This window comes from Streptomyces sp. PTL18 (genome assembly GCF_059510295.1).
In genome coordinates this window covers 1-111296 of record NZ_JCAJZO010000014.1, presented here as the reverse complement: position 1 = coordinate 111296, position 111296 = coordinate 1, and the positions used below count along the sequence as shown (strand labels likewise).

At 70.6% G+C, this 111296-nt stretch carries 111 protein-coding genes, 2 tRNA genes and 2 pseudogenes; 57 read left to right on the top strand and 58 right to left on the bottom strand.

Translation table 11 applies throughout. The features are described 5' to 3' along the window. Window positions 1-289 precede the first annotated feature (289 nt). The 14 genes from AC5WS8_RS24900 to AC5WS8_RS24835 all read left to right on the top strand — a co-directional run bounded on the left by AC5WS8_RS24900 (window position 290) and on the right by AC5WS8_RS24835 (window position 8498). A complete protein-coding gene (locus tag AC5WS8_RS24900; protein WP_496105682.1) occupies window positions 290-685 on the top strand; it encodes a hypothetical protein in 396 nt (131 codons plus the stop codon). Window positions 686-703: 18 nt separating this feature from the next. Next, window positions 704-1318: a hypothetical protein gene (locus tag AC5WS8_RS24895; protein ID WP_496105681.1), complete on the top strand. Its 615-nt coding sequence runs from the start codon at window positions 704-706 to the stop codon at window positions 1316-1318. After that, the gene (locus AC5WS8_RS24890; protein WP_496105680.1) at window positions 1315-1872 is read left to right on the top strand and encodes a hypothetical protein; all 558 of its coding nucleotides are present in this window, start codon (window positions 1315-1317) and stop codon (window positions 1870-1872) included. The genes AC5WS8_RS24895 and AC5WS8_RS24890 overlap by 4 nt, the downstream gene beginning before the upstream one ends. Next, a complete protein-coding gene (locus tag AC5WS8_RS24885; RefSeq protein WP_496105679.1) occupies window positions 1869-2237 on the top strand; it encodes a DUF6907 domain-containing protein in 369 nt (122 codons plus the stop codon). Before AC5WS8_RS24890 ends, AC5WS8_RS24885 begins: the two co-directional genes overlap by 4 nt. Beyond that, complete coding sequence (locus AC5WS8_RS24880) at window positions 2234-2437, top strand: hypothetical protein (RefSeq protein ID WP_496105678.1); 204 nt, start codon at window positions 2234-2236, stop codon at window positions 2435-2437. Before AC5WS8_RS24885 ends, AC5WS8_RS24880 begins: the two co-directional genes overlap by 4 nt. Before the next feature lie 5 nt (window positions 2438-2442). Continuing rightward, window positions 2443-2706 carry a hypothetical protein gene (locus AC5WS8_RS24875; protein WP_496105677.1) on the top strand — a complete coding sequence of 88 codons (264 nt, stop codon included), beginning with the start codon at window positions 2443-2445 and terminating at the stop codon, window positions 2704-2706. Then, window positions 2703-3842 carry a hypothetical protein gene (locus AC5WS8_RS24870; protein WP_496105676.1) on the top strand — a complete coding sequence of 380 codons (1140 nt, stop codon included), beginning with the start codon at window positions 2703-2705 and terminating at the stop codon, window positions 3840-3842. Before AC5WS8_RS24875 ends, AC5WS8_RS24870 begins: the two co-directional genes overlap by 4 nt. Next, a complete protein-coding gene (locus tag AC5WS8_RS24865) occupies window positions 3842-4015 on the top strand; it encodes a hypothetical protein (protein WP_496105675.1) in 174 nt (57 codons plus the stop codon). Before AC5WS8_RS24870 ends, AC5WS8_RS24865 begins: the two co-directional genes overlap by 1 nt. After that, a complete protein-coding gene (locus AC5WS8_RS24860; protein WP_496105674.1) occupies window positions 4012-4329 on the top strand; it encodes a hypothetical protein in 318 nt (105 codons plus the stop codon). Before AC5WS8_RS24865 ends, AC5WS8_RS24860 begins: the two co-directional genes overlap by 4 nt. Before the next feature lie 92 nt (window positions 4330-4421). Continuing rightward, window positions 4422-4628 (top strand): hypothetical protein, encoded by a 207-nt coding sequence (locus AC5WS8_RS24855; RefSeq protein WP_496105673.1) that lies wholly within the window; start codon window positions 4422-4424, stop codon window positions 4626-4628. A 2-nt stretch (window positions 4629-4630) separates the two neighbouring features. Next, window positions 4631-4966, top strand: coding sequence for a DUF6257 family protein (locus AC5WS8_RS24850; RefSeq protein WP_496105672.1), 336 nt, complete (start codon window positions 4631-4633; stop codon window positions 4964-4966). 85 nt (window positions 4967-5051) lie between these two features. Continuing rightward, the gene (locus AC5WS8_RS24845; protein ID WP_496105671.1) at window positions 5052-7181 is read left to right on the top strand and encodes an FtsK/SpoIIIE domain-containing protein; all 2130 of its coding nucleotides are present in this window, start codon (window positions 5052-5054) and stop codon (window positions 7179-7181) included. Between the two features lie 378 nt (window positions 7182-7559). Next, window positions 7560-8021, top strand: coding sequence for a Panacea domain-containing protein (locus tag AC5WS8_RS24840; RefSeq protein WP_496105670.1), 462 nt, complete (start codon window positions 7560-7562; stop codon window positions 8019-8021). Window positions 8022-8039: 18 nt separating this feature from the next. Next, window positions 8040-8498 (top strand): hypothetical protein, encoded by a 459-nt coding sequence (locus AC5WS8_RS24835; protein ID WP_496105669.1) that lies wholly within the window; start codon window positions 8040-8042, stop codon window positions 8496-8498. Window positions 8499-8562: 64 nt separating this feature from the next. Here the strand turns inward: AC5WS8_RS24835 and AC5WS8_RS24830 are convergent, their stop codons facing one another. Next, entirely contained in the window at window positions 8563-8793 is a 231-nt protein-coding gene (locus AC5WS8_RS24830) for a helix-turn-helix domain-containing protein (RefSeq protein WP_496105668.1), read from the bottom strand. A gap of 236 nt (window positions 8794-9029) precedes the next feature. Here AC5WS8_RS24830 and AC5WS8_RS24825 point away from each other — a divergent pair, with 236 nt between their 5' ends. From AC5WS8_RS24825 to AC5WS8_RS24795, 7 genes are all read left to right on the top strand, one after another. Then, entirely contained in the window at window positions 9030-9761 is a 732-nt protein-coding gene (locus AC5WS8_RS24825; protein ID WP_496105667.1) for a DUF6879 family protein, read from the top strand. Window positions 9762-9771: 10 nt separating this feature from the next. Continuing rightward, entirely contained in the window at window positions 9772-10611 is an 840-nt protein-coding gene (locus AC5WS8_RS24820) for a helix-turn-helix domain-containing protein (protein ID WP_496105666.1), read from the top strand. Window positions 10612-10698: 87 nt separating this feature from the next. Continuing rightward, window positions 10699-11160, top strand: coding sequence for a hypothetical protein (locus tag AC5WS8_RS24815; RefSeq protein WP_496105665.1), 462 nt, complete (start codon window positions 10699-10701; stop codon window positions 11158-11160). Next, entirely contained in the window at window positions 11157-11564 is a 408-nt protein-coding gene (locus AC5WS8_RS24810; protein WP_496105664.1) for a hypothetical protein, read from the top strand. The genes AC5WS8_RS24815 and AC5WS8_RS24810 overlap by 4 nt, the downstream gene beginning before the upstream one ends. A 186-nt stretch (window positions 11565-11750) precedes the next feature. Then, window positions 11751-11984 carry a putative ATP-grasp-modified RiPP gene (gene tgmA, locus AC5WS8_RS24805; protein WP_496105663.1) on the top strand — a complete coding sequence of 78 codons (234 nt, stop codon included), beginning with the start codon at window positions 11751-11753 and terminating at the stop codon, window positions 11982-11984. Further along, on the top strand, window positions 11981-12958 hold the full coding sequence (gene tgmB / locus AC5WS8_RS24800) for an ATP-grasp ribosomal peptide maturase (RefSeq protein WP_496105662.1): 978 nt from the start codon (window positions 11981-11983) through the stop codon (window positions 12956-12958). The genes tgmA and tgmB overlap by 4 nt, the downstream gene beginning before the upstream one ends. Next, window positions 12955-14058 (top strand): methyltransferase domain-containing protein, encoded by a 1104-nt coding sequence (locus AC5WS8_RS24795; RefSeq protein WP_496105661.1) that lies wholly within the window; start codon window positions 12955-12957, stop codon window positions 14056-14058. Before tgmB ends, AC5WS8_RS24795 begins: the two co-directional genes overlap by 4 nt. 204 nt (window positions 14059-14262) lie before the next feature. On the opposite strand, the gene AC5WS8_RS24790 is transcribed toward AC5WS8_RS24795, so the two are convergent. The 18 genes from AC5WS8_RS24790 to AC5WS8_RS24705 form a co-directional block, all read right to left on the bottom strand. Next, the gene (locus tag AC5WS8_RS24790) at window positions 14263-14787 is read right to left on the bottom strand and encodes a hypothetical protein (RefSeq protein WP_496105660.1); all 525 of its coding nucleotides are present in this window, start codon (window positions 14785-14787) and stop codon (window positions 14263-14265) included. Window positions 14788-14859: 72 nt separating this feature from the next. Then, complete coding sequence (locus AC5WS8_RS24785; RefSeq protein ID WP_496105659.1) at window positions 14860-15354, bottom strand: hypothetical protein; 495 nt, start codon at window positions 15352-15354, stop codon at window positions 14860-14862. Between the two features lie 117 nt (window positions 15355-15471). Further along, window positions 15472-15930, bottom strand: a complete 459-nt coding sequence (locus AC5WS8_RS24780; protein WP_496105658.1) for a hypothetical protein — start codon at window positions 15928-15930, stop codon at window positions 15472-15474. A gap of 140 nt (window positions 15931-16070) precedes the next feature. Continuing rightward, on the bottom strand, window positions 16071-19481 hold the full coding sequence (locus AC5WS8_RS24775; RefSeq protein ID WP_496105657.1) for a hypothetical protein: 3411 nt from the start codon (window positions 19479-19481) through the stop codon (window positions 16071-16073). A 4-nt stretch (window positions 19482-19485) separates the two neighbouring features. After that, window positions 19486-19929: a hypothetical protein gene (locus AC5WS8_RS24770; protein WP_496105656.1), complete on the bottom strand. Its 444-nt coding sequence runs from the start codon at window positions 19927-19929 to the stop codon at window positions 19486-19488. 208 nt (window positions 19930-20137) lie between these two features. Next, on the bottom strand, window positions 20138-20716 hold the full coding sequence (locus tag AC5WS8_RS24765; RefSeq protein WP_496105655.1) for a hypothetical protein: 579 nt from the start codon (window positions 20714-20716) through the stop codon (window positions 20138-20140). Then, on the bottom strand, window positions 20658-21155 hold the full coding sequence (locus tag AC5WS8_RS24760) for a helix-turn-helix domain-containing protein (protein WP_496105654.1): 498 nt from the start codon (window positions 21153-21155) through the stop codon (window positions 20658-20660). Before AC5WS8_RS24760 ends, AC5WS8_RS24765 begins: the two co-directional genes overlap by 59 nt. 50 nt (window positions 21156-21205) lie before the next feature. Then, window positions 21206-21457: a hypothetical protein gene (locus tag AC5WS8_RS24755; protein WP_496105653.1), complete on the bottom strand. Its 252-nt coding sequence runs from the start codon at window positions 21455-21457 to the stop codon at window positions 21206-21208. Beyond that, window positions 21457-22179: a hypothetical protein gene (locus AC5WS8_RS24750; RefSeq protein WP_496105652.1), complete on the bottom strand. Its 723-nt coding sequence runs from the start codon at window positions 22177-22179 to the stop codon at window positions 21457-21459. The genes AC5WS8_RS24755 and AC5WS8_RS24750 overlap by 1 nt, the downstream gene beginning before the upstream one ends. Beyond that, entirely contained in the window at window positions 22176-22364 is a 189-nt protein-coding gene (locus tag AC5WS8_RS24745) for a hypothetical protein (protein ID WP_496105651.1), read from the bottom strand. The genes AC5WS8_RS24750 and AC5WS8_RS24745 overlap by 4 nt, the downstream gene beginning before the upstream one ends. Then, on the bottom strand, window positions 22354-22515 hold the full coding sequence (locus AC5WS8_RS24740) for a hypothetical protein (RefSeq protein ID WP_496105650.1): 162 nt from the start codon (window positions 22513-22515) through the stop codon (window positions 22354-22356). The genes AC5WS8_RS24745 and AC5WS8_RS24740 overlap by 11 nt, the downstream gene beginning before the upstream one ends. 40 nt (window positions 22516-22555) lie before the next feature. Beyond that, on the bottom strand, window positions 22556-22930 hold the full coding sequence (locus AC5WS8_RS24735) for a hypothetical protein (protein WP_496105649.1): 375 nt from the start codon (window positions 22928-22930) through the stop codon (window positions 22556-22558). Beyond that, complete coding sequence (locus AC5WS8_RS24730; protein ID WP_496105648.1) at window positions 22927-23259, bottom strand: hypothetical protein; 333 nt, start codon at window positions 23257-23259, stop codon at window positions 22927-22929. The genes AC5WS8_RS24735 and AC5WS8_RS24730 overlap by 4 nt, the downstream gene beginning before the upstream one ends. Before the next feature lie 236 nt (window positions 23260-23495). Further along, complete coding sequence (locus AC5WS8_RS24725; protein ID WP_496105647.1) at window positions 23496-25019, bottom strand: hypothetical protein; 1524 nt, start codon at window positions 25017-25019, stop codon at window positions 23496-23498. Next, entirely contained in the window at window positions 25016-25417 is a 402-nt protein-coding gene (locus AC5WS8_RS24720) for a tetratricopeptide repeat protein (protein WP_496105646.1), read from the bottom strand. Before AC5WS8_RS24720 ends, AC5WS8_RS24725 begins: the two co-directional genes overlap by 4 nt. After that, the gene (locus AC5WS8_RS24715; protein WP_496105645.1) at window positions 25414-25704 is read right to left on the bottom strand and encodes a hypothetical protein; all 291 of its coding nucleotides are present in this window, start codon (window positions 25702-25704) and stop codon (window positions 25414-25416) included. Before AC5WS8_RS24715 ends, AC5WS8_RS24720 begins: the two co-directional genes overlap by 4 nt. A gap of 75 nt (window positions 25705-25779) precedes the next feature. Continuing rightward, window positions 25780-26076, bottom strand: a complete 297-nt coding sequence (locus AC5WS8_RS24710; RefSeq protein ID WP_496105644.1) for a hypothetical protein — start codon at window positions 26074-26076, stop codon at window positions 25780-25782. A gap of 138 nt (window positions 26077-26214) precedes the next feature. Continuing rightward, entirely contained in the window at window positions 26215-26409 is a 195-nt protein-coding gene (locus tag AC5WS8_RS24705; protein WP_496105643.1) for a helix-turn-helix domain-containing protein, read from the bottom strand. 154 nt (window positions 26410-26563) lie between these two features. Here AC5WS8_RS24705 and AC5WS8_RS24700 point away from each other — a divergent pair, with 154 nt between their 5' ends. Both AC5WS8_RS24700 and AC5WS8_RS24695 read left to right on the top strand, forming a co-directional pair. Next, window positions 26564-27220, top strand: a complete 657-nt coding sequence (locus tag AC5WS8_RS24700; RefSeq protein ID WP_496105642.1) for a hypothetical protein — start codon at window positions 26564-26566, stop codon at window positions 27218-27220. After that, on the top strand, window positions 27217-28530 hold the full coding sequence (locus AC5WS8_RS24695; protein WP_496105641.1) for a tyrosine-type recombinase/integrase: 1314 nt from the start codon (window positions 27217-27219) through the stop codon (window positions 28528-28530). Before AC5WS8_RS24700 ends, AC5WS8_RS24695 begins: the two co-directional genes overlap by 4 nt. Before the next feature lie 93 nt (window positions 28531-28623). On the opposite strand, the gene AC5WS8_RS24690 is transcribed toward AC5WS8_RS24695, so the two are convergent. The 11 genes from AC5WS8_RS24690 to bldG form a co-directional block, all read right to left on the bottom strand. Then, window positions 28624-28700: transfer RNA gene (locus AC5WS8_RS24690), tRNA-Thr, on the bottom strand. 108 nt (window positions 28701-28808) lie between these two features. Further along, window positions 28809-30434 (bottom strand): alpha/beta hydrolase, encoded by a 1626-nt coding sequence (locus AC5WS8_RS24685; RefSeq protein WP_496105640.1) that lies wholly within the window; start codon window positions 30432-30434, stop codon window positions 28809-28811. 130 nt (window positions 30435-30564) lie between these two features. Further along, window positions 30565-31770 (bottom strand): DNA polymerase III subunit delta', encoded by a 1206-nt coding sequence (locus AC5WS8_RS24680; RefSeq protein WP_496105639.1) that lies wholly within the window; start codon window positions 31768-31770, stop codon window positions 30565-30567. Between the two features lie 177 nt (window positions 31771-31947). Next, complete coding sequence (gene tmk, locus AC5WS8_RS24675; RefSeq protein WP_496105638.1) at window positions 31948-35184, bottom strand: dTMP kinase; 3237 nt, start codon at window positions 35182-35184, stop codon at window positions 31948-31950. 299 nt (window positions 35185-35483) lie between these two features. After that, window positions 35484-38315 carry a type I DNA topoisomerase gene (gene topA / locus AC5WS8_RS24670; RefSeq protein ID WP_496105637.1) on the bottom strand — a complete coding sequence of 944 codons (2832 nt, stop codon included), beginning with the start codon at window positions 38313-38315 and terminating at the stop codon, window positions 35484-35486. Window positions 38316-38585: 270 nt separating this feature from the next. Further along, window positions 38586-38783: a hypothetical protein gene (locus tag AC5WS8_RS24665; RefSeq protein ID WP_496105636.1), complete on the bottom strand. Its 198-nt coding sequence runs from the start codon at window positions 38781-38783 to the stop codon at window positions 38586-38588. 253 nt (window positions 38784-39036) lie between these two features. Next, complete coding sequence (locus AC5WS8_RS24660; protein WP_496105635.1) at window positions 39037-40554, bottom strand: DUF7059 domain-containing protein; 1518 nt, start codon at window positions 40552-40554, stop codon at window positions 39037-39039. A 26-nt stretch (window positions 40555-40580) separates the two neighbouring features. Further along, window positions 40581-41195, bottom strand: coding sequence for a small secreted protein (locus tag AC5WS8_RS24655; RefSeq protein WP_496105634.1), 615 nt, complete (start codon window positions 41193-41195; stop codon window positions 40581-40583). A 219-nt stretch (window positions 41196-41414) separates the two neighbouring features. Continuing rightward, on the bottom strand, window positions 41415-43817 hold the full coding sequence (locus AC5WS8_RS24650; RefSeq protein WP_496105633.1) for a sodium-translocating pyrophosphatase: 2403 nt from the start codon (window positions 43815-43817) through the stop codon (window positions 41415-41417). A gap of 334 nt (window positions 43818-44151) precedes the next feature. After that, entirely contained in the window at window positions 44152-44607 is a 456-nt protein-coding gene (locus AC5WS8_RS24645; RefSeq protein WP_496105632.1) for an ATP-binding protein, read from the bottom strand. Window positions 44608-44713: 106 nt separating this feature from the next. Then, window positions 44714-45055, bottom strand: coding sequence for an anti-sigma factor antagonist BldG (bldG, locus tag AC5WS8_RS24640; RefSeq protein WP_010986038.1), 342 nt, complete (start codon window positions 45053-45055; stop codon window positions 44714-44716). An 81-nt stretch (window positions 45056-45136) separates the two neighbouring features. Here bldG and AC5WS8_RS24635 point away from each other — a divergent pair, with 81 nt between their 5' ends. After that, on the top strand, window positions 45137-47647 hold the full coding sequence (locus AC5WS8_RS24635; RefSeq protein ID WP_496105631.1) for a DEAD/DEAH box helicase: 2511 nt from the start codon (window positions 45137-45139) through the stop codon (window positions 47645-47647). Here the strand turns inward: AC5WS8_RS24635 and AC5WS8_RS24630 are convergent. From AC5WS8_RS24630 to ssd, 7 genes are all read right to left on the bottom strand, one after another. Beyond that, entirely contained in the window at window positions 47556-48014 is a 459-nt protein-coding gene (locus tag AC5WS8_RS24630; RefSeq protein WP_496105630.1) for an Rv3654c family TadE-like protein, read from the bottom strand. The genes AC5WS8_RS24635 and AC5WS8_RS24630 overlap by 92 nt on opposite strands. Beyond that, on the bottom strand, window positions 48011-48385 hold the full coding sequence (locus AC5WS8_RS24625; RefSeq protein WP_496105629.1) for a TadE family type IV pilus minor pilin: 375 nt from the start codon (window positions 48383-48385) through the stop codon (window positions 48011-48013). Before AC5WS8_RS24625 ends, AC5WS8_RS24630 begins: the two co-directional genes overlap by 4 nt. A 4-nt stretch (window positions 48386-48389) precedes the next feature. Then, window positions 48390-48608 carry a DUF4244 domain-containing protein gene (locus AC5WS8_RS24620; RefSeq protein ID WP_496105757.1) on the bottom strand — a complete coding sequence of 73 codons (219 nt, stop codon included), beginning with the start codon at window positions 48606-48608 and terminating at the stop codon, window positions 48390-48392. Window positions 48609-48828: 220 nt separating this feature from the next. Next, a complete protein-coding gene (locus AC5WS8_RS24615; protein WP_496105628.1) occupies window positions 48829-49656 on the bottom strand; it encodes a type II secretion system F family protein in 828 nt (275 codons plus the stop codon). Beyond that, the gene (locus AC5WS8_RS24610) at window positions 49653-50510 is read right to left on the bottom strand and encodes a type II secretion system F family protein (RefSeq protein ID WP_496105756.1); all 858 of its coding nucleotides are present in this window, start codon (window positions 50508-50510) and stop codon (window positions 49653-49655) included. The genes AC5WS8_RS24615 and AC5WS8_RS24610 overlap by 4 nt, the downstream gene beginning before the upstream one ends. A gap of 59 nt (window positions 50511-50569) precedes the next feature. Continuing rightward, complete coding sequence (locus AC5WS8_RS24605) at window positions 50570-51823, bottom strand: TadA family conjugal transfer-associated ATPase (protein WP_496105627.1); 1254 nt, start codon at window positions 51821-51823, stop codon at window positions 50570-50572. Continuing rightward, on the bottom strand, window positions 51820-52917 hold the full coding sequence (gene ssd / locus AC5WS8_RS24600; RefSeq protein WP_496105626.1) for a septum site-determining protein Ssd: 1098 nt from the start codon (window positions 52915-52917) through the stop codon (window positions 51820-51822). The genes AC5WS8_RS24605 and ssd overlap by 4 nt, the downstream gene beginning before the upstream one ends. Before the next feature lie 639 nt (window positions 52918-53556). On the opposite strand from ssd, the gene AC5WS8_RS24595 reads away from it, so the two are divergent. Then, on the top strand, window positions 53557-54381 hold the full coding sequence (locus AC5WS8_RS24595; protein ID WP_496105625.1) for an HAD family hydrolase: 825 nt from the start codon (window positions 53557-53559) through the stop codon (window positions 54379-54381). Between the two features lie 384 nt (window positions 54382-54765). Here the strand turns inward: AC5WS8_RS24595 and AC5WS8_RS24590 are convergent, their stop codons facing one another. Further along, window positions 54766-55590: a Fic family protein gene (locus AC5WS8_RS24590; protein WP_496105624.1), complete on the bottom strand. Its 825-nt coding sequence runs from the start codon at window positions 55588-55590 to the stop codon at window positions 54766-54768. Window positions 55591-55690: 100 nt separating this feature from the next. Between AC5WS8_RS24590 and AC5WS8_RS24585 the strand changes: the two genes are divergently transcribed. Continuing rightward, the gene (locus AC5WS8_RS24585; protein ID WP_496105623.1) at window positions 55691-56671 is read left to right on the top strand and encodes an ATP-binding protein; all 981 of its coding nucleotides are present in this window, start codon (window positions 55691-55693) and stop codon (window positions 56669-56671) included. A 14-nt stretch (window positions 56672-56685) separates the two neighbouring features. Here the strand turns inward: AC5WS8_RS24585 and AC5WS8_RS24580 are convergent, their stop codons facing one another. Then, the gene (locus AC5WS8_RS24580; protein ID WP_496105622.1) at window positions 56686-58017 is read right to left on the bottom strand and encodes a polysaccharide deacetylase family protein; all 1332 of its coding nucleotides are present in this window, start codon (window positions 58015-58017) and stop codon (window positions 56686-56688) included. A gap of 292 nt (window positions 58018-58309) precedes the next feature. On the opposite strand from AC5WS8_RS24580, the gene AC5WS8_RS24575 reads away from it, so the two are divergent. The 6 genes and pseudogenes from AC5WS8_RS24575 (at window position 58310) to AC5WS8_RS24550 (ending at window position 66845) form a co-directional block, all read left to right on the top strand. Beyond that, window positions 58310-60706, top strand: coding sequence for a bifunctional SulP family inorganic anion transporter/carbonic anhydrase (locus AC5WS8_RS24575; protein WP_496105621.1), 2397 nt, complete (start codon window positions 58310-58312; stop codon window positions 60704-60706). A 295-nt stretch (window positions 60707-61001) separates the two neighbouring features. Beyond that, window positions 61002-62966: an acetate--CoA ligase gene (acs, locus tag AC5WS8_RS24570; RefSeq protein ID WP_496105620.1), complete on the top strand. Its 1965-nt coding sequence runs from the start codon at window positions 61002-61004 to the stop codon at window positions 62964-62966. 556 nt (window positions 62967-63522) lie between these two features. Beyond that, window positions 63523-64987 (top strand): annotated as a pseudogene (nhaA, locus tag AC5WS8_RS24565) (Na+/H+ antiporter NhaA). A 64-nt stretch (window positions 64988-65051) separates the two neighbouring features. Then, the gene (locus AC5WS8_RS24560; RefSeq protein ID WP_496105619.1) at window positions 65052-65531 is read left to right on the top strand and encodes a phage holin family protein; all 480 of its coding nucleotides are present in this window, start codon (window positions 65052-65054) and stop codon (window positions 65529-65531) included. Further along, window positions 65528-66478 carry an alpha/beta fold hydrolase gene (locus AC5WS8_RS24555; RefSeq protein WP_496105618.1) on the top strand — a complete coding sequence of 317 codons (951 nt, stop codon included), beginning with the start codon at window positions 65528-65530 and terminating at the stop codon, window positions 66476-66478. The genes AC5WS8_RS24560 and AC5WS8_RS24555 overlap by 4 nt, the downstream gene beginning before the upstream one ends. A 187-nt stretch (window positions 66479-66665) precedes the next feature. Beyond that, window positions 66666-66845 (top strand): hypothetical protein, encoded by a 180-nt coding sequence (locus AC5WS8_RS24550; protein ID WP_496105617.1) that lies wholly within the window; start codon window positions 66666-66668, stop codon window positions 66843-66845. Between the two features lie 34 nt (window positions 66846-66879). On the opposite strand, the gene AC5WS8_RS24545 is transcribed toward AC5WS8_RS24550, so the two are convergent. The 3 genes from AC5WS8_RS24545 to nth all read right to left on the bottom strand — a co-directional run bounded on the left by AC5WS8_RS24545 (window position 66880) and on the right by nth (window position 70130). Further along, window positions 66880-68079: a MarP family serine protease gene (locus tag AC5WS8_RS24545; protein WP_496105616.1), complete on the bottom strand. Its 1200-nt coding sequence runs from the start codon at window positions 68077-68079 to the stop codon at window positions 66880-66882. 13 nt (window positions 68080-68092) lie between these two features. Further along, a complete protein-coding gene (locus AC5WS8_RS24540) occupies window positions 68093-68806 on the bottom strand; it encodes an NUDIX hydrolase (protein WP_496105615.1) in 714 nt (237 codons plus the stop codon). Window positions 68807-68942: 136 nt separating this feature from the next. Further along, window positions 68943-70130, bottom strand: a complete 1188-nt coding sequence (nth, locus tag AC5WS8_RS24535; protein WP_496105614.1) for an endonuclease III — start codon at window positions 70128-70130, stop codon at window positions 68943-68945. A 274-nt stretch (window positions 70131-70404) separates the two neighbouring features. On the opposite strand from nth, the gene AC5WS8_RS24530 reads away from it, so the two are divergent. Further along, on the top strand, window positions 70405-71079 hold the full coding sequence (locus AC5WS8_RS24530) for a Crp/Fnr family transcriptional regulator (protein WP_103837943.1): 675 nt from the start codon (window positions 70405-70407) through the stop codon (window positions 71077-71079). A 71-nt stretch (window positions 71080-71150) separates the two neighbouring features. Here the strand turns inward: AC5WS8_RS24530 and AC5WS8_RS24525 are convergent, their stop codons facing one another. The 4 genes from AC5WS8_RS24525 to sp36 all read right to left on the bottom strand — a co-directional run bounded on the left by AC5WS8_RS24525 (window position 71151) and on the right by sp36 (window position 73709). Further along, window positions 71151-71981, bottom strand: a complete 831-nt coding sequence (locus tag AC5WS8_RS24525) for an MBL fold metallo-hydrolase (RefSeq protein ID WP_496105613.1) — start codon at window positions 71979-71981, stop codon at window positions 71151-71153. A 79-nt stretch (window positions 71982-72060) separates the two neighbouring features. Further along, on the bottom strand, window positions 72061-72930 hold the full coding sequence (locus AC5WS8_RS24520; protein WP_496105612.1) for an NUDIX hydrolase: 870 nt from the start codon (window positions 72928-72930) through the stop codon (window positions 72061-72063). Between the two features lie 153 nt (window positions 72931-73083). Then, window positions 73084-73551 (bottom strand): RidA family protein, encoded by a 468-nt coding sequence (locus AC5WS8_RS24515; RefSeq protein ID WP_496105611.1) that lies wholly within the window; start codon window positions 73549-73551, stop codon window positions 73084-73086. Then, entirely contained in the window at window positions 73548-73709 is a 162-nt protein-coding gene (gene sp36 / locus AC5WS8_RS24510) for a Sp36 family protein (protein WP_003981536.1), read from the bottom strand. Before sp36 ends, AC5WS8_RS24515 begins: the two co-directional genes overlap by 4 nt. A gap of 209 nt (window positions 73710-73918) precedes the next feature. On the opposite strand from sp36, the gene bagA reads away from it, so the two are divergent. Then, window positions 73919-74896, top strand: a complete 978-nt coding sequence (bagA, locus tag AC5WS8_RS24505) for an ATPase BagA (RefSeq protein WP_496105610.1) — start codon at window positions 73919-73921, stop codon at window positions 74894-74896. Beyond that, window positions 74893-76350 (top strand): ATPase BagB, encoded by a 1458-nt coding sequence (bagB, locus tag AC5WS8_RS24500; RefSeq protein ID WP_496105609.1) that lies wholly within the window; start codon window positions 74893-74895, stop codon window positions 76348-76350. Before bagA ends, bagB begins: the two co-directional genes overlap by 4 nt. A 308-nt stretch (window positions 76351-76658) precedes the next feature. Here the strand turns inward: bagB and AC5WS8_RS24495 are convergent, their stop codons facing one another. After that, window positions 76659-76997 carry a WhiB family transcriptional regulator gene (locus AC5WS8_RS24495; RefSeq protein ID WP_496105608.1) on the bottom strand — a complete coding sequence of 113 codons (339 nt, stop codon included), beginning with the start codon at window positions 76995-76997 and terminating at the stop codon, window positions 76659-76661. A 409-nt stretch (window positions 76998-77406) separates the two neighbouring features. On the opposite strand from AC5WS8_RS24495, the gene AC5WS8_RS24490 reads away from it, so the two are divergent. After that, window positions 77407-79704, top strand: a complete 2298-nt coding sequence (locus tag AC5WS8_RS24490; RefSeq protein WP_496105607.1) for a transglycosylase domain-containing protein — start codon at window positions 77407-77409, stop codon at window positions 79702-79704. 74 nt (window positions 79705-79778) lie between these two features. Here the strand turns inward: AC5WS8_RS24490 and AC5WS8_RS24485 are convergent, their stop codons facing one another. After that, window positions 79779-80246 (bottom strand): GatB/YqeY domain-containing protein, encoded by a 468-nt coding sequence (locus tag AC5WS8_RS24485; RefSeq protein WP_496105606.1) that lies wholly within the window; start codon window positions 80244-80246, stop codon window positions 79779-79781. 312 nt (window positions 80247-80558) lie between these two features. On the opposite strand from AC5WS8_RS24485, the gene AC5WS8_RS24480 reads away from it, so the two are divergent. The 4 genes from AC5WS8_RS24480 to AC5WS8_RS24465 all read left to right on the top strand — a co-directional run bounded on the left by AC5WS8_RS24480 (window position 80559) and on the right by AC5WS8_RS24465 (window position 84348). After that, window positions 80559-81500: a metallophosphoesterase gene (locus tag AC5WS8_RS24480; RefSeq protein WP_496105605.1), complete on the top strand. Its 942-nt coding sequence runs from the start codon at window positions 80559-80561 to the stop codon at window positions 81498-81500. Between the two features lie 92 nt (window positions 81501-81592). Then, on the top strand, window positions 81593-82369 hold the full coding sequence (locus tag AC5WS8_RS24475) for a Pr6Pr family membrane protein (RefSeq protein WP_496105604.1): 777 nt from the start codon (window positions 81593-81595) through the stop codon (window positions 82367-82369). 32 nt (window positions 82370-82401) lie between these two features. Beyond that, window positions 82402-82475, top strand: a tRNA-Pro gene (locus tag AC5WS8_RS24470). 226 nt (window positions 82476-82701) lie between these two features. Further along, window positions 82702-84348 carry a PE-PGRS family protein gene (locus AC5WS8_RS24465; RefSeq protein ID WP_496105603.1) on the top strand — a complete coding sequence of 549 codons (1647 nt, stop codon included), beginning with the start codon at window positions 82702-82704 and terminating at the stop codon, window positions 84346-84348. Here AC5WS8_RS24465 and AC5WS8_RS24460 read toward each other — a convergent pair. Then, a complete protein-coding gene (locus AC5WS8_RS24460; RefSeq protein ID WP_496105602.1) occupies window positions 84278-85120 on the bottom strand; it encodes a PE-PGRS family protein in 843 nt (280 codons plus the stop codon). The two genes, AC5WS8_RS24465 and AC5WS8_RS24460, sit on opposite strands and share 71 nt — an antisense overlap. A gap of 544 nt (window positions 85121-85664) precedes the next feature. Between AC5WS8_RS24460 and AC5WS8_RS24455 the strand changes: the two genes are divergently transcribed. Next, a complete protein-coding gene (locus tag AC5WS8_RS24455; RefSeq protein WP_496105601.1) occupies window positions 85665-87038 on the top strand; it encodes an SNIPE associated domain-containing protein in 1374 nt (457 codons plus the stop codon). 31 nt (window positions 87039-87069) lie between these two features. Beyond that, complete coding sequence (locus tag AC5WS8_RS24450) at window positions 87070-87963, top strand: phosphorothioated DNA-binding restriction endonuclease (protein ID WP_496105600.1); 894 nt, start codon at window positions 87070-87072, stop codon at window positions 87961-87963. 95 nt (window positions 87964-88058) lie between these two features. Here AC5WS8_RS24450 and AC5WS8_RS24445 read toward each other — a convergent pair whose 3' ends face one another. The 3 genes from AC5WS8_RS24445 to AC5WS8_RS24435 all read right to left on the bottom strand — a co-directional run bounded on the left by AC5WS8_RS24445 (window position 88059) and on the right by AC5WS8_RS24435 (window position 90338). After that, entirely contained in the window at window positions 88059-89576 is a 1518-nt protein-coding gene (locus tag AC5WS8_RS24445; protein WP_496105599.1) for a LacI family DNA-binding transcriptional regulator, read from the bottom strand. Between the two features lie 48 nt (window positions 89577-89624). Further along, the gene (locus AC5WS8_RS24440) at window positions 89625-90005 is read right to left on the bottom strand and encodes a helix-turn-helix domain-containing protein (RefSeq protein WP_496105755.1); all 381 of its coding nucleotides are present in this window, start codon (window positions 90003-90005) and stop codon (window positions 89625-89627) included. A 75-nt stretch (window positions 90006-90080) separates the two neighbouring features. Then, window positions 90081-90338: a helix-turn-helix domain-containing protein gene (locus AC5WS8_RS24435; protein ID WP_496105598.1), complete on the bottom strand. Its 258-nt coding sequence runs from the start codon at window positions 90336-90338 to the stop codon at window positions 90081-90083. 510 nt (window positions 90339-90848) lie between these two features. Between AC5WS8_RS24435 and AC5WS8_RS24430 the strand changes: the two genes are divergently transcribed. The 9 genes from AC5WS8_RS24430 to AC5WS8_RS24390 all read left to right on the top strand — a co-directional run bounded on the left by AC5WS8_RS24430 (window position 90849) and on the right by AC5WS8_RS24390 (window position 99110). After that, window positions 90849-91574, top strand: a complete 726-nt coding sequence (locus AC5WS8_RS24430; RefSeq protein ID WP_496105597.1) for a recombinase zinc ribbon domain-containing protein — start codon at window positions 90849-90851, stop codon at window positions 91572-91574. A gap of 176 nt (window positions 91575-91750) precedes the next feature. Beyond that, window positions 91751-91948, top strand: a complete 198-nt coding sequence (locus AC5WS8_RS24425; RefSeq protein WP_496105596.1) for a hypothetical protein — start codon at window positions 91751-91753, stop codon at window positions 91946-91948. Between the two features lie 411 nt (window positions 91949-92359). Next, entirely contained in the window at window positions 92360-93202 is an 843-nt protein-coding gene (locus AC5WS8_RS24420) for a helix-turn-helix domain-containing protein (RefSeq protein WP_496105595.1), read from the top strand. Between the two features lie 9 nt (window positions 93203-93211). Then, window positions 93212-93901 (top strand): zinc finger domain-containing protein, encoded by a 690-nt coding sequence (locus AC5WS8_RS24415; RefSeq protein WP_496105594.1) that lies wholly within the window; start codon window positions 93212-93214, stop codon window positions 93899-93901. Next, on the top strand, window positions 93898-95154 hold the full coding sequence (locus AC5WS8_RS24410) for a hypothetical protein (protein WP_496105593.1): 1257 nt from the start codon (window positions 93898-93900) through the stop codon (window positions 95152-95154). Before AC5WS8_RS24415 ends, AC5WS8_RS24410 begins: the two co-directional genes overlap by 4 nt. A gap of 49 nt (window positions 95155-95203) precedes the next feature. Next, window positions 95204-95638 carry a hypothetical protein gene (locus tag AC5WS8_RS24405; RefSeq protein ID WP_496105592.1) on the top strand — a complete coding sequence of 145 codons (435 nt, stop codon included), beginning with the start codon at window positions 95204-95206 and terminating at the stop codon, window positions 95636-95638. A 40-nt stretch (window positions 95639-95678) separates the two neighbouring features. Beyond that, the gene (locus tag AC5WS8_RS24400) at window positions 95679-96326 is read left to right on the top strand and encodes a MobC family plasmid mobilization relaxosome protein (protein WP_496105591.1); all 648 of its coding nucleotides are present in this window, start codon (window positions 95679-95681) and stop codon (window positions 96324-96326) included. Continuing rightward, the gene (locus AC5WS8_RS24395) at window positions 96323-98044 is read left to right on the top strand and encodes a relaxase/mobilization nuclease domain-containing protein (protein WP_496105590.1); all 1722 of its coding nucleotides are present in this window, start codon (window positions 96323-96325) and stop codon (window positions 98042-98044) included. The genes AC5WS8_RS24400 and AC5WS8_RS24395 overlap by 4 nt, the downstream gene beginning before the upstream one ends. A 187-nt stretch (window positions 98045-98231) precedes the next feature. Next, window positions 98232-99110: a plasmid replication/partition related protein gene (locus AC5WS8_RS24390; protein WP_496105589.1), complete on the top strand. Its 879-nt coding sequence runs from the start codon at window positions 98232-98234 to the stop codon at window positions 99108-99110. Window positions 99111-99307: 197 nt separating this feature from the next. On the opposite strand, the gene AC5WS8_RS24385 is transcribed toward AC5WS8_RS24390, so the two are convergent. The 3 genes from AC5WS8_RS24385 to AC5WS8_RS24375 all read right to left on the bottom strand — a co-directional run bounded on the left by AC5WS8_RS24385 (window position 99308) and on the right by AC5WS8_RS24375 (window position 101398). Then, a complete protein-coding gene (locus AC5WS8_RS24385; protein ID WP_496105588.1) occupies window positions 99308-100015 on the bottom strand; it encodes a hypothetical protein in 708 nt (235 codons plus the stop codon). A 91-nt stretch (window positions 100016-100106) separates the two neighbouring features. Beyond that, window positions 100107-100550, bottom strand: coding sequence for a hypothetical protein (locus tag AC5WS8_RS24380; protein ID WP_496105587.1), 444 nt, complete (start codon window positions 100548-100550; stop codon window positions 100107-100109). A 98-nt stretch (window positions 100551-100648) separates the two neighbouring features. Next, the gene (locus AC5WS8_RS24375; RefSeq protein ID WP_496105586.1) at window positions 100649-101398 is read right to left on the bottom strand and encodes an SPDY domain-containing protein; all 750 of its coding nucleotides are present in this window, start codon (window positions 101396-101398) and stop codon (window positions 100649-100651) included. A gap of 181 nt (window positions 101399-101579) precedes the next feature. Here AC5WS8_RS24375 and AC5WS8_RS24370 point away from each other — a divergent pair. From AC5WS8_RS24370 to haaN, 6 genes and pseudogenes are all read left to right on the top strand, one after another. Next, window positions 101580-101801: pseudogene (locus AC5WS8_RS24370) on the top strand (nucleotidyltransferase domain-containing protein); the annotation flags it as partial. Window positions 101802-102186: 385 nt separating this feature from the next. Next, the gene (locus AC5WS8_RS24365; RefSeq protein WP_496105585.1) at window positions 102187-103935 is read left to right on the top strand and encodes a hypothetical protein; all 1749 of its coding nucleotides are present in this window, start codon (window positions 102187-102189) and stop codon (window positions 103933-103935) included. Between the two features lie 306 nt (window positions 103936-104241). Further along, window positions 104242-107010, top strand: coding sequence for a cyclophane-containing RiPP biosynthesis TPR protein HaaT (haaT, locus tag AC5WS8_RS24360; RefSeq protein ID WP_496105584.1), 2769 nt, complete (start codon window positions 104242-104244; stop codon window positions 107008-107010). 127 nt (window positions 107011-107137) lie between these two features. After that, window positions 107138-107341, top strand: coding sequence for a HaaA family cyclophane-containing RiPP peptide (haaA, locus tag AC5WS8_RS24355; protein WP_496105583.1), 204 nt, complete (start codon window positions 107138-107140; stop codon window positions 107339-107341). Window positions 107342-107354: 13 nt separating this feature from the next. Continuing rightward, window positions 107355-108515, top strand: a complete 1161-nt coding sequence (locus tag AC5WS8_RS24350; protein ID WP_496105582.1) for an FxsB family cyclophane-forming radical SAM/SPASM peptide maturase — start codon at window positions 107355-107357, stop codon at window positions 108513-108515. Between the two features lie 92 nt (window positions 108516-108607). Beyond that, window positions 108608-109087 carry a cyclophane-containing RiPP N-acetyltransferase HaaN gene (gene haaN / locus AC5WS8_RS24345; RefSeq protein WP_496105581.1) on the top strand — a complete coding sequence of 160 codons (480 nt, stop codon included), beginning with the start codon at window positions 108608-108610 and terminating at the stop codon, window positions 109085-109087. A gap of 585 nt (window positions 109088-109672) precedes the next feature. Here haaN and AC5WS8_RS24340 read toward each other — a convergent pair. From AC5WS8_RS24340 to AC5WS8_RS24330, 3 genes are read right to left on the bottom strand one after another with little or no spacing between them, the layout of a single operon-like run. Next, window positions 109673-109873 (bottom strand): DUF397 domain-containing protein, encoded by a 201-nt coding sequence (locus tag AC5WS8_RS24340; RefSeq protein WP_496105580.1) that lies wholly within the window; start codon window positions 109871-109873, stop codon window positions 109673-109675. Between the two features lie 52 nt (window positions 109874-109925). After that, entirely contained in the window at window positions 109926-110504 is a 579-nt protein-coding gene (locus AC5WS8_RS24335) for a hypothetical protein (RefSeq protein WP_496105579.1), read from the bottom strand. 49 nt (window positions 110505-110553) lie between these two features. Then, window positions 110554-110841 (bottom strand): hypothetical protein, encoded by a 288-nt coding sequence (locus AC5WS8_RS24330; RefSeq protein WP_496105578.1) that lies wholly within the window; start codon window positions 110839-110841, stop codon window positions 110554-110556. Between the last annotated feature and the right edge of the window lie 455 nt (window positions 110842-111296).

Below are 111296 nucleotides of genomic sequence, written 5' to 3'. Positions count from 1 at the left end.
TTGGCTGGTCAGACCGCCTATCTCGCTCCCGCGACCGCCCCCGACCGAGGGCGAACCGCAACTAGGAATGCAACTGTCGCCGTCACGGGAGTGCCAGCCCGGCGCCCCGCGGCGGCATCGCCATGCAATTGGATCGAGCAAGTGGCTCCACGTACTTGCGCGACCGTTAGCGACCCTCTACGATTTGAGTAAGCGACACCGCTTACGCAAGCGGCCCCGCACCGGTGTTTCCGCCAAGTCCCACCGGCACGGGGCCTCACGACCTACCTGACATCACCAGGAGATCGCTGTGCAGAAGTCTGTCATCCGCCGCGAGCGCCGCACCAACCGCCGCACCCTCCGCGCCGAGCTCCGCCGCCGCTCCGCCGCCACCCGCCTCGCCGCCTCGTGCCACCGCCGCCCGCGCTCCCTTGCCACCGTGGCGATCGCCGCCGGCGTCGACCGTGAGACCGCGACCGGCTGCGCGAACGGGCTGCGCTCGGTCGCGAAGCGCTGCGGCATCACCCCCGCCGAGACGGCCCGCACCCGCCGCACCGTCGCCGGGGGCCGCGCCCACCGCACCCACAACGTGGCCCGCTACACCCTCGGCCAGGTCTGCACGCTGATCGGCGCCTACCGGCCGCGCAAGCCGGAGTACCGCGCCGCCGTCGCCCTGATCGCCGCGTTCGCCAACACCGCCGCCTGAGCCCGAGGGATGACCACCATGAGCAACCGCATTCACGCCGTCGACCTCACCCCGACCGGCCGCGCGCTCCCGTACGTCCCCGAGCAGCCCCGCGAGTACCCCGAGAGCACCACCAGCCTTCTCACCACCGCACAGCGCGGCGGCCCCGACTGGATCGCCCGCTACGGCTGCCCCGGTGACTGGTGCGACATGGACCACGCCGGCGCCGACGGCACCCCCGGCTGGCATCAGGGCCGCACGGTCAAGGTCACCGCGCCCACCACCTGCTTCGGCACCCCCAACACCAGGGAGCCGGAATCGACGGTGATCGCCGCCCGTATCAACCAGACCACGCAGGACGCGGACGCGTACGGCCTGCAGACGAAGGTGTGGGTGGACGTGGACACCGAGGTGCTGGAGCTGAACGTCCCCCAGTTCCGGGCGCTCCTGTCCGCGTTCCGGCGGATCCTGCCGGAGCTGGAGGAGATGGCCGGGCATGCCGAGCAGCTCGCCGAGGGAGATCACCCCGGAGACCCGGTGTTGAGGGCCCGGTGCATGACCGAGCTGGACGCCCACATCAAGGCCGTCACCGAGGGCATCCCGTGCGACTGCCCTCGCCAGCACCGCGCCGAGCAGGCTGGCGGTACCCGATGACCGGCCGTAAGGCCATGCAGGCGCCCACCACCTCGGTGGGCGCCCTGCCCCCGGCTGCCCCCGAGCCCAGCGACCTTGCCGTCGCCGTGAAGGTCGCTCAGGAGATGCTCGCCGCGTACGCGGGCGTGGACCACGGCGACCTGTTCGCCCTGAACCAGGCGCACGCCGCTATCCGCGAAGCGCTCCGCATCCTGCTGCGCGCCCTCGACATCGACCCGGACACCGCGAAGCTTCCCGACACCGGGAACCTTTCGCCCCGTTGCCCGGCTGCGCACCCCGAGGACCCGACGCCGTGCGGCGGCCCGGTCGTCGTCACCGTCCTCGACAAGCAGAACGCCGGCGCCGATGGGTGCGAGCACCACGCCGCCCGGCTCCTGGCCTCCCTGGCCGGCGGCCGCGTCTACCCCTTGCCCGACGCCCCCGAGGGCGCCGCGATCCGCGTCTTCAAGGCCGCCGACACGATCCGCCCGTTCCCGTGGCTGACGGACGCCCCGCGCACCCGGCCCGAGACGCTCTCCCGCGCCGAGAACCGCGAACGGGGTGAGCACCGGTGACCACACCCCGCACGATCACCATCCACACCAGCGACCACGGCACGATCACCATCCTCGAACCCGTCTGGTGCATCGGCGGCCACCCGGACGGCGGATACCGGGCCGACATCCTGCACCGCGGCCAGGACGTCAGTCTCGTCTTCCACGGCCACGAGATCGCGGACGCCGGCCTCGTGCAGTCCCCGTACGCGCAGCCCAGCGACCCGGAGCTCGGCGGCCCCACGCCGGGCGTGTCCGTCAGCCTGATCGGCCGCACCCTCAGCCCCGTCACCGTGTACGAGCTGGCCGCCGCCCTCGACGGCTACGCCGATCGGTTGCGTGACCTCGCCGACGAACTCACGGCACTCCTCGGGGGCTACCGGTGAGCGCCCCCGTCGTACGCCGTCCGACCGAGCACGCCGCCATCCGCGCGGCGGCCCGGTCGGCCAGGCCGCTTCCGCCCGTCGAGGCCCTGTTCGCCCACCTCGTCCTCACCGACGCCATCGGCGACCGGCACGGCTCGAACCTGATCGGCCACGCCATCGCCCGCCGCTTCCACCCGATCCGCGACCTCCGCCCGGAGTGACCCCCATGTTCAAGAACCGCACCGCTCGCCGAGCTGCCGCACGCCGGCACGCCCAGCTCATGGACGCCGCCCGGCACGTCGTCAGCCGTCACACCATCGACGGCCACCTCGACCAGGCGCAGCCCGCCGAGATCACCGCCCTCGTCTTCGGCCGGCACGCGCTGCGCATCACCGAGGCGGAAGCCCTCGACTACCTCAACGCCGTCCTCGCCGACCGCGGCTTCCCGCTGCGCGCCAAGGACACCGCCACCCCGGAGACCACCGCATGACCAGCAACATCACCCGCAGGGAACTCACCAAGGGCCAAGCCGTCGTGCTCGGCGCCGCCGCTGTCGTCATGGCCGCCGTCGGAGGCTTCGGCGCCTGGGGCACCTACACCAACGTCATGGCCCAGTTCCACCGCGGCGCCACCGCCGCGGGTGTGGTCGCCGCGGGCGAGGGCCTGGCCCTCGTCCTGGCGCTCACCATGCTCGGCCTGACGATGCTCGGCCAGTCCGCCCCGGCCGCAGTCCGCGCCGGACTGTGGCTGGCCCCGGTCGCCGCATGCGCCACGGGCCTGTCGATCGCCCACACGCTCACCGAGGCCGTGGTGTACGCCGTCACCCCGCTCGCCATGAGCGGGGCCGCCGAGGGCCTCGGCCTGATCGCCCGCCGGATCGTGGTCTACCGCACCGGTGTGGACGCCGAGACGCTGCGCCGGAACGCGGCCGCCGTGCAGCAGCTCGCCTACCAGCAGGCGGTCGCCGCTCGGCACCCCGACGAGGAGACCCGCGCGGACGCCGAGCGGAAGTCGTGGAAGCTCGTGGGCCGCGTCGGCGTCGGCGACCCGCAGTTGGCCGCGGGCCTGGTCGAGGTGCAGCGCGACCGGCTGAGGCAGGGCGCGGATGCGGCTCTGGCCGGCATGCTCGCCGTCGGCTCCGGAGCGACTGTTTCATCTGAAACACCCGTCCGGTCGGTCTCGGCGACAGAGGCGCTCCGCCGCGAGATCTCGGGCATGGAACCGGCCGAGGCGATCCGATTCGCAGCTGATGCGCGACCTGATGCGCCGCCCGCCGAACTCGCCCACCTGCTCACCCTGTACGGCGTGCCGGTGGACGCCGTGGCCGTCGCTCTCGTCCTCGGCACCCGGCCCCCGGAGTACGAGGTGCATCGACCTGATGCGTCCACGCATCAGCAGGTCAACGAACCCGTCACCGCGCTTCCGCCCGTGAATCTGCAGGGCGCAGTGGAGGAGGCCGCATCACTCCTCGGGCCTGATGCGAAGGCTCGCGAGATCGCCGAGTACCTCGAGCGGAACCGGCGTCTGCTCGTCGATGAACCGTACATCCGCGCCGCCCTGTCCCGGGCCGCGAAGAAGCAGCAGGACGCCCCCAGTAGCGACTCCATGGAAGGCGGATACGCGTGATGCGCTGGCTCCTCCTCGGCGCCCTGCTGGGGCTCCTGATCGTCTTCCCGTCCCTTCTCACGCTGCTCGCCGCAGTCGTGGCCGCGTTGCTGTCCAAGCCCGTCACGGTGGCGTTCGGCCTCGGCCTGGTGGCCGGTGTGCGGGCGCGCCGCCTGCAGAGGTGGGTTCGGTGACGGACGACGCCCTGCAAAAGGCCATCAGCGCCGCCTCGGAGGCCGCGAAGGACTCGCAGCAACTGGAGCTGATGAAGGCCGTGGTGATGGCGCAGACCATCGCCCAGGCCATGCAGCAGCCCAACACACAGCAGCAGGCGCCGAAGCCCGAGTTCAACACGAAGAAGTGGATGACGATCGGCGGCCTCGTCTGCGCCGGTGGCCTCGTCGCCTCGCTGTTCGCGGTCGCCGTCGCGATCGGCGCCGTGTCGGTCGCCATCCTCGCCCTGGTCCTGCGCGGTCTGTGGGCCGACTTCCAGCGCGGCAAGGGCTGACGGCCCCACCGTCCCCCGCCAGGTGTATCAGTCTGCGACACCTGCGGGGGTGCGGCGGGGCCGGACAACCCGGCCCACAACCAGGGAGAACCATGACCCGCCAACAGATCCTGCAGCAGGCCCTCGACGCCGACGCCAAGGCCAAGGCCCTGGCCGGGCACGCCGAGAACGCCGCCCACAGCCTTGACCGCGGCCAGAAGGCCGAGCGGTTCGCCGCGGCCGGCGCCGCGTGGGCGGACGTCGCCCGCTCCTACGCCGCCATCGCCCAGTTGCTGCCCGAGACCGAGACGGAGAAGTGACGATGGCCACCTCGTACACCCGCGGCGAGAAGCTGCGCCTGGCCGTGCTCATCGCCAGGGCTGCGAAGCAGTCGATGGCCGGTGACCGCAACGTCGACACCATCGACGCCCGCTTGAAGCGTGAGGTCGAGCGGATCGACAAGCGGGCTGCCGAGCGCGGCGAGCGCGAAGCCCGCGCCCTGCGGACCCAGCTGGAGCAGGCCCGTGACGCCGCCGCCGCGGCGAAGGTCGCCATGCGCACCAGCAAGGGCGCCGAGCGGGCCGCCGCCCGGCAGCAGATGAACGACCACGAGCGGACTGTGCGCCGCCTCGAGCGCGAACTGCGCCGCTACCTCTAGCCACGCCCCGGGGCGGCCGTCACGCCGGCAAGCAGGTCGGCCGCCCCGGGTTCCCGTCCCTCAGCAGAGACAAGGAACCACCAGCATGACGGACACCGCCCCTGAGCTGGTCAGCGGGCACGTCAACCCGCACGTACCCCTGATCAAGTTCGAGGCCGAAACGTCGCCCGACGGGCCGACCGAGACCATCATCGACGTCATCGAGAACGCCGAGCCGCGCCCCGTCGACCCGCCCGAGCAGGGCGTTTCCGTGGGTACGTGGCTGGCGGAGAAGCAGGCGTATCTCGCCGAGGCGCCGCCCGTCATCCCCACGTTCCTGCGCAACGCCGCCGAGTTCGTCGACGCCGCCCGCTGGACCGTGTCCTACTACGCGCACGTCGCGGCCTTCCACACGGTGCGCCTGCCCGTCTACCTGGCCCGCCTGCTGGGCCGCTCGCCGCGCGGCGCCAGCCGCCTGATCGTGCGCTGGGGCAAGTGGGTTGCCGACACCGAGGCCCGCCCCGTCGAGGCCAAGGCAGCAGCGTCGGCGGACATCGAGGCGTGGCTGGCCCTGTCCCGCGAGCACTCCCGCCGCGTCAGGCCGCGCCGCATCGCCTCTCTGGCCGTCGCTACGACCACCGGCATCACTACCCTGATCAGCGCCTTCCTGGCACCCGGGTGGACCCTGGCCGCCGCCATTGCTGCGGCGGCCCTGGTTGGGTTGAACGGCAAGAAGGGCGACAAGCCCCTCATCACCCGCTACGTGGCCACCAACGTGATGCGCCGCCTCGACTCCACCGAGGTCTTTGACGCGCTCGCCGCGATCGGCATCGAGGGCAAGAAGGGGCGCCGCGGCGTCGAGTTCGCCTCCGAGGTCATGCGCGACGGCCCCGGCTGGCGCGCCGAGGTCGACCTCCCGCCCGGCGTCGAGGCCACTGCGGTGCTGGAGAAGCGCGCCGCGCTCGCCGCCGCCATGCGCCGGCCCATCAGCACGGTGTGGCCCGAGGCCGACCGGTCCGCCCACCCTGGCCGTCTGGTGCTGTGGGTGGCGCAGCGGGACCCGGCGAAGGCCGGCCGGAAGCTGTGGCCGCTGATGAAGGACGGCCAGGCCGACGTGTACGAGCCGCTGCCCTTCGGGTTCGACCCGCGCGGCAACCTCGTCGAGATCACCCTGATGTACTCGAACCTGCTGGTCGGCGGCATCCCCGGCTCCGGCAAGACGTCCTGCGCGCTCGCCATCGTCCTCGGCGTCGCCCTCGACCCCACCGCCGAACTGTGGATCTACGAGCTGAAAGGGTCCGGAGACCTCGACTCGGTCAAGCCCGTCTGTCACCGGTACGTGTCCGGCGACGAAGACGAGGACCTCGAGGCCGCCCTCGCCGGCATGCGCTCGGGGATCGCCGAGTACCAGCGTCGGGCCGCGTTCATCCGCTCCCTGCCCGCCTCCGAGGTGCCGGAGGGACGCAAGGTCACCCGGGAGCTCGCCGAGAAGTACCCGGAGCAGAATCTCGGCCCGCGGGTCATCGTCATCGATGAGGTGCAGGAGCTGTTCACGCACCCCGACTACAAGGACGAGGCCGCCGCCCTGGCGACCCGCCTGATCAAGAAGGCGCGCGCTTACGGCATCATCCTGATCCTGCTCACCCAGAACCCCGACGCCCCCAGCCTGCCCACCTCCGTGTCCAGCTCGGTCGGCACCCGCCTGTGCCTGGCCGTCATGGACTGGCGGGCGAACAACAACGTCCTCGGCACCAGCGCCTACGAGCGCGGACTGCGGGCCACGGACATCAGCATCGACGAGCAGGGAACCGGCATCCTCGCCCGCGGCCGTGAGGGCATCACCGTCCGGGCGGCGTTCATCAAGCAGACCGAGGCGGAGGACATCGCCAAGCGGGCCCTGGCGCTGCGCACGGCGGCCGGCACCCTGTCCGGGCAGTCGGTCGGCGCCCAGGTCGAGGATCTGGACGTCGAGACGATCGTCGACCATGTCCGCGACATCTGGCCGGACGGCGTCGAAAACGTGCACTCGCACCGGCTCGTCGAGGCCCTGGCCGCCTACCGGCCGGACTTGTACAAGCCGTGGCTGGAGATGGACGCCGCCGGAGCGTCCACGGCCCTCAGCGCCGCGCTGAAGCCGTTCAAGGTGTCCACCCGGCAGCTGACGATCCGGGAGTGCTGCGGGGGAGCCAAGGGCCTCCGGTGGGCCGATCTTCCGGCCGCCGAGGACGGTGAGTAGAGGCCCTGCAGCCGGTTTCGGGAAGCGGTTGAGGTTTCACCCCGACCCGAAACCGGTTTCGCCCCTGACATCGGGCCTGAGCTGGGAAGTTTCGGGTTTCGGGCCCTCGTGCGCGAGGCATGCAACCCGCTGCGGGAGGGGAGTCGCCATGGCTGGTGATCCGAAATCGCCCCCTCTCTGAAACCGCCGACCATTCGTCCGCCTAAAGGTTCGAATACTTGCCTGTTGTCCACACCTTCACCCGCCCACTTACGGGTGTCACAGGCGGTCGATACGCTGGGGCTGTCTGGGGGACTGTCTCGCTCGCTACGCCACCCACCCGCTCGCGTGAGGCGCGACTGGGCTACCGTGGATGAGACGAGACGAAAGGGGGCAACCATGGGAACGGTCCACGACGTGGCGGCATACATCCTGGCGAGGGCTGCCCCGATGTCGGCCATGAAGCTGCAAAAGCTCTGCTACTTCGCCTACGGCTACCACCTGGCGTGGGAGGACGAGCAGATGTTCGAGGAGCGTTTTGAGGCGTGGGCCAACGGCCCGGTAGCGCCGGCGCTCTACTTTCACCACCGCGGGAGGTTCACCCTTAACAAGGGCGACATCCCCGGTGACCCCGACGCGCTGACCAGCGGCCAGCGAGAGTCGGTAGACATCGTTCTTAAGAGCCTCAACCAGTACACCGCCCACCAGCTCTCCGAGATGAGCCATCAGGCCGACGGCCCTTGGGACTTGGCCCGTCGGCGGACCGGGGCTCGCGAGCTGGAGCGGTCCAACGAGGAGCTCAGCGACGACGACCTCTTTGAGTACTTCTCTCGGCTGGTCTCCACGGGCGCCGACGACTGACAGGGAGACCGGGGCGGGGTGGGAAGACCTAAGAAGCGTCTGGCGGCTCCGAGCAAGCCGACCCAGGGCAAGCCGATAGTGCTGCCCGCGCGGGGAAAACTCCCCGGCGCGGGCAGTTCGCATGAACGGGTCTGCTGGAGGTTCAAGCACGCCGACATGCAAGGCCGTTGGGGCTTGCAGAACCTCACGATGGATAAGTGGAACGCCATCGTCGATCGTCTCGTGGGGTTCGAGACGATGACCGTTCAGGAGCTCCGCGAGTCAAGCGTCTACACCGAGTACGACCTTCCGAGCGAGCTCCTGCCTGAGGCCCTGCGGCGACTGGAAGAGCTACAGCTAGGCGACATGACGAAGATCGGCCGCTTCAGGGTGTGGAAGAAGCCCCGCCTGTACGGCTTCATGGAGGGCAACGTCTTCCATGTGCTCTGGTGGGACCCCGAGCACGAGATCTACCCATGGGAACCGCGCAATACCTGAGCCGTCGTCGGGCTTGCGTCAATGCGGTGTCCCCTCGATACGTGCGAGTCGTGGTGGTCCACGCTCAAGGGGCCTCCAGTAGCCGCAGGAGCGAGGCGGTGATCACGCGGCGGACGCCCCCGACGGGAAGCGTTCTGACCGGCGACTCGCCGCGCTTGATCAGCGCGTGCAGGTGGCTCTTGGAGATGCCCATCGCGGCGGCGGCCTTCGGCACGGTGACCGTGGCCGGCCAGGTGCGGATCTCGTCGAGGGTCGGGGCTTCGGCGGGCACCCGGCTGTCGGACATGGTGTGCATCTCGGATCCCGTCCATCTCGGCCTTTTGGGAATCTTCCCCACCAAGTGACCGGTTTGATCAGAGTTGATGTCACTCGATCGCGGGTGTACGGACCTGCGGCGTTCAGCACAGCGCGTCGGTGGCCTTCACGATCAGAACGCGACCGTCCGCCGCAGCCCCGCCACGGCGCCCTGTTGCCGCCCAGACGCCCCGGGCTACGGTGCCCGGCAGCCAACCCACCGAAGGGATACACGCCATGACCAGGCGCCTGTGGAAAGTCGGCACCAACAGCGGCAACAACGGTTGCCCCACCCTCTACACCACCCCGGGCGGTGACTACGTCGTTCAAGGCGACCGCATCACCGATCCCGACGAACTCGCCCAGCTCGACAACCTCGCCGATACGGAGAGCGCGGTCGTCGTCCCCCGCGAGCTGCTCGCGAACTTCGGCCCCCGCGAGGCTGTCCACGTGCCCCAGATGATCGGCTTCGAAGAGTTCGACGGCATGTTCACCACGCTGAAGCACTCGGCGTGGAGGCTGGAGACCCGCCGCCGCTACGCCTGGGACGTGCAGCAGGACACCTACCGGCAGTTCCTCGCGACCGGATCCGTCGACTGGGACCTCGACGACCCGTGGTGTCGCGAGCGACGGGAGCAGACCGCCCTCGGCAAACGGTTCGAGCGCGTGCGGATCCTCGATGAGCCCCCGACCCCAGGACAGCGGTACCTACTCGACAACGCCCGCCGGAACACGGCCGCCGGCGAGACCATCCGCGTCCTGCCCCGCAGCCTGGCCGACGAGCTGCAGCTGCCACGCGACGACTTCTGGATCTTCGACGCCCGCGTGGTCGCCCTGCTGCAGTTCAACGACGCCGACGAGATGACGGGAGTGGAGCTGATCACCAACCCCGTGGAGGTGCTGCGCTACGCGCAGGCCCGCGAGGCTGCGTGGCACCACGCCGTGCCGTACGACCACGACCGCGGGTAACTTCCCTGCTGTGGCAACGGACTTCCAGCAGGCCCGCGAGGCGCTCGGCCGCCGGCTCCGCGAGCTGCGCGGCCAGCGCACGCAACGCGATCTGGCAGGCCTGCTGGGCTGGCCGCAGGCCAAGGTGTCCAAGCTGGAGACCGGCCGGCAGACCGCCACCCCGGAAGACCTCACAGCGTGGGCTACTGCCACCGGCCACCCGACGGCCGCCGAGGAACTCACCGCCCGCCTGCAGGGGCTGGAGACCCACACCCGGTCGTGGCGCCGCCAACTGAGCGCCGGGCACCGGCCCGTGCAGGACGTCCTCACCGTCGAGTACGAACGCTCCACCCACCTGCGGGCGTGGGAAGGCGCGATGGTCGTCGGCATCCTGCAGACCGCGGACTACGCCCGGCACATCTTCACCCGCTACGCCGAACTCCAGCAGTCGCCCCGTGACGTCGAGGACGCCGTCCGCGCCCGCATCGCCCGCCAGCAGCTGCTGTACGAGCCCGGCCGGGTCTTCCACGTCCTGCTGTGGGAAGCGGCCCTGTACGCCGCTGTGGCGCCCCGCGACGTCCTCGCCGGGCAGATGGACCGGCTGACGTCCGTCATCGGCCTGGACACCGTGCAACTGGGCATCGTGCCCTTCGGTGCGCAGCTCGCCATCCCGCCGGCCAACGCGTTCTGGCTGTACGACGACCGCCTCGCCATCGTCGAGGACTGGCACGCCGAACTCTGGCTGGACGACCCCGACACCGTCACCCTGTACCGCCGCGTGTGGGACACACTCGCCGCGGCGGCCGTGTACGGCGCGCAGGCACGCAGGCTGCTGGCCCGGGCCCGCGCCCAGGCCGCCGACCTCGCGTGAGCATCACCGCGAATCGCTCCGGACACTAGGCGAATATTCGCGAATCAGCCCGGCCGCTGATTCTCGCCCATCCCTACCGTCCTGGTCATGGCCACAAAGCCCGCCCTCACCCTTCGGCAGGCGGGCCAGGACTGGCTCCTGACCTGCACGCCGCGCCCCACCGACGTACGACGCGCGTGGGACGCCGAGGAACTTGCCCCCTTCACCACCGGCGCGCACTGGCTGGCCGCCGAGGTGCCGCTCCTGCGGTCCGTCGAAATCATGGGTCGGATCAAGGCCCGGCAGCTCGGCCCCGTCCTGGCGGACGTCTCCACCGAGCGGGCGTGGTGGCTGCTGCCGACCGACGTTGGCGACCTCCTCAACGACATACGCCTCGTCACCGTGCACCCACCCGGCTGGGTCCTGAAAGTCCCGCCCGTCCTGTACCCGCCGAACGAACGGGTGTGGCTGGAACGGCCGGACGGCTCAGGCCGGCTCACCGATCCCGTACTCCTCGGCGCCGCGCTCGGCCCGGGCGGGTACCGACGCCCCGCGGAGACATCCACATGACGACGACCGCCCAGACCAGCCCCGCAGCCTCCGACGAGGACGACGTCCCGCCGCTCGGCGAGCTGCTCCTGAAGTCGGCCCGGAACCCCCGCGAGCGGGCCGCCGTGCAGGCCCTCGTCGACGAGGAACAACTCCTCGGCCGCCCCAACGTGCGATCGGCCTTGGTGACCAAAGAGAACGGCACGATGACGTGCCAGTGGGCGCACTTCGCAGGCCGCCTGTACACCCTGCCTCTCACCGACGGGGAACGGGCGTTCCTCACCCTCGTCGCGGGCATGGTCGGCGGCCGGCAGACGTCGCTCACTTGGGTCGAGGAACTCGACGAACGGCGGTTGGCGATTGTCCTGCGATCGCTGGCCCGGCTGGCGGGCTGCGACACGATCGCCGTGGGCACACGGCTCTGAAACCCCCGGTGCGCCTGCTGCGCGACAGGCACACCGGGAAGGGCGGCCGCGACGGCGAGCAACACAGCGACCGCCCTGCACTCCCGCCCGCCCCCGTACCCCGTGCAAGTGGGGGCGGGCGGCCCCTGCGGACCTCTACGCCCGACCGCAGGTCCGAGCACCATCACCCCAAGGAGAAGACGAAGCATGCCCATGCCCACCGCAGCAGCGATCCCGTTCGGCGCCCGCGCCGAGCGCACCCCGTACACCGTGACCCTCGAGGCAGGATCGTTCGCCTATGACCCGGCACGGCAGGTCAACGTCATGACGGACGGCTCCGGCGCCCTTTGGAGCCGCTCCGCCACCCTGGCCGGGAGCTGCACCAACACGAACTGGGACAGCAAGAACGACGACACCTCCGACCCGTACCTGATGCGGTGACACAGCGCCTGTCCGGCGGCCCGGTGCTGGTCGTCACGAAGGAACTGGACCCCGCGGCGGACCTAGTGGTGGACGAGCTGACGATCCGGCGCGTGCCGGTGATGCGGTTCGACATGGGGGACTTCCCCCAGGCCATGTCCCTGTCCGTCGAACACGCCGCAGCACCCTGGGCGGGGGTCCTGGCCGACGAACATCGATCCGTGCGGCTGGAGGAGGTGGGGGCCGTCTACTACAGGCGGCCCCGCCTTCCAGCCGTCTCCGAGGAGCTGCAGGAGCCCCACCGCGCGTGGGCCAAGGAGCAGGCGCTCGCCGGCCTGTTGGGCATGCTGTACGCGCTGCCGGTGACGTGGGTGAACCGGCCGGACGTGGACGGCATCGCCTCCCACAAGCCGGGCCAGCTCCCCGTGGCCGCGGCGCACGGGCTTCGCACGCCCCGCTCTCTGATCACCACGGACCCGGCGGCCGCGCGGAGTTTCTGCCAGGACGTGGGCGGCCGGGTGATCTGCAAGCCGCTCATGGGTGGCCCGCTGGAGTACCCGGACGGCCGCCGCACCGGAGTGCCCACCCACGTGGTCGACCCCGACACCATCGACGACTCCGTGACCCTGACAGCCCACCTGTTCCAGGAATGGATCCCCAAGTCCCACGAGGTGCGCCTCACAGCCGTCGGCACGGACCTGTTCGCTGCCGAGATCCACGCCGGCAGCGACGCGGCCCGGGTCGACTGGCGCAGCGACTACGACGCGCTCACCTACGACGTGTGCAAAGTCCCGGACCAGGTGCGTGCGGGCGTGCTCGGCTGGATGGAGCACTTCCGGCTGAACTTCGGCGCGTTCGACTTCGCCGTCACCCCGGCCGGCGACTGGGTGATGTTCGAGTGCAACCCGTCCGGAGAGTGGTCCTGGATCCAGAACAAGACGGGCCTGCCGATCGCCGCGCACATCGCTGACATACTCGCCAAGGAACGACCATGACGACGCAGACCGAACAGCGCGCCGAGCATCTGCGCGCGGCCCTGGCCGACGACCTCCGGGCCAGCGGGCAGCTGTACGACCCGACGTGGCGCAAGGTGTTCGAGACCGTGCCGCGGCACCCGTTCGTGCCGGAGTTCTGGACCCTGGCCGACGGCGCGCCCCGGCACGTGCTGTTCGCCGATCCGGACTGGCTTGACCTGGTGTACGCGGACGACGCGCTGGCGACGCAGATGACCGACGGCGTGGCCACCTCGTCGTCCACGGCACCCGGCCTGATGCTGGCCATGCTGCAGGCCCTCGACGTCTCGGACGGGCACCGGGTGCTCGAGGTGGCCACTGGCACCGGCTACAACGCGGCGCTCCTGTCTGAGCGGCTCGGCAGCCACCAGGTCGTCACGGTGGAGGTGGACCCGGTACTGGCGCAGCTGGCGAGGAGCAGGCTGCGGCGCTGCGGATACACCCCGCTCGTCGTCGCCGGGGACGGCCGCGACGGGTACCCGGCCCGGGCACCGTACGACCGGCTGATCGCCACCTGCGGCTTCACCACGATCCCGGCCCCGTGGCTGGAACAAGTCAGGCCGGGCGGTGTGATCGTGTGCCCGCTGGGCTGGGGCGTGGTGCGCCTGGTCTTCAGCTACGACGGGCGCGCCGAGGGCCGGTTCCTGCCGGAGCGCTCGTACTTCATGAGCGTGCGCGACGCCGGCACCACTGGTACTGCGCCGCATCCCGGCCGGTCGGACGCGGCGAGCGAACGGCCGACGAACCTTGACCTGGTGGTGTTCGACGAGGACGACGCGTTTCGCTTCGTCGTGTCCCTGGCCGCGCCAGGTACGGCGTTCGCCCTCGAGCGCGACGACGAGGGACGGGTGGCGGCTGTGGAGCTGTGGGGCGGTGACGGGGCCTGGGCGCGGGCCGAGGGCGGGATTGTGCGGCAGGCCGGGCCGCGGGCGCTGTGGGACGCGGTGGAGGCCGCGCACGAGCTCTGGGCAGCGCACGGGCGGCCGGGCCGGGAACGCTTCGGCGTCACCCTGACCGCCGCCGGGCAACGCGTCTGGCTGGACTCCCCAAGCCGTCCGCTGCCCACCGCTGCCGTTGAGTAGCCGCAAGCTCCCCTTGCCGTGGACCGGAAACCGCGGTGAGGGGACCACCCGCCCCGTCTGGAGGACCGGAAACCTCTGGCGGGGCGGGCTTCGTTCTGCGCCCATGACCAGCCCGGGCGCCTAGACTTGTCTCTGACCCTCATGGCGTCTCCTGGGCGCCGCGCGCACGGCCCGCTGCACCACCCGGCAGCGGGCCGTCGGCGTCTATGCGCCCATCTGCGGAGGCCACCCAGGCACGGGGACCTGCTCGCTGACCCAGTTCAGCAGCCGCCACCCGGGCCCATCGTCGTACTGCATCAAAAGCGGCACCACGGCGTATATCTCACCGGGTTGGAGGACACCGCTGGCTGGAACGGGCAGCAGACGTACAAGCATCACGTCCGGGGCGACGACGTCCGGGTTCACCTTGATACCCCACGTCTCCCGGTCGACTGGCAGCGTGGCGTGCTGGAGCTGCGTGCGAGCGAACGGCTCCCACAACTCGTGGTCAACGTCATCCGCGGCGAACGCCTCGACGACCTCGTCAGGGTCGTACCCATCGGCGCGCGCCCGATCGCGTAGCGGCATCAGCCACATCTGCGTCCAGCAACGGCGGAGCGTCGGATGCGTGGCCCGCCACGCGGCCCGCATGTCGTGGTCGACCCAGAAGGGGCCAGCGAACGCCCACGCTGCCTGCATGACCGGCGCCTGCGCCGCGTAAAGCTCGGTTTCTTCGCCAGAGAACTCCATCTGACGATTCTCCGCCCCGCCACCGACAGCGCCAGAAGCGGGACGTGCTCGTACGGGAGTGCCGACCGCGGGTCACTCGGAGGGCTTCGGTCCCATCCGGCGGGCCAGCCGCGCGGCCTTCTCCGGGGTCACCAGCTGCACTTTGCGGCTGAAGATGCCCTTCACGACGAAGAAGCCCGAGAACCGGCCGAGCGGGCCGATCTCCCGGCACTCGTACAAGCCGTTTCCAGGAAGCGGCCACCCGTAGCCCTGCCCGCTCGTGTGGCTGCGGTTGAGGAATGTACGGGCGTACACGTACTTCTCGTTGGTGCCGCGGATCTTGGCGACCCAGCCGCCCGGGGCATCGCAGATGAGCCGCTGAGGCGTGATGGACACCCCGGGGAACACGGCAGCGGGATCCGCGGTCGCGATGTCAACGGGGACGTCCAGGGCGGCCGTGGAGGCGGCCTTCTGCTCCGGCGTGGCGTGCAGCTCGCAGACCCCCGGATGCGGGCCGATGCCGTACCAGGCCATCTGCGGCTTCCGGCAACGGGTCCCTTTGGTCGTGGTCGCCGTGCAGTTGCTCACGCTGCCCCCCAGCGGTCATGTCGGAGCCGGAGCCCATCGAAGGCCCCGGCAAGTCCCGACCACCCTCTGGCGGGACGATGGCAGCGTAATCCGCTGCGCTCGTGCTGCGCCTCGGTCTCAGCAGGCGGGGCCGACGGACACCTGCACCTTCTTCAGGCGTGGGGCCCGGTCGGCGTCGACGTTGTACCCCGGATTGTCGGACGCCCACGCCACTTGGGTGCAGGTCCCGGGCACGGTCGGTGACGTGCGCTGAATCAGTTTGAACGTGGACTCGCAGTCCGCTCCGCCGCTACCGCCCAGCTCCTGCGCCGTGTCGGGCACACCGGGCACCCTCATCCACACGATGACGTCCCCGGCAGACGGACATTCCTTCGGCGACGTCGACGGCTTCGGTTTGGCCGTAGTGCGCACCTTGTGGGTGGGCGCGGCGGCGGAGTGGCTGCTCGTCGTGGTGCTTTTGGCGGTTTTCCTGAGCGGGATGCTGCCGTCGATGGCAGTTGGCGCTGCACCCGGTGTGCCGCTGCTGCAGGCGGCGGCAAACAAGACGGCGGGAACGAGCAGGACGATACGGCGCACGAGGCCCCCCTCGGTGGTGCGGATGATGCGTGCAGCCAGAATGGCAGCTGTTTACGGAGCGCGCGCTGTTGTTGCTAGAGCGTGAAGAAGCCGGGGCCCGTCCCAGGGCCCCGGTCAGTCCCGAGCGGACGCGACGCCTCTTAGTAGGCGAAATTAACGGCGTCGAACTTCGCCGAACCGTCGTAGGTGGTCGGGTCCGTGACCCCGGACGGCAGGGGCTCGCACACGATGTCGCCCGAGCTGTGGCTCTTGGTCGTCGCGGCCTGCAGCGTGACGGCGACCGTTGACCAGCCCGCGCTGGTGGTGGCGACGCTGAGGACGGTGACGGTCTCCTGGTTGGCGGTGCCGAGCCCGAGCACGAGCTGCTGGCCTTGCCCGATCTGGGCGGCGGCCGGGTTGGTGTTGTCGGCTCCCGCGTTGATGGTGATCGTCGTGGAACCGACTGGCGGACTGACGGCCAGGGTGGTGTGGAAGGCCGCGAAAAGGGCGTAGGGGGTGAGGTCTGCGGGCGAGCATTGCAGCGTCACGAAAGCTTCGCCCTGGTTGTCCCAGTCCCACTGGATTGCTTCGACGAAGCAGTCGACTTGGATCGCGGGTGCTGGGCTTGGGGGGCGTCGCATGACGCGGACGCGGGTGCCCAGCTCGAGGTTGAGCAAGGTGGGCCACAGGGCCGGGTTGGCGCTCGGGTGCACCTTCAGCGACTGGACGCGGGTGAGGGCGTTCTTGTACCTGCTGAGGAGGTAGCTGGCGGCGTCCTGGCATTCCAGAGCGGACGACGAGTTGACGGTGCGGGTCAGTGACCTGGGGAAGTAGTTGGTCTGGCTGGTGCTGTCCTGGGCGATGAACGTCTGGTTCGTGCTGGCTTGGGTGATGGTGACCAGGTTGGACAGGTGGGTGGGGTCGTAGTCCAGTTGGCAGTCCTCATAGGGGATCTCGCCAGCTGCCGTGTTCTCCCCGAAAGTCAGCGACGGTGTGAGCGCGTTGTAGCGGGTGGACCGGCTGCGGAACGTCAGGGTGCCGTCGCGGGCGACGAAGTGCTCCCCGTTTTCGGTGTCCACGACGCTCTGCAACGCCGACAGGGCGTCCTGCCCGTTGAAGGAGGCCGGCCCCATGGACGTCGTGAGGCCTGTCTGGACGCTCGACAGCCCGATGTAGCCCGCATAGCGCAGAATGCGCGCATAGCGGGCGTCCGTCGACTCTCCCGAGCAGGACGACTTCCACGCCGTGTACAGGTTCGAGACCGCGGTGGTGCTGAGGTAGACGGGGAACTCCGCCGCGAAAGAGAGGTCCCCCTTATAGTTCGTCGCCGTTCCGTTTCCGACCGTCACATCGACGAACCCACCAAGGTTATCGGCGATCACTCCTGTGGGCTGGAAGGTGGACCCCAGGGTGGTGTATGGGTACATCACGCCGTCGAGGCTCACGAACGCGTCGCTTGTCGTCGGGTTGTGCCCAAAGATCGCAAGATGCCAGTTAGAGTCCGCTACGTTCGTTGTGCCAGCTGGCATTGTGGCCAGCGTGCCCGTGCTCGGGCCTGCCAGCCCGAACAGCAAATGGCCTGATGAATCGATGTACAGATAGACCCTAGAGCCCTGTTGCGCGTCCATGGCAGACCAAAGGAACGCGTCGCTCGTGGGCGTTGGCCCCGTGTAGCGGAAAGCAACCATACGCGCCCATGCGTCCGTCGCCGGCCCCTTGACTCCGGCGCTCGACAGGGAGATGAACGTCGCCGGACTCGCCAGTGCTTGGCCCGGGTTGGCGTTGCTGATCGTGACGACGGTGTCCGAGCTGCCGGCGTAGGCGCCGCCACTGCTCGCCGACGTGATCTGGGTGCCGGCGGTGAGGGAGCCCGCACCATACTTGCTGTTGGCCACTGGTGCGGCCGGGTTGTTGCCGGTGCTGTCCGTGAACATGGTCGACCCGGACGGGTCGCCCAGCGTGTACAGGAACCGCGGGCTGTGGGAGTTGATCTCCTCCGTCAACGGGTCCGCAAGTTGCACCTGGCTCAGCAGGGATAGAGCATCGACAGCAGTCGGCTGGACTGTGCCATAGGTCCCGTTCATGGCCCACTGGGGCGGCCACCGCTCCACGAACCCGCCGTACATCGGATAGGTGACGCCCGGGCACGTCCACGTCGTCGACGTCGACCCCTTCTCCAACTGCCAGCCGTCCACCTGCAACGAGGCAGTCGCCGCCGCGGTCGAAGCCAGCGCCACCCCACAGTCGAGGCCTGCCGCGTTGGACGGGGCAGTCCCGGTAACGGTGATCGTCGTCCATCCGGCCGTCGTCGATCCGGTGAGGGTTGCGGTCGTGCCGTAGGTGAAAGACGTCGGAGCGCCGGAACCGATGGTGTACCAGCCGAGGAACGCCTGCACACTGAGGCTCGTGGACGCGGTCACATCCCGGACCTGCAGCGTCACCGTGTACGTCTGGCCGGGGATCACCGACCAGCGGGGCGTGTGGCAGACGCGGGAGGCGGCCGCAGACCCGGACGGCACGGTGAACTGCATGACCGTCGAGCCCTGCCACGCCGACGACGACGCCACAAAAGAGCCGCCGGTCGAGTCCGTCACGCTGAAAATGTCCGCACCCGCAGAGCCCTGCGGGATCGTGCCCAGGCCGTACCCGCCGAGGTCCCCACCCGTGGCCATGACCTGGTCCAACAAGTTCCGGGTCGGCGGCCACTGCGCCCGCACCCTGTAGGGCTGGTACGGCTGGACGTGCCCGTACCACGGGCCCGACGTGTTGTTCGGGTCGAGCGCACCGTCCGTGTTGACGAGCTCGGCGCGCAGCTCACCGGAGCGGACCTGGTCCAGCTCGTACTGCCGGCCGCGCTGGATGCTGGTCTGCCCGCGGGTGCGGGAGGTGACCTCGACGTACCGGTCCAGGGGCAGGTCGCCGCCGTTGCAGTTCCAGTACGGCGCCCACGCGACCTCGAGGCCCGGCCAGTTCAGATTCGTCTGACCCGGCGCCACGGTGGTGATGTTGACGTGGGCGATCGTCGCGGCCAGCCCGGATGGCTCCGTGTCCCCCACACCGGTCTGGAACCACGCCTGCACCGCGACGGCCGACCACGTGTAGGCGATGGTGGCCTGCGTGATCCAGTTGTAGCCGTCCGGCGACGTCGCGATCAGAAAGCTGCCGGACGCCTCCGAGATGCGCCACCAGCGGTGCTGGTGCGGATCATAGGTGGGCAGCGTCGCGGCGAGCGACCATGTTCCGGCGGTCTGCAAGTAGACCTGGAAGGTGCTGCCGGTCAGCTGCATCTGAAGCTGGTTGCTGGAGTCCTTCTGCAGCTTCATGTAGGTAGTGATGCCGCCGTTGCCGTTCGGCGGTGGCGTCACCTGCGCGTACAGGTAGGAGCCCGTCGCGTCGTACGGGCCGACCGCCCCCAGGTTCGTGTACGTCCCACTCGTGGTGCCTACAGCGAGGAGAACCTGATCGTTGACGGTGTCGAGGGTGACGGTGCCGCTGACACTGTTCCAGACGACCGTGTTCAGGGCGGTCGCCGCGAACGCGTCGACGAGCGTGGACAACTTGGGGTTCGCCATCCCGCTACCGCCTCACGTCCGTGTCGTACCGGCCGGCCGTCAACTCCCCGATCGTCAGCGGCCGATACGGCGCGGCCTGCCGCCCCTCCCAGTACGCCCGGCTGTGCGCCCGCCACTCCTCCAACGTCATCTCATGCAGCGGCCGATCAGGCACCGCCACCACGGTCGGAGGAGGGGCCGACGCCGGGGGCTCAGGCTGCACCGACTCCGTCAGCCGGTCCACAGCCCGCCCAAACTCGGGCCCGGCCAGCACCTCACGGACGGCCTTGTCAACAGCAGCCTTGATACGGGACTCCTGCGCGCGCCGGGCCCGCGCGGCGCGGGCCGCCTTCACGCGGGCCACCTGGGTGGGCCGGTCAACACCGCGGCCGGCCTCCTCCCACTCGGCGGCGATCCGCCGCAGACGCGGCATCGGGTCCGGCCACGTCGACTCTGATGCGTTGCTCATGATCGGCTCCTCGGCCGCTCGAACAGACAGGGGAAGGTGAGGGCGTGAGGGTGAGGGCGTTGAGGGCCGCGCGACGTGGTGGCGCAGGACGGATCACGGCGGGGGAGAAAGGAGGCACCCCGCTCCTCGCCCTTGGATCCCGACAGCGGTCCACCATGAAGGCCGCTGCGGGCGACTTTGACGCCCGTACGTCGCGCGGCCCCGGTGGCTACTCGGTGGCTTGCAGAACGGCCCGCAGCAGCGGCCGGTACTCGATGGCGGCCTCAACAGCGTTGGGCATCGCCACACCGAACGCTGACGGCTGCTGCCACTCCGCGTCGACGGCGATCTGATAGGCCTCCTGCCGGTGGTGGCCGGCCGTGGCCTCGGCGGCCAGCGCGGCCCGCAGCGACTCGCGCGCGGCCGCCAGCTGCTCCTTCGCCCGGGCCAGCAGTCGCTCGGACTCGGCGACCGCTTCCTTCTCCGAGGCCGTGACGGCGGCGTGCGCCTCACGGGCGCGCTCCTGCCGCTCCTCCTCGAATTGCGCGGCACGCTCCTGCCGGGCATGCTCCTGCAGGCCCTCCAGGGTCTGCAGGATCGCCTGTGCCTGGCTGTCGGCGAGCATCGCGCGCGGCCGCAGAGCGTCCGCCTGCTGCTTCAGCTTGGCAGCCCGGCCGTAGTCCTTCGCCTCGGCCGCCTGCTCCAGCTCGCCCATCAGACGAGCGAGTTCGGTCCCCAGCTCGTTGGCTTCACGCTGCGCCTGCTGCAGTTGGCCCGCGATGTCCGCCGCGGTGAGTGTGCTCGCCATGATGTTCGCCCCTTCGGTGCGCGTAGGCGCGCACCGACTCGGAGCTGAGAAGCCAGATGTTCCGGCTCGCCTTACGGCCCTCGATACCGCCTGCTGCTGCGAGCTGGCGGACCCGGGCCTCGGTCACTCCGAGGATCGTCGCGGCCTGTTCGGTCGTGATCTCTGAGGTCGACTGTGCGGGTGATTGCGCAGGCGCAAGAACCGTCACGCCCGGGGCGCTTACGTCTGCGGAAGTCGCATGTGCCTCCTGCTGCGCCCGGAACTGCACCGCCGCCTGCCGGGCCACGTCACGGACCGCCCACACCCCCCGCGACAACCCTGCCGGACGCCGCCCCGACGGCACCACCGTGCCAAGCCCGTACGCCTCCAACAGGTCCAGAGCCGCTGCCAGTTCCTCGACAAGTGCCCCCGGCACCACCATGCCGTCCCACAGCAGCACCGGGGCCGGACGGTCATCCCGCGCTTCACCACCCCGAAACGGGCCGCCCCTCACTGGCCATCCCCTTCCTGGACCTCGAGGCGCCCGGCGATCCGGCCAGCCGCCTGCAACGCCACCCCAGGCACCGACGGCGCCCCGAACGTCAGGAAGCACGACGCCAGCACCACCAGCGCCCGCAGCGCCTCCTCCGCCGGCGTCTCCCCCAACAACTCGGCCTGCGGGATCTGCAACCCAGCGTTCGCCGCCGTCACGAGCGCCACCGCCGCCTGAAGCCCTCGCCTCGTGATCTCCTCACTGGGCATCACGCACCCCCATCTACCGACGTCGGATCGAGCAACCCCAACAACCGCTCGACCAAAACCGGAACCCCAACGACCGGCGCACGAAGCAACCCCGCCAGCACAGGCAGCGCCACCGGCGAGGAGCCACGATCGCCCCTACCGGCCATCAGCACGTGCCGCGCAGCCTCCTCGGCCTGACGCAGCTCCTCGGGCGTCAGCGGGGCCGTACGCGCCTTCTCGGAGAGCTGGGCGAAGACGAGCGCCTGTTCGACGAGACGCTCCTTCGCTGCGAGCCGCTCGGCGACGCTCCCGCCGTGGTCCCGGCAGTACTTCTCCCCGGGGTCGGCTCCCCAGCCTGCGGGCCGGCGGCAGGGCTCGCCGTTCGTCCGCGGTCGCCCGCAGATGGGGCCTCGAGGCTCGGGCCGGGGTGGCGTGGCGGGTGTTGTGGCGCGGCGGATGACTGTGCTGCCGGGCTTCGGCGGCTTGGCGTTGTCGTAGGCGGGGGCCAAGGCGATGACGTGATGGCGGCGGTAGCAGCTCGGTCTGCAGCCGTCTCGGTCGAGGTTGCGCTTACGGGCGTGCGCCTGATCGGCGGACTCGTACAGGACCACGACACGGACGCCGCAGGAGGTCGCCGCGTACGGGCCGTCGCCCTCGATGGTGGCGTGCGGCCAGCAGCAGGCGGCGAGGCTCGGCCAGGACGTGTGCCGCTCCCCGCAGGGGTGGAACTTGTAGACCTTCATGAGGTGGCTCCTGCGGGGTCCCGTCGGCTGGTGACGGTGTATCTGGCGCCGTACGGGCCGCGGCGGGCGCCGGCGTCGAGGTGGCGGTGGACTCCGGCGCAGCGGGGACAGTCGACGAGGAGCTGCACGCGGCCGGCGGTGACGAGCGGTCTGCCGGTCACCTGGGTGGGGTGTTCAGGGGGCATCGGTTGTTCCTGGGGTGTGGGGCTGGGGGGTGGTGGTACGGCGTGCGCGGCGTCGTCGCCAGCGGTGTTCGGCGGTGAGCTGGGCGACGGCCAGGGCGAGCAGGACGGACCACAGGGCGATGGCGGTGAGCGTCAAGGCGTGCTGGGTCATGACGGTGGGTCTCCTCGGGGCAGGTCATGACGGTCGGGGGTCAGGCCGCCGCGGGGGCGGTACGGGGCCGCTCAGCGCGTACGAGCCAAAGCAGCTCGCAGGGCCCGTGTCCGCACCTGACGACGTCGTACGGGGTGCGGGCGATGGTCACGGATCCCACGCGCCTGGTGGGCCGCTGGGTGCGGCAGGCGGGGCAGTGGTCGGTGCGGTGTACGGGCAGGGGCGTGGGCATGGTGGAGTCCTCGCTGTTCTGGGTGGGGGTGTTGGCCTGGCGGTAGAGCCGCTGTGCGTGCCGGCGGGCAACACCGGCGGCCCGGGCCGCGGCGAGGTCCTCCCGCTGCTGGTGCTTTCGTTCCTCCTCGGCGCGGATCCGGGCGATTCGGTCGGCGATCTGCTGCTCGACGTGGCTGGTCATGGCGCCTCGGCGACGGCGGGCGGGTAGGTGAGGGCCACTTGGACGGTGACGCCGTCCAGGACGCCGATGCCGCGCAGATCGATGTACGGGTCCTCAGGGTCGGTGCTGCCGTCGACGGCCAGCTCGACGCCGAGCAGGAGCGCGATGTCTCCGGCGAGGGCCTCCCGCATGTCGCTGCGGCCCACGGTCCACGGGATCGCGACGAGTACGCCGTCCGGGGTGACGGTCAGCTGCGGGTGGACGCCGTACAGGTCGCGTACGGCGGCGAGGGCGTGGGTGAGGCGGGCGGCCTGGGTGAAGGCGGTGCGGGCGGTCTTCATGGTGGTCATGCGGGAGTCCTCCGGGGATGCGGCGATGGCCGAGCCGCCCTGCGACTCTCTGTGGTGTCGGAACTTCGACTGTCGGAAGGCGGGTTTCCGGCAGGGGTTCAGTCGGCGACCTGGGCTTTCGCGCGTTTCGCGATTCTCAACTCGATTGATTTGTCTATTAATGTCCGCTTTAAGGGCGAGGAGCTGTCGGAAAGTCGCTTCCGACGCTTCCGACGTTCCGACAACACGCGCCGTAATCACGACGCCTCCGGAGCGACCGCGCCAGCAGCCAGGAGACCGCCCTGTAGCGGCACCAGCCAGCCCTGTTCGGCGCCGTACTGGAGTGCCGCCGTCCACAGCGAGCCGTCTTCTCCAGACGCCCGGTACTTCTCGCGGTCCGTCTTCGCCACGCACGCCCTACTGACATCGCGTGCCGGGATCTCGCCGCCTTGACGGGTGAGGTAGCGGTGGGCGCGCTTGGCAACGTTCTCGACGGTCGGATGTACGCCGTTGACGACCTCGTACACCGCAGCCTGGGACTCCACGGCCGTCAGGACGGCCTCTGCCCGGCGCGCGTCCATCTCGGCTTGCGTGCGCCGCTTGGCGGCTTCCTGGACGCGGTCGCGGACGTTCCTCGAGGTCCGCCACATCACTCTGGCCGCTTCCCAATCCTCGCCCGTAACAGAGGTACGCCCGTGCAGGAGGGCGAGGAGCGCGGCGCACTTCAACCGCCACAGAGGCTCGTGCGTGTCGAGCGGCGTCTCGGCGCCCCGTCCGAACGAGATCTGCAGCGCGAGCTCGTCGAGTTCCTCGGTGACCTGCTCGGGCACCCGGATCGTGAGATTCCGGAGGTATGCCACCCACGTGGTGACGGGGGTCTCGCTTCCGTCCCGGCCGGTGACGGTGACGGGCCCGGTGACGGTCGGCCTGCGCTGTGGTGTGTCGGGACCGAGGGTGGCGTGCGCCCAAGCGAGGCGCTGAGGGAGACCGATCGATCCCATCTCCAGCAACTTCGCGGCCGGCTCCTCCTGCACGCCGAGCGACATGGACAGCGTGTAGGACCCTTTGGGCAGCACGCGACGCCGCTCGACCTCCGCATTGGAGGTGCCCTGCCGCTCACTCATCCACGCCTTGCACAGGACACCGTTGAGGGTGGCGGCTGCGGACATCTGCGCCATGGCGTCGAGCACGCTGCCCTCAGTGGCGAGGGCGTAGCCGCGGGTCCTCGTCTGCACGAGCACCTTCTTCTTCCCTTCGGCGTCCTCGGGATCGACGTCAAGGTCCAGATAGGCGGCGATGACGCCCTGCCCGGTAGAGATGTCGATGTAGGCAAGGTTGATGTTCGGGAACGGGGTGAGTTCCTCGGCGGTGTTCTCGGCCTGGCCCTTGCCGGCGCCGGACGGGCCGAACAGTCCGCAGTACCAGCCGAGGGTTGCAGGCTGATGGATGCCGCCATCGACGCGGACGGTGGGGTCTGCCATAGCCGCGATGCGCGCCAGGACGGCGTGGAGGACGGCGTCGGGAGAGGTGCGGCGGGCGTGAGCCATCCGCCGGATCTGGCTGAGAGTGGACGTGGCGTCCCAGAAGGCGATGGGCAGTCGGTCCTCCGGCGCGCCGTCTTCGCCCCCCATGTCCGAGTGCCAGTGGGCGATGCCTCTCTCCTTGACTGCGACCTCCCCACCTCGGCACTCGACGTGACCGCACGGCAGGTACTGGTGGTGCCGCTCGCAGCGCGGGCGTTCGCCGGTCAGTTGCTCCATCAGGTCGAAGGCCTCGCTCACGCCGCGGCCTCCGTCCGCTGGACGTCGACCTGCTCGCCGTCGACGAGCTGCCGGTACCAGCCAGGTCGGCCTGGGACTGCGATCGGCGGCCATCCGGCGGTGGCGCGTAGCTGGTGCGGCAGCTTCGGCCGGGCGAGCTCGTCGAGCTCGGCGAGCGTCCGCCGGCTGACCAGCGACTGGTGCGAGCGGGACGCGTCACGGAACCAGGCCAAAAGATCTTCCTCGTCTCCGAAGCGGCGCCACAGCTCGGCAGCGTGGATGAGCGCCGCCGTCTTACGGGCGTCGGTACTGGGGAGCCGCCGCCATGAATCGCTGCCGTACTTAGGTGGGTCGTCCTGGTCCTCGAGGAGCTCAGCGAGACGCGCGGACGCCCACAGGGTGGTGGGGTCGCTGGTCATGGCCGCTCCCCCGTGGACTCCATGTCGCGGACGATGCTGTCGGCGATCAGATGGACCTCGTTCGCGAGTCGGTGCGCGACCGTGCGGACCAGGCGGGGGGTGGGCTGCTCCGTCAAGATCTCCCGCAGCGCGGCGATAAGGACTGCGCGCCGTTCCCTGATGACCTCGTACCGGGCCACAAGCTGTGGGTCGTACACGCTGGTGTCGCCGTCCGTTGCAGCGGGGCGCGGGTGCTGGGCCCGAGCCGCACACGCAGCGGGCCCAGCAGGGATACGGGTGGTACTCACGTTCGTGGTGTCCTGTCGCGAGGGCGGGGCGCGTTGAGGGTTGCCGTAAGGCCGCGCCTCGCGAGGCGGGATTGGTCAGCTCTGCCGCTTCTCGGCGTGCACGTCGAGCACCGAGCGCAGGAAGAGGGCCGTCAGCGCCGGGTCGGCGGACAGCCGCAGCGCCTCCTTCATCGCGGCTGCGGCCACACCGAACGCCTCCGCCGACCCGAGTTCGTCGGGGCTGAGCACGGCGACGCCGTTCCTGCCGTGCTCACGGCCGGCCTCGGCGTGGTCTGCACGGTCGTGCGGGTCGACGGCTACGGCGTACGCGACGTGGCCGGTCGGGGTGAGGTCGATGGCGGGGACGGCGAGGGTGTTCGTACGATGGGACATGACGTCCTCTCCTTCTTTCTGAGATGACGAGCCCTCGGTCGCTGTAGGAGGTGGGCCGGGGGTTTCGTCTTGGTGGGGCGTTCAGGCCCCTGCGCGTCGTCGGTGCTCGCAACGCCGGCGCCTGCACAGGGGCCGCTCTCATGCGGCGCTCTCGCCGTTCTGCTCCGCGTCGAGGCGCCGGACGTACTCACGCAGGGCATCTGCCGGTACGCGTCGGGCGCGGCCGATCTTGACGCTCCGCAACTCGCCGCTCTTGATGAGTGCCTTGGCGGTCGTCAGGCCAACGCCGAGTTGCTCGGCGACCTCGGCGGTCGGGTACAGAATCCGGGACATACAAGTCTCCTGAGTAGGTGGCGGCAAGTACCTGTCACCGCTTGCTCACCATCACACTAGAGAGTCGCCGAAGGTCGCGCAAGTACGTGCGCCCACTTACTCGGGCGTGTGGGTCCACTTGCTCACCGCGTGGCGCTCCTGGGATGCTCGGGGTATGGACTTGCAGATTGATCAGTGGGAAATCGATATGCGCCCTTGGGGGTGGCTTCGATTGCGCGAGACGTCGAGCGACGGGCCGACCGTCTATCTGCAGTTCCAGATCAATGGCAGCAAAGGACATGAGCGGGTAGAGCTTCAGAACGCGATCATGCGGTCGCGAGGAGGCGAACCACTCAGCGGACGCACCTGGCGCCGCATTCCCATCTCCGCCCTGGAGAGTCACTTGGCCTTCGTGCTGATCGAGGCGCCAGCCACGGCCAAGGATGAGCAATCAAGGACTGCTCTCGCCGAAGGCCGAGCAGCGTTCACTGACGGCGTTCCAAACATCGAACCCCCGAACCTAGACAGCCTTGAGGATTACTTCGAGGCGAGCGACGGGGTGATGCCCGTGGGGATCGCCCCCCGGGACAGCGGAATGCTGATCACGCCCGCAGGCAGAATGCCGCAGCTCAAAGCCCCGGAAGGTCGACTGACGGACGACTTCCTTCAGGACGTGGCAGACGCCTACCGCGTGCTGACAGACGCGACCAAGGCGCCGGCGCCATCCATCGCCGAGTCGGCCAACGTCCCTGTGCGCACCGTCCACCGATGGATCTACGAAGCGCGGAAGCGCGGCATCCTCCCGCCCGCGCGGGCAGGGAGGGCAGGATGAGCGGGCGGCGCAGCAACGGAGAGAGCTCGTTCTACTTCTCGGAGTCGGACGGAAAATGGCACGCCTGGGTGACCGTCGGCGTCAAGCCGAACGGGGCCCCGGACCGCCGCCACCGAATGGGCGCAGACGAGGACGTCGTGCGCGGCAAGATGCGCCAGCTGGAACGCGAGCGGGACGCGGGCAAGACGAAGAAGGCCGGCCGCCCGCCGACCGTCGAGCAGTGGCTCACCACGTGGATGGACACCGCCTGCGCACGCAAGGTCGCCGACGGGACAATGAGCCCGCGGACCCTCGACGACTACCGGTCGAAGTGCAGGCTGTACCTGTTCCCCGGCATCGGGAAGCACCGCGTCGACAAGCTCGCCGCCGAGCACCTCGACGCCCTGTACCTCCGCATGATCAAGCAGGGGCTGTCGTCCGGCACGGTGCTGAAGACCCACCGGATCATCGCCCGGGCACTGAAAGTGGCCATGCAACGGGACATCGTGCACCGGAACGTCGCCACCCTCGTCGAGCCGCCGCAGGCTGCCGAGGAGGAGATCGAGCCCTTCACCCAGGCCGAGGCCCGCGCGCTGCTCGCTGAGGCTGCCGAACGCCGCAACGGTGCCCGCTGGTCTGTCGCCCTCGCGCTCGGCCTGCGCCAGGGCGAGGCGCTCGGGCTGCGCTGGAAGTACGTCGACTTGGACAACGGGGTCGCGAAGATCTGGTGGCAGTTGCAGCGCCTCACGTGGCAGCACGGCTGCGACGATCCGCACGCGTGCGGCGCGGCCCACCACCGCAAGGCGTGCCGGAAGAACTGCACCGCCCACAGGAACTACAAGCGCGGCTGCCCGAAGCCGTGCCCGAAGAACTGCACCGACCACGCCAAGGCGTGCCCCCAACGCACAGGCGGGGGCCTGGTCTTCCGCGAGCCGAAGGGCAAGAACAAGCGCCTGGCGCCCATCCCTCCCCCGCTGGTGCCGCTGCTGAAGGCGCACCGCAAGGACCAGCTGCGCGAACGCCTGGCGGCGGGCGAGCTGTGGGAGGAGAACGACCTCGTGTTCTGCCAGCCCAATGGGAAGCCGATCGACCCGCGCATGGACTGGGAGGAGTTCAAGGACATTCTGACCGCGGCGGGCCTGCGCGACGCGCGGGTGCACGACAACCGGCACACGGCCGGCACTCTACTGATCGAGGCGGGCGTCTCGCCGCGGGTCGTAATGGAGATCCTCGGACACAGCTCCATGCGGATGATGACCCGCTACACGCACGTCGCCTCGGTCCTCGCGAACGATGCGGCGAAGCGAATGGGGGATGCGCTATGGGGCTGAGCGTTGTACCGCCGTTTGTGGCAATGGCAACTAGCGATGCAACTAGGCCGAAACAAGAACAGCGGCTTCCCTGGGGAAACCGCTGGTCAGAGGTGGAGCCGCCTTCGGGATTCGAACCCGAGACCTACGCATTACGAGTGCGTTGCTCTGGCCATCTGAGCTAAGGCGGCGCGCTGTCCGCACTATGGTGCGATCAGCAACGTCGGTAAGTCTACACAGTTTCCCGGGGTGCTCCGACCACCCCCCGGAGGCCCCGTCTCCAGGAGGTGCCACGGCGCCTACGAGCAGTGCTTCCCCCGTGCCGGCGGAGTGCCGCGGAGCAGGTACGCGTCGATTGTCGCGTCCACGCACCCGCTGCCGCGGCCGTACGCCGTGTGGCCGTCGCCCTCGTACGTGAGGAGCCGGGCGGAGGAGAGTTGGGAGGTCAGGGAGCGCGCCCAGCGGTACGGGGTGGCCGGGTCGCGGGTGGTGCCCACGACCACGATCGGCGCCGCGCCCTTCGCCTGAATGCGGTGCGGCCGTCCGGTCGCGCGCACCGGCCAGTACGCGCAGCCCAGCGATGACCAGGCCAGGACCCGCCCGAACACCGGGGAGGCCTTCTCGAACGCCGGGAGCGCCTTCTCCACGTCCTCGGGGCCCGAGAACGCGGGTGGCAGATCCAGGCAGTTCACGGCCGCGTTCGCGGACATCAGGTTCGAGTACCGGCCGTCCGGGCCCCGCTCGTAGTAGCTGTCCGACAGCATGAGCAGTCCGGCACCGTCGCGGTGCTGCATCGCCGAGGTCAGCGCCTGGCGCAGCCGCGGCCAGGCCGCCTGGTCGTACATCGCCGCGATCACCCCGGTCGTCGCCAGCGCCTCACCGAGCCTGCGGCCGTCCGCGTCGCCCGTCGGGATGGGTGACGCGTCGAGCTTCTTGAAGAACGCCTTCAGCCTGTCGCCGACCTTCGCCGGCGTCGTGCCCGGGCCGCCCAGGGGACAGTCCGACCGCCGGACGCAGTCCTCGGCAAAGGACTGGAACGCCGTCTCGAACCCCGCTGTCTGCTCCTCGTTGAGCCTGCGCGCGGACAGGGACGGGTCCATCGCGCCGTCCAGCACAATCCGGCCCACCCGTTCGGGGAAAAGTTGCGCATACGTCGCCCCGAGGAACGTCCCGTACGACGCTCCCACGTAGGTCAGCCTCCGGTCGCCCAGCACCGCGCGCAGGATGTCCATGTCACGCGCCGCCTCGGCCGTGGAGACATGGCGCAGCATGGCCGCCGAGCGGCGTCCGCAGCCCTCCGCGAAACGCTTGTACGCCTCGACCAGGCGGCGCGTCTCCTGCTGGTCGTCCGGAGTCATGTCGGTCTGCGTGTACGCGTCCATCTGAGGGCCGTCGAGGCACTCGACCGGCTCGCTGTGGGCCACGCCGCGCGGGTCGACGGCCACCAGGTCGTAGCGGGCGCGGATCTCGGCCGGGTAGCCCACGCCCGCGTACTGCTCCAGATAGCCGACCGCCGAACCGCCCGGCCCGCCCGGGTTCACGAGCAGGGAACCGAGGGACCTGCCCCGACCGGTCGCTCTCCTGCGGGCCACGGCGAGGCGTACGTCACCCGCGCCCGGGTCGGCGTAGTCGCGCGGCGCCTTCATGGTGCCGCACTGGAAACCGGGGACGCCGCAACTGCGCCAGGTCAGCTTCTGTGTGTAGTACGGGGCCAGTGCCGCCGGTGTCGCCCCGGGCAGGGCGGCCTGGGCCGTCTGTGCGGTCGCCGTCGTCGAGCCGCTGGTGGAGCAGGCGGAGACGAGCAGCGCGGCGGCGGCGAGCAGCGTGCCGCACGTCCGCGTCGCGGCCGCGGATCGGCGGGAGGCCAGAGGGAGGCGGAGGGGCTGCAGTAGGCGGGACGGTGCGGGAATACGCCTGGTGTGCATTTCGTGAGCGTAACCATGCGCGACGCGTTGATGCCCGACAGTGACCCAGGCGCCTCGTACGAGTGACGCGGTCAATCGAGCCCAGGGCCCACCCGGTCGAGGGGGAAGGGGCGCGCCCGGGGCTCGCTCCTCATCCCGCTCTGAGCGCCATCGTCATCGCCTCCACCGCCAGCAGCGGGGCCACGTTGCGGTCCAGGGCGTCCCGGCAGGCGGCGATCGCCTCGATACGGCGGAGGGTGGCCTCGGGCGTGCTGCCGCGGGCCAGCCGCTCCAGGGCCTCTTCCGCGTCCGTGTTCGCGAGGGCGAGGCCGGAGCCGAGCTGAAGGGCGAGGACGTCGCGGTAGAAGGCCGTGAGATCGGTGAGGGCCTGGTCCAGACTGTCGCGCTGGGTGCGCGTTCTGCGGCGCTTCTGCTTGTCCTCCAGCTCCTTGACGACGCCCGCGGTGCCGCGTGGCATCCGGCCGCCCTGCACCGCGCCGAGCGCCGCCTTCAGCTCCTCGGTCTCCTTGGCGTCGACCTCCTCGGCGAGCTGCCTGGAGTCCTCCGTGGCCGCGTCGACCAGCTCCTGGGCGCCTCTGAGGCAGCCACCGATGTCGTCGAGCCGCAGCGGGAGCTTGAGGACGGCGGCCCGGCGGGCACGGGCCCGCTCGTCCGTGGCGAGTCTGCGGGCACGGTCGACGTGGCCCTGGGTGGCGCGGGCGGCGGCGGCAGCGACCTCCGGCTCGACGCCGTCACGCCGCACGAGCAGGTCCGCGACCGCTTCCACGGACGGGGTGCGCAGGTTCAGGTGGCGGCAGCGGGAGCGGATCGTCGGCAGGACGTCCTCCAGGGAGGGCGCGCACAGCAGCCACACCGTGCGGGGAGCGGGCTCCTCCACCGCCTTCAGTACCGCGTTGGCCGACTTCTCGTTCAGCCGCTCGGCGTCCTCGACGAGGATCACCTGCCAGCGGCCGTTCGCCGGTGACGTGAACGACTTGCGGACGGTGTCGCGCATGTCGTCGGCGAGGATCTGCGTACCCACGGCGGCGACGGTGGTGACATCCGCGTGGGTGCCGATCAGGGCGGTGTGGCAGCCGTCGCAGAAGCCGCAGCCGGGGGCGCCGCCAAGTGCGCGGTCGGGGCTCACGCACTGCAGCGCCGCGGCGAAGGCCCGCGCCGCCTGCGTGCGTCCCGCGCCGGGCGGGCCCGTGAACAGCCAGGCGTGCGTCATCTTGGACGCCTCGGGCGGCGGGGTGTCGGCGGCGGCCGCGGTGACCAGGGCGTCGGCGTCGCGGGCAGCCGCGGCGAGTTGCCCGCACACCTTCTCCTGGCCCACCAGGTCGTCCCACACGCTCATGGGGCCACCGCCCTTCCGTCGTACCGTGCCCTGGCGCGATCCATTGTGCGGGGCGCCACTGACATTGATATTGCCCACCAGGTTCCGGTGGTCGTGACTCTGTCACTGACTGACGTCCTGCTGGGCCGGCGGCGGCACCGGCGGCCGGACCGGGTCCCCCGCCGGAGCGGGTCCCGCTCAGCGGCGCCTGCCGCGTCCCCGCCCGTCCCGGTCGTCGCTGCGGTCCCGGCGGCCCCTGCCGTCCCGGTGCTCCCGGTCGTCCCGGTCGACGTGCCAGTCGTCGTCCTCGCGGGGGCCGAGCAGTTCGTCCGCCAGGGTCGGGAGGTCGTCCAGGGGCGTCTCCTCCGCCCAGTCCGGGCGCGGGCGGCGGGGACGGCCGTCGGCGTCCAGCTGCGGCAGTTCGCGCGTGCGGTCCTCGGCGCCGTCCGGTCGCGGTGCCGGACGCTCGTCGCGGAAGAAGCCGGGCGGCACCCTGTCCACCGGGCCGGCGCCCCCCGCGTCCCGTACGGGCGGCAGGACGGCCGTCTCGTCGGCGGCTCCCGGCACCACCGGGGGCAGCACCGCCGTCTCGTCGGCCGCTCCCTGCGGCTCGGCCGGGGCCGGCAGCTCCGTCGTGGTCTCCGCGTCGGTGTCGCGCGCCCGCACCGGCGGCAGGACCGCGGTCTCGTCCAACGGCCCGCCGGCCGCGTTCGTCGGCGTCACCAGCGGCGTGGGGACCGTCGTCTCGGCGTCCGGCGACACGCCCCGCGCGGGCGCGCCGGATCCGGTGGCTTCCGTGGCGGGCGGGGCCGATGCGGCCGCCGCTGCCGAGGCCGCCGCCTCCGCCGCGGCCCTGCGTGCCTCCTCGGCCCGCAGCAGCGCCTCCTCGGCCTTGCGCTGCTTCTCCAGCCGTCGTGCCTCGGCCTCCGCCCGCAGCCGGGCCTCCTCCTCGGCCTGCCGGCGACGTCGCTCCTCCTCGGCCCTGCGCCGCGCCTCCTCCTCGGCCCGGGCCTGCTCCTCGGCCAGCAGCCGCGCCTTCTCCTCCTCGGCGCGCCGACGGGCCTCCTCGGCGCGCTGCCGGGCCTCCTCGGCCTGCCGCTCGGCCTCGCGGCGCTGCGCCTCCTCCAGCTCGCGCCGCTTGCGCTCCTCCTCCTCGGCGCGCAGCTTGGCCAGCTGCTCCTGGCGCTCGCGCTCGAGCCGCTCCTCCTCGGCCTTGCGGGCCGCCTCCTCCTCGGCCTTGCGCCGGGCCTCCTCCTCGGCCCTGCGCCGCGCCTCCTCCTGCGCCTTCAGCTCGGCCTCGGACAGCGGCAGCATCTGGTCGAGCCGGGCCCGGATGACGGTGGTGACCGCCTCGGGCTCCTGTCCGGCGTCGACCACGAGATAGCGCGCGGGGTCGGCCGCGGCCAGCGTGAGGAAACCGGACCGCACGCGCGCGTGGAACTCGGCCGGCTCCGACTCCAGCCGGTCCGGCGCCTCGGTGAACCGCTCCCGCGCGGTCTCCGGCGCGACGTCCAGCAGGACCGTGAGGTGCGGTACGAGGCCGTCGGTCGCCCAGCGGTTGATACGGGCGATCTCGGTCGGGGACAGGTCACGGCCCGCGCCCTGGTAGGCCACGGACGAGTCGATGTACCGGTCCGAGATCACGACCGCGCCCCGCTCCAGGGCCGGACGGACGACCGTGTCCACGTGTTCCGCGCGGTCCGCCGCGTACAGCAGCGCCTCCGCGCGGTGCGACAGGCCGGCACTGGAGACGTCCAGCAGGATCGACCGCAGCCGCTTGCCGACCGGGGTGGCCCCCGGCTCGCGGGTCAGCACCACCTCGTGGCCCTTGGCGCGGATCCACTCGGCGAGCGCCTCGGCCTGGGTGGACTTCCCGGCGCCGTCGCCGCCCTCCAGGGCGATGAAGAATCCGTTCGCCGCGGGGGCGTGCTCGGGATCGTCGCCGCCGCGCAGCGCGTCGAGCAGGTCCTGCCGCAGCGGCACTCCGGAGCGGTCGTCGACCTTGGCGAGGACCAGCGCGGCCACGGGCAGCAGCAGCGCGCCGACCAGCATCAGGGTGAAGGCGGCGCCGCCGTGCGCGAACACGAACCTGCCGTTCTCCATCCGATGCGGTCCGATGGCTCCGGCCACCAGCGGCGCCACGAGCGCGCAGAGCGCGACGCACACCCGGACGACCGCGTGCAGGTGCTCGGTCGTGCGCGGCCGGCGGTGCTCCTCGACCTCCTGGTCGAGGAGCGTGTGCCCGGTGTTCGCGGCCACGCCCGCGCCGATGCCCGCGAGCAGCGCGGCCAGCAGCACGCTGGTGACGTCCGGGTCGAGACCGGCGGCGAGCAGCGCCACCCCGGTGAAGGCGATCGCCAGCGCGAGCAGCCGGCGCCGCGAGAGCGACGGGAGCACGCGGGGGGCCGTACGGATGCCGACGACCGCGCCGCCGGTCAGCGTGAGGACCAGCAGGCCGTACAGGACGGGACCGCCACCCAGGTCCTTGGCGTGCAGCACGGAGACGGCGACAGCGGCCGCGACCGCGCCGGCGACGGCGGCGCAGGCGAGCACCAGGAGCGGGAGCGCGCCCGTGCGGCCCTTCTCGGCGCCCGCGTCCGTCCGGGGGCGGCGCAGGCCCTCCAGCGGCGACCGCGCGCGCGGAGTGCGGGTGTCGGGCAGCTCGAGGGAGGTGGCCACCGCCAGGGAGGCGGCGAACAGACCGGCCGCCACGTACGACGCGAGGGCCGCCTGGTGCTGGTCGAACCAGGCGATGCCCGTGCCCAGCAGGTTGTTCACCAGCGCGACCACGACGAGTCCGGCGGCGGCCAGCGGCACCGCCACGAATCCGGTCCGCAGCGACAGGCGGCGCAGGGCGTCCAGGTGGTCGGGCAGCGGACGCACCGTCGCGCCCTCCAAGGGCGGCGCGGGCAGCAGGGCGGGCGCCGCGCTCTGCCGGCACACCGTCCAGAAGCGCTCGGCGACGCCGGTGACGAAGGCGGTGACGAGCAGGAGCGCGAGCGCACTGCCAGGTGTCCAGTCGATCCACAGGGGGGCGACGATCAGCAGGGCGGCCCGCAGACCGTCGGCGCCGACCATGGTCCAGCGGCGGTCGAGCGGCCCCTCCTGGGACGTCAGCGCGCTGAGCGGGCCGAGGAGCACGGCCCCGAAGAGCAGGGTGGAAAGCACCCGTGCGCCGAAGACGGCCGCGATCGCGAAGGCCACACCCCGGTAGCCGGGACCGAACGCACCCTGGGCGACGGCCGCCTGGAGGACGAGCAGGATCAGGACGAGCACGGCGAGGGCGTCACCGATGCCGCCCACGAACTGGGCGCTCCACAGCCGCTTCAGCTGCGGCTGGCGCAGCAGGGCGCGAACGGCGCGCTCGCGTGAATCTGCGACCAGGGCGTCGTCGGAGGCCGCGTCGGGGGCCGTTGGCTGCTCGGCTCGCGTCATCTCTCTCTTCCGTCCGGTGAACCGTCGGGTCCCTCTACTGGGTGATGGTACGCGGGCAGGTACCCACGGTAGTTTGGCCGAGTCCGGGCAACCGGGCCCACCGCCGGGTCGGTGCGAAGTGACGTCTGTGGAGTCGGTGTCGGTCCGCTGGGCGGTTCCCCGTCCTTCCGCGGTCGACGCTGCAGCAGAAGGCGCCCTGACAGGCAGTGTCAAGCTTTCAGCTTATCGGGGAGCGAAAACCAAGCTTCACAAGGCTTCCACAAGTGGGCCCCGGCAGATGCCGGGGCCCACTTGGCGTCCTACTCGGCGTCAGCCGCCCTGGAGGTCGCGGCCTTCTTCGCCGCCGTCTTCTTCACCGTGGTCTTCTTGGCGGCTGTCTTCTTCGCCGCGGTCGACGTCGTCTTCTTGGCCGGTGCCTTCTTCGCGGCGGCCTTCTTCGCCGTCTTCTTCGCGGGCGCCTTGGCCCGCTTCTCCGCGAGCAGCTCGAAGCCGCGCTCCGGGGTGATCGTCTCCACGCTGTCACCGGAGCGCAGGGTCGCGTTGGTCTCGCCGTCGGTGACGTACGGGCCGAAGCGGCCGTCCTTGACCACGACCGGCTTGCCGGAGACCGGGTCCTCGCCCAGCTCCTTCAGCGGCGGCTTGGCGGCCGCCCGACCACGCTGCTTGGGCTGGGCGTAGATCGCCTGCGCCTCCTCCAGCGTGATCGTGAAGATCTGGTCCTCGGACTGCAGGGAGCGCGAGTCCGTGCCCTTCTTCAGGTACGGGCCGTAGCGGCCGTTCTGCGCGGTGATCTCCTGTCCGTCGGCGTCGGTACCCACGACGCGCGGCAGGGACATCAGCCTCAGCGCGTCCTCGAGGGTCACCGTGTCCAGGGACATCGACTTGAACAGCGAGGCGGTGCGGGGCTTGACCGCGTTCTTGCCGGTCTTCGGGGTGCCCTCGGGGAGTACCTCCGTGACGTAGGGGCCGTAGCGGCCGTCCTTGGCGACGACGGTGTGCCCGGTGGCCGGGTCGGTGCCCAGCTCGAAGTCGCCGCTGGGCTTGGCCAGCAGCTCCTCGGCCAGCTCCACGGTCAGCTCGTCCGGCGCCAGGTCGGCCGGGATGTCGGCGCGCTGGTGCTTCTCGCTGTCCTTCTCGCCGCGCTCGATGTACGGGCCGTAGCGGCCGACGCGCAGCACGATGTCGTTCCCGACGGGGAACGACGACACCTCGCGCGCGTCGATCGCGCCCAGGTCGGTCACCAGTTCCTTCAGGCCGCCGAGGTGGTCCCCGTCGCCGTTGCCGGCGTCGGCCGCGGTGCCGTTGGCGCCCGCGACGAAACCGCTGTCGGGTGCCGTCTCGCCGAAGTAGAACCGCTTCAGCCACGGCACGGCCTGCGCCTCGCCGCGGGCGATGCGGTCGAGGTCGTCCTCCATCTTGGCGGTGAAGTCGTAGTCGACGAGCCGCCCGAAGTGCTTCTCCAGGAGGTTCACCACGGCGAAGGACAGGAAGGAGGGCACCAGGGCCGTGCCCTTCTTGAACACGTAGCCGCGGTCCAGGATCGTGCCGATGATCGACGCGTAGGTCGAAGGGCGGCCGATCTCGCGCTCCTCCAGCTCCTTGACCAGGCTGGCCTCGGTGTAGCGGGCCGGGGGCTTCGTCGCGTGGCCGTCGACCGTGATCTCGTCGGCGCTCAGCGCGTCACCCTCCGCGACCTGCGGCAGCCGGCGCTCGCGGTCGTCGAGCTCGGCGTTCGGGTCGTCGGCGCCCTCGACGTAGGCCTTCAGGAAGCCGTGGAAGGTGATCGTCTTGCCGGACGCGCTGAACTCCGCGTCCCGCCCGTCGGCGGCGGTGCCGCCGATCCTGACCGTGACCGAGTTACCCGTCGCGTCCTTCATCTGGGAGGCGACGGTCCGCTTCCAGATCAGCTCGTAGAGCTTGAACTGGTCGCCGGTCAGACCGGTCTCCGCCGGGGTGCGGAAACGATCACCCGAGGGACGGATCGCCTCGTGCGCCTCCTGCGCGTTCTTGACCTTGCCGGCGTAGGTGCGCGGCTGCTGGGGCAGGTAGTCGGCGCCGTAGAGCTGCGTGACCTGGGCACGGGCGGCGGCGATCGCCGTGTCGCTCAGGGTCGTGGAGTCCGTACGCATGTACGTGATGTAGCCGTTCTCGTACAGCTTCTGCGCGATCTGCATGGTGGCCTTCGCGCCGAAGCCGAGCTTGCGGCTCGCCTCCTGCTGGAGCGTCGTCGTACGGAACGGGGCGTACGGCGAGCGGCGGTACGGCTTGGACTCGACGGACCTGACCGAGAAGCGGGTGTTCTCCAGGGCGGCGGCCAGCGCACGGGCGTTCGCCTCGTCGAGGTGGAGGACCTGGGCGCTCTTGAGCTGTCCGAGGGAGTCGAAGTCGCGCCCCTGCGCGACCCTCCTGCCGTCGACGCTCTGCAGCCGGGCCACGAGCGAGGACGGGTCCGACGTGTCTCCCGCGCGGCCGGTCGCGAAGGTGCCCGTCAGGTCCCAGTACTCGGCGGAGCGGAAGGCCATGCGCTCGCGTTCCCGCTCGACCACGAGACGGGTCGCGACCGACTGGACACGGCCGGCCGACAGGCGCGGCATGACCTTCTTCCACAGGACCGGCGAGACCTCGTAGCCGTAGAGGCGGTCGAGGATGCGGCGGGTCTCCTGGGCGTCGACGAGCTTCTGGTTCAGTTCGCGCGGATTGCGGACGGCCTGCTGGATGGCGTCCTTGGTGATCTCGTGGAAGACCATCCGCTTGACCGGGACCTTCGGCTTCAGCACCTCCTGGAGGTGCCAGGCGATGGCCTCGCCCTCCCGGTCCTCATCGGTGGCGAGGAACAGCTCGTCGGAGTCCTTCAGCAGGTCCTTGAGCTTCTTGACCTGCGCCTTCTTGTCGGCGTTGACGACGTAGATCGGCTGGAAGTCGTGTTCGACGTCCACGCCGAGGCGGCGCACCTCGCCGGTGTACTTCTCGGGGACCTCCGCGGCGCCGTTCGGAAGGTCGCGGATGTGCCCGACGCTCGCCTCGACGGTGTAGCCCGGGCCGAGATAGCCCTTGATCGTCTTCGCCTTGGCAGGCGACTCGACGATGACGAGTCGGCGGCCGCCCTGTGCGGTCTCGCTGGTCGGGGACAACTTCGCTCTTCTCTCCGGTCGACGCTGAGGCCTCCCCAGGCCTTGGTCCCGGGGTGAGGTCGCTTTCTGGCTCGCTGGTGACGCTGCGGAGTGTGACGGTACATCCCGCCCCCGTGTCAAACGGGAAAAGCCCACAACGGCCACTCGAACGGTAACCCGACTACCGGCATTCCTGCCGCCCGGACTGTTCAGCGGCCTTTTCGGACCTGTCCGGAGGGTGATCTCCCGGTTACTGCGGATCCGGTCGCCCCGCAACCGTGAACGGTGTTGTCAGAGGCGGATGAAGCACCATGTGCCCGCCGTCAGCGCGGCCGCGGCGGCGAGGCCCGCGAGCGCGGCGGATGCGACAGGGGTCACACCGTCCGCGATCGGCTCACCACGGTACAACCGGGTCGCGGTCCAGGTCAGCAGACTGCCGCCGAACAGGACGAACACCGTGCCCGTGATGATCGCCGGCACGCTCTCCATGTCTTTTCCCTCCCGCCCGGCCGGCCCGGCTTCCTCCCTCCGAACCGCCCCGGCGACGGAGGCTGACACGCCGGGAAAGCCCGTACGCGAACCTGAGGTGAACGCACGGCGGACGATCCGCTCGCACGCCCTGTGCGCCCCCGGGGCGACAGGAGGCGGGCCGGCGGCCGGAACGAACGAACTCGACGCGAACTCGTTGGTGCGGGGTCTCGCGCCACCTCGCTGCCCCGCCACCCCGCCGCCTCACCCGCGGTCAGTGCGCGGGCTCCAGGAACCCTTGTTCGACCAGCAGCCGGATCTGTGCGGGCGTGCGGTCGCGCAGCAGCACGGGGTCCTCGCCGACCAGCTGGGCGATGGCGTCCAGGATCCGCCCCGCGCTCAGCGTGCCGTCGCAGACGCCCGCGAAGCCCGCGCCGACCGTGTCCACCTTGGTGGCGCGGCGCATCCCCCGGTTCTGGCGCAGCACCACGTGCTCCGGGTCCTCGGCACCAGGCAGCCCGACCTGCTCCTGGACCACCTCGGCGGCGAGCTTGAAGTACCCGGCGAGCAGGGCGGCGTCGTCATGCGCCCGCAGGTAGTCGACGCGGTCGAAGTGCGCGCGCACCGTGTCGCCGAGCGGCTGTTCGACCGAATGCGGCCACTCCTCGATCGTGATCGAGGGCTCGGCGGCGTCGGTCCTGCGCAGCGCGATCCAGCCGAAACCGACCGCCCGCACCTTGCGCGCCTCGAACTCGTCCAGCCAGGCGTCGTAGCGCGCCTGGTACTCGGCCGCGTCGCCGCGGTGGTCCCCGGCGTCCCTGAGCCACAGCTCGGCGTACTGGGTGACGTCCTGCACCTCGCGCTGCACGATCCACGCGTCACAGCCGCGCGGCACCCAGGACCTGAGCCTGTCCTGCCAGTCCCCCCCTTCCACGTGCTGCCAGTTGGCGAGGAACTGCGCGAACCCGCCCGCGTTCAGCCGCTCCCCCGACCGCTGGACGAGCGTGCGGCACAGGTCGTCCCCGCCCATCCCGCCGTCGCGGTAGGTGAGCCGGGCGCCGGGGGAGATCACGAAGGGCGGGTTCGACACGATCAGGTCGAAGGTCTCGTCGTCCCGGACCGGCTCGAAGAGCGAACCCCGGCGCAGATCGGCGGCCGGGGCGCCGGACAGCGCGAGGGTGAGCGCGGCGATGTGCAGGGCGCGCGGGTTGACGTCGGTCGCGGTCACGCGCGTGGCGTGCCGGGCGGCGTGCAGCGCCTGGATCCCGGAGCCGGTGCCGAGGTCGAGGGCGGAGTGGACGGGGGTGCGTACGGTGATGCCGGCGAGCGTGGTGGAGGCGCCGCCGACCCCGAGGACCACGCTCTCGTCCCGGCTGCCGATCCCTCCCGCCCCGCCGACGGCACACCCGAGGTCGGAGACGATGAACCAGTCCTCGCCGTCCGCTCCGCCGTACGGCCGCACGTCCACGGTCGCGGCGACCTCGTCCCCGCCGGTGCGCACCAGCCAGCCCGCCTCCAGGCACGCGTCGAGGGGCAGGACGTCCGCCACGCGCGCGTGGAGCACGGGTTGTTGCAGCAGGAACAGCCGTACGAGCGTCTCCAGCGGCGTGTCCCCACGCGTCGCCCGGAGTGCGGGCACGGTCTCGCTCCGCGCGAGCGCCGCGTACGCGGGCGCGCCGAGCAGGTCGAGCAGCCCGTCGGCGGTGAAGGAGGCGCCGAGCAGGGCGTCCCGCAGCCGTGCGGCGACATCGGTGCGGTCCAGGGAGGGCAGGGTGCGACTCGGGGTACTCACGTCCCCATTGTGGCGTGCGGGCGGACTCAGCCCGCGGTCGCCGAGGCCGTAGCGGCCGCCTTCTTGCAGCTCGCCTGCTCGGCGATCGCGTTCTTGACGTCACCCTGCTCGAGGTTCTTCAGCGCCGTGGTCCCGCTCTGGTTCTGCTTCTCCAGCTCCGTCATCTGCGCCGCGAGGTCGTGCAGCCCGGACGCGAACTTGGCCTGGTCCTTCGTGTTGAGCGCGTCCACCTTCTTCTTCAGGCCGGCGTAGGACGCGGAAAGGTTGTTGAGGGTCTTGACGGCGTCCTGCTGCCGCTGGGCGCCGCCGTCGACGCCGGGGGGCGCTCCGGCGTTGTTCAGGGCGGTGGCGAGCGCCTTGTAACCGTCGGACATGTCCTGGAAGGCCTGGGAGTCGGTCTTCTGGATGGTCTCCGGCGGGTTGGTGGTGTCCGAGGCCGCCTTCGTGATCGCGTCGTTGGCGGCCTTGATCTTCGCGTTCTGCGCCGGTACGGCGTCGCAGACCTGCTTGGCCCAGGAGGCCAGCTTGTCGTCGGTCTGGCTCTTGCCTCCGCTGGTGCAGGCCGACAGCGCCAGTACCAGCACCGCACCGCCGGACACTGTGGTCGCGAGCTTCTTGTTCACCGGTTTGGTCCCTTCCATGGCTCTCTCGGCCGGGAACATACACGCCGACCGGGCGGCATCAGCGCCCCGCATATCACCTTTGATCGGTATTGCAGGTTTTTGCGGCACGCGAGAGAAGGCTCACGGGATGGTCGCGCTCATGGGCACGGGCGGGCGCACGGCCTCTCGAGGAGCGCCGTGCGCCCGCCCGTGTGCCCGCAGGTGGCCGGGCGTAGGAGCGGGTGCCGTGGAGCCGCGCTACGACACCACCGCGGGATCAGCGGGCTTGGACACCTTCTCCGCGTTGTCTTCGTCACCCACGGCGATCCCGCGCCGCTTGGACACGTACACCGCGAGCACGATCACCACGAGCGCGAGCACCGCGATGGCGATCCGCACGCCGAGGTTCTTGTCGCTGCCGTAGGAGAACTTGACGACCGCGGGCGCGATCAGCAGCGACACCAGGTTCATCACCTTCAGCAGCGGGTTGATCGCCGGGCCTGCGGTGTCCTTGAACGGGTCACCGACCGTGTCGCCGATCACCGTCGCGGCGTGCGCCTCGCTTCCCTTGCCCCCGTGGTGGCCGTCCTCGACGAGCTTCTTGGCGTTGTCCCAGGCGCCGCCGGAGTTGGCCAGGAAGACCGCCATGAGCGTGCCGGTGCCGATCGCGCCCGCGAGGTACGCGCCGAGCGCTCCGACGCCGAGCGTGAACCCGAGGGCGATGGGCGCCATGACGGCGAGCAGACCGGGCGTGGCGAGCTCTCTGAGGGCGTCCTTGGTGCAGATGTCGACGACCTTTCCGTACTCCGGTTTCTCCGTGTAGTCCATGATCCCGGGCCGGTCGCGGAACTGCCGCCGCACCTCGAAGACCACGGCACCGGCCGCCCGGGACACCGCGTTGATCGCCAGCCCCGAGAAGAGGAAGACGACCGCCGCGCCGGCGATGAGGCCGACCAGGTTGTTGGGCTGGGAGATGTCCATGACCAGACTCATCGGCCCGCCGTCGCCGACCTTCTCGCCCACGTCCTGGGCTGCCGTGGTGATCGCGTCCCGGTACGAACCGAACAGTGCCGAGGCCGCGAGGACGGCCGTGGCGATGGCGATGCCCTTGGTGATCGCCTTGGTGGTGTTGCCCACGGCGTCCAGGTCGGTGAGCACCTGCGCACCCGAGCCCTGGACATCACCGGACATCTCTGCGATGCCCTGTGCGTTGTCCGAGACCGGGCCGAAGGTGTCCATGGCGACGATCACGCCGACCGTGGTGAGCAGGCCGGTGCCGGCCAGCGCCACCGCGAACAGCGCGAGCATGATCGACGTACCGCCGAGCAGGAACGCCCCGTAGACGCCGAGACCGATCAGCAGCGCCGTGTAGACGGCCGATTCCAGACCCACGGAGATACCGGCGAGGACGACGGTGGCGGGGCCGGTCAGCGAGGTCTTGCCGATGTCCCGCACGGGACGGCGGCTGGTCTCGGTGAAGTAGCCGGTCAGCTGCTGGATCAGGGCGGCGAGCAGGATGCCGATGGCGACCGCGACGAGCGCGAGGACGCGTGGATCGCCGCTCTTGGCGCGGATCGCCGCGTCCGTGACGCCCTTGAGGCCGGCGTACGACGACGGCAGATAGGTGAAGACGGCCGCCGCGACCAGTGCCAGGGAGATCACCGCGGAGATGAAGAAGCCCCGGTTGATCGCGGACATGCCGCTGCGGTCGGCGCGGCGCGGTGCCACCGCGAAGATGCCGATCATCGCGGTCAGGACCCCGATCGCGGGCACGATCAGCGGGAACGCCAGCCCCGAGTCGCCGAAGGCGGCCTTGCCGAGGATCAGCGCGGCCACGAGCGTGACGGCGTACGACTCGAAGAGGTCGGCCGCCATCCCCGCGCAGTCGCCGACGTTGTCGCCCACGTTGTCGGCGATGGTCGCGGCATTGCGCGGATCGTCCTCCGGAATGCCCTGCTCGACCTTGCCGACCAGGTCGGCGCCGACGTCGGCGGCCTTGGTGAAGATGCCGCCGCCGACACGCATGAACATGGCGATCAGCGCCGCGCCCAGACCGAAGCCCTCGAGCACCTTCGGCGCGTTCGCCGCGTAGACCAGCACCACACAGGAGGCGCCCAGCAGACCGAGCCCCACCGTGAACATGCCGACGACACCGCCGGTACGGAAAGCGATCTTCATCGCTCGGTGCGATACGGCGGTGAGGTCCTTTTCCGGCTCACCCTCCGCCGGGGTCGCCTCGCGCGCCGCCGCGGCGACGCGGACGTTGCTGCGCACGGCGAGCCACATACCGATATAGCCGGTGGCCGCCGAGAACGCCGCACCGATCAGGAAGAACACCGACCGTCCGGCGCGCTGATTCCAGTCGTCCGCGGGCAGCAGCATGAGCAGGAAGAACACGACGACGGCGAATACGCCGAGCGTGCGCAGCTGCCGGGCCAGATAGGCGTTCGCTCCTTCCTGGACCGCGGCCGCGATCTTCTTCATGCTGTCGGTGCCCTCGCCGGCCGCGAGCACCTCGCGCACCAGAATCCCGGCCACCGCCAGGGCCGCCAGCGCGACGGCCGCGATGACCACCACGATCAGGCGGTTGTCGTGGGTCAGGACCGCGGCCGCGAGAGATGTGGGGTGGTCAAACTGTTGAGGGGTAGAAAGCCCCGCCATTCGTCCTCCTTGACGCTTGGGCTGAGCTCAAGATGTGGACGGATTGTAGGTACCGGAACCTGATCAAAACAGTGCGCGGCAAACCGAATGAGACGTCATCTGCTCTTCAGCAAAAGATCGCACATCGGCCACAGAACCCGAAAGTGGTAACGCTCCAAAACCATTGACGGGGGGCGCTTGATCACATTACCTTGATCGAATTATCACGCTATTGATCGTGAAGATATTCACGTGAAGCGGTTCACGAATACCATACGACTTCACAAAAGGAAGGGCCCTGCGCAGGCAGGGCCCTTCTGGACGAGCTGTGGGGTTCGAGGGAGCGATGTGCCGTCTAGGCCGGGAACTTGGCGGCGCCGGGCGGTGGGGCGGGGGCAGCACCGGCCGGGGTGGTCGGCCAGCTCATCCTGATCAGTCCGCCGTTCTCCCCGGTCGTGACCTCCACGTCGTCGACGAGGCCGCTGATGACCGCGAGGCCCATCTCGTCCTCCTCGGCCTCCGCCTCGCCGGCACCCGCCGGCTCGACGCCGGGCACGATGTGCGGCGCCTCGTCGCCGACCTCGATGGAGAACTGTTTCTCCTCCTCGGTCAGCAGCACCCGCACCGGCGCGGAGATGCCGTTGCTCTGGTGGAGTCCGACGGCGCGGGTGCAGGCCTCCCCGACGGCCAGCCTGACCTCGTCGAGTGCGGCCTCCTCCACTCCGGCCCGGCGCGCCACCGCCGCCGCCACGAGCCGGGCGGTCCTGACGTGTTCGGGCAGCGCGCTGAAGCGGAGTTCAACGGTGGCCATGCATCCCCCTCAGAACTTCGGGCGTGCGGTCGGGGGGCCGGGCCACACTCGCCCGTGCCCCCCGCTCTTGCTTCTTCCGTCCGGGCACCACGGCCCGGAAGCGGGGTCAGTCGGTGGCCGCCACCGCTTCCTCGACCGAGGTGTGGATGGGGAACACCTTGGTGAGGCCGGTGATGCGGAAGATCTTGAGAATGCGCTCCTGGTTGCACACCAGGCGCAGGGAGCCCTCATGGGCTCGAACGCGCTTCAAGCCGCCCACCAGCACGCCGAGCCCGGTGGAGTCGAGGAAGTCCACGCCCTCCATGTCGACGACGAGGTGGAAATTCCCGTCGTTCACCAGCTCGACCAGCTGCTCACGCAGCTTGGGCGCGGTATATACGTCGATTTCGCCACCGACCTCGACGACCGTACGATCGCCGACGGTACGGGTCGACAGGGACAGGTCCACGGATCCTCCAGCACCTTGCTATCGAGCGGTCGCCCCTCGGGCACCTCGGCTTCAGCCCACCGGGACGGTTCGCCAGCCGCGATGGCATTCAATCACTTACTGGCAGGCGTGTACGACGCCTTGGACCCATTGTCCGTCACGCCAGTGACACACTCGGTGCCGATGGCCAAGAATCACCGATCCGATCGACCCACGACGGGCCCCGTGTCCCGGCTCTCGCCGGGGACGGTGCTGGACCGGCTCGCCTCGGGTCCGAGCCGAGCTGCGCGCATCACTCATACGGAGCACTTGCCCCCGCGAGAGGGCCGCCATGCCGTCTGGCCGGACCGGATCCGTGCCGAGGTCGTCGCCGCCGTGCGCCGCGCGGGCATCGAGCATCCCTGGGCCCACCAGGCGCTCGCCGCCGAGCACGCCCTGGACGGCGACTCGGTGGTCGTCGCCACGGGCACCGCCTCGGGCAAGTCGCTCGCCTACCTGGTGCCGGTGCTGTCCGGACTGCTGGAAGGCGCGGAGGCTCCGAACGGCCGGGGCGCGACCGCCCTGTACCTCGCCCCCACGAAGGCCCTCGCGTCGGATCAGCGCCGATCTGTGAAGGAACTTTCACACCCTCTCGGCACGGCGATCCGCGCCGCGGTCTACGACGGCGACACGCCGCCCGAGGAACGGGAGTGGGTACGCCAGTACGCCAACTACGTCCTCACCAACCCCGACATGCTGCATCGCGGCATACTGCCCTCGCACCCGCGCTGGTCCTCCTTCCTGCGCGCCCTGAAGTACGTCGTGATCGACGAGTGCCACACCTACCGAGGCGTCTTCGGGTCCCACGTCGCCCAGGTCCTGCGCCGGCTGCGCCGCCTGTGCGCCCGCTACGGCGCCTCCCCCGTCTTCCTGCTGGCCTCCGCGACCGCGGCCGAGCCCTCGGTGGCCGCCCACCGCCTCACCGGCCTGCCGGTCGTCGAGGTCGCGGACGACGCCTCCCCGCGCGGCGAGCTGGTCTTCGCCCTGTGGGAGCCGCCGCTCACCGAGCTGCACGGCGAGCGGGGCGCGCCCGTCCGCCGCACGGCCACCTCCGAGACCGCCGACCTGCTCACCGACCTGACCATGCAGGGCGTGCGCTCGGTCGCCTTCGTCCGCTCCCGCCGCGGCGCCGAGCTGATCTCGGTGATCGCCCAGGAACGCCTGGCCGAGGTCGACCGCTCGCTGGCCCGGCGCGTGGCCGCCTACCGCGGCGGCTACCTTCCCGAGGAGCGCCGCGCCCTGGAGCGGGCCCTGCACTCCGGTGAACTCCTCGGCCTGGCCGCGACGACCGCCCTGGAGCTCGGTGTCGACGTGTCCGGGCTGGACGCCGTGCTGATCGCCGGGTATCCGGGGACCCGCGCCTCCCTGTGGCAGCAGGCGGGCCGCGCGGGCCGCGCGGGGCAGGGTGCCCTCGCGGTGCTGGTCGCCCGTGACGACCCGCTGGACACGTTCCTCGTCCACCACCCCGAGGCCCTCTTCGACCAGCCGGTGGAGTCCACGGTCCTCGACCCGGACAACCCCTACGTCCTCGCCCCGCACCTGTGTGCGGCGGCGGCCGAGCTGCCGCTGACGGAGGAGGACCTGGAACTGTTCGGTCCCGCGTGCGAGGACGTGCTGCCGCAGCTGGAGGCCGCGAAGCTGCTGCGCCGCCGCACGAAGGCGTGGCACTGGACGCGCCGGGAGCGGGCCGCCGACCTCACGGACATCCGCGGGGCGGGCGGGCGCCCGGTCCAGGTCGTCGAGGCCGGCACCGGGCGACTGCTCGGCACGGTCGACGCGGGCGCCGCCCACACGACGGTCCACGAGGGCGCGGTCCACCTGCACCAGGGCCGTACGTACCTGGTGCGGTCCCTCGACCTGGAGGACTCCGTCGCCCTGGTCGAAGAGGCCAACCCGCCGTACACGACCGTCGCCCGCGACACGACCTCCATCTCCGTGCTGGATACGGACGTCGAAGTGCCCTGGGGCGAGGGCCGGTTGTGCTACGGCTCCGTCGAGGTCACCAACCAGGTCGTCTCCTTTCTGCGTCGGCGTCTGATCACCGGTGAGGTGCTGGGCGAGACGAAACTCGACCTCCCTCCGCGTACGCTGCGCACCCGCGCCGTGTGGTGGACCGTCACCGAGGACCAGCTGGACGCCGCCCGGATCGGCCCGGAGATCCTCGGCGGCGCCCTGCACGCGGCCGAACACGCCTCGATCGGCATGCTTCCGCTCTTCGCCACCTGCGACCGCTGGGACATCGGAGGCGTCTCGGTGCCCCTGCACCCGGACACGCTCCTGCCCACGGTCTTCGTGTACGACGGCCACCCGGGCGGCGCCGGCTTCGCGGAACGTGCCTTCCACACGGCCCACGCCTGGCTGTCCGCCACCCGCCAGGCCATCGCGTCCTGCGAGTGCGAGGCGGGCTGCCCGTCCTGCATCCAGTCCCCCAAGTGCGGCAACGGGAACGATCCGCTGCACAAGAGGGGCGCCGTACGTCTGCTCACGGTGCTGCTGCGCGGGGTGCCCGAGGAGGAGGCGAGCGGCCCGGGGGCTTCGACGCCCTCGGCTGCGCCGGCCCCGCCCTCGCCCTGACCTCGGCGGTGAACGGCCCCGTGGCCGACGCCGCCGTGACGTCGGAGACCGGACCCACGAGGGCGCACCGCACGAGCCTGCTCCCCTGGGCCCGGGCGACCCGGCCCGCCATGGCGCAGGCCTCGCCGCCTCCGTCCATCCAGTGGTCCGCGGCCGCGAGCGCGGCGAGGTCGGCCGCACCGGCCGCACGGTGCCGGGCCAGCACGACCTCGCCCTGGGCCAGCAGGACGCCGAACACGGCACACATCGCGCCGAGCAGGCACACGACCCAGACGGTGGCGGAGCCGCGGTCCGAACGGGTCGCCGCCGCACGGGCCTCGAGCTTCGCCGAGCACCCTCGGACGGCGGCCGATTCCCAGTCCCTCACTGCTTCACCCCCACCGTCTCCTCCGCGGAAGCCACCGCTTCGTGGCGGAGTTCGAACGGCAACACATCCGGGCCCGGGGGATGGGCCACGACCAGGACGCGTACCAGGTCGCCCTGTCGGCTCACCGTGATTCTCGCGCCGTCCGGAGCGGCTTGCCGGGCCATGTCCCGCACCACGCCCGCCGGCTCCTGCCGGGCCGCCGCCCGGGCCCCGGCGCGGGCCGCGTCCACGCACCGGATCTGCGCGGACGCGGCCACCAGGGCCCAGACGAGGGCCATCGCGAAGAGCACCAGGGCGGGCAGCACGACAGCGGTCTCCGCCGTCACGAAGCCGTGGTCCCGGGCACGGCCCGGCCCCCGGGACTCCCTCACGCCGTCACATCCGGACACTGAGCGCCCGTTTCACGATCGCCTGCAGTTCCGCACTGACCTGCCCGCTCGTCAGCACCTTGTAGAGGAGCGCCGCGAACGCCACCGCGGCGATGATCCCCACCGCGTACTCGGACGTGACCATCCCCGCGTCCCCGCGCACCGCCGCCCGCAGTCGGCGCACCAGCGCACGCACTTGGGCTCGTACTCGTACCGCCTTGCTCATATCGACCCCCGTGAGGTTCTCGTCGTTGTCCGGCTTCTTCTCCGGCTTGTCCGGCTTGTTCGGCTTGCCGTCCGGCCACTTGTCCGGTCGTCCTCTGTCCGGCCACGGCCGTCTTCGATCCGTCCGACCGACCACGGCCGTCCTCCATCCGTCCGACCGACCACAGCCGTCCTCCATCCATCCGTCCGGTCCGTCACCCGTCACCGGACGCCGTGCACCGTCATCTGCCACCCCCTCCCAGTCCTCCCAGCAGCCCTCCCGCCAGTCCGATCACCACGGGAAGCACCCCGACCGCGATGAACGCCGGCAGGAAGCACAGCCCCACCGGAGCGCTGATCAGGACGCCCGCGCGGCGTGCCCGTGCCGTCGCCCCTCGGGCCCACTCGGCCCGCGCCTGAGCCGCGAGGCGCCCGACCGGTGCGGCCGCCGGAGCGCCGGAATCACCCGCCCGTTCAAGCAGCCTCGCCAGTGCTCCGGCGCCGGGCAGCGTGGCGAGCCGCCCCCACGCATCGGCAGGTTCGCCCCCGAGCCGCATTTCGGCCGCGCCCCGCGCGAGTCGCTCCCCAACCGGTCCCGCCAAGGCCTCGCCCACCGCCTGGGCGGCCGACACCGGGCTCGCGCCCGCCGCGATGCACGCCGCGAGCAGGTCGGCCGCCAGAGGGAGCTGACGGGCGGCCACCGCCGGGTCGTACACCTCGGTGGTGCGACGGTCGCGCTCCTGCCGGGCCCGCCAGCGCGCCAGGCCGATCCCGGTGACCAGTCCGGCCCCCAGCCCGGCGAACCCTCCGATCACGACCCAGCCGGCACACAGCGCCCCGGTGAACGGCAGCCACCGCCGCACGGCGTCCCGCACCTCGGCCCGTCGCGGCACCGCATCCGGCATCCGTTCGCGCGAGCGCTCCTCCGCCACACCCGCCCCCGCCAGGACCGCGGCCACCCGCCGCCGAGCCCTCCGCTTCCGTCGCGCGAGGACGAGCCTCCGCGCCGGCCACCACAGCGCCGCGACCGCGCACAGCATCCCCAGCCTGTGGACAACATCCGTGCTCACGCCGTCTCCGCCCCTCGCACGATGCGCAGCGCCCACCACAGCCCCGCCCCCTCCAGCACGCCACCGGCCACCAGACACGCCAGCCCTGCCCCGGTGTGCAGCAGCACGTGCAACGGGCGGGCGCCGAGCGCGGTGCCCAGCAGCAGTCCGAGGACCGGCAGCCCCGCGAGCAGGACCGCCGTCGACCGAGCGCCCGCCAACTGCGCGCGCAGGTCGGCGCGTTGGTCGCGCTCGGCCCGCAGCGCCGCCTCCAGCCGGTCCAGCCCGGCCGCCAGTCCCGCGCCCCGGTCCACGGCCACCCGCCAGCACGCGGCCAGCCCGGACAACCCGTCGGCCCCCGGCTGCCGTGCCGCGTCGCCGAGCGCACCCGGGACGTCGCCGCCGAACCGTGCAGCAGCCAGCACCGCCGCCTGGGCCTCGCCGAGCCCGCTCGAGTCACGTGCCGCGCGCAACAGTGCCTCGCCCGGCTGACGCCCGGCACGCACCTCCCCGGCGAGCGCCCCGCACAGCGCGATCACCGCCTCGCCCCGCGCTTCCCGTGCCTGCCCCTCCTCCCGCGTCCGACGCACCCCGCGCCACACCGGCACACCGACGGCTCCGGCCACCAAGGGCAGCAGAGAGGTCCCGAGCACCGCGATCACCACGGCCACCGACCACCACTCCACCGGCAGGCGCCGCACCCGGAGCAAGAACCGTTCCCAGGGCGGCGAGGTGCCGCCCGGTGCCGCGGCGCCACCGTCCGCGAACAGCATCCCGGCGCGACGCGCCGCCGTGTTCGGGCCGCTCACCATCCACGCCGCCGTACCGGCGCACACCAGGCCCACGCCGACCGCCAGGTGACCGACACCCGTCACACCCCCAGCCGCCAGCTGCCCGAGCCCCGGACCGCCTGCCCCCGTCCCGCCGATCCCGTTCACAGCACCCCGCTCCCCTCGTCTCCGTCCCGGAGCAGCTCCCGCAGCCGCTCCCACCCCTGCTCGCGTGCGAAGGCCTCCGGTCCCCACCGCAGGGCGGGCACCGTCACCACCAGCCCCGACGCGTCCCGTTCCAACACATGCACCTGCGCGATCCGGCGCCGCCCGGTCCGGTCGCGCACCAGGTGGAGGACCACCGACAACGCGGCCGCCAGCTGACTGTGCACCGCGGCCCGGTCCAGGCCCGCGGCCGTACCGAGCGCTTCGAGCCGGGCGGGCACCTGGGCCGCCGCGTTCGCGTGGAGCGTGCCGCACCCGCCTTCATGGCCCGTGTTCAGCGCGGCCAGCAGGGACACCACCTCCGGTCCGCGCACCTCACCGACGACGAGCCGGTCGGGTCTCATCCGCAGTGCCTGCCGCACCAGGTCCTGGAGCTCGACGAGCCCCACGCCCTCCTGGTTCGCGGGCCGGCCCTCCAGACGCACCACATGCGGGTGGTCGGGGCGCAGTTCGGCCGAGTCCTCGGCGAGCACGATCCGCTCGGTCGGTCCCACCAGGCCCAGGAGCGCGCTCAGCAGCGTGGTCTTGCCCGAACCGGTTCCCCCGCTGATCACATAGGAGAGCCGGGAGGCGATCAGCGCTCGCAGCAGCCGGTCTCCGCCCGGCGGCACCGTGCCCGCCGCCACGAGTTCGTCGAGGGTGAAAGCCCGGGGCCGTACGACCCGTAGGGACAGGCAGGTGGAGCCGACCGCGACCGGCGGCAGCACCGCGTGCAGCCGGGTGCCGTCCGGCAGGCGGGCGTCCACCCACGGTCGGGCGTCGTCGAGCCGCCGCCCGGCCACGGCCGCCAGCCGCTGCGCGAGGCGCCGCACGGCCGCCGCGTCCGGGAAGGACACCTCCGTCAACTCCAGCCCGGCGCCCCGGTCCACCCACACCCGGTCCGGCGCGGAGACCAGGACGTCGGTCACGGACGGATCGGTGAGCAAGGGTTCCAGAGGGCCGCTGCCGACCAGTTCCGAGCGCAACTGCCGGGCCGCGCCCAGCACTTCCGCGTCCCCGAGCACTCGCCCCTGCTCCCGCAGCGCCTGCGCCACTCGCGCGGGGGTCGGCTCGGCCCCGCTCTCGGCCAGCCACTGCCGCACCCCGTCCAGCAGCCGCGCCCGCTCACCGGGCCCGGCCGCGCCGCCGGACCCCGGGTCCGCCCCGGCGCCGGGCCCCGCTGGGCCTGCCGTCGCGCCCCAGCCCGTGCTCATACGGGGTCACCCCCCTCGGCGAGCGCCCGCTCCCAGAAGGGCGAGCAGAACCGGGCGAGCGGCCCCCGCGCCGCTCCCCCGGGCGGTACCGAACCGTCGTCCGGTGGTGTCTCGTGGGGCACCTCGCCGACCAGTGGCAGCCCCAGTAGGCGCGCCACCCCGCGGTCGTCCAGCCCGGGCGTGTACGGCCCCCGTACCGCGATGCGCAGGTCGCCGAGGACCATCCCGACGGCGGACGCCACCCGCCGCGCGGCCGCGATCCCCCGCAGTTCTCCGGGGACCACCAGGATGCCGACATCCAGCTGCGCGAGGGCCTCGGCGGTCCCCTCGTCGATGCGGCGCGGAAGGTCGACGACGACCGCGCCGCCGCGTCGCCGTGCCGCGGCGAGGACCGCGCGGACCGCCTGGGGCGGGACGGCCACGGTGTCGCCGCGGTCCCAGCTCAGCACCCGCAGCGCGTGCACCTCGGGCAGGGACTCCTCCAGGGCACCGCTTCCCACCCGTCCCCGCGAGGCGGCGAACGCCGGCCAGCGCAGCCCTTCCGTGGTCTCTCCGCCGAGGAGTACGTCGAGTCCGCCGCCGAGGGGATCCGCGTCCACGAGGAGGGTGCGCCTGCCCTCACGCGCGGAGGTGACGGCGAGGGCGCAGGCGAGCGTGGACGCACCGGCCCCGCCACGGCCGCCGATCACGCCGACGGTGAGCGCGGGCCGGCCGACTCCCTCGGCCACGTCGGCGATGCGGTCCACCAGCCACTGCTCGCCGTCCGGCAGCAGCAGGACGTGGTCCGCGCCGATTTCGACGGCGCGCCGCCAGACTCCGGGATCGTCCTGATCACGGCCGATCAGCACCACTCCCCGTCTGCGCACGGCCCCCCGCACCCGGCGGGCCGCGTCGTCGCCGACCAGGACCAGGGGCGCCGCCTCCCAGCCGCCCCGCTGCCGGGGCACGCTCGGGTGCACCTCTGCTCTGGCGCCCGCGGCCGCGCACAGGCGCAGCAGGTCGTCGAGGAGCTCGGCGTCCTCGGTGACGATCAGCGGTCCGCTCCGCCGCCCCTCGGCGGCGGCCGGTCCGTCGTGTGTGATGGCTTCCGCCACGGTTTCCAGCCCCCTTCGCTGCTTCCTTCGGGCGCGTCCGCAGGCCTGTGCGGCCCGTGCGTCCCGCCCGTGTGGAGAGCCGGCTACCGGTCTCCATGTGAACGGCCGATACGAACCGGCCGTGCGCGCCCGACAAACGGAACCGGCCGTGCACGGGCCATGAACTCGCGGACGTGCACGAGCCATGAACTCGCGGCCGTGAACCGGCGTGAACTCGCCGTCGGCCGGACGCGTCGGAATCAAGGTGCAGCGATCCCGGAAATCGTGTGGATCTTGGTTGATAACTGTGGACAACTCAGCGGTTGTGAATATCGCCTTCACCCATACCGGTGAGGACCCGCAGGCCTCCGCAGAGCAGCACGGCGACTACCCACCGTTACGATCCCTGGACGTGACCGACCATCCGCCGCAGGACCACGGCAGGGCCTCGGGGATGCGCCGAAAAGCAGAAAAACCCACCCGGACATGCGACGACCCCCGCCGGGGGGGAGAGCGGGGGTCGTCCCCACGGCCGACTCGGGGGGGGAGGAGTCGGGCCGGGTTAGCACGGTCGCGAACGATCCGTGACTTCCATGGTGTACCCGAGAGCCCTCTCAGGCAAACCCACACGCCCCACCTTACGCCGAATGGTGGGCCCCTATGCTCAGGCCCGTGGAAAACCCCTCCTTGCCCCGCACGGCGGCCTTCTTCGACCTGGACAAGACGGTCATTGCGAAGTCGAGCACTCTCACCTTCGGCAAGTCCTTCTACCAAGGCGGACTGATCAACCGCAGGGCGGCGTTGCGTACCGCATATGCCCAGTTCGTGTTCCTGGCGGGCGGCGCCGACCACGACCAGATGGAGCGGATGCGGGAGTACCTGTCCGCGCTGTGCCGCGGCTGGAACGTGCAGCAGGTGAAGGAGATCGTCGCCGAGACGCTCCACGACCTGATCGACCCGATCATCTACGACGAGGCCGCCTCCCTCATCGAGGAGCACCACGGCGCCGGGCGGGACGTGGTGATCGTCTCCACGTCGGGCGCCGAGGTCGTCGAGCCGATCGGCGAACTGCTCGGCGCGGACCGGGTGGTGGCGACCCGCATGGTCGTGGGCGACAACGGCTGCTTCACGGGCGAGGTGGAGTACTACGCCTACGGGCCGACGAAGGCGGAGGCCGTCAGGGAACTCGCCGAGTCGGAGGGGTACGACCTGACGCGCTGCTACGCGTACAGCGACTCCATCACCGACCTGCCCATGCTGGAGGCCGTCGGCCATCCGCACGCCGTGAATCCCGACCGGGCCCTGCGCCGCGAGGCACTCACCCGGGGATGGCCGATTCTCGACTTCCACCGCCCGGTTCGGCTGAAGCAGCGGCTGTCGGTGCCGCCGCGTCCGGCGCTCCTCGCCATGGCGGCGATAGGCGCGGCGGCGGCCACGGCGGGGCTCGTCTGGTACGCGAGCCGGCGCCGCACACCCGTGCTGTGACCCCGCGGGACGCGCCGGAGGAACACACTCCCGCCCGATTCGCACCTCTTTGAAGCTAAAAGTAAAGAACTGCATGAAGGGCTTCCGCTTATCCGCGCCCTGGAGTACAAAGGGGTTAACGGCCCGCGAGACCAAAGGACATCCGAAAGGATCACCTTTTAAACGCAATTGGCCCCACGGACCGAGCATGAACACCGAGCACCCACGCGACGTCGACCCGTCGATTACGGGCCAGCCGCACCAGGTGACGGGCAAAGTTCCCGACCTGATGGGCGACCATCGAGGACGCTTGGTAACTCGGTGAACATGCCAGCGGCGGTACGAGACTTCGTACCGCCGCAACCATTGCGGCCCCCAGGAGCCAGGAGGGGGCTTTCCCCGTTTCTAGGCGGCCCCGCGCTGCAGCGCCTCGCAGACCGCCGTCGACTCGCGGACGCCGAGCTCGACCGCCTTTGCGCAGTGGGCGATCCAGGCCGCCATGCCCTCCGGGGTGCCCGACACATAGCCGTCCAGGGCTGCGGCGTAGGCGGCCCGGCCCAGCTCCGCGTGACCGACCTCCGCCGGGCAGATCGCCTTGGGATCGAGTCCGCTCCCCACCAGGAGGATGCGCTGCGCCGCGCGCGCGACGAGACCGTTGCGGGAGACGAAGGGACGCAGCGCGAGCAGTTCGCCGTGCACCACGGCCGCGGTCACGAGGGCGGGCGCCGAGCTGCCCGCGACGATCAGCCCGGAGAGCCCCTCCAGACGGCCGGACACCTCGGCCGCGCCCGGCAGCTCCAACTCCACCAGCGGCTCGTCGACGCCCTCACCGTCCTGCCGGGGGCGCCCCACACAGGGGTCCGGATCCGCCGCAGCCACCAGGTGCAGTCGTGCGAGCACCCGCAGAGGCGACTGCCGCCAGATGGACAGCAGCTGCCCCGCCTCGGCGGTCAGCCGCAGCGCGGCCCCGACCGTACGGGCGTCATCGTCGCCACTGAAGTCGGTGCGCCGCCGCACCTCCTCCAGGGCCCAGTCGGCGCCCGACAGCGCGGCCGAGCCACGCGCGCCACGCAGCGCCGCCTCCGAGGTGATCTCATTGCTGCGGCGCCGCATGATCCGGTGCCCGTAGACCCGGTCCACGGCCTTGCGCACGGACTCCACGGACTCGGCCACCCCGGGGAGCGCCCCGAGGGCGGCCAGCGGGTCGGCGGACGCACCTGTCGTACTCATGAGTACGACCCTACGCACACCGGGGCACCTCATTCGAAGGGGTGGTCTTGTTTCCACAGGCGTGCCACGCACAGCTACCACGACGCTACGCTTCGTGAATATGAAAATTGCTTTCGTCGGGAAGGGCGGCAGCGGCAAGACGACGCTGTCCTCCCTGTTCATCCGCCATCTCGCCGCCGTCGGCGCGCCCGTCATCGCCATCGACGCGGACATCAACCAGCACCTGGGGGCCGCGCTCGGGCTCGACGAGGACGAGGCCGCGACCCTGCCGGCCATGGGCGAGCGGCTGTCGCTGATCAAGGAATATCTGCGCGGCACCAATCCGCGGATCGCCTCCGCCGAGAAGATGATCAAGACGACCCCGCCCGGGGAGGGCTCGCGACTGCTTCGGGTACGGGAGGACAACCCGGTCTACGAGGCCTGCGCGCGCCCGGTGGAACTGGACGGCGGCACGGTCCGCCTGATGGTCACCGGCCCTTTCACGGACGCCGACCTGGGGGTCGCCTGCTACCACTCCAAGACGGGAGCGGTGGAACTGTGCCTGAACCACCTGGTGGACGGCCGCGACGAGTACGTGGTGGTCGACATGACAGCGGGGTCCGACTCCTTCGCCTCCGGCCTGTTCACCCGCTTCGACATGACGTTCCTGGTGGCCGAGCCGACCCGGAAGGGGGTCTCCGTCTACCGCCAGTACAAGGAGTACGCGCGCGACTTCGGGGTCATCCTGAGGGTCGTCGGCAACAAGGTGCAGGGCCGGGAGGACATCGACTTCCTCCGCGCCCACGTCGGCGACGACCTGCTGGTGACGGTGGGGCACTCGGACTGGGTGCGGTCCATGGAGAAGGGCCGCCCGCCCCGGTTCGAGTCCCTGGAGGACCCGAGCCGGCACTCCCTCGGCGTGCTGCAGGCGGCCGCCGACGCGACCTACGAACTGCGCGACTGGGAGCGGTACACGCGCCAGATGGCGCACTTCCACCGGAAGAACGCGACCAGTTGGGGAAACGAACGCACCGGCGCGGACCTGGCGGCCCAGATCGACCCGCGCTTCGTCCTCAGCGAGACCCTGGCGGCAGCGGTGTGAGCGACGGCCCCCGTCTACCGCTTCATCGGCGGCGCCCCCGGTACCCCCCTCGGTGCCGGGGCCGGTGACGAGGCCAGGAAGCTCGCCCAGCCCTCGGCCGGGGTCTCGCCCACCTTCAGGGTGCGCAGCTTCTCCAGGACCTGCGGGTCCTGTGCGTCCAGCCAGTCGACGAGTTGGCGGAACGAGACGCAGCGCACCTCGGGCTCGTTGCAGACGCGCTCGACGACCTCCTGGACGGCACGCATGTACGTACCGCCGTTCCAGGACTCGAAGTGGTTGCCGATGACCAGGGGGGCGCGGTTTCCCTCGTACGCCCGCCGGAAGCCCTGGTAGAGGCCGTCCCGCATCTGGTCGCCCCATTCCTCGAACTTGTCGGGGTCGCCCTGGGTCCGGGTGCCCGACTGGTTGACCATGAAGTTGTAGTCCATGGTCAACTGCTCGTAGGTGTGCCCCGGGAAGGGCACGAGCTGCATCGACAGATCCCACAGCCCCTCCTTCTTCTTCGGCCAGACCTGTTCGGCGACGCCCGAGGTGTCGTAGCGGAAACCCAGCTCACGGGCCGCCTTCATGAAGTTCTCCCGGCCCTCCAGACACGGCGTGCGGCCGCCGATGAGCTCCCTTTCGTAGTCGAAGGGCAGGGAAGGCTCCCGTCTGAGGCCGGAGTTGGTCCGCCAGGACTTCACGAAGGCCTTGGCCTGGGCGATCTCGTCCTTCCACTCCTCCACCGACCACTGGCCGACCCCGCCCTTCGGGCCGCAGAAGTGCCCGTTGAAGTGGGTGCCGATCTCGTTGCCCTCGAGCCACGCCAGCCGCAGTTGCTCGACGGTGTCCTTGATGCCCGCCACGTCGTTGAAGCCGATGTCCGAGCGGCCGGGCGAGTGCTGCGGCGGCCGGTACAGGTCGCGTTTCTCCTCGGGCAGCAGGTACACACCGCTCAGGAAGAACGTCATCGTCGCGTCGTTGGCCCTGGCGATCCCGCGGAAGCGCGAGAAGAGCCTCTGGCTGTCCTCGCCGGCCCCGTCCCACGAGAAGACCACGAACTGCGGGGGTCTCCGGCCGGGCCTCAGCCGCTCGGGTCCGGTCAGATGCGGCTGGGCGCCGGTGTAGGCGGTGGAGCCGTCGCCGATCGGACGGACCGCGCTTCCGGGAGCCCCTGCACCGGCGCCGGCCCCTTTCCGTGTGCCCTGCTCGGCGCGGGGCGGTGCGGAAGAACAGCCGGCCGGCGCGGTGGCCCAGGCGGTGACGCAGGCGGCGGCCAGGGCGACGCCCGCAGCGGTCCTGCGCGAGGGGGTTCCGGTTCTCGTGGTGGTGCTTCTGGAGGTGGCGCTCCTCGGGGTGGCAGCCATCTTCCACCCACCTTCTTCCTTCGGTCGGGCCACGCCGGCCGAGCCAAGATCGCACGGAAAACCGAAGTAATTTGTATGACAAGCCGATGAAATTGACCCTTCACCCTTTTGGGTGATTGCGTGAACCGTTTGCCCTGATATCAAATACCTTTCCTTTACGGTGCATTACGATCCATTTACCAAGCGATGAGACATCCCGCCGCTTGCGTCGTGACCCACGGCCGCGCCCGACCCCCGGCCCCCGCCGGGGCCACCACTTCCGCGACCGCGCCGCACCGGAGGAGACGGGAACATGCCCGCCTGCGTCCCCGCCCGCGCCGCCGACTCGACTCGGACGAAGCGCGCCCACCCGCCCCACAGCCCCCCACCGCCCCCGCCCCGTAGCTTCCGCATCGCGGGCGCCGATCTGTCCGCCTCCCTCGCCGTCTTCCTGATCGCCCTCCCCCTGTCCCTGGGCATCGCCCTCGCCACCGGCGCCCCGCTCCAGGCCGGCCTGGTCGCCGCGGCCGTCGGCGGCATCGTCGCCGGCCGCATCGGAGGCTGCCCACTCCAGGTCAGCGGCCCCGCCGCCGGTCTGACCGTGGTCACCGCCGACCTCATCCACCGCTACGGATGGCGCACGACGTGCGCCGTGACCGTCCTCGCCGGCCTGGCCCAACTGGGACTCGGCTGCCTGCGCGTGGCCCGCACCGCGCTCGCGGTGAGCCCCGCGATCGTGCACGGCATGCTCGCCGGCATCGGCGCCACCATCGCCGTGGCCCAGTTGCACATCGTGCTCGGCGGGACCCCGCAGAGTGCCGTCCTCGACAACCTCCGGGCACTGCCCCGGCAGTTGGCGCGTCTGCACCCGGCGGCCGTGTCGGTGAGCGTGCTCACCTTGGCCCTGCTCCTGGCCTGGCCACGGCTTCCCGGACGGACCGGGCACCTGCTGTGCCGGGTCCCGGCCCCACTCGTCGCCGTGGCGGGCGCCACCGCGACCGCCTCGCTCGCCGGGCTCACCCTGCCCAGGGTCGACCTGCCGTCCTGGAGCAGCCACGCCCTGGCCGGACTGCCCGAGGGCCCGGCACTCGGCGTCGCGGCCGCCGTCCTCACCATCACCCTGGTGTGCAGCGTGCAGTCCCTGCTGGGCGCCGTCGCCGTGGACAAACTGGCGGCCCGGCGCCATCCGTATCTCGGCCGCTCCGACCTGGACCGCGAGCTACTCGGACAGGGCGCCGCGAACATCGTCTCCGGAGCGCTCGGAGGGCTGCCGATCGCGGGCGTCGCCGTGAGAAGCACGGCGAACGTCAACTCCGGAGCCGTCAGCCGGTACTCCACGATGCTGCACGGAGTGTGGGTGATGGTGGCCGCGCTGCTGCTGGCCCCGGTGCTCGAGCTGATCCCCCTCGCCTCGCTCGCCGCACTGGTGATGGCCGTCGGCATCCAGATGGTGTCCCTGCACCACATCCGCACGGTCACCCGCCACCGAGAGGTGCCGGTGTACGCCGTCACCACACTCGGCGTCGTCCTCCTGGGCGTCCTCCAGGGCGTGGCGCTGGGCGTGGCAGCGGCCGTCGCCGTCGCCCTGCACCGCCTCACCCGCACCCGCATCACCCACGAGCAGCAGATGGGTGTCCACCACGTACGCGTACGAGGCCAGTTGACGTTCCTCGCCGTACCGCGGCTCAGCCGGGCGCTGCACCTGGTGCCCGCCGGGACCGAGGCCGTTGTGGAGCTGGACGGGTCGTTCATGGACCACGCCGCGCACGAGTCCCTGCAGGACTGGCAGCGCACCCACCGCGCGCGCGGCGGCACGGTCGCCCTGACAGGCCGGGACGGATCCCCGGTCGCGCTGCCCTCGCCGGGTGCGGTGCGGGCCGGATCGGGCGCGGAGTCCGCCGGGCCGTCGGCATGCCGGTGCCGCCCCTGGACGCCGTGGCGCAACCACCAGTGCGAGCGCCCGCCGACCGAACCCGCGAACGGCCGCACGGGCGGACCGGGCGAGGCCTTCGGACCGACGGCCTCCGGACCGAGCGGTCGGCAACTCGCCCACGGCATCAGCGCCTTCCAGCGCAACACCGCCCCGCTGGTGCGCGGTGAGCTGGCCCGCCTGGCGCGCGAGGGACAGCGGCCGTCGCATCTGTTCCTGACCTGCGCCGACTCCCGGCTGGTCACCTCGATGATCACCTCCAGCGGGCCCGGCGACCTCTTCGTCGTCCGCAATGTCGGCAACCTGGTACCGCTGCCCGGCGCCGAGAGCGGGGACGACTCGGTGGCGGCGGCCATCGAGTACGCGGTGGACGTGCTGCAGGTACGCTCCATCACGGTGTGCGGGCACTCCGGGTGCGGCGCCATGCAGGCCCTGCTCACCTCGGACGCGGACGGCGCCCGAACCCCGCTGAGGCGGTGGCTGCGGCACGGGCTGCCCAGCCTGGAGCGGATGGCCGACGACGAGCGGCCATGGGCGCGGATCGCCGGGCGGGAACCCGTCGACGCGATCGAACAACTGTGCCTGACCAATGTGGTGCAGCAGCTGCAGCATCTGCGAGTGCACGAGTCCGTGGCCCGCGCGCTGGCCGAAGGTGCGCTGGAACTGCACGGGATGTACTTCCACGTGGGCGAGGCCCAGGCCTATCTGCTGGCCCCGTCCGAGGAAGACGACGTCTTCAGCCGTGTGGGGGCGGCCGGGGACCTCCGCAATCCGGCGTGACACGACGGTGGCGGGCGGGCCGGTGCCGCCCGGTCCGCCCACCACCGTGACGACGATCCCCCCGAACTCCCCCAGAACTCGCTCCGGGCTTTCTCGCGACGGGTGTGAGATACGTCGCCGAACGAGCCCGCCGGGCGAACCGGGAGGGCGGCCCGCACGTGACCTGGGGCGTACCTTTCCACCCGCCGACCATGATAGGTCTAAACCATTTTCCGGTCGGCCCTTGTCACCGGGCCCTCCGGTCTGGTGAGCTGTGGCCTGGGACACAACGGACACCCTGGGAAAGGGAGATGTCGTGAGCAACGAAAGCCTGGCCAACCTGCTCAAGGAAGAGCGCAGGTTCGCGCCCCCCGCCGACCTGGCCGCGAACGCCAACGTCACGGCAGAGGCGTACGAACAGGCCAAGGCTGACAGGCTCGGCTTCTGGGCCGAGCAGGCCCGCCGGCTGACCTGGGCCAAGGAGCCTTCCGAGACGCTGGACTGGTCGAACCCGCCGTTCGCCAAGTGGTTCAAGGACGGCACGCTCAACGTCGCGTACAACTGCGTCGACCGGCACGTCGAGGCGGGTCTGGGCGACCGTGTCGCCATCCACTTCGAGGGTGAGCCCGGCGACAGCCGCTCCCTCACCTACGCCGAGCTGAAGGACGAGGTCTCCAAGGCCGCGAACGCCCTGCTGGAGCTGGGCGTCCGCAAGGGCGACCGGGTCGCCGTCTACATGCCCATGATCCCCGAGACCGCGATCGCGATGCTGGCCTGCGCCCGCATCGGAGCCGCCCACTCCGTCGTCTTCGGCGGCTTCTCGGCGGACGCGCTCGCCACCCGCATCCAGGACGCCGACGCCCGTGTCGTCATCACCGCCGACGGCGGCTACCGGCGCGGCAAGCCCTCCGCCCTCAAGCCGGCCGTCGACGAGGCCGTCAGCAAGGTCGACAACGTCGAGCACGTGCTCGTGGTGCGCCGCACCGGCCAGGAGGTCGCCTGGAGCGAGGGCCGGGACATCTGGTGGCACGAGCTCGTCGACCGGCAGTCCGCCGAGCACACGCCCGAGGCGTTCGAGGCGGAGCACCCGCTGTTCATCCTGTACACGTCCGGTACGACGGGTAAGCCGAAGGGCATCCTGCACACCTCCGGCGGCTACCTCACCCAGGTGGCGTACACCCACCACGCCGTCTTCGACCTGAAGCCGGAGACCGACGTGTACTGGTGCACGGCGGACGTCGGCTGGGTCACGGGGCACTCGTACATCGTCTACGGACCGCTGGCGAACGGCGCGACCCAGGTCATGTACGAGGGCACGCCCGACACCCCGCACCAGGGCCGCTTCTGGGAGATCGTGCAGAAGTACGGGGTCACCATCCTCTACACGGCGCCCACGGCCATCCGTACGTTCATGAAGTGGGGCGACGACATCCCGGCGAAGTTCGACCTGTCCTCGCTCAGGGTGCTGGGATCCGTCGGTGAGCCGATCAACCCGGAGGCGTGGGTCTGGTACCGCAAGCACATCGGCGGCGACCGCACGCCGGTCGTGGACACCTGGTGGCAGACCGAGACCGGCGGGATCATGATCTCCCCGCTGCCCGGCGTGACCGAGGCCAAGCCGGGCTCCGCGCAGCGGCCGCTGCCCGGCATCTCCGCGACCGTCGTCGACGACGAGGCGAACGAGGTGCCGAACGGAGGCGGCGGCTACCTGGTGCTCACCGAGCCGTGGCCGTCGATGCTGCGCACCATCTGGGGCGACGACCAGCGCTTCATCGACACCTACTGGTCCCGGTTCGAGGGCAGGTACTTCGCCGGCGACGGCGCCAAGAGGGACGACGACGGCGACATCTGGCTGCTGGGCCGCGTGGACGACGTGATGCTGGTGTCCGGGCACAACATCTCCACCACCGAGGTCGAGTCGGCCCTCGTCTCGCACCCGTCGGTCGCCGAGGCGGCCGTCGTCGGCGCCGCGGACGAGACGACGGGTCAGGCGATCGTCGCCTTCGTGATCCTGCGCGGTACGGCCGCGGAGACCGAGGACCTGGTGGCGGAGCTGCGCAACCACGTCGGCAGCACGCTCGGCCCGATCGCCAAGCCCAAGAGGATCCTGCCGGTGGCAGAGCTGCCGAAGACCCGCTCCGGGAAGATCATGCGCCGTCTGCTGCGGGACGTGGCCGAGAACCGTCAGCTCGGCGACGTCACGACGCTGACGGATGCAGACAGCCTGCGTCGCATCGTCGACGGTTTGAAGTCGAAGCCGTCGGCCCAGGAAGACGAGTAGGAGCCCATGCGGAAGGGCCAGGATCGGATCGCCGGTCCTGGCCCTTCTTGCTGTCCGCCTCCAGCGTCACGCAAGCGGACACGCGAGGCCGGGGTGGTGCCGGTTCCGGCGGCCTGGCCGTCGGCCACTCCTTCCGGCGCCGGGTCGCGGTGCTCGTTGACCTGGCCGCTCTGCTGCGGCGAGGCACGGTGAGCGCCGACTGCGTCAAGCTCATCGCGTACGGGTTCTGCTTTCTCATCTCGATCACCGTCGGGGGTGCCGCTGCGGCGGTGGTCGGACTGGGTTCAGTGCCTCCGGAATGACGATCGCCGCGCGTTCACCGGCGGCTTCGTGGGGGCCATGACCCTCGGCGCCTCGTTCATCGGCCCCTTCGACTTCTGACCGGCAACGCCCTCTCTCCCACGGAGAGAGCGGGAGTAGGGGCACCCGAGGGGCGCCAAGTGTAATGATCAGGTAAAGTGATCGTATCAAGGTGCGCCGGGAAGTCTGGTCGGCAAGAGGTCCGCACGTTCCGTGACGGCCGTCCGTTCGCCGTACCGACCCGGAGGTCCACCCTGTGGCCGCGTCCCGCACCCGCGTCTTTCCCGGACGCCTCTCCCTGCCCGAGCGCACATACATCGCCGACGCGCTGCGCACCGAGACCGTCGGCGGTGTACTGCTCCTGCTCGCCACGGTGGCCGCGTTGGTGTGGGCGAACACACCCGCACTCCACAGCGGCTACGAGAGCGTCAGCCACCACCACCTCGGCCCCGCCGCCCTCGGCCTGAACCTGTCCGTCGCGCACTGGGCCGCGGACGGCCTCCTCACGATCTTCTTCTTCGTCGCCGGGATCGAACTCAAGCGGGAACTGGTCGCGGGTGATCTGCGCGACCCGCGCGCGGCCGCCCTCCCGGTGGTCGCCGCACTGTGCGGCATAGCCGCGCCCGCGCTGGTCTACGCCCTGACCAACGCGGCCGGCGGCGGATCCCTCGCCGGCTGGGCCGTCCCCACCGCCACCGACATCGCCTTCGCACTGGCCGTGCTCGCGGTCATCGGCACCTCCCTGCCCTCCGCCCTGCGTGCCTTCCTGCTCACCCTGGCCGTGGTCGACGACCTGTTCGCCATCCTGATCATCGCGATCTTCTTCACGGACGGCCTGAACTTCGCGGCCCTCGGGGGCGCCGTCGCCGGTCTCGCCGTGTTCTGGGTGCTGCTGCGCAAGGGGGTGCGCGGCTGGTACGTGTACGTGCCGCTGGCGCTGGTCGTCTGGGCGCTGATGCACAACAGCGGCATCCACGCCACCATCGCCGGTGTGGCCATGGGCCTGATGCTGCGCTGCCACCGCCGGGAGGGTGAGGAGCGTTCACCGGGCGAGCGCATCGAACACCTTGTGCGTCCCCTGTCGGCGGGACTCGCGGTGCCGCTGTTCGCCCTTTTCAGCGCGGGCATCGCGATCTCGGGCGGGGCGCTCGCGGGCGTGTTCACCCGGCCGGAGACGCTCGGTGTCGTACTCGGCCTCGTCGTCGGCAAGACCGTCGGCATCTTCGGGGGCACCTGGCTGACGGTCCGCTTCACCCGGGCATCGCTGAGCGAGGGCCTCGCCTGGGCCGACGTGTTCGCGGTCGCGTCCTTGTCCGGTATCGGCTTCACCGTCTCGCTGCTCATCGGCGAGCTCGCCTTCGACGGTGATCCGGCACTCGGGGACCAGGTGAAGGCCGCCGTCCTCATCGGGTCGCTGATCGCGGCCTCCTGCGCGACGGTGCTGCTGAAGATACGCAACGCCAAGTATCGCGCCCTGTGTGCGGAGGAGGACCGCGACGACGATCCGGACGGCATCCCGGACGTCTACGAGGAGGACGGATCCGGCGTACCACCTGCGCATGGCCGAGATCCACGAGCGGAAGGCCACCGAGCACCACAGGCTCGCGGCACCGAGGTCCGCCGGGCACGGCACGGGCGCCGGTGTGCCCGCCGAGGGCGCTGACGGCGCGCTTACGGAAGTGGTGGGCAGGGCAAGCGAGGAGAACGAGCGTCCGGCATGATCTGACACATCACCATACTCCGCAGCGTCCGCGGAGCCCGTACGCAGAGAGCAGGGAGATCGCGATGAGCGCACCCGACGGCAGCCCGGTCGGCGCCGAACGCAGCATCGGCCAGCTGTTCGCCTCGGCGACGACCGAATTGTCCGCACTGGTGCACGACGAGATCGCGCTGGCCAAGGCCCAGCTCAAACAGGACGTCAAGCGCGGCGCGATGAGCGGCGGCGCCTTCTCCGCCGCGGGCGCGGTCCTGCTGTTCTCGCTGCCGATGCTGAACTTCGCACTGGCGTACGGCATCCGCACATGGAGCGGCTGGAACATGGCCGTCTGCTTCCTGCTCTCCTTCGGAGCCAACGTGGTGGTCGCCGGCCTGCTCGGACTCATCGGCCTGGCGTTCGCGAAGAAGGCGAAGAAGAGCAAGGGCCCGCAGAAGGTCGCCGCGTCGATGAAGGAGACCGCCGGCGTCCTGCAGAACGCCAAGCCGCACCCGCGGCAGCCCCAGCAGGCCGACAAGGCACTCGAGCCTGTGGCACGCTCGTCCTCATGACGGACCCCGCCACCCCTTCGGCGCAATCCCCTTCGGTCGTACGGCTGGACGTCCCGGGTGGGAAAAAGGTGACACACCGGGACGTAGCAGCCAATGGCGCACGTTTCCATATCGCCGAACTGGGCGACGGACCGCTGGTGCTGCTGCTGCACGGCTTCCCCCAGTTCTGGTGGACCTGGCGGCACCAGCTGGTGGCGCTGGCCGACGCGGGTTTCCGGGCGGTGGCGATGGACCTGCGCGGCGTGGGCGGCAGCGACCGCACGCCGCGCGGTTACGACCCCGCGAACCTCGCGCTGGACATCACCGGGGTCGTACGGTCCCTGGGCGAGCCCGACGCCGCGCTCGTCGGCCACGACCTCGGCGGCTATCTGGCCTGGACGGCGGCCGCCATGCGTCCCAAGCTCGTACGGCGGCTCGCGGTCGCCTCGATGCCGCATCCGCGGCGCTGGCGCTCGGCGATGCTCGGCGACGTCAAGCAGTCGTCAGCGGGTTCCCACATCTGGGGATTCCAGCGGCCCTGGCTCCCCGAGCGCCGGCTCACCGCAGACGGTGCCGCTCTGGTGGGGCAGCTGATCCGGGACTGGTCGGGGCCGCGGCTGCCGGACGACGAGGCCGTGGAGGTGTACCGGCGCGCCATGCTCATCCCGTCGACGGCGCACTGCTCCATCGAGCCGTACCGCTGGATGGTGCGTTCCCTCGCCCGGCCCGACGGCATCCAGTTCAACCGGCGCATGAAGCGTCCCGTACGGGTCCCGACCCTGCATCTGCACGGCTCGCTGGACCCGGTGATGCGGACGCGGAGCGCCGCCGGGTCCGGCGAGTACGTCGAGGCGCCCTACCGTTGGCGGCTGTTCGACGGCCTCGGGCACTTCCCGCACGAGGAGGACCCGGTGGCGTTCTCCTCGGAGCTGATCAACTGGCTGAAGGACCCGGAACCCGACCGCTGACCTGCCGCCGATCCGCGCGGGATCGGCCGGTCGGCCGGGGCGGGTGCACTCCGCCGGTGACCCTGCGGACGCGACCGCCATCCGGGCGCGAACACCTGTTCCACGAACGGCCACATGCCCGACGCATAGGCCAATTGGACGCCGCGGAGGCGGTTATCGACCTTGGGGCTGGGGCAGAGGTCGGGGTATGGGCTGGACGCACGACTACAGTGACGTAGCACGCAACCGCCGCTCGGCCACCGCGCCGGGCTCCCACCCAAGGGGCACCCCGCAACTGGCGGGCACGGACACCCAGGTGGGGATCCCCCGCATCCTGCGCCGCCGGGCCCGCTGGGTCTCGGTCCGTCTGCGCCACCCGCGCGGCTGAGTCCGCGCCCGGCCCGTCCGTAGCCGGCCGGGCCTCACAGCGCGCAGCTGTCGCTGTCCACCTGCTGGTTGGCCGCACGTCCCTGGGCGACGTCCTTGCGGACCTCGTCCGCCGTCAGCGCGTACCCCGTGTTGGCGTCGTCCAGGGACTTCGCGAACACCACCCCGTAGACCCTGCCGTCGGGAGTGAGCAGCGGGCCGCCGGAGTTGCCCTGGCGGACGGTCGCGTACAGCGAGTACACGTCGCGGCGGACTGTGCCGCGGTGGTAGATGTCGGGGCCGTTGGCCGTGATGCGGCCGCGGACGCGCGCGGGCTGGACGTTGTACGACCCGTTCTCCGGGAAGCCCGCGACGATCGCGCCGCTGCCCCCGGTGGCACCGGTGGACGCGAACTTCAACGCCGGGGCGTGCAGGTCGGGCACGTCCAGCACGGCGATGTCACGACGCCAGTCGTACAGGACGACCTTCGCGTCGTACTTCCGCCCCTCGCCGCCTATCTGGACGGTGGGCTCGTCGACGCCGCCGACCACGTGCGCGTTGGTCATCACCCGGCGGTCCCCGACGACGAAACCGGTGCCCTCCAGGACCTTGCCGCAGCTCTGCGCCGTGCCCATCACCTTGACGATGGAGCGTTGCGCGCGCACGGCGACCACGCTCCTGGCGAGGGCCGGGTCGGGCGGCCGGACCTCGTTGATGGGTTCGTTCGCGAACGGGCTGAAGACCTGCGGGAAGCCGTTCTGCGCGAGGACCGAGGAGAAGTCGGCGAACCAGGTGTCCGCCTGCGCGGGCAGGGCGCGGGAGACACCGAGGAGCACCTTGGAGCCGCGGACCTCCCGGCCGAGCGTCGGCAGCGTCGTACCGGCCAGGGCGGAGCCGATCAGCCAGGCGACCAGGAGCATCGCCACCACGTTGACGAGGGCACCGCCGGTGGCGTCCAGGGCGCGCGCCGGGGACCAGGTGATGTATCTGCGCAGCTTGTTGCCGAGGTGGGTGGTCAGGGCCTGGCCGACGGAGGCGCAGACGATCACCACCACGACGGCCACCACCGCTGCGGTCGTACTCACCTTGGCGTCGCCGGTCACGCCGTCCCAGATGACCGGGAGCAGGTACACCGCGACGAGACCGCCACCCAGGAAGCCGATCACCGAGAGGATGCCCACGACGAAGCCTTGGCGATAACCCACGACCGCGAACCACACGGCGGCGACCAGCAACAGGATGTCCAGCACATTCACGGAGGTCACCTTGTCATGCGCGCCAGTCGAGCGGGACCTGCTTGTCGCGGTCCCAGGGGCGCTCCCAGCCGGAGTAGTGCAGCAGGCGGTCGATGACGCCGGCCGTGAAGCCCCAGACAAGGGCCGATTCGACCAGGAATGCCGGACCTCGGTGGCCGCTGGGGTGGACCGTGGTGGCCCGGTTGGCCGGTTCCGTGAGATCCGCCACGGGCACGGTGAACACCCGCGCCGTCTCGTTCGGATCGACGACGCCCACCGGGCTGGGCGCGCGCCACCAGCCGAGTACCGGCGTCACGACGAAGCCACTGACCGGGATGTAGAGCCTGGGGAGCACACCGAAGAGCTGCACGCCCGCCGGGTCGAGTCCGGTCTCCTCCTCGGCCTCCCGCAGGGCCGCCCGCAGCGGCCCCTCACCCTTCGGATCGCCGTCCTCGGGGTCGAGGGCGCCGCCGGGGAACGAGGGCTGTCCGGCGTGCGAGCGCAGCGAACCGGCGCGCTCCATCAGCAGCAGCTCGGGGCCGCGCTTCCCCTCCCCGAACAGGATCAGTACGGCCGACTGGCGGCCCGCGCCGTTCTCCGGCGGCAGGAAGCGGCTGAGTTGGAGCGGCTCGACGGTCCGCGCGGCCCGTACGACCGGGTCGAGCCAGTCCGGCAGGCCCTCCGTGCTCAGCGGCAGCCGTCCCCCGTCCGTGCCGTGCCTGTGGCCCGTGTTGCTCGCGTGCGTCATCGCCACCCCCGTTCTGCCGATCCCAACGCCCGCGGTGTCACGGATCGTTCCGCGCGTCCCTCGTGCGGGTGTCGCCCCCCGCGGCACCACGGGACACGTCCCTGCCCCGGGTGGCGTGCCGCACCGCGCACGGCCGTCATCCGGCACCCAGCGGCGGGGCGGGCTTCCCGCCCGCGTCCAGGTACGCCTGCGGGGGCTTGAGCCGCTGACCGGGGAAGCCGCCCTTCTCGTACTTCAGCAGCTTCCTCGCCTTCTCCGGGTCGGTCTCGCCCTCGCCGTAGGCGGGGCAGAGCGGGGCGATCGGGCAGGCGCCGCAGGCCGGCTTGCGGGCGTGACAGATGCGGCGGCCGTGCCAGATGACGTGGTGGGACAGGTCGGTCCAGTCGCTCTTCGGGAACAGCGCGCCGACGGCCGCCTCGATCTTGTCGGGGTCGGTCTCGTCGGTCCACTGCCAGCGGCGCACCAGCCGCTGGAAATGCGTGTCGACGGTGATGCCGGGGCGGCCGAAGGCGTTGCCCAGCACCACGAAGGCGGTCTTGCGGCCCACTCCGGGCAGTTTGACGAGGTCTTCGAGCCGGTCGGGGACCTCGCCGCCGAACTGCTCCACCAGGGCCTTGGAGAGCCCTGTCACCGACTTGGTCTTGGCCCGGAAGAACCCGGTCGGGCGCAGGATGTCCTCGACCTCCTCCGGGTTGGCCGCCGCGAGGTCCTCCGGGGTCGGGTACTTGGCGAAGAGCCCCGGGGTGGTCTGGTTCACCCGCAGGTCGGTGGTCTGCGCGGACAGGACCGTGGCGACGACGAGCTGAAAGGGGTTGTCGAAGTCGAGCTCCGGGTGGGCGTACGGGTACACCTCGGCGAGCTCGCGGTTGATACGCCGGGCACGGCGGACGAGGGCGGTGCGGGACTCGCCCGTGGGGGGCGCGGCCGCGACGGTCTTCGCGGGAGCGTTCCCGACCGCCACGGTGCCGTCGGCGACAACGGCCTCTGCGTGGGCGGGTTTCCCGGGGGTCCTCTTGGCGCGGGCCTTCTTGGCCGGGGTCTGCTTCGCCGCGGTGGTCTTCTTCGCCGGGTCCGCCTTCTCGGCCCGGGCCTTCGCACGGGCGGTCTTCTTCGCCGGAGCCGCCTTCTCGGCGGAAGCGGTCTTCTTCGCCGCAGCGGTCTTCTCGGCGGAAGCGGTCTTCTTCGCCGCAGCGGTCTTCTTGGCGGCCGCCGTGGTCTTCCTGGCGGCCGTCCTCCCCGCGGGGCGCTGCTCCGGCGCCTCCTCGGGCGCGGTCTTCGCCGTCTTCGCCGTTTTCCTTCCGCCGCCGGGGCCCTGTTCGCCCAAAGCGGAATCGCGACGTGCAACCACCCGTCCAGCCCCCTTGGCCTGTGCTCCTACCGGCGATTTGGACACCCGGCCAGCCTAAGGCCCGGCACCGACATCCGCCCCGCACCCAGTAGATCAGCATCCAATTGGACCCCTGCCGCGTACCCCGGCCCCTCCGTGCGGCATCCTTGTGACAGATCACACTGTTTGGACCGTCCGGCAAAATGGGGAACACGGTCCCCTGGTATCCGGGGAGCAAGATCCCCTGAGCAGGTCGACAAGGAGAGAACTCGTGGACGACGTTCTGCGGCGCGCCCCGCTCTTCGCGGCGCTCGATGACGAGCAGGCCGCGGAGCTCCGCGCCTCCATGAGTGAGGTGACCCTCGCCCGCGGCGACTCGCTGTTCCACGAGGGCGACCCCGGTGACCGCCTGTACGTGGTCATGGAAGGCAAGGTCAAGCTCCACCGCACGTCCCCCGACGGGCGCGAGAACATGCTGGCGGTCCTCGGCCCCGGTGAGCTGATCGGCGAGCTGTCGCTGTTCGACCCGGGCCCGCGCACGGCGACGGCCACCGCGCTGACCGAGGTGAAGCTGCTGGGCCTCGGCCACGGCGACCTCCAGCCGTGGCTGAACGCGCGGCCCGAGGTGGCCGCGGCCCTGCTGCGCGCGGTCGCGCGCCGGCTGCGCAAGACCAACGACCAGATGTCCGACCTGGTCTTCTCGGACGTGCCGGGCCGTGTCGCCCGCGCCCTGCTGGACCTGTCGCGCCGGTTCGGCGTGCAGTCCGAGGAGGGCATCCACGTCGTGCACGACCTGACGCAGGAGGAGCTGGCCCAGCTGGTCGGCGCGTCCCGCGAGACCGTGAACAAGGCGCTGGCGGACTTCGCCCAGCGCGGGTGGCTCCGCCTGGAGGCACGGGCCGTGATCCTGCTGGACGTCGAGCGGCTGGCGAAGCGGTCGCGCTGACGTTCGATCCCGGCGGTACCGGTTCGGGCCCCGTTTCCCGGTGAGGCGGGGCCCGTTGTCGTTGCCGTCCCTCAGATGAGGCCGTGCTCCCCGAGGTAGTCCAGCTGCGCCCGTACCGACAGCTCCGCCGCCGGCCACAGGGAGCGGTCCACGTCCGCGTACACGTGGGCGACGACCTCGCCCGGGGTGCGGTGGCCGTCCTCGACCGCCGTCTCGACCTGGGCGAGGCGGTGGGCGCGGTGGGCGAGGTAGTACTCCACGGCGCCCTGGGCGTCCTCCAGGACGGGCCCGTGTCCCGGGAGCACCGTGTGCACACCGTCGTCGACCGTGAGCGACCTGAGGCGGCGCAGGGAGTCCAGATAGTCCCCCAGGCGGCCGTCGGGGTGCGCCACCACCGTCGTACCGCGACCCAGGACGGTGTCGCCCGTCAGCACGGCCCGGTCGGCCGGGAGGTGGAAGCACAGGGAGTCGGAGGTGTGGCCCGGCGTCGGCACGACCCTCAGCTCCAGGCCGCCGACCGTGATCACATCTCCGTGGCCCAGGCCCTCGTCGCCCAGGCGCAGCGCCGGGTCCAGGGCACGCACCTTGGTACCCGTCAGCTCGGCGAACCGGGCGGCGCCCTCCGCGTGGTCCGGGTGGCCGTGGGTGAGCAGGGTGAGCGCGATCCGCTTCCCGGACTTCTCCGTCGTGTCGATCACCGTGCGCAGGTGGCCCTCGTCGAGCGGGCCGGGGTCGATCACCACCGCCTGCTCGGAGCCGGGCTCGGAGACGATCCAGGTGTTGGTGCCGTCCAGGGTCATCGCCGACGCGTTGGGCGCCAGGACGTTCACCGCGCGCGTGGTGGCCGGGCCGGAGAGGACCGCGCCGCGCGGCCGGCCGGGGAGGGCTGCGGCGTCCGTCATGCCAAAGCACCTTCCTTCGCGTGGGCCGCGCGGGCCGCGCGGGTCGCGGAGGTCGCGTGGATCGCGGGGGTTGCGGGGGTCATGCGGGCGCTCCGCCCGTCGGGATGTGTTTGGTGAACTCGTCGTGCCCGGGCCAGGACAGCACGATCCGGCCGTGCTCCAGACGGGCCGTGGCCAGAACGGGGGTCAGGTCGCGGCCGGGTGCCGCCTTCAGCGCCTCGGCGGCGGTCGCACGGGGGATCAGCTGGCGCAGGGTCGCGATGGTGGGCGGCATCATCAGCAGCTCGCCCCGGTCGTACGCGGCCGCCGCCTCGGCCGGGCGGATCCACACCGTGCTCTCGGCCTCCGTGGAGGCGTTGCGGGTGCGCTGCCCCTCGGGGAGCGCGGCCACGAAGAACCACGTGTCGTAGCGGCGGGACTCGAACTCGGGGGTGATCCAGCGGGTCCACGCGCCGAGCAGGTCGGAGCGCAGGACCAGCCCCCGGCGCTCGAGGAACTCCGCGAACGACAGGTCGCGCTCGACCAGGGCAGCGCGGTCCGCCTCCCAGTCCGGGCCCGTGGTGTCGCCGACGACGGTGTCCGGGGCCGGGCCGGCGAGCAGCACGCCCGCCTCCTCGTACGTCTCCCGCACGGCGGCGCAGACGATGGCCTGGGCGGACGTCTCGTCGACACCGAGGCGCTGCGCCCACCACGCGCGCGTGGGGCCCGCCCAGCCGATCCTCAGATCGTGGTCGCGCGGGTCGACACCGCCGCCCGGGTAGGCGTACGCGCCTCCGGCGAACGCCATGGAGGCGCGTCTGCGCAGCATGTGGACGGCGGGGGTGCCGGCGTCGTCCCTGAGGAGCATGACGGTGGCCGCGCGCTTCGGGACGACCGGGGTGAGCGTGCCCTCCGCGAGCGCGCGGATCCGCTCGGGCCACTCCGGGGGAAACCACTGCCCATTCGCCATGGGCGGAGGCTATCCCGTAGTGAGCGGATGTTCGAGAGGCGAAGATCGCCCACCGAAGGTCGTCGTCCCGCTCTCCAGGACGTCATCGCCCTTTCCAGGACGCCCCCACCCTCTCCAGGACGTCATCGCCCGCGCCCGGCCGGCGAGGGGCGATCACTCCTGCGTCAGCTCCACCTGGATCTCCACCTCGACCGGCGCGTCCAGCGGGAGCACGGCCACGCCGACCGCGCTGCGGGCGTGCACGCCCCGGTCGCCGAGGACCTCGCCGAGCAGTTCGCTGGCGCCGTTGACGACACCGGGCTGGCCCGTGAAGTCGGAGGCCGACGCCACGAAGCCGACGACCTTCACCACGCGCGCGATGCGGTCCAGGTCGCCCGTCACGGACTTGACCGCCGCGAGCGCGTTCAGCGCGCACGTACGGGCCAGTTCCTTGGCCTCCTCGGCGGTGACCTCGGCGCCCACCTTGCCGGTCACCGGAAGCTTGCCCTCCACCATCGGGAGCTGCCCGGAGGTGTACACGTACGGCCCCGACTGCACGGCGGGCCGGTAGGCGGCGAGCGGCGGCACGACCTCCGGCAGGGTCAGGCCCAGTCCGGCCAGCCGGGATTCGACCGCGCTCACGCCTGCTTCTCCCGCTTCAGATAGGCCACCAGCTGCTCGGGGTTGTTCGGCCCGGGCACCACCTGGACGAGCTCCCAGCCGTCCTCGCCCCAGGTGTCCAGGATCTGCTTCGTGGCATGGACGAGCAGCGGCACGGTGACGTATTCCCACTTGGTCATGGGGCCGACTGTAGCCGCTGTGGCCGAGGGGCACTCGGTCGGCCGCCACCGTGACGGTGACCTGGCGGAAAGCCGGGCAAAGCGGCCGCCGCGGCCTCCGCGCGGGCCCGGCCGGGACGGCGCGGGCGACCGGTCCGCAGGCCGACCGGGACCGCCGTTGTCCACAGCCTCCCGCGTAGCCCGCGCGGGAACTGGTTAGGCTCGAGGACGTGAGCAGGCTCCAGGTCGTCAGCGGTAAGGGCGGGACCGGAAAGACCACGGTCGCCGCGGCACTCGCGCTCGCCCTCGCGACGGAGGGCAAACGCACCCTTCTGGTCGAGGTCGAGGGCAGGCAGGGCATCGCACAGCTCTTCGAGACGGAGGCGCTTCCGTACGAGGAGCGGAAGATCGCCGTCGCGCCGGGCGGCGGCGAGGTGTACGCGCTCGCCATCGATCCCGAGCTGGCCCTGCTGGACTACCTCCAGATGTTCTACAAACTGGGCGGCGCGGGACGGGCCCTGAAGAAGCTCGGCGCCATCGACTTCGCCACCACCGTCGCACCCGGCCTCAGGGACGTGCTGCTGACCGGCAAGGCGTGCGAGGCCGTCCGCAGGAAGGACCGGAGCGGCCGGTTCGCGTACGACTACGTGGTGATGGACGCGCCTCCCACCGGCCGCATCACCCGCTTCCTGAACGTGAACGACGAGGTGGCAGGTCTTGCCAAGATCGGCCCGATACACAACCAGGCCCAGGCCGTGATGCGGGTCCTGAAGTCTCCCGAGACGGCCGTGCATCTGGTGACGCTCCTGGAGGAGATGCCCGTCCAGGAAACCGCGGACGGGATCGGCGAACTGCGTGCCGCGAAGCTTCCGGTGGGCCGGATCATCGTGAACATGGTGCGGCCCACGGTCCTGGACCAGGCGGACCTCGACCTCGCGCACACGCTGCCGCGGACGGCCATCGCCCGGTCCCTCTCGGGCGCCGGGCTCGGCGGTGCGCGGCGCGGCGGGCTCGCGGAGCGGCTGGTGGACCCGCTGCTGCAGCAGGCCGGCGAGTACGCGGAGCGGTTCGGCCTGGAGCGGGAACAACGGGCCGTCCTGACCCAGCTGGGCCTGCCCCTGCACGAACTGCCGCTGCTCGCCGAGGGAATGGACCTGGCGGGCCTCTACGAACTGGCCACGGAACTGCGTCAGCAAGGGATCTCATGAGCTCGGACCCGGCCCCCACGCACGACGACCAGGCCCCCACACCGGCCGACACGGCATCCACGCACGACGGCACCGCCCCCCGCACGCCGCACCCGCCCGCCGAGGCGGCCCTTGATGCTCCGCACGCCCACGACACGGGCTCCACGCGCGCGTTGAACCCGGTGTCCGTCCTGGAGATCGACCCGCTCCTCGACGATCCGCAGACCCGCATCGTCGTGTGCTGCGGCTCCGGCGGCGTCGGCAAGACGACCACGGCGGCTGCCCTCGGGCTGCGCGCCGCCGAGCGCGGCCGCAAGGTGGTGGTGCTCACCATCGATCCGGCCCGTCGGCTCGCCCAGTCGATGGGCATCGACGCGCTCGACAACACCCCCCGGCGGGTGAAGGGCGTCGACGACGACGCGGGCGGTGAACTGCACGCCATGATGCTCGACATGAAGCGCACCTTCGACGAGATCGTCGAGGCGCACGCGGACCCGGAGCGGGCGGGCGCCATCCTGGGCAACCCCTTCTACCAGTCGCTCTCGGCCGGCTTCGCGGGCACGCAGGAGTACATGGCGATGGAGAAACTGGGGCAGCTGCGGGCGCGGGACGAGTGGGACCTCATCGTCGTCGACACGCCGCCCTCGCGCTCGGCGCTGGACTTCCTGGACGCCCCCAAGAGGCTCGGGTCCTTCCTCGACGGTCGGCTGATCCGGGTGCTGATGGCCCCGGCGAAGATGGGCGGCCGCGCGGGGATGAAGTTCCTGAACGTCGGCATGTCGATGATGACGGGCGCCCTGGGGAAGTTGCTCGGCGGTCAGCTGCTGAAGGACGTCCAGACGTTCGTGGCCGCCATGGACACCATGTTCGGCGGGTTCCGCACGCGCGCGGACGCCACCTACAAGCTGCTGCAGGCACCCGGTACGGCGTTCCTGGTGGTGGCGGCTCCGGAACGGGACGCACTGCGGGAGGCCGCGTACTTCGTGGAGCGCCTGGCCGCCGAGGACATGCCGCTGGCCGGCCTGGTGCTCAACCGTGTCCACGGCAGCGACGCCGCCCAACTGTCGGCCGAGCGGGCGCTCGCCGCCGCGGAAAATCTTGACGAGTCCCGCATTGTGGATCAGCAGGGCGGGAAAGCTGGACTTCGTAACGCTCCCGACACGTACGGCAGTTCAGAATCCCCCTCTTCCGGAGCATCTGATCCCGGCGCGGACTCCCCCACCGCCACGGACCAGGACCGGAGCGTCGAGCACCTGACCGCGGGTCTGCTGAGGCTGCACGCCGAGCGTATGCAGTTGCTCTCGCGCGAGCAGCGCACGCGTGACCGTTTCACCGCACTGCACCCCGAGGTGGCCGTGGCAGAAGTGGCCGCACTGCCCGGAGACGTCCACGACCTCGCGGGGCTACGGGACATCGGTGACCGCCTCGCAGCCAACCAGCCCGATCGGCCCGAGGAACGCGAGGCATACGCGTGAGGGGCTCGTCGAAGCCGCCCGCAGCCGGCCCAGAGCGGCATATGGCCGACGGACGCCCAAAGCGCTCGTAGGACCGGCAGTCATACGGCCGTACGCGAACGCCCGGGGGTGGCAGGCAGCACGGCAGGGCCCCGCAGGCGCAGCTGCTGACGCCTGCTCGCGGACCGTGTGGGCGCGCCCGCCTGGCCGTGCCGCACCGCCCGTGGCACAGGTACGCGCCAGGGCACGCCGCAGGCGCCACGGCGGCACCCCCCGCCGGTGGCGGACGACCGGCTCGGACGGTGACCGCCTTGGACAGGTGAGCGCCCTCAGCTCACCGCCGCGAAGTTCTCGTACGTCTCTTCCTCACCGAGAGGCAGCAGGCCCGCCCCGCGCTCGTACTCCGTGCGCGCGGTCTCCAGCAGACGACGCCATGAGGTGACGGTCGGCCGCCTGCGCAGCAGTGCGCGGCGCTCCCGCTCCGTCATGCCACCCCACACGCCGAACTCGACGCGGTTGTCCAGCGCGTCGGCCAGGCATTCCGTGCGTACCGGACATCCGGTGCACACCGCCTTGGCCCTGTTCTGCGCTGCTCCCTGAACGAACAGTTCATCCGGATCGGTAGTGCGGCAGGCCGCCTGCGCACTCCAGTCGGTTACCCAGCCCATACCGGCGCCGTCCTCTCCCGAATCGAGGCTCCCCCACGGCGGCAGCGGCATATTCACCGCCGCCAGTTGAGGACGTTACGGAAGGAGGGGACAGCGCAACACCCCCTTCGGGCCCAATCTTGAATGGTCCGAACGGACTATGGGTAAACGGCAGATCACCCGTGGGAGTGAGCTGGTAACGTATGCGACTTTCCGGACAGACCAGGGCAGTTCAGGGGTGCCACAACGGACGCCTCGTGACACACAAGGCGAATCCCGGCATGCATCCACCAAAAAAGTTCGGGGAACACCGGAACGATTCGGGGTCGCCGGCCGTACTTGATACATGGGCCTGCTGCCGTGACAGTTGGCAGTAGCTTAGGCCAAGGCCTGTACGCGTGTCCGGCGAATGAGAACGTAGGCTGCCCTCATGCCAAAAAAGCACTCGGGCGGGGGGCAGTCCCCCGTGCAGCAGGCCGCCAAGTTCCTGGGAGCGAGTGTGCTCGCGGGAGCCGTGCTGGCCGGCATCGCGTTGCCCGCCGCGGGTGCCCTCGGACTCGTGGCCAAGGGGTCGGTCCAGGGATTCGACGACATCCCGGCCAATCTGAAGAGCCCCCAGCTCAGCCAGCGCACCACCATCCTGGACAGCCAGGGCGGCCAGATCGCCACGGTCTACTCGCGCGACCGTACGGTGGTGGACCTGAAGGCCATCTCGCCTTACATGCAGAAGGCGATCGTCGCCATCGAGGACTCGCGCTTCTACCAGCACGGCGCGATCGACCTGAAGGGCGTCCTGCGCGCGCTGAACAAGAACGCGCAGAGCGGCGGGGTGGCCCAGGGCGCCTCCACGCTCACCCAGCAGCTGGTGAAGAACTACTTCATCGAGGAGGCCGGCGACGACCCGACCAAGGTCGCCCAGGCCACCCAGCAGACCCTCGGCCGCAAGGTCCGCGAGCTGAAGTACGCGATCCAGATCGAGGAGAAGCTCGGCAAGAAGAAGATCCTCGAGAACTACCTGAACATCACGTTCTTCGGCCAGCAGGCCTACGGCGTCGAGGCCGCCTCCGAGCGCTACTTCTCCAAGCACGCCAAGGACCTGAACCTCCAGGAGTCCGCGCTCCTCGCCGGCCTCGTCCAGTCGCCGACGCGCTACGACCCCGTGAACGACGCGGCGGAGGCCAAGAAGCGGCGCAACGTGGTGCTGCAGCGCATGGCCGACCTGCACGACATCTCCCAGACGGAGGCCGACCAGGCCAAGACGACCGGCCTCGGCCTGCACGTGAGCCAGCCGAGGAACGGCTGCATCACGGCGGTCAAGGGCGCGGGCTTCTTCTGCGACTACGTCCGTGAGGTGTTCCTGAACGACCCGATCTTCGGCAGGACGCGGGCGGAACGAGCGAAGATCTGGAACCAGGGCGGTCTGACGATCCGCACGACGCTCGACCCGCAGGCGCAGGACTCGGTGCAGAAGTCCATCAAGGACCACGTCAACAAGAGCGACGAGGTGGCCACGGCCGCGACCATCGTCGAGCCCGGCACCGGCAAGATCCTCGCCATGGGCCAGTCCCGTCCGTACGGCTTCGGCAAGGACGAGACACAGATCAACCTGTCCGTGGACAAGGACATGGGTGGCGGCGCCGGCTACCAGGGCGGTTCGACCTTCAAGCCGATCGTGGCGGCGGCCGCCATCGAGGGCGGCAAGCCGGCGACCCAGGAGTACTCGTCGCCGTACGAGATGGACTATCCCAGCCCGGTCGCCGCCTGCGACGGCAAGCAGTGGACGAACACGGACGGCACCAAGCTCACCAACGAGAGCGAGTCGGAGCACGGCCCGTACGGCATGAAGGAGGCGACCGCCAAGTCGGTCAACACCTACTACGTGCAGCTGATCAGCGACATCGGCATCTGCCCGGTCATAGACATGGCCAAGAAGATGGGCTTCCACCGCGCCGACAGTGCGCCCATCGCCCAGGCCCCGTCGATCGCGCTCGGCACCCAGGAGGTGTCGCCGCTGACGATGGCGACCGCGTACGCGACCTTCGCCGACCGCGGCACCTACTGCACGCCGGTCGCGATCGAGTCGATCACGCAGACCGTCGGCAACGAGAAGAAGTCCCTCCCGGTCCCGAAGTCGTCGTGCTCGCGCGCGATGTCGGAGACCACCGCGGACACCGTCAACACGCTCCTGAAGGGCGTCGTCGAGGACGGTACGGGTACGGAGGCGGGCCTCGGCAGCCGCCCCAGCGCCGGCAAGACCGGTACGACGGACTTCCGGTACGCGGCCTGGTTCGTCGGCTACACGCCGAACATGGCGGGCGCGGTCTGGGTCGGCGACCCGGCGCACAAGCGGCAGATGGTCGACATCACGATCGGCGGCACCACCTATGCCAAGGTCTTCGGCGGCCAGGTCCCGGGACCCATCTGGCGCGACATGATGACGGGCGCACTGGCGGGCAAGCCGGCCCCGGACTTCAACCTCGTCAACATCCCGGACGACACCAACCGGGACAAGGGGAACGGCAACGGCAACGGGAACGGCGATGGAAACGGCAACGCCAACGGCGGGCAGACGACCGGCGGGCTGTTCGGCGGCCTGACCACCGGCGGGGCGGCAGACACCGGCGGAACCACCGGCGGGCAGCTCCCGACGCCCACCTTCTCCCTCCCCGACGGCTTCATCCAGGGCAACGGCAACGGCGGGAACGGCAACGGCGGCCGGAGGACATAGACCTCCCTCCACGTCGGCGGGGGCGCCCCTCGGTCCGAGGGGCGCCCCCGCCGACGTGGAGCCGGGCGGCTGCTTCAGCCGCCCGCGAGGAGCTGCTTGACCACGGAGGCTACGCGGCCGCCCTCCGCCTGGCCGGCCACCTTCGGGTTCACGATCTTCATGACCTGACCCATGGCGCGGGGGCCCTCGGCGCCTGCCGCCTTCGCCTCCTCCACGGCCTGCGCGACGATCTGCCGAAGCTCGTCGTCGGACAGCTGCTTGGGCAGGTACGCGGCGAGCACCTCGCCCTCCGCCTTCTCCCGCTCGGCCTGTTCGGCGCGACCGCCCTGGGCGAAGGCATCGGCGGCCTCCCGCCGCTTCTTCGCCTCACGGGTGATCACCTTGGTGACCTCCTCGTCGGAGAGCTCGCGCTTCTCCTTGCCCGCGACCTCCTCCTTGGTGATCGCGGCGAGCGTCAGCCGGAGCGTCGAGGAGCGGAGCTCATCGCGCTCCTTGATCGCGGCGTTGAGGTCTTCCTGCAGCTTCGACTTGAGCGTGGTCATGCCTCTGATTGTCGCAGGTGCGGCGGGGCCGCTGCCCGTACATTTCGGGGGTGTGGTGGGTGGGCGGGGCCGCCGGGGGATCGGACGACGGGGTGATCGGGCCATCGATGTCGGCCTGATGCCGATGCCGATGCTGATGCCGATACCGATGCCATGTCGGTGTCGGTGTCGGTGTCGGTGTCGGTGTCGGTGTCGGTGTCGGTGTCGGTGTCGGTGTCGGTGTCGGTGTCGGTGTCGGTCAGGATGGTCCCGTGGTCTGAGGCCCTGCACAGGTGAACGCGGGGCGGTCGCCGGTTCTGAGACGATGGTCTTATGCGCGCGCGATACGGAGTGCCCCTGGGAATCACGGCGGTTGGGGCCGCCGGACTGCTGTACTCGGCCGGGTTCGAGGCCCGCTCCTTCCGGCTGCGCCGGGTGACGATCCCGGTGCTGCCCCCGGGGGCGCACCCGCTGCGCGTGCTGCAGGTCTCCGACATCCACATGGTGAGCGGGCAGCGCAAGAAGCAGCGCTGGCTGCGCTCGCTGGCGGGCTTGCGCCCCGACTTCGTGATCAACACCGGGGACAACCTCTCCGACCCCGAGGGTGTGCCGGAGGTGCTGGACGCACTGGGCCCGCTGATGGAGCTCCCGGGGGCTTACATCTTCGGTTCGAACGACTACTACGGCCCCAGGTTCCGCAACCCGGCCCGCTACCTGGTGGAGAAGGTACGGGGCCACCACGGCCTGAACGGCAACCCGCCCGTGGTCGGCGCCCTCCACAACCCGTGGGAGGAGCTGCGCGACGGCTTCGACGGGGCGGGCTGGCTGAACCTGACGAACACCCGGGGGACCCTGAAGATCGAGGGCCTGGAGGTCGAGCTGACGGGCCTGGACGACCCGCACATCAAGCGCGACCGGTACGCGCGCGTGGCGGGCGGTCCCTCCCTCTCGGCGGACTTCTCGATGGGCGTGGTCCACGCGCCGTACCTGCGCGTCCTGGACGCGTTCACGGCGGACGGCTATCCCCTGATCCTGGCCGGCCACACCCACGGCGGCCAGCTGTGCATCCCCTTCTACGGCGCCCTGGTCACCAACTGCGACCTCGACACGGACCGGGTGAAGGGCCTGTCGCGGCACACGGCGGAGGGCCGGACGTCGTACCTGCACGTCTCGGCGGGCTGCGGCACGAGCCGCTACACACCGGTACGGTTCGCGTGCCCGCCGGAGGCGACGCTGCTGACGCTGGTGGAGAGGGGGGCACAGCCCGAGGCATAACCCGGGTCCGAGTTCGAGGGGGTAAGCCGAGCCGTACCCCGCCCGGACCATCCCATATCGCCCGTTCCTTCCCACCCGCTTAGCGTGAGGGCATGATCGGGCCGATACCCAAGGAGATCCCGGACCTCCCCCCGGTGCCGGGCAAGCCGACGCTGGCGCCGTCCGTCGTCCCCAGCGCTGCCGTGGTCGCCCCCGCATGCCGCCTGGCAGCAGCCCGCTACCGTCTGCTGGTGGCGCTGACGGCCGCGGCGGCAGTGGCCATGGACCTGGCCCTGGGCAGCCCCGCCCGGGTCCTGAGCTATTTCACGATCCAGGTCAACCTGCTGCTGGCCCTGACCTTCGCCCTGTCGGCCTGGCGGGCCCGAACGGCCCGCCACCCGCTGCCGCCGCTGATCACCTGTGGCGCGCTGTTCTACGTTCTGGTCGCGAGCCTGGTCTACCACGTGCTCCTGGTGAACGAGCCGGGCCCCTTCTCGATGACGGACCGGTCCACGATCTGGTCCGCGCTCGCCAACCAGGTGCTGCACACCGCCACACCGATCATGGCCCTTGTGGACTGGCTGCTCCTGACCCGCCCGGCCCCCCTGGGCCTACGGCACGCGACCCGCTGGCTCCTCTACCCCCTGGGGTACCTGATCTTCTCCCTGGTCCGCGGCGCACTGCTCGCGCCGACGGCGACCGGCCGCTACCTGTACCCGTTCCTGGACGTGGCCCACCTCGGCTACAAGAGCACCCTCGCCAACGCGCTCCTGCTCGGCCTCACCTTCTTCGCCCTGGCCCTCCTCCTGATCGTCGCCGACCACGTCCGCCCGGACCCGACGCGCCACCGCCGGAAAACCGGATTTCGTCTCCGGCCACCAGTGGGCTAAAGTAAACGTCGTCGCCGCGACAGCAGCGGCACCGGGGTGTAGCGCAGCTTGGCAGCGCGCTTCGTTCGGGACGAAGAGGTCGTGGGTTCAAATCCCGCCACCCCGACAGAGAAATGCCAGGTCAGGCCCGGTACTGAGAGATCAGTGCCGGGCCTGATTTGCTTTGTCACCCCGATTTGGGAGCCATTTGGGAGCCGACTTCGGGGAGCGGCTCCCGGGCGCGCTCCCAGCGAGCGGCCGTCCGCCTTGCAGCCCACTCTTTGCCGCTCACGCTGGGAAAGGGTCATCCCTACGGTTGTGCGAGGCCGATCACAGACGGTACGACGATCGCCATGCACCCTTGGTCTCCGTTAAACGACCGGCAGCTCACCCTCCTCACCCGCATCGGGGGCGGAAGCGACCCCGTCATGTCGGACAGCCCCGAGCTCGCCGCCACGGCTCGCGCCCTCAGGGACCGGGGCTTGGTGACCATGCCCAGGAAGAAGGGGAAGTGGCAGGCGGAGATCACTGATGCAGGTCGCTTCTATCTGGAGCACGGCCATCATCCCGACCGTCCGGAACTGCCTCCACACAAGCCTCGCGCGGCAGCGTCTGGAGCCGAGGCACCGGTTGCCGCTGCTTCTCCGCAGGCTGCCGATCCCTCGCCCGAGACGAACCCCTCCCCGAAGCGCGCCGTGGAAGCTCCGCGCCCCTCACCAGCGGCTATCGGGCCGGCGCTCATCGCGCAGGTGCAGGAAGCCGGACGATTCCTTCGGATCCCGGACCCCAGCAAAGAGGAACGGGCTCGGTATCGCAGAGCCTTCGACGCGGCGCGACAGTGCGCTCCGGAGGGGTACCACCTGAAGTACAGCGGGCGGGCGAAGGGCGACTTCTTCCTCGGCCTGCTTCGGGTGACCGGTGAGGACGACACCGAGTGGAACCGGATCCGTTTGGCGCGCAGCCGTGTGATCACAGACGTCGAGGACGTGCTCGCTGCGGTCACCAAGGACCACAGCGCCTTCGAGATCTCCGAGGAGGTCCTGCCGAGGGTGCTCGCGCTGCTCCGCCTCCTCGCCGATCAGGCACTCGCTCGGTACGGCGAGATCGCGGTATCCAAGAAGCGCAAGCAACCGAGGCCGCTGCTCACCGTCCACGGCAGAACGTACGAGATCAGCTTCCGCGAGCGGCAGAAGCAGGTCCGGTACGTGCCCAAACAGCCTGCCCGCCGTACGTACGACTGGCAGCGGGTCACCCCGGCGCATAAGTTCGAGCCGTCCGGTGAGCTGGAGCTGGTGGTTGGCCAGCACTCGGGCTACGGCTACGGCCACAGCTACGGCTGGAAGAAGGAGTGGGCCGACACCGCCAAGAAGCCCTTGGAGGAGCAGGTCGGTTCGGTCTTCCGGGCGTTGAAGGCGCGCGCGGAGGAGCAGGAGCGGGCCCGGCTGGAACGTGAGGCAGAGCAGCAACGTCTGCGAGAGGAACGGGAGCGGCAGGAAGCCGAGCGCCGACGCCTGGAAGCGGAGCGGGAGGAGCGCGAGCGGCGGGAGTGGGAAGCCGCCGTCAGCGCGGCTTCCATCAAGGCGGTGCACGCGGTACGGGCCGAGCACTTTGGCACGGCCCTTGAGCAGTGGCGGGCCGCGGGTGAGATCCGGGCGTTCTGCGCCGCTCTGGATGAAGCCGCCGCCGCGTCGGGGGATGCCCACGAAGCCAAGAGGCTGCGAAAGTGGTCTGCTTGGGGAAATGGAGAGGCCGACCAGCTCGACCCCACAAAGAATGGCAAGGGCCTGGCCTCTCTCGACTTCCACGTGGAGCCGACGGGAGATCAGCTACGGCCGTTTCTCGGCGGCTGGCGCCCGGACCGGCCGGAGAGGGAGAAGCCTCCGGCACAGCCCGCGCCGCCCAAGCCGGAGCCCGATCCGTGGCGCGGCCTCATCGACGCACGTCAGGATCAAGGCTGGCGATATGGACACCAAGGTCGCGCTCAATGGTGGAGGCGATGACGCCGTGGCCGCGGTCGCGTAGGGCCTTGACCGCCTTCTCGACCAGCTCCCCGAGCCGGATGACCTCGGCGCGCAGGGCGACCAACTCGTCGTAGCGGTCGGCCTTATCTTCACCGCACCACGCTCGGACGGTCCGTAGGACGGCTGCCTCCGCGTCCAGCTTCCGGTCGTCCCGCCGACTGTAGGAGTACCAGGAAGACTGGGAACGCTCCTGCTCGATGTCCTGCTGTTTGCGATCTACCTCCGGAAGGATCTCGTCCGCGAGGCGGCCGGCTACGTGGCGGGCGATGCGCTCGGTGACGGGCCAACCGGCCAGGCACATGCCGTCGCGGTCCTCGTACACCATGGCGTCGCTGTGGAGTTCAGCGGCGTCCATGCCGATGAGCGGTGCCGTCTCGTCGAGGCGTCTCAGCTCCAGAACGCCAGCGTCCGCCACCGTTCGGCGCAGGCGCAGCCTGTTCTTCGGACGGACGAAACCAAGGATCATGCGGGCGGCCTCGAAATCCGTGCTGCCTCGGACGTGGCGGGACGCCTCCACCAGTGCCAACTCTGCCGCGTCATCCGCGCGGAACGCCTCGACGTCCGCCCATAGTGCTACGAGAGAGCCGGGGCTGACCCATTCCTGCAGACCGGCGTCGTCGCCTTCGAGAAACCGCACGTGGATCCAGCCAGACCTGCTAGGGCCGCCCACTCGAACGACCTCCACCTGGCGAACCGCGCCGCCCAGTTCCTTCCGCCGTGCGCGGTATGCCCAGTGTTCGCCAATCTCCATGTTCCTATTGAGCCAGGTCTATTGGATCCGTCACCGGGCGTTTGACATAACTACCGGCGCGAGCTTCTCACGAGGTTGACGCCGCCCCGGGGTTCCGGCTGCAACCCGTGTCCCTCCTCTGAAGAGGCCCTCACGCATGGTTACAGGAGGGTCACGAGGTGGAATATGCGGGTGATCGGGTGGCTGATCCCCAAGAAAATGTCACTCGACGTTTGCCGGAATTATCCGGCGCCCTGGGTGCTGGGGAGCCTCAGGGGCGAGGGGGTGGGGAGTGAGTACTTACCGTTTCAATCCGCCGCCGGGTTGGCCTGTGCCACCCGCGGGATGGATGCCGCCACCGGACTGGCGGCCCGACCCCTCGTGGCCCCCGATTCCACCAGGATGGCAGTTGTGGGTCCCGGAGGCCGGGTCCGCCCCCGGCACCCTCGCCGTCGGCCCTGCCGCAGGAGCCTCTGCGGTGCCGGGCGCAGCCGCTCCCGGGAGCGCGACAGCGGTGCCGGCGCCTCGAAAGGGCGGGCTGTTCGGGCGGCGTCGTGCGGATGCCGTGTCCGAAGTCGAAGAGCTGCGGGCCTGGATCGCAAGGACGCAGGGGCTGGATGCCGCGCAGGTCGCGGGCCTCGTACGGCAGGTCGAGGCGGAGGCCGCCGCACTGCGCGAGAAGGCGTCCGCCGAAGCCGTCGAGGAGGCCGAGGGGATCCTGAGGGACGCGCGCGAGACGGCGAAGGAGATCCTCGACGACGCGCGTCGGACGGCAAAGGAGACCGAGCGAGTGCGCAAGGAGGCCGATCGTCACCGCAAGGACGTGTCGGACGCCGAGCGGCGGCTTGCCGAACTGCAGGGCCGGATCGTCAACACCGACGAGACCGCCATGCTGCAGGAGGCCGGGATCTACTCCTACCGGCATGCGCTGCAGGACGCGATCGCCTACCGCAGCCGGCTCGACACGCTGCAGAACGAGATCAAGACGCTCGCCCGTGCGGGCCGCGCCGTCCAGGCGGCCACAGACTGGACGGTCAACGGCTCCAAGCGCGAGGGCCAGAAGATGGTCCGCGACTTCTCCAAGCTCATGCTGCGCGCCTACAACGCCGAAGCCGACTATGCCGTGCGGTCGATGCGGCCGCACCGGCTAGGCTCCCTCGTGGACCGGCTCTTCAAGAGCCGCGAGACGATCGCCAGGCTGGGCGCCACCATGCACATCCGGATCACCGACGAGTACCACAACTCGCGCGTACGGGAGTTAGAACTCACCGCCGACTTCCTGCAGAAGAAGGAAGAGGAGAAGGAAGCCCAGCGCGAGGTGCGCGCCCGGGAGCGCGAGGAGGCAGCGGTCCAGCGGGAACTCGACCGGCAGCGCGAGAAGCTGAACAAGGAACTCGGCCACTACCAGGCAGCACTTGAACGCCTGCGCGAGCGCGGTGACGAGGCGGGTGTGGCGGAGATGCAGGCCAAACTGGCCGAGATCGAGAACGCTCTGCAGGACGTCGAGTCCCGCGCGGCGAACGTCCGCGCCGGCTATGTGTACGTCATCTCGAACATCGGCGCCTTCGGCGACCGTATGGTGAAGATCGGCATGACGCGCCGGCTCGAACCCTTGGAGCGCATCTACGAGTTGAGTGGCGCGGCCGTGCCCTTCCGCTTCGACGTGCACGCGCTGATCTTCAGCAAGGACGCAGTCGGCCTGGAGACGGAACTCCACAGGCAGTTCGCCTCGCAGCGGGTCAACCAGGTCAACAGTCGGAAGGAGTTCTTCTATGCCACCCCGGCGGAGGTGCGCAACGCGCTGCAGCGGTTCGCCGGACAGCACCTGATCGAGTTCACCGAGGAACCCCAGGCGTTGGAATGGCGGGCCGGTAGGCGCATGGGCGAAGCCGGTGGGCCCGTCGCAGGCGCAGGAGGAGTTGCAGCCCGGACAGCATGATGTGCGGCGAAGCATCACTACGATCACGGTTATGGATTGGCTGGAGCGTGCCGCGAAGCTGAGGCAGTGGAGCCGGGACGGGGTGCGGGCGCCGCACAAGCCGTTGCTGCTGCTGTACGCGCTGGGCCGTTTTCAGGCGGATGCCGCGGACGAGTTGCCGTACAGCGCAGTGGAGGCGGATCTGAAGCAACTGCTGGTGGAGTACGGTCCGCCGCGTGGGACCACGCCCGCCTATCCCTTCCACCATCTGGTCAGCGACGGGGTGTGGGAAGTGCGGACCGAGCACGGCGTCGGCAGCCCGGGCACCGGGGTGCGGGAACTGCGGGCCAGCCGGGCCACTGGGCGGCTGGCCCCGGACCTTCAGGTGGCGCTTCGGCGGGAACCGTCGCTGCTGGGCCGTATGGCGAGGGTGCTGCTGGATCTGCATTTCCCGGCGTCACTGCACCAGGATCTGTGCGATGCGGTGGGCCTGGAACTGGAGCTGGCGGAGACCGACGCTCTGGCAGCGCCCGGGAGGCGGCAGCGGGACCGCCGGATGCGGGAAATGGTGCTGACCGCGTACGAGTACCAGTGCGCCTTCTGCGGCTACGACGGCATGATCGGCATGGCGCCCGTCGGGCTGGAGGCCGCGCACGTGCGCTGGTGGGCGTTCGACGGCCCGGACGACATCGACAACGGACTGTGCCTGTGCTCGCTACACCACAAACTCTTCGACAAGGGCGTCCTCGGCATAGGTGACGGCCACCGCATCCTGGTATCGCAGCAATTCATCGGCCGCAGCCAGGCTGCCCGCGAGCATGTCACAGCACTCGCCGGCCGTCCACTCATAGGCCCTCAACCCGGCGCCCGGCCCATCGCGGCGGCCCACCGCTCCTGGCACACCAGCCAGGTCTTCCACGGCAGCCCACGCCCCACCGCCGCCTGACCCGGTGTGTTCAGGAGGCAACCCACGCGTGACAGGGCCTCGACCGTGTTCCGGTGGAGGCCCTGTCGCCGCATCGTATGCACCCTCATCTCCGGCTATTCCACCTCTTCACGGCGCGCTCGCAATAGCGTGTCGAGGACACTCACCGGCGAGTGAGGGCTCATCGCCAAGCGGGCGTCGAGCGCCGACTCCCACTGCTGGGTCAGTCCGAGCATGAGGCGCTTGCGCATGCCGGGGGTGACGTGGGCGTAGCGCGCCGAGACCGAGCCGTCGATGTGGCCCATGCGGTCGTCCATAAGGACCTTCGCGGTGCCGAGGTCCTCCATAACGGTCCGGTGGGTGTGGCGAAGGCCATGGGGTGTGAGGCCCTTGGCGATCGGGAGCCAGCAGGCGTCGGCCCGGTCGCCGGCGCCGCGTCCTCGAGCCGGGACGCCGGGCCATGGCTCGCCGAGTAGCGGTACGGGGCGGGCCTTTTGTGGTGCCTTCTTCGGGTACCAGCCGGAGACCGCTGGGGTGAACAGCCACGTCGCGAAGCCGTTTCGGCGCCAGTGGGCAGCGTGCTCCGAGACCGCGCCGCCCCGCACGAACCCCAGGTCCGCGATGGCCTGCTCCACCCTCAATCGTTTGGCTTCGGTAACTCGGTCGGGGTGGTTGAGGACGTTGGACACTGTGCCCGTCGAGACGCCGGCGCGGCGCGCGACGTCTACGAGCTTCGCGCCCTGGTGGCCGCCGGTGCGAGCCGCGCCCTGCCCCCGGAAGACGTACGTCTTGCCGTGACACGGGCAGGAGGTCGGCTTCGTGCGGGCGACGTGGTTGGCGACCAGGACCGACAGCCAGTCCATCGCGTCGATCTTGCGGTAGCTGTCGTCCTTGGGCGGGCAGCGCACCAGCTCGCCGGTGTCGAGTTCGTACAGCTGCCATTCGACGCGGATCGAGCCGGGGCGGGCGAACTCCGTCTCCAAGCCGACGATCTCGCCCCAGCGCATGCCGGTGTAGCCCTTGAGGACCACGGCGATGAACTCGTCGTCGCGGCCCGAGAGCAGGGCGGCCCGTTCGGCGGTCAGCAGGATGCCGAGCGCGTCAGTGACGACCTTCTCCGGGCCGCGGTCGCGGGAGCGGCCGGCGCGCTTGCCGCGTCCGCGCCGTCGGGCGGCCGGGTTGGACGTGATGAGCCCCTCGTCGATCGCGTCCTCGAAGATCAGGTGGAGTGTCGAGCGCCAGGTCTTGACGCTGGAGGCCGCGTAGACGGCCTTCTCCTTCTTCTCCCACAGGTCGACGTCCGTGCGGAGGATGCCGGCGAGCGCCTTGTCCTCGAAGTCGGGGAGCAGGTGCTCCTCGATGTGGCGCTTGTAGTTCTGCATGGTCGAGGCGGCCAGGTCCTGGGCTTCGTACCAGCGGTTCGCGTACTCGCCGAAGGTCTCCTGGCCGAGGGCCGGGTCGCGCCAGTCGCCGCGCCGGTACTTGTTCTCGGCCTCGCTCGCTGCGCGCTGGGCTTCGCCCTTGGTGGCGAAACGGATCGCTTTGCCGTTGTCGTCGACGACCGTGTTGTGCTTGCCGGGCGCGGTCTTGTATCGGCCGCGCCAGTAGTTTCCGCGCTTCTCCGCGAAGCCCAACTTCCGTCTTCCTCTCCTGCTCTTGGCCTGTGGCTGGGCGCGGGACCGCTACGCGACGGTCTCGTACTGGGTACGGCGTGGCGGCCGGGCTCGCAGACGCTCTGTCGTCGGTGCCGTGGTCGGCCGAGGAGACTGGGTGGGACGAGTTCGTGCAGCGGGAGGCGTTGTCGGTGCGGGACCGGCCGGCGCCCTGCTGGCGGATCGGTTCGGGCGCTCTTCGTGGAGGCGGATGATCTCGGCGAGGTGTTCGGCGGTGAAGCGGAAGGCACGGCCGACTCGGGTGTGCGGGATGAGGCCGCGGCGGGCGCGGTCCTTGACCCACCAGGTAGAACAGCCGAGGGCTTCGGCGATCTCTTCGGGGCGGTAGAGACAAGGCAAAGGGACTCGGCCCTCGGCGCTTGGAAGGCGGCGCGCGATGGCAGGGGGTATCTCGGAGTGGTGCAAGAAGGGCGGGTCCTAACTCGGTTGGGAGCGTGCTCGGTCAGCGGTGCTGAACGGATCTCGTCACGTGGCGGTCGGCTCCTGCAGCAGCACGAGGGGCGAGACGAGGAGGGCCTCGGCGATCGCGATGAGGTCGTCGATGTCGCATCGGCGCTGGGCGCGTTCGATGCGGGACAGCATCGTGTTGGACATCGGGTGGCCGAGCGCGGTCACGCGGCCGGCGAGCTGGCGTTGCGATGAGCCGTGTGCGGTGCGGAGGATTTCGATGGTGCGGGCCGCCCGTATCCCTGCGGTCCCGATTTCCAATGAGCGTGCGGGCATGACTCCAATTGAAGCGTCCATTCGCCGGTTTGGTTAACCGGCGATCGTGGTCTATGTTGCGCTCGCTCGGTTCGCCGTGCGGCGGTTTGCCGGGGTCGGGAACGGTCGCGGGCCGGCATGCCGATCTGCGCTCTGCGACTGCTCTGACGTGGGGTGTTGTGTTGTAGCTTCCTCGTCGACGCCACGTCAAAGGCTTCGCGATGTGATCCTTCTGGCTCGGCGTCCGGGACAACTATTCCGTCAACCGGCGATCGTGGCTTACTGTTTTGGAACCGCCCTTCACCGCCTGCTTTTCGGCAGCCTTTCTGCCGTGAGAGATTGCGCGGGACTGGGCTGGACTTGCGCGGCCGGGGTGCGGCTATGTCGACGACACCTGGACAGCGCGAGCGGCCATCGGCGCGCCCCGCCCCACCGGTCGGCCGACTCCCCACCCCTGACGCCCCTACCGCCACGATCGACGGTGAGCCGTGGGCGCCCGCCCACCTGCAACCGAGTGAGGACCCGCCCCTCTTGGCCCGAATCCGCATGCACCAGGGCAAGGAGGTCGGCCCCGGCACCTGGCCCGCGATCATCGACGCAGGCGTGTGGGCGGAGGTGCGGACGCGGCGCGAGTACCGGTCGGCGGTGTACCGGGAGGCGCTCAGCAAGCCCGCGCAGCGCTACTACCTGCTGCGTGGCCTGGTGATGTGCGGACGCTGCCGGACGTTGATGTCCGGTACGGCCAAGAGCACCGGGCCGGTCTACCAGTGCAACCGCCGGGGCCGAAACGACGAGAAGAAGTGCACCAGCTCGATCATGGCCCAGACGCTAGAGGACGTTGTCGCCGACGCCGCAGTTGAGCTGCTCGGCAAGCTACGGGTGGACGGTCGACTCGCCAGCAGCAACCTCTCCGAGAGCGTGACCGAGGAGCTGGAGGACGACCAGCGGCTGCTCGGCGAGCTGAACCAGGTGTGGACCGCGAAGGAGATCTCCACGGCGGAGTACCGCAAGATGCGCAAGGAGATCACCGACCGGATCGCCAAGGCTCAGCCCAAGGTCGTCGTCCGGCCGATGGTGCTCCTCGACGGCCTCACGGGGGCTGGCGCGCGGGCCGCGTGGGACGCCGAGGACATGACAGACGAGCGGCGCAATGCGGTGCTGCGGTTCCTGTTCTCCGGGGTGGTCATCGACGAGCCGAAGAAGTTCGGCCGGTACATGGACTGGGACCGGATCGGCATCGAGCAGAACCCGCTGTAGCGGGGCGAGGCCGGTGGAATTCGCCCTGCCGACCGAGGCGATGAAGGGCGCAATATAGCCGACGATCGCCGGTTAGCCTAACCGGCGATTCTCCGGAGCATGGACCTTCCCAGCCAACCCGCCGGCCCTCACCACACACCGTGGGTCGCCGACCGAACTCCGCCTTGAGGACGTCCATGCCCCAACGCCAGACCGAACCCACCGTCACCCAGCCCGCCCCCGAAGGAGCTCGCGCCGACCGTCAGAAGGTGGACTCGGCGAGGGACGCCGCTCTCCAGCGCGTATGCGCGGGGTTCACGACGACGATCAGCCCACAGAGCGCCGCGCGGCTCGCGGACCTGCTCTCTACCTCGGCCTACGTCCAGGCAGCCTGACCGGAGCCAGACGAACGGTCCTGCCTCGTCGCGGGTCCGAGGACGGCTGGCACTGGTTCGCAGGGCGGCCCTGCAGCCGCTAGCAACCGGCATCAGCGCACCGGCTGGCAGCTTCGGATACGCCGCCAAGGACGCGTTCGCCGTGAGCTGTGTGGTTTCTCGGCCGAACGCTGGATCTTCGCACGCGGGTGTGGCTGTCTTGGTGTTCCGCCTGGAGCGCTGGCCCGCGCGGACAGGAACCCCAGCGCGTCCTGGGTCACGGAATCAACCGTGGTCGGGTCTCATCCCCCCGGGCGCCCTCGCGGCCCTCACCGACACGTCGGCACCGGGGACGGTGCCCACCTCCACCCTGTGCACCGCCCGAAGAGGGCCCGTCGCACCTGCCTGCCCTGATGAAGGAGCCGCCACCCGATGAGCTACGACGCCCGCGAATGGGTGTGGGACCACAGCAACAGCAAGGGCACCGCCCGCATGGTCCTCGCCCTGATCGCCGACCGGTGCCGCGATCGCCGCTGCATCGCGTACGCGTCCGTGCCCACCCTCATGAAGCGCTCGAACGCCTCCCGTACGGCCGTGCGCGACGCCCTCACGAAGCTGATCGCCAGCGGGGAGCTGACGCAGCTCGCGGGCCGCAAGGGCCCCCGCGGAGAAACGTACTACCACCTCCCGATCGCCGCCTCCTTCCTCGCCGACCATGCAGACGAGGGAGACCGGAATTCGGCCCTTCCGGGGGGTCGGATTCCGACCCTCGGAAGGCCGGAATCCGACCCTGCCGACGTCTTCGAAGGGGAGCGGGATAACGGCCCCGGGGACCGGATTCCGACCCCTGGGGGGACCGGATTCCAGCCCTCCGGGGGCACGGATTCCGACCCCCAGAACCGTAGTGAACCGAAGGTAACCGGTAAGAGCAGCAGCTCTGCCTCCCTCATCACCGCCGCCCAGTGGGAGATCGACGACGCCACCTGGACCTGGCTGCGGCACGACGGGCACCTCGCCCGACTCGGCGAGCACGGCCTGCGGGCGGCCGACGAGAAGTGGCGCACCCACCGGGCGACGTGGGCGCCCCGCCCAGCCGCCGCGTGGGGCGCCGACTGGCGCACATGGATCGCCCGGGAACGCACTCCCACCCCGGAACGGCCGAACCTGCGCGCCCTGCCCGGTGGTGCCGCCCCACTCGCAGGCGGCATGACCCGCGCCGAAGCACACACCGCCGCCCTCCTCGCCGCCCTCGACGAACCGACAGGAATGGAGTAACCCACCCTCTTGGAACGCCGCGAAGTCGCCGCCGTCCTCGCCTACATCGGCCGCCTGGACCCCCGCACGATCCGTACCGCCCCAGGCGAGGCCCGCGACCAGCTCGCCCAGTGGCACGAACTGCTCCACGACGTCCCCTTCGCCACGGCCTACGGCTGGGATGTCCGCGAGGCGATTCGGGCGCACGTCCTCGACTCGCCCTACCCGATCCTGCCCGTGGACGTCGCCTGCGCGTGGCGCACGTACCGCCGCGACCGTCTCGACCGGCACACCGACCCCACGCCGGCCGCCGACCCCGACGACCCGACCGCATGGCGGGCCGAACTGCTCGGCACCCGGCAGGCCGTGGCCACCGGAACGGCTGCGCCCTCGACGCACCGACAGCTCACCAACGGTGGCCCGCACCCCGACGTGGAGGCCCGCGTGCGCGCCATCGGATCGTGCGTCCCACCGACAATCCGCGCCGCGCTCGCCCCCTACCGTCCGGCCCGTGCCGCACGCGAGGCCGCCGTCGCCGAAGGGCTCCCGGACGCCCTTGGCGTCCGGTGCCCCTGGTGCCATGCCCGCGAGGGCGAACCCTGCCGCAGTCGACGCGTGGGCCCCGACGGCCGCGCCCGAGGCAATGCGCCCCGCACCACGCCTCACCCGACGCGCCTCGACCTCGCCGCCGCGGAAATCACCCGACAGGGAGCTGCGTGACCTACCCCATCGAACCCTCGTCCCTGCTCGCGATCGGCGCGCCGTTCCTCGTCGTCGCCTTGCTCGCTGGACGGCTGCTGCACCGACGCGCCCAGAAGCCCGGTGTCGGGCAGCGACGTGGCACCGCCGCCATCCCGGTCGCCGCTGTCGCCGCGATCGGCTGCACCGCCTACAGCGCGGACACCAGCTGGCGCTTCGCCGCCGACTACCTCGACATGGGCAGCACCGTCGAGCGCGCCTTCCTGTTCGCCACCGCTGAACTCGCCTTGTTCGCCATGGCCTTGATGGCGCGCCAGAACCTGAAGGGTCCCAGGCAGGCGCCGGGACCGCCTGGCGTCCTGGTATGGGTGATCACCGGAGGCCAGATCATCCCCGCCTACGCCGAATCCGGTCCCGTCGGCGGCACGGTCCGCGCCCTGATCGGCCCAGTGATGGCCGCAGTCCTCTGGCACCTGGCCATGGGAATCGAGCTACGCAACCACACCCCCGAGGCCGCCTCGCGCAACCTGCTCGCGATCCTCGGCCGGCAGGCACGCGAGCGGCTCCTGGCGCGCCTGGGCATCCACGACCAGGACGCCGATGCCGCACGACTCATCCGCGAGCGTGCCCTGAACCGGGCCGTCACGTTGATCCTCCGCATCGACGCGATGCCCGAGACGAAGCGCAACAAGGGGCGTGGCCGGCGTGCGACTCGGCGCCTGCACGAAGCGCTGGAGAGGGCCGACGTCGACGGTGATCTTCGCCAGGACGAGCTGCTGCTGCGGAAGCTCGGGACCCGACAGCAGGCCACCCGGTTGGCCTCGCTCCCGCTTCCCGAACGGTGGGAGACGCCCGGAAACCGAGTCAGCCAGCCCCGCACTGCCGCGGCGAAGCGGGCAAAGCCCGAGTGCCCGGAGGCGGTACCGAATCCGGGCGACGAAGGCGCACACCGGTCGGACCGCCCAGAATCCATCGTCCGCCCTCAATGCGCTACTGATGCGGGCGCGGAGGCGAGTACGGGCAGAAACGCGGGTGCCGAGCCTGGCGCGGAGCCGGAGCCGAAACGCCCGGGTCGCAAGCCCGACCTACCGCGGGATGCCCTCATCGCGTACGCGGAGCGCATCTACCGCGAGACGGGTCGCCTCTCGCGCGACTCTCTCAAGGCAGCCGTCCGTGCCGACGGCCACCAGGTCGGCACCGACCTTGCCCAGAGCATCGTCAACGCGGTCAAGGCCGAGCACCAGGCCCCCGCCCGTACAGGCCACCCCCACTGAAAGCTCCCCGCGCCCCTCTAACCACCCATCGCTGAAAGGCCCACCTGCCATGCCCGGTTCTACCGTGTCCGCCTGGTCCTGCAACGACGACGCCTGCCCGATCTGCACCGCTCCGGAATCCGACGAGATGAGCATGCTGCGTTGCGCCATCCTCACCCTGCTCGACCAAGGCCGATGGATGGCCGGCGACAACATCCCCCTGCCCGACGTCCTGTCCTCTGGCGGCGACTACCTGAGCCGGCTCAGGGGCGGAGTCGGCGACGGGATCCCGGTGCCCGCCACCGAGCACTGGGCCTGGCTCGAGGCCGAGCTGCGCCTGGTTGTCGCCCGCGCCGCCGGACTGGATGCCGTCAGCACCCTCGACCCTCGCATCGATGACGCCCTGACCACCGCCGCTCGCCTCCCGGAGCGGCGCCTGGTGGATCTGCTCGACCTCGCCGCCGAGCAGTTCGCGGAGCTCAACACGCAACCGCGTGCCGCCTGAACCCGCCACCCCCGCAACCCCGACACAAGGACACCTCTTCGTGCGCGACCAGTACGCCGAACTCCCCATACCCCAAAAGCAGATGGTCACCACTCCCGTCACGCGCGCAGCAAGCAATAGCGATGGACCGTCCATGGGCCGGTCCATCACGAACACCTCCGCCCCGGGGGTGGCGGAGGAGCAGCTCCGGCACGAGGGCGTGCCAGAGCAGGAGGGGGTGAGCGCCGGCGAACAGCCGCGCGATCCCTCCGTTGGGGTCAAGCAGCGTGCGCCGCACCGCCGCGCGAACCTCGACGCGCAGCGTTCCGAGCACGTCACCGCCCGCTTCGCGCCGCATGAGAAGCGCGACATCCAGTCGGCGGCGAAAGCCGAGCACGTGACCATGGCGCGATACATCGCTGACGCCACCATGGCCCGCGTCCGCGGTGAGATCACCGTCGCCGCTCCTCGCACTGTCTACGACGATGCGGTCGACGAGCTCGCCACCCAGCGGGCGCAGATCGCCCGGATCGGCAACAACGTCAACCAGATCGCCCGCCGCCTCAACTCGGGCGGCGATCCACACCCTGTGGACGCCGCGATCCTTCAGCGGGCGGAGCGCCTGCTCGCCACCGCCCACGACACGGTCCGGGCGATCGACGACGCGGCCTTCCGGGCAGCCGGGCAGAAGGCGGGCAGCCTGCGTTGATCGCGAACATCGTCAAGCCGGGCAACAACACCTACGGCGTCCTGGCGTACCTCTTCGACAAGGGCCGCGCCAACGAACACACCGACCAGCACATCGTCGCGTCCTGGGATGACTTCATTCCTGACCCCGGCCCGTATGACAGCCCCGGGCACAAGCAGCGGCTCGGCCAGCTCACCAAGGCCCTGGATCTGCGGGTCGAGCAGGCCGGCGACAAGGCACCCGAGGGGCACGTGTGGCACTGCTCGGTGCGCGCCGCGCCCGAGGACCGCATCCTGACCGATGACGAGTGGGCGACGATCGCCAAGCGCATGGTCCATGCGACCGGCATCGCACCGGAGGACGATCCGGACGGTTGCCGGTGGGTTGCCGTGCGCCACGCGGACGACCACATCCACATCGTCGCCACCAAAGTCCGCGGCGATCTGCGCCCGCCGCGGAACTGGAACGACTACCACCGCGCCATGGCCGAACTCGCCAGGATCGAGAAGGACTTCGGCCTCATTCAGGTTCCGCGCGGCCCCGAAGCCGCCACCGGCACTCCGGCGGCGAAGCGCCCCACCCGCGCCGAGCAGGAGAAGGCCCAACGGCTGGGCCGCCACAAGACGGCCCGCGAGCAGCTGCGGCACACCGTGCGCACCGCGCTCTCCCACGCGAAGGACCTGGACGAGTTCTTCAACCTGCTCGCCGACGCCGGCCTTCAAGTCGAAACACGCACTCTGCCCTCCGGCGACCTCGGCGGCTACAAGGTCGCCCTGCCTGACGACGGCACACCCATCTGGTACTCCGGCTCCAGCCTCGCCACCGACCTGTCCCTCCCGCAGATCCAGCAGCGTCTGGCCGCCACCGAAGCGCACACCGCCACGGCAGCCTCACCAGCCGGCCACTACCGCCGCAGCCCTTGGCACCAGGCCACCGCGGCCGCAGAACGTATCCCCCACCACCTCGATCACGCCGACGACAGCGCTGCACAAGCCCACCTGACCATCTTCAGCGAAGTCCTCTACGCCTTGCCCGCCCACGCCCCCGTCCATCTCAAGGCCGAACTCCACCGCGCCGCCGTCGCCTTCGAGCACGCCGCCCACACCCGTGCCCACGCTGACCACCAGCACGCCCGCGCCCTGCGCGGTGCTCTGAAAGCCATGCGCTACCAACCCGCGGACCACACCGGCCTGGCCATGCTCCTGGACGCCGCCATTCTCGTCGTCCTCGCAGCCCAGCGCCGCAGCTCGCTGCACCACCACGACCGGCAGGTGGCCGCCGCCCGCCAAACGCTCATCCATCTCCAGGCCGTCTACGACCAGATCGCCCCCACCAGCCTCGCCGTACTCGCCGGGCGCCGCCCTTCCGAAAGCACTGTCCACCGGTACGCCCACACCCTGCACGAGGTCCTGCCCTCCCACTCCGGACAGATCCTCACCGAGGCTGCCTGGCCCGCACTCACAGCCGCCCTCGCCGCCGCCGAAGCCGCAGGCCACAACCCCGCAGCCGTCCTCCGACAGGCAGCCCAGCAACGCTCCTTGAGCGACGCCAAATCGGCATCCGAAGTTCTCGTCTGGCGCATCCAACGCCTCGGCGACCGGCACGCCCCCGGCCCAGGTGCACGAGCCGCACAAGCCCGCAGCCCCCACATCCCCCACGTCCTGTCCACAGCGCGGGCCACCGCCGCGACACCCCCCACGTCCACGCCACCGCCATCCGGCACTCACCGGGCGCGGTGAGCACCCAGCCCCCTCACGAAGCGGCCACGCACGGCTCGCACCCGCTACCGAGAACCACCGAAGTCACGATGACAACCGATCAACGCAGCCCTGCCCGCGGCCTTACGGCGCCGCAGGACATCTGCGGCGCGCCACCGGCACCCCACTCAACAAGGAGCACATCATCCAGACCCACCCCACCGCCGACATGGTCCCGATGCTCAGCGCCGACGAGCTGCACGACCTGGCCGAGTCCATCAAGACCGAGGGCCAGCACGAGGCCATCGTCCTGAGCGCCGATGGCGTCCTCCTCGACGGACGTAACCGTCTGGCCGCCTGCGAGATCGCCGGCGTCGAGCCGCGCTTCACGACGTACACCGGCAGCGACGCCCCGGGGCTGATCCTCGCGCACAACCTGCGCCGCCGGCACATCAGTAAGGGCCAGCAGGCGATGATCGTCGCGATGGCCCGTTCCTTTTCAGAACACTCGCTGCGCTACCAGGCCAAGGTCCACAGCGTCAGCCTGACCCGCCTCTCCAACGCGGCCACGGTCCTCAAGCACAACCCCCACCTCGCCGAGCAGGTCCGCAGCGGCAAGCTCAGCCTCGATGCCGCCTACAGCACCGTCCGCGAACACCAGGCCCGCGCCGCCGAGATCCAGGCCCAGCACGGCCGCCTGCGCGAGCACGCCCCCGATCTCGCCCAACAGGTCAGCGAGGGCCTCCTCACCCTCGACGACGCCATAGCGGCACTCGACGGGCGGCAACACGAAGAACGGCTCCGGCAGTCCGTGCAGCACGCGGACGCTCTCTGCCACTCCGACGGCGACCCCGCCCCGCCCCTGGCCCAGCTCGTCGAGCGGGGAGATATCACCTGGGAGCAGGCCCACGAGCGCGCCGAAGAGTTCCTCGCCCACCGACGGAAGGCCGTCCAGCAAGCACAGCAGGCTCTCCGGGTGGTCGCCGAGAACTGGGCCTCTGTCGAAGACCTCGCTGCCCGGCCCGATACCCCCTACAGGCGGGACATCCTCGACGGTCTCGCCCCCGAAGTCCGCTCCCTCGTTCAGAACCTCACCGCTCTGGCCTGACACGGCTGCGCCCCTGGGGCCGGCCTTGTTGGCTCCGGCCTCCAGGGGCGAGGACGGTGAAGCCCGCCGGGGTCACGCGGCTCACACCGTCAGGGAGCGGCAGGCACATCCATGACCACGGCGGGGATCTGGCGGTGCAGGAACCGGCCTCGGTCTCGGGGCCTGCGGCGCCGTCCGTGCTCGCCGATCCCGCCTCATCACCCCGTGAGCCTGACCGCCGTGGCCTTGGCGACCGCCTTGTGCAAGTGGGCGTCGACCAGGCTGGGGCTACCGGAGATCACGACGACTACCGGCCCGGTACGGACGGCCGTCTGCTTGATGAGGCTGCTGCGCCCGTTAGCGGTGAAGGTGAGCAGCAGGCTCCACCGCTCGTTCCCCAGCCGGGGTGCGGACACGCTCCGGGTCGTGACGGTGATGGGGGTGCTGCCCGACACCACCTGGTACGTCGGACAAGAGACCATCGCATCGAAGATCTCCCCAATGCCTTTGGACAGCTTCGCAGCAGTGTCGCTGTACAGCTCCTCGGTCAGCTCGGAGTTGCTGCCGCCGGCGTAGGTGAAGGACGACTTCGCCTTGCGGGGGAAGACGAGGCTTGCGCCGGTCGCCGCGTCACTGCCGAGTTTCTCCAGCGCCGGGCAGCCGATCACGCTCACGTCGTCGTGCTGCGCGGGGCGCTGCAGCATGCGGGCGTAGTCCGCGCCGAGGTCGCTCTCGTCCAGGAGCCGCTTGGTCAGCGCGGCTGAGGACAGCGGAGCGGGTGCCGGGGAGCTTTCGCCGTCCAGGTGCACCGGGACGGTCGGGGAGGACATCGGGCCGGAGGGGGCGGCGCTGCCATGGGTACAACCCGCCAGGACCAGGACGGCGAGGGCGCTGAGGCTGAGGACGGTCGTGGTGTGAAGGCGCATAGGAAACCCCTTTATGGCCTGCGAAACGGACGGTCTGACCAGGCCGGCCCTCCGGGCGCCGGCAGTACGGAGGAGCAGGGGTTTCGGGAGGTCAATGGCCCAGGTGGCGCAGGCCCTCTTCGAGAGTGGGGTGGAACCGGTCGGCGGGGCCGGAGTGACGGTTGAACCAGGCCGCATCCAGGCCGGGCTCCCCCGTCTCGTGGCCGGCCCGGCAACGCAGCCACACCGAGTCGTCGCGCATACAGAAGACGATCCAGTCTCGGTACATACCGCACTCGGGGCATGTACGGACCTCGCCGTCGATGACGAGCGGCTGCTGCCAGCGCATCATCACCCCGGCCACTTCCTGGCGCGACGGCACCCGCAGCTCCGGCGGCAGGAAGTCGGGCGCCACCGCTTCCTCCGCGACAGAGGGTGAGGTCGGCTCGTGGGAGTCGGGCCACGGTTGCGTGGCCTGCAGCCTCAGGAGCAACTCGTAGCCCGCACGCTGTGCTTCACGGAATGCACGGTCCTCGCGAGCGCGTCGAAAGAACAAGATCTCTTCCTATCTTTCATTTAGCGGGTACGGGAATGTCTCTGCTGGGAGAGATCGGCGACGAGCCGCACAGCAGCGGCTTCTCAGGGCAGGAGCCGTCAGCTGCGGCGGACGACGGTGAGCCGCCCCTTGGCGCTCGCAGGCACGGTGTGGCGAGGCACCGGGACCGGGGAGGCGAGTGAGGACGCGAACGCGGCGACTAGGTCATGGGGGACGCTGGCGCTGAAGCTGGCGCACCACAGATACGGTGCGCCAGGCACGGGTTCCGCCCACGCCTGCCAGCCCACCGGGTCAGGACGCGGGTCGGCGTCCTCGATGAGCGGCGGCAGCATCTCCAGGGAGACGCAGGCGGAGAACCCGGGGTCCGTGGCGGTGGTGCGGGGGCGATCCACGTCGCGGATCCAGCCCCGGGCACTCAGCGCGTCGAGGACCGTCTCGGGCCCCTCGAAGCCGACGTCGGGCGCCTCACGGGCGTCGATCGCCACGAGGAGATCGGCGAGCGCCTCGTGGGAGACGCCGGTGGTGAAGTACGCGTTCCACTCCGCCATCGCGGAGGTGGCATGCGGCCGGGCGCTCAACTGCCAGGCAACGGGCAGCCCACCCAGCTCGAACGGGTAAGCCGCGAGGATCCACTCGGCGCCACGCAGCCCGTCCGGGCTTACATATAGAAGGGTGTGGCGGGCGGTGGGCCACATGCGCCAGCCGAGGTCGGACAGGGTGTCGCCGATCCTCTGGGCGAGCGCACCGTCGTCGCCAGCCAGATGACGCGGGGTGACCCAGTACACCGGGTCCGGCAAGTCCGGTCGGGAGGGGTCGCTGGAGTGGTGCGGGAGCAGGGGCGCCTCCATGGGCTCGAGAGGAGAGAACACTGGCCGTCCAGGATCACTGGCATCACCTCGCTGACCAGGTCTTCGGGCAAGGTGTTGCAGGTTGACATGGCTACGCAGCTGTGCGCCAGTCGTTTCAGGATCTTTCCCATCTGCCCATGGCGAACTGGTAAATAGGTGGGCAGGCTCGCCCAAGCGGTGAACCGGCGAGTTGGCGCTGGCCATTGGCGGATCTTGGGGTGGAGGCGGGAAGTGGCTGACACGACGTCTTGAGTCCACGGCACCGGGGCTCGGCGTGCGTCTGCATCACGCCCTTCGTGTGCTGGAGGGGCGGGATGACGCCCTCGTCGGCGTGGTGGACGAGGTACTGGAACAGGCCGGCGGCCGGCTGTGGGACGGCTACAAGCGCGGTGGCGGGACACCGTCAGCGGGCACGGCACGGCGGCCAGGACCGCTGGTGACGACGGAGTGGACGAAGTCAGCGACGGACAGGCCGTGGCCCTCGGCAAGTCCGGTGCGGAAGTCCTCGCGCTGGCCCGCGACAGTGGAGGACGGCCCCGAGAGCGTGCGTCTGGCCGGCATCCGGCCGACGCACACTCCGGCGATCCTGATCACGCGCGGGCAGCTGCCTGCGCAGCTGACTCCGGGTACACCCATGCCTGGGCACCACCCAGTCCGGAATCAACGCCGATGGATTCGGGCTGAACCGCAGGGCGTCGAGCCGTAGACTTCGGCACTCAACGCCGACGACGTCCGGCCGTTGCGCGCGCCCGCGGGGAGGACATCGCATGCAGGACCCTTCGGACTCGATGGAGATCGCCGAGCCTGAGGAGAACGGCCGAAGCAATACCACCGACTCACCTGTTGTGGACGATCCGACGTCCAACTCGGACATCGACTCGACGACGGCGGCGACGGTCCTGGTGGAGGTACTCCCAGGGGTGGCTGTAGTCGCCGGTGAGGTCCCGCCGGAGCTGAAGCCCGATCTGATCGACTTCGGGATCGTGCCAGCTGTCGACCGCAAGCAGATCTCAGCGGTCCTCGCCTCGATCGGGAACGCGGCGACCGTGGTCGGCAATCTCGGAAACGCGTTCGCCAGCGTGCAGGGGCTCTACAGGATCGGCGACACGGCACAGGCCCTGCTGAAGAGCGGCGCGACGCTCGCCGTCAAGGACGGCGGGAACCTCGGAGCGGTGATGGTTCCTGGCCGCATCCTGCATCAGGCCCGCTTCTACTCCGTGAATGCGGTGAGCAAGGCGCAGACCGCGGCCTCGATCGGGCCGGCGCTGGCCATGGTCGGTCTTCAGATGATGCTGAGTGAGGTCTCGGGTCTCGTCAGGACCAACCTCGCGGTGACAAGTCAGGTCCTCACCACCATCCGCAAGGATCAGTGGGCCGAACTGACGGGGCTCGTCGCCGCCATCGATCGCGCTGTCGACCAGGCACGAGAGATCGAATCGGTCCCGACGTCCTTGTGGGAGGACGTCGCGGGTAGTGGAGCGCTGCTGCAGAAGCAGCTTGAGCTCTACCGAGGGAACGTCCGCGACCACGTCAGGCAGATCGGTCGGCCCGACGCACGCAGCCACCGTGAGTATCTGCAGACGAACGCCGAAGCGATCGTCTTCGACGCCTACGCCCTCCTGTCCTCCGTCAAGGCATGGACCGGGTATCACGCGCTCCGCGCCGCGAGGGCGAGAGCCGCTGGACGCGAGGACGCCGCCGAGGGGCAGTACGCCGAGGTCATCGCGCGCGACACCCGCGCGGAGTTCGACTCCGCTCTCGCCGAGACGACGAGCCTCCTCGACACGCTGACGCGGGAACTGCGGATCATCGTCGAACTCCCCGGCCCCGACACATGGCCGCTGCTGGGGAAGCGGAAGGACGTGAAGGCAGCCCGCGAAATCTCCGCCCGCCTTCTGGAGGCGATCGAGCCTCTTGCCGATGCTCTCCATCCGCCAGCGCCTCCGCTCGAGGCTCCGGGCGTCGTCTGCGCACCCAAATCGCTGGGTCTCGAGCCGTACCTTCGCATCCTGCGATGGCTCCTCGAGGACGGTGAGACCTTACGTGTCCTCGGCTTCCCCGACCAGCTCGATGCCCTCGATCCAATCTCTGCGATTCTCGGCGGAGCGAAGGAGATGTTGGCGGCAGCGATGGACAAGGCTGCGGCAAAAACACTGGTCGCCGTCACGGATCGCCGCATCATCACGGCCAAGACGAACGCATTCCTTGAGCAAGGCGAGGTCCTTCAAGACATCCCGATCGACCAAGTGCGATACATCCGAGCAGCGACCTCACAGGACGGAAGCGCGCGCTTGGCGATCGACCTCATCACGCGCGACGAGAACATCCGGTGGCTCTTCCACGCTGACATCGACAACACTCAAGTTGACGCGCTCGCCGCCGTGCTTGCCGAGTCGATGACGATCCCGGACGTTGAACGCGATGAGCTTCAACGGCGGCGCTACGCCCCCATCGAGGCGGGCAAGAAGAGCGAGAGTACTGGCACGAGGTCTACGAAACCGACTGGATCCGAGGCCACGGCCTGCGATGCCGAGTAGGCCCCAAGCCGATTGACCAGTTCGTGGCCGGGGCCGATAGGAAAGCAGCCACCGCGGCATCAGTAGCGGTCGCGTGAACTTCTGAAGATGGTGCGGTGGCCGTGGGCCAGCGCGCCTTGCGGCACCCGGCGCGCGCCGTGGCTCAGACGCGCCCTTGACCAAGGTCTACGAGGACTGTTCCGTTAGGGAAGTTGGGGTGTCGTATTCGGGGGTTGCCTTCGTGACCAGGTCGGTTATCAGTGCGTGGTGTCTCAGCAGCGGCACCAGGGGGGAATCGGCCGCTCCCCCGGCTGCTGGGGCCTCCGTATGAGACTCCGGCGCGGGATCGCGATCGCCGTCGTCGCTGGAGGCGGCGCTGTGACCACGCTGCTGGTCGGGCTCGTCACGAACGCCGTGTCCAATGAGTCGCGGTGGCCCGGATGGCTGGGGTGGTTACAGGAGCACGCCTGGTTCTCGTTCGTCGTGTTGGGCGTGACGATGGCGGGGCTGACGGCCCTGCTCGCCGGGCTCTCCGAGACGCGGCCTCCCACCCCGCCGGGGCGACCGGAGGATGGAGCGGGGCCACCGGGGGCCGCCCAGGTGCTGCGTTCGTTGCCGCGCGACACCGCCGCGTTCACCGACCGTGCCGCGGAGCTGGAGCGGCTGGTGGGCTCGGTGCGGGCTTCACAGGAGCGTGGCGAGGGGCTGCCCGTTCACGTGATCGACGGCATGCCCGGCGTCGGGAAGACCACCTTCGCCGTGCACGCCGGCCACCTGCTCTCGGAGCGGTTCCCCGACGGGCAGCTCTTCGTGAATCTCAACGGGCACACGCCGGGGCGTACTCCGGTGCAGGCTGGCGAGGCGCTCGCCTCGCTTCTCGCGGCCGCCGGCGTGCCGACGCAGCAGATTCCTGTCGGTGACGACATCGGAGCGGTCACGGAGGCCCGGGCCGCCATGTGGCGGAGCAGGCTCGCGGACAAGAAGGCGCTGCTGATTCTCGACAACGCCGCCAGCTATCGACAGCTGGAGCCGCTGCTCCCCGGTGGGAGTGGCTGCCTGGTATTGGTGACCAGTCGCAAGCGGCTGGTGGCGAACGAGGAGGTGGTCATGTCGGTGGACGCACTGCCGCCGGATCACGCGGTCGAACTCTTCGTACGGCTCAGTGGGCGACCGGCCGACGCTCTCGGCCGGGATGTGGCAGACGAGTTGGTGCGGCTGTGCGGGTGTCTGCCGCTGGGGGTGTCGCTTCTTGCGGCACGGTTGCGGCACCATCCGTCCTGGAGCGCCGAGGACCTGCGCGGGCGGCTGGTGGCGGCGCGGGACCGCCTGGGGGAGCTGCGCGCCGGGGAACGCGCCGTCACCGCGACGTTCGATCTGTCCTACCGGGATCTCGTGCCGGAGCGGCAGCGCTTCTTCCGACAGCTCGGCTTCTTTCCGGGCACCGATCTCGACCCGCACGTCGGTGCGGCGCTTGGTGAGGTCTCGGTCGTAGTAGCCCGTCGGCATCTTGAGGCGCTCTACGACGACCATCTGATCGACGAGCACCCGGGGAGTCGCTACCGGCTGCACGATCTCTTGCGCGACTACGCTCGCGGTCTCGCCGCCGAGGGAGACAGCATGGACCACGTACAGGCCGTCCAGCGTGTGTGCACCTACTACCTGGCCGCTCTCGCCGTCGCGAACGGGCACATCGTGCGCAGCGGAGCCGCGGTGCCACCGGCGCCGGACGGCGCCTCGCGGGTGGAGACGCCGGTCCTGGAGTCGCGGGCGGATGCCCTGAGCTGGCTGGAGACCGAGCGGGCCAACATCCTGGCCTGCGTACGGCGGGCGAACGGTCTCGCCCTGTACGACCTCGTGGTCCGGCTCGCCGCGTCCATGGCGCCCTTCCTGCGCCAGGCCGGCCCCTGGGACCAGGCCGTCGGGCTCCATCGGACCGCCGCCGAGGCCGCCCGCCATACCGGCGACCAGCGGGTCCGGGGCGATGCCCTCGCCGAGCTGGGTGTCGTACGCCGCTTCATGGCCGCCTACCCACAGGCGATCGAGGCCCTCAACGACGCCGTGACAGCGTACGAAGCGGTCGACGACCGGCGCGGCAAGGCGGACGCACTGAACCAGCTGGGCATCGTCTGGTACCTGACGGCGGACAACGAGGACGCGGCCCGCGCCCAGACCGAGGCCCTCGCCCTCTACCGTGAGCTGGGACACCGGCTCGGACAGGCGAACGCGCTTGCCGATCTCGGCATGACGCACCGGCAGATGAGCCGGTTCGACGCCGCGGTGGATGCGCAGAGCGAGGCCCTGGCGATCTACCGAGAACTCGGTGACCGGTACGGGGAAGCGAACTCCCTGCGGGACCTGGGCGTCGTGCACTGCCTCATGGGCGCGTACGACCTGGCCGCGCGGCATCACCAGGAAGCGTTCGACATCTACCTGGAGCTGGACGACCGTGTGCACCAGGCTTACGCGCTGAACGAGTTGGGCGTCGTCCGACGGCTGACCGGAGACATCGAGGCAGCGCGGACGGCACACAGCCAGGCCCTGACGCACTTCACCGATCTCGGTGAACGGTTCGGCCGCGCGACCAGCGTCCGCCACCTTGGCGTCGTGGAGCGTGTGACCGGGGATGCGACAGCGGCTATCCGGCTTCTGGAGGAGGCCCTGGACGCCTACCGCGAGCTCGGCAGCCGCGGGGGTGAGGCCGCCTCGCTGAGCGAGCTGGGCGTGGCGCGCGGCATCGTCGGTGAGCGCGACGGCGCGATCGAGGCGTTCCAACGCGGTTTGGAGATCCTGAGGGGCCTGGGCGACCGGTGCGGCGAGGCAGAGGTACTGAACCACTGGGGGATGCTGCTGTTCACCTCCGATGAACCGACGGCCGCCCGTCGGCACTTTGGTCAGGCGCTCACGCTCGCGCGGGACATCCACTGCCCGCTGGAGGAGGCGCGGGCACTGGAGGGCATCGGCCGCTGCGACTGGACGATTGACGGGCCTGGTCACGGAGTGGGCTCGCTGCGAGCCGCCGTGACCGTTTACCGGCGGTTGGGAGTGAGCGCGGCCGTGGACGATATCGAACGGTTGCTGGTGCCGCGGTCCGGTTGACGCCGACCATGTGGCCGAATTTCCTGTGCCCGGTGGGTGGTTGAGGATGCTACGTTTCCGGCTGATCTGTCGCTTCAACCCCGTCGCACCGTGCCGCCTCCGGCACGTACCTCACGAGGAGCGTTGAATGCCGTCACCCACGTCCGTCACCGAGCCACGCACCATCACGCCCGTCGGCCCGGCGTCCGCGGAGCCGACGGCGCCCGGCACCGCCGTCCTGGACCGCGTGGCCGCCCGTGTCCGGCAGCGGCTCGAGGCCGAGGAGGGCGCGACGAGCCGGATCGGTGAAGGTGCCCACGCGGCCTCGCTCATCTGGCCCTGGCCGCTGTGAGCACGTCCGCTCGATGACAGAACTCGAATGCCCCGTTCCTTTCCGGACGTTCATCCTCAAGGTCGCCAACCGCTGCAACATCGACTGCGACTACTGCTTCGTCTTCAACTCCACGGACCAGGCGGCGCAGCGCCTGCCCGCCCGTATGGACCTCGCAGTGGCCCGGGCTGCGGCCCGGCGGATAGGTGAGCACGCCGCCGCACACCGCCTCCGGACCATCCACGTCGTATTGCACGGCGGGGAGCCGCTTCTCGTCGGCGTCGGGCACATGGCCGGTCTGCTGGAGGCCGTCCGGGCCGCTGCGCCGACCGGTACCCGGGTCCTCTTCGAGCTCCAGACCAACGGAACCCTTCTGTCCGATGCCTGGCTGGACCTCTTCGAACGGTACGAGGTTGCGGTCGGCGTCAGCCTCGACGGACCGCCACCTGCGAATGACCGGCACCGGCTGACCCACGCAGGGCGGTCGAGCGCCGCCTCCGCCGTGCGTGGCATCGAACTCCTGCGGTCGCGGCCACACCTGTTCGCGGGGCTGCTCGCCGTCGTGGATCTGGCCAACGACCCCGTGGAGGTCCACGACTACCTGGCGGCGTTCGAACCGCCCATCATCGACTTTGGTCTGCCGCACGCGACCCACGACGACCCGCCCAACCGCTCCGACCCGAGCGTGCCCGAGTACGGGCTGTGGATGAGCAGGGTGTACGACGCCTGGCTCGCCCGGCCTGAGTACGGGCACAGCGTCCGGATGCTGGAAGACATCGTGGCCCTCAGCTCTGGCGTGCGCGGCTCGGTGGAGACGCTCGGCCTGGCCCCGCCGACGAGCGTCGTGATCGAGTCCGACGGCTCCATCGAGGCCGTGGACACCCTGCGGTCCGTCGAGGAGGGTGCTACTTGGCTCGGGCTCGACGTCCTCCGCCACTCCCTCGACGAAGCTCTGTCGCATCCGAAGCTGCTGCACCGGCAGCACGGCAAGGACGCGCTCGCCGAGAAGTGCCGCGCCTGCCCACTCCTGGACGTGTGCGGCGGTGGCTACCTCCCACACCGCTTCAGCGAAGCCCAGGGCTACCGGAACCCGTCTGTCTACTGCGCGGACCTGGAGTACCTCATCCGACACGTCCAGGGCTCCCTGCGGCAGCACGGCTGGAACCCCTACGCGCAGGCCGCCTCGTCGCCATAGGCGCGTGTGCCGTACCGCCAGGAGAGGATCACGCGTTGGAACGAACGAGTGCAGCAGCGACCGAAGCAATCGAGGAAGGACAGGAGGCGCCGATGACCGTGACGATCCGTCCCGCAGAGAAGCGGGACGTCCCGGCCGTGGCCGAGCTGATCGAGGAGATCGAGCGGTTCTACGGGGCAACCGACACAGATATCCAGCCGATCGAGGAGCGCCGCCTGCAGGTGGAAGAAGCCCTCTTCGGCGTGCCACCACTGGCTTCCGCCCTGCTCGTCGAGGACGAGACCGGGGACATCGTCGGCCTCGCCGCCTATTCCTTCCTCTGGCCAGCCGCCGGCTCCTCGCACTCCCTGTTCCTGAAGGAGCTCTACGTCCGCGACACCCTGCGTCGGCAGGGCATCGGTGCCCGCCTCATGGACGAACTCCGCGCCCTGGCCGCCGCGCGCCCCGGCTGCAGCCGGGTGGAATGGATGGCCGACCGCGACAACCCAGGCGCACGGGCCTTCTACGAGTCGCGAGGGTTCACCGAGTCCGAAGGGAAGATCGTCTACCGGGTCGACTCCGACACCGCGTGAAGGCGGCGCGAGACCAGTGGAAGAAGAGCGCTGCGACGAGTGCGGCAGCAAGATCGTCATCGGGCTCGGATGCGAATGTCCGCCGGACTCGTCCGCGTCGGCGCCCCCGCGTTCGGTAGGCATGTTCGTGAAGAGGGAGTGGCGTACTCACCCGGATGACACGATCCTGATCTCCCCGACGCAGTGCGCGCACAGGCCCGGTTGGTGCGAGCACATGACCGAGGACGACGTACGCCCCCGCGGTGGGGGTGGATCCCGAATCCTCAGCCTGGGCTCTCGGAGCGGTTGAGCGGCGCTGCTCCGGCGACCGCCACCGCGGGCAACCCGAGGCGACGGGCCGTGCGGCGGTGCACCGACGGGTGCGTTTCTTCTTGAGGGACCTCGCTACTGGTCAGCACGGACGTGGTCGGCTCTCGGAAGGCGGCGTGACCTACCGTGCCGCGCTTGCTGCAGGTGCGAGGCGCTGACCAGGGATTTCTCGTCCCTCCAGAAGAAACGCACCCCCCGACGGACGGTGTAGCTTGGCAGGTTTGCCCACGCTGCTTGACTGCTCGACTCCGCGACCAGCCCGGCTTGCAGTGCTGGTCAGCCGCATGGTTTCAACCGCTCGATAAAGTTGACGAACTCCGACCATGCAGTGGGCTCAAAGGCGAGCGCGGGGATGGATGGGACTTTGGAGTCGCGCAGGCAGACCGCGGGTGCGGGGCCAAGGATCAACGCTACTTCGACGCAGTCGAGCCCTGCCGAGTCGCAGTAGCTGGACCTGGTCCAATACAAGGGCCTCATGGTGCCTCCGCTTGACTGCCGACCTGGCAGCGCACTTGTCGTTCGACATCGATCACGTAGCGCCGTAGCCGTCGGGCCGGTGGATCGGGAGCGCCGAGACGCCGAGGTCTCGTCGCATGGTCTGCCTTACCTCGTACAGGCCCTCCGAGGCGCGTTCCAATCTGTCCTTGATGGCTTCCAAGGGCTCCTCAGTTGCGATCTCCTGCTCGTGCTGGCCGAGTAAGGCGTGGATGCGATGCAGTTGATGCACGATGTTGCTCGCGACAGCAAGCACGTCATCGCTGATCACCATCTGCGCCTCGGCGTATACGTCGCGCAAGATGCGGCGAGGCTCTTCCCGCTCTTGGCCCTGTTGAGAACTCGCCTGCCCAGAAGCAAGAGCGAGGTAATCTCTCGACAGCACGGAGTGGAACTGCCGTAGGCGCTGGTTGAACGCTGCGTAGGAGGCTCGCCGTGCGCTGAGGGCCTCCCGGCGTTCGATCGCCAGTTGCTCTTCCCGCCTCTGCCTCTCTGCATGGTCGAGTTCTACCGTCTTGGCCTGAAGCGCGCTGCGGTGCGCCAGTAGCCCGGACGTGATGGTGCCGATCACCCCCACCACAGCGACGATCAAGGCGCTCAGGGAAGGGTCCATGGCCCAGAATGTAGTCCAAGGCCGAGCCACGGGCCCTGGATTCCGACGATCAGTCGCTGGTCGTGATCACGGCAGCCGGGGAGGCAAGGCCCGCATCGACTCGGCCGGGCTGTGTGGTCATCCGTGCGCGGAGGTAGGTGCTCCAGTCGCGTTGTGCGTGGCTGGCCCACTTCAGTGCGGTGTGGACGTGGACATCGAGTAGGTCGGCGAGGACCGGTGCGGGCAGTTCTGCGGGGAGGGCAATCAGTGCCGCGGTTCGGGCGGGTCTGGTGTGGATGCCCTGCCGGACGAGTTGGTCGTTGAACGCCTTGCGGCTGAGGGGGTGGCCAGGGAGCACGCCCGGGAAGAGCCATGGGGGCTGGTCCGTTGGCGGCGGGGTGAGGGCCGCGTGCCGACGCGGTGCGTGCGTGAGCTGGTGGAGGAGTTCAGCAAGTCGGGATGGGATCCAGAGTCTGGTCGGGCCGAGCTGTAAGTGGGTGTTTGAGGGGTCGGTTCCCAGGAGGGTGCATTTCTTCTGGAGGGACGAGAAATCCCTGGTCAGCGTCTCGCACCTGCAGCAAGCGCGGCACGGTAGGTCACGCCGCCTTCCGAGAGCCGACCACGTCCGTGCTGGCCAGCAGCGAGGTCCCTCAAGAAGAAACGCACCCTGCACCGACTGTGAGGCGAACTTCGCGCAGGGCTGACGGGGGGTGACTTCTTCCGAACGACGTCGGAGCCAACTGTCTCTGATGCACACGATATCCGTGTGTCATGACCGGCCTGGGTCGGGCAACGGAGGTAGCAGCACGATGG

What these genes read in the sequence shown, in the direction of transcription:
- AC5WS8_RS24620 (WP_496105757.1), bottom strand. Translation starts at nt 48,608, where the DNA reads ATGAGCAAGGCGGTACGAGTACGAGCCCAAGTGCGTGCGCTGGTGCGC.
- haaA (WP_496105583.1), top strand. Translation starts at nt 107,138, where the DNA reads ATGCCGTCACCCACGTCCGTCACCGAGCCACGCACCATCACGCCCGTC.
- AC5WS8_RS24475 (WP_496105604.1), top strand. Translation starts at nt 81,593, where the DNA reads ATGATCGGGCCGATACCCAAGGAGATCCCGGACCTCCCCCCGGTGCCG.
- haaN (WP_496105581.1), top strand. Translation starts at nt 108,608, where the DNA reads ATGACCGTGACGATCCGTCCCGCAGAGAAGCGGGACGTCCCGGCCGTG.
- AC5WS8_RS24810 (WP_496105664.1), top strand. Translation starts at nt 11,157, where the DNA reads ATGACGACGACCGCCCAGACCAGCCCCGCAGCCTCCGACGAGGACGAC.
- AC5WS8_RS24680 (WP_496105639.1), bottom strand. Translation starts at nt 31,770, where the DNA reads ATGAGCGTGTGGGACGACCTGGTGGGCCAGGAGAAGGTGTGCGGGCAA.
- AC5WS8_RS24340 (WP_496105580.1), bottom strand. Translation starts at nt 109,873, where the DNA reads ATGAGGCCCTTGTATTGGACCAGGTCCAGCTACTGCGACTCGGCAGGG.
- AC5WS8_RS24840 (WP_496105670.1), top strand. Translation starts at nt 7,560, where the DNA reads ATGGGAACGGTCCACGACGTGGCGGCATACATCCTGGCGAGGGCTGCC.
- AC5WS8_RS24645 (WP_496105632.1), bottom strand. Translation starts at nt 44,607, where the DNA reads ATGGCCACCGTTGAACTCCGCTTCAGCGCGCTGCCCGAACACGTCAGG.
- AC5WS8_RS24560 (WP_496105619.1), top strand. Translation starts at nt 65,052, where the DNA reads ATGAGCGCACCCGACGGCAGCCCGGTCGGCGCCGAACGCAGCATCGGC.
- AC5WS8_RS24525 (WP_496105613.1), bottom strand. Translation starts at nt 71,981, where the DNA reads ATGACGGACGCCGCAGCCCTCCCCGGCCGGCCGCGCGGCGCGGTCCTC.
- sp36 (WP_003981536.1), bottom strand. Translation starts at nt 73,709, where the DNA reads ATGACCAAGTGGGAATACGTCACCGTGCCGCTGCTCGTCCATGCCACG.
- AC5WS8_RS24405 (WP_496105592.1), top strand. Translation starts at nt 95,204, where the DNA reads ATGCCCGGTTCTACCGTGTCCGCCTGGTCCTGCAACGACGACGCCTGC.
- AC5WS8_RS24665 (WP_496105636.1), bottom strand. Translation starts at nt 38,783, where the DNA reads ATGGAGAGCGTGCCGGCGATCATCACGGGCACGGTGTTCGTCCTGTTC.
- AC5WS8_RS24830 (WP_496105668.1), bottom strand. Translation starts at nt 8,793, where the DNA reads ATGCACACCATGTCCGACAGCCGGGTGCCCGCCGAAGCCCCGACCCTC.
- haaT (WP_496105584.1), top strand. Translation starts at nt 104,242, where the DNA reads ATGAGACTCCGGCGCGGGATCGCGATCGCCGTCGTCGCTGGAGGCGGC.
- AC5WS8_RS24350 (WP_496105582.1), top strand. Translation starts at nt 107,355, where the DNA reads ATGACAGAACTCGAATGCCCCGTTCCTTTCCGGACGTTCATCCTCAAG.
- AC5WS8_RS24635 (WP_496105631.1), top strand. Translation starts at nt 45,137, where the DNA reads ATGGCATTCAATCACTTACTGGCAGGCGTGTACGACGCCTTGGACCCA.
- AC5WS8_RS24765 (WP_496105655.1), bottom strand. Translation starts at nt 20,716, where the DNA reads ATGGCGAGCACACTCACCGCGGCGGACATCGCGGGCCAACTGCAGCAG.
- AC5WS8_RS24755 (WP_496105653.1), bottom strand. Translation starts at nt 21,457, where the DNA reads ATGCCCAGTGAGGAGATCACGAGGCGAGGGCTTCAGGCGGCGGTGGCG.
- AC5WS8_RS24435 (WP_496105598.1), bottom strand. Translation starts at nt 90,338, where the DNA reads ATGCCCGCACGCTCATTGGAAATCGGGACCGCAGGGATACGGGCGGCC.
- AC5WS8_RS24730 (WP_496105648.1), bottom strand. Translation starts at nt 23,259, where the DNA reads ATGACCACCATGAAGACCGCCCGCACCGCCTTCACCCAGGCCGCCCGC.
- AC5WS8_RS24580 (WP_496105622.1), bottom strand. Translation starts at nt 58,017, where the DNA reads ATGGCTGCCACCCCGAGGAGCGCCACCTCCAGAAGCACCACCACGAGA.
- AC5WS8_RS24875 (WP_496105677.1), top strand. Translation starts at nt 2,443, where the DNA reads ATGTTCAAGAACCGCACCGCTCGCCGAGCTGCCGCACGCCGGCACGCC.
- AC5WS8_RS24720 (WP_496105646.1), bottom strand. Translation starts at nt 25,417, where the DNA reads ATGACCAGCGACCCCACCACCCTGTGGGCGTCCGCGCGTCTCGCTGAG.
- AC5WS8_RS24740 (WP_496105650.1), bottom strand. Translation starts at nt 22,515, where the DNA reads ATGACCCAGCACGCCTTGACGCTCACCGCCATCGCCCTGTGGTCCGTC.
- AC5WS8_RS24825 (WP_496105667.1), top strand. Translation starts at nt 9,030, where the DNA reads ATGACCAGGCGCCTGTGGAAAGTCGGCACCAACAGCGGCAACAACGGT.
- AC5WS8_RS24480 (WP_496105605.1), top strand. Translation starts at nt 80,559, where the DNA reads ATGCGCGCGCGATACGGAGTGCCCCTGGGAATCACGGCGGTTGGGGCC.
- AC5WS8_RS24540 (WP_496105615.1), bottom strand. Translation starts at nt 68,806, where the DNA reads ATGACGCACGCGAGCAACACGGGCCACAGGCACGGCACGGACGGGGGA.
- AC5WS8_RS24465 (WP_496105603.1), top strand. Translation starts at nt 82,702, where the DNA reads ATGCACCCTTGGTCTCCGTTAAACGACCGGCAGCTCACCCTCCTCACC.
- AC5WS8_RS24850 (WP_496105672.1), top strand. Translation starts at nt 4,631, where the DNA reads ATGGCCACCTCGTACACCCGCGGCGAGAAGCTGCGCCTGGCCGTGCTC.
- AC5WS8_RS24855 (WP_496105673.1), top strand. Translation starts at nt 4,422, where the DNA reads ATGACCCGCCAACAGATCCTGCAGCAGGCCCTCGACGCCGACGCCAAG.
- tgmA (WP_496105663.1), top strand. Translation starts at nt 11,751, where the DNA reads ATGCCCATGCCCACCGCAGCAGCGATCCCGTTCGGCGCCCGCGCCGAG.
- AC5WS8_RS24490 (WP_496105607.1), top strand. Translation starts at nt 77,407, where the DNA reads ATGCCAAAAAAGCACTCGGGCGGGGGGCAGTCCCCCGTGCAGCAGGCC.
- AC5WS8_RS24890 (WP_496105680.1), top strand. Translation starts at nt 1,315, where the DNA reads ATGACCGGCCGTAAGGCCATGCAGGCGCCCACCACCTCGGTGGGCGCC.
- bagB (WP_496105609.1), top strand. Translation starts at nt 74,893, where the DNA reads ATGAGCTCGGACCCGGCCCCCACGCACGACGACCAGGCCCCCACACCG.
- AC5WS8_RS24895 (WP_496105681.1), top strand. Translation starts at nt 704, where the DNA reads ATGAGCAACCGCATTCACGCCGTCGACCTCACCCCGACCGGCCGCGCG.
- AC5WS8_RS24335 (WP_496105579.1), bottom strand. Translation starts at nt 110,504, where the DNA reads ATGGACCCTTCCCTGAGCGCCTTGATCGTCGCTGTGGTGGGGGTGATC.
- AC5WS8_RS24750 (WP_496105652.1), bottom strand. Translation starts at nt 22,179, where the DNA reads ATGAAGGTCTACAAGTTCCACCCCTGCGGGGAGCGGCACACGTCCTGG.
- AC5WS8_RS24460 (WP_496105602.1), bottom strand. Translation starts at nt 85,120, where the DNA reads ATGGAGATTGGCGAACACTGGGCATACCGCGCACGGCGGAAGGAACTG.
- AC5WS8_RS24790 (WP_496105660.1), bottom strand. Translation starts at nt 14,787, where the DNA reads ATGGAGTTCTCTGGCGAAGAAACCGAGCTTTACGCGGCGCAGGCGCCG.
- AC5WS8_RS24555 (WP_496105618.1), top strand. Translation starts at nt 65,528, where the DNA reads ATGACGGACCCCGCCACCCCTTCGGCGCAATCCCCTTCGGTCGTACGG.
- AC5WS8_RS24735 (WP_496105649.1), bottom strand. Translation starts at nt 22,930, where the DNA reads ATGACCAGCCACGTCGAGCAGCAGATCGCCGACCGAATCGCCCGGATC.
- AC5WS8_RS24770 (WP_496105656.1), bottom strand. Translation starts at nt 19,929, where the DNA reads ATGAGCAACGCATCAGAGTCGACGTGGCCGGACCCGATGCCGCGTCTG.
- AC5WS8_RS24590 (WP_496105624.1), bottom strand. Translation starts at nt 55,590, where the DNA reads ATGAGTACGACAGGTGCGTCCGCCGACCCGCTGGCCGCCCTCGGGGCG.
- AC5WS8_RS24575 (WP_496105621.1), top strand. Translation starts at nt 58,310, where the DNA reads ATGCCCGCCTGCGTCCCCGCCCGCGCCGCCGACTCGACTCGGACGAAG.
- AC5WS8_RS24710 (WP_496105644.1), bottom strand. Translation starts at nt 26,076, where the DNA reads ATGTCCCATCGTACGAACACCCTCGCCGTCCCCGCCATCGACCTCACC.
- AC5WS8_RS24365 (WP_496105585.1), top strand. Translation starts at nt 102,187, where the DNA reads ATGGAGATCGCCGAGCCTGAGGAGAACGGCCGAAGCAATACCACCGAC.
- AC5WS8_RS24685 (WP_496105640.1), bottom strand. Translation starts at nt 30,434, where the DNA reads ATGCACACCAGGCGTATTCCCGCACCGTCCCGCCTACTGCAGCCCCTC.
- AC5WS8_RS24865 (WP_496105675.1), top strand. Translation starts at nt 3,842, where the DNA reads ATGCGCTGGCTCCTCCTCGGCGCCCTGCTGGGGCTCCTGATCGTCTTC.
- AC5WS8_RS24425 (WP_496105596.1), top strand. Translation starts at nt 91,751, where the DNA reads ATGCCCCAACGCCAGACCGAACCCACCGTCACCCAGCCCGCCCCCGAA.
- tmk (WP_496105638.1), bottom strand. Translation starts at nt 35,184, where the DNA reads ATGACGCGAGCCGAGCAGCCAACGGCCCCCGACGCGGCCTCCGACGAC.
- AC5WS8_RS24695 (WP_496105641.1), top strand. Translation starts at nt 27,217, where the DNA reads ATGAGCGGGCGGCGCAGCAACGGAGAGAGCTCGTTCTACTTCTCGGAG.
- AC5WS8_RS24450 (WP_496105600.1), top strand. Translation starts at nt 87,070, where the DNA reads ATGGATTGGCTGGAGCGTGCCGCGAAGCTGAGGCAGTGGAGCCGGGAC.
- AC5WS8_RS24485 (WP_496105606.1), bottom strand. Translation starts at nt 80,246, where the DNA reads ATGACCACGCTCAAGTCGAAGCTGCAGGAAGACCTCAACGCCGCGATC.
- AC5WS8_RS24700 (WP_496105642.1), top strand. Translation starts at nt 26,564, where the DNA reads ATGGACTTGCAGATTGATCAGTGGGAAATCGATATGCGCCCTTGGGGG.
- AC5WS8_RS24375 (WP_496105586.1), bottom strand. Translation starts at nt 101,398, where the DNA reads ATGGAGGCGCCCCTGCTCCCGCACCACTCCAGCGACCCCTCCCGACCG.
- AC5WS8_RS24495 (WP_496105608.1), bottom strand. Translation starts at nt 76,997, where the DNA reads ATGGGCTGGGTAACCGACTGGAGTGCGCAGGCGGCCTGCCGCACTACC.
- AC5WS8_RS24775 (WP_496105657.1), bottom strand. Translation starts at nt 19,481, where the DNA reads ATGGCGAACCCCAAGTTGTCCACGCTCGTCGACGCGTTCGCGGCGACC.
- AC5WS8_RS24390 (WP_496105589.1), top strand. Translation starts at nt 98,232, where the DNA reads ATGGTCCCGATGCTCAGCGCCGACGAGCTGCACGACCTGGCCGAGTCC.
- AC5WS8_RS24550 (WP_496105617.1), top strand. Translation starts at nt 66,666, where the DNA reads ATGGGCTGGACGCACGACTACAGTGACGTAGCACGCAACCGCCGCTCG.
- AC5WS8_RS24585 (WP_496105623.1), top strand. Translation starts at nt 55,691, where the DNA reads ATGAAAATTGCTTTCGTCGGGAAGGGCGGCAGCGGCAAGACGACGCTG.
- AC5WS8_RS24705 (WP_496105643.1), bottom strand. Translation starts at nt 26,409, where the DNA reads ATGTCCCGGATTCTGTACCCGACCGCCGAGGTCGCCGAGCAACTCGGC.
- AC5WS8_RS24520 (WP_496105612.1), bottom strand. Translation starts at nt 72,930, where the DNA reads ATGGCGAATGGGCAGTGGTTTCCCCCGGAGTGGCCCGAGCGGATCCGC.
- AC5WS8_RS24795 (WP_496105661.1), top strand. Translation starts at nt 12,955, where the DNA reads ATGACGACGCAGACCGAACAGCGCGCCGAGCATCTGCGCGCGGCCCTG.
- AC5WS8_RS24870 (WP_496105676.1), top strand. Translation starts at nt 2,703, where the DNA reads ATGACCAGCAACATCACCCGCAGGGAACTCACCAAGGGCCAAGCCGTC.
- AC5WS8_RS24595 (WP_496105625.1), top strand. Translation starts at nt 53,557, where the DNA reads ATGCTCAGGCCCGTGGAAAACCCCTCCTTGCCCCGCACGGCGGCCTTC.
- AC5WS8_RS24420 (WP_496105595.1), top strand. Translation starts at nt 92,360, where the DNA reads ATGAGCTACGACGCCCGCGAATGGGTGTGGGACCACAGCAACAGCAAG.
- AC5WS8_RS24815 (WP_496105665.1), top strand. Translation starts at nt 10,699, where the DNA reads ATGGCCACAAAGCCCGCCCTCACCCTTCGGCAGGCGGGCCAGGACTGG.
- AC5WS8_RS24605 (WP_496105627.1), bottom strand. Translation starts at nt 51,823, where the DNA reads ATGAGCACGGGCTGGGGCGCGACGGCAGGCCCAGCGGGGCCCGGCGCC.
- AC5WS8_RS24655 (WP_496105634.1), bottom strand. Translation starts at nt 41,195, where the DNA reads ATGGAAGGGACCAAACCGGTGAACAAGAAGCTCGCGACCACAGTGTCC.
- AC5WS8_RS24745 (WP_496105651.1), bottom strand. Translation starts at nt 22,364, where the DNA reads ATGCCCCCTGAACACCCCACCCAGGTGACCGGCAGACCGCTCGTCACC.
- AC5WS8_RS24650 (WP_496105633.1), bottom strand. Translation starts at nt 43,817, where the DNA reads ATGGCGGGGCTTTCTACCCCTCAACAGTTTGACCACCCCACATCTCTC.
- AC5WS8_RS24845 (WP_496105671.1), top strand. Translation starts at nt 5,052, where the DNA reads ATGACGGACACCGCCCCTGAGCTGGTCAGCGGGCACGTCAACCCGCAC.
- AC5WS8_RS24385 (WP_496105588.1), bottom strand. Translation starts at nt 100,015, where the DNA reads ATGCGCCTTCACACCACGACCGTCCTCAGCCTCAGCGCCCTCGCCGTC.